This is a genomic window from Paenibacillus nuruki, assembly GCF_001721045.1.
GTDB classification, from domain to species: domain Bacteria; phylum Bacillota; class Bacilli; order Paenibacillales; family Paenibacillaceae; genus Saccharibacillus; species Saccharibacillus nuruki.
On record NZ_MDER01000051.1, the window covers coordinates 1 to 92,031 of the forward strand.

General features: G+C 38.6%; 71 protein-coding genes and 1 riboswitch. Of the genes, 14 read left to right on the forward strand and 57 right to left on the reverse strand.

Annotation, left to right across the window (positions count from 1 at the left end; translation table 11 throughout):
- Nucleotides 1–203: 203 nt before the first annotated feature.
- The 12 genes from PTI45_RS14915 to PTI45_RS14970 all read right to left on the reverse strand — a co-directional run bounded on the left by PTI45_RS14915 (nt 204) and on the right by PTI45_RS14970 (nt 11,924).
- Nucleotides 204–809: a PepSY domain-containing protein gene (locus PTI45_RS14915; protein ID WP_069328397.1), complete on the reverse strand. Its 606-nt coding sequence runs from the start codon at nt 807–809 to the stop codon at nt 204–206.
- Between the two features lie 138 nt (nt 810–947).
- Entirely contained in the window at nt 948–1,934 is a 987-nt protein-coding gene (locus PTI45_RS14920) for a PepSY domain-containing protein (protein WP_069328398.1), read from the reverse strand.
- Nucleotides 1,935–1,976: 42 nt separating this feature from the next.
- Entirely contained in the window at nt 1,977–3,434 is a 1,458-nt protein-coding gene (locus PTI45_RS14925; protein WP_069328399.1) for a sensor histidine kinase, read from the reverse strand.
- A 15-nt stretch (nt 3,435–3,449) separates the two neighbouring features.
- Nucleotides 3,450–4,151 carry a response regulator transcription factor gene (locus tag PTI45_RS14930; protein WP_069328400.1) on the reverse strand — a complete coding sequence of 234 codons (702 nt, stop codon included), beginning with the start codon at nt 4,149–4,151 and terminating at the stop codon, nt 3,450–3,452.
- Between the two features lie 191 nt (nt 4,152–4,342).
- On the reverse strand, nt 4,343–5,344 hold the full coding sequence (locus PTI45_RS14935; protein WP_069328401.1) for an ABC transporter substrate-binding protein: 1,002 nt from the start codon (nt 5,342–5,344) through the stop codon (nt 4,343–4,345).
- Between the two features lie 100 nt (nt 5,345–5,444).
- Entirely contained in the window at nt 5,445–7,256 is a 1,812-nt protein-coding gene (locus PTI45_RS14940) for a helix-turn-helix domain-containing protein (RefSeq protein ID WP_175425192.1), read from the reverse strand.
- Nucleotides 7,257–7,467: 211 nt separating this feature from the next.
- Nucleotides 7,468–8,010 carry a GNAT family N-acetyltransferase gene (locus PTI45_RS14945; protein WP_069328403.1) on the reverse strand — a complete coding sequence of 181 codons (543 nt, stop codon included), beginning with the start codon at nt 8,008–8,010 and terminating at the stop codon, nt 7,468–7,470.
- Nucleotides 8,011–8,029: 19 nt separating this feature from the next.
- Complete coding sequence (locus tag PTI45_RS14950) at nt 8,030–8,527, reverse strand: GNAT family N-acetyltransferase (protein WP_069328404.1); 498 nt, start codon at nt 8,525–8,527, stop codon at nt 8,030–8,032.
- A 30-nt stretch (nt 8,528–8,557) separates the two neighbouring features.
- Entirely contained in the window at nt 8,558–9,109 is a 552-nt protein-coding gene (locus PTI45_RS14955; protein WP_069328405.1) for a GNAT family N-acetyltransferase, read from the reverse strand.
- Nucleotides 9,110–9,258: 149 nt separating this feature from the next.
- Nucleotides 9,259–9,765 carry a CBS domain-containing protein gene (locus tag PTI45_RS14960; RefSeq protein ID WP_069328406.1) on the reverse strand — a complete coding sequence of 169 codons (507 nt, stop codon included), beginning with the start codon at nt 9,763–9,765 and terminating at the stop codon, nt 9,259–9,261.
- Nucleotides 9,766–9,876: 111 nt separating this feature from the next.
- Entirely contained in the window at nt 9,877–11,106 is a 1,230-nt protein-coding gene (locus tag PTI45_RS14965) for a glycoside hydrolase family 43 protein (RefSeq protein ID WP_083243551.1), read from the reverse strand.
- Between the two features lie 143 nt (nt 11,107–11,249).
- Nucleotides 11,250–11,924 (reverse strand): phospholipase D-like domain-containing protein, encoded by a 675-nt coding sequence (locus PTI45_RS14970; protein WP_161594306.1) that lies wholly within the window; start codon nt 11,922–11,924, stop codon nt 11,250–11,252.
- A gap of 204 nt (nt 11,925–12,128) precedes the next feature.
- On the opposite strand from PTI45_RS14970, the gene PTI45_RS14975 reads away from it, so the two are divergent.
- Nucleotides 12,129–12,965 (forward strand): sugar phosphate isomerase/epimerase family protein, encoded by an 837-nt coding sequence (locus PTI45_RS14975; protein ID WP_069328407.1) that lies wholly within the window; start codon nt 12,129–12,131, stop codon nt 12,963–12,965.
- Between the two features lie 140 nt (nt 12,966–13,105).
- On the opposite strand, the gene PTI45_RS14980 is transcribed toward PTI45_RS14975, so the two are convergent.
- Together PTI45_RS14980 and PTI45_RS14985 are read right to left on the reverse strand one after the other, a co-directional pair.
- Complete coding sequence (locus tag PTI45_RS14980) at nt 13,106–14,905, reverse strand: glycoside hydrolase family 43 protein (RefSeq protein WP_069328408.1); 1,800 nt, start codon at nt 14,903–14,905, stop codon at nt 13,106–13,108.
- Nucleotides 14,906–15,220: 315 nt separating this feature from the next.
- Nucleotides 15,221–15,643 carry a chemotaxis protein CheW gene (locus PTI45_RS14985; RefSeq protein WP_069328409.1) on the reverse strand — a complete coding sequence of 141 codons (423 nt, stop codon included), beginning with the start codon at nt 15,641–15,643 and terminating at the stop codon, nt 15,221–15,223.
- Nucleotides 15,644–15,983: 340 nt separating this feature from the next.
- On the opposite strand from PTI45_RS14985, the gene PTI45_RS14990 reads away from it, so the two are divergent.
- Both PTI45_RS14990 and PTI45_RS14995 read left to right on the forward strand, forming a co-directional pair.
- Complete coding sequence (locus tag PTI45_RS14990; protein WP_069328410.1) at nt 15,984–16,958, forward strand: glycoside hydrolase family 43 protein; 975 nt, start codon at nt 15,984–15,986, stop codon at nt 16,956–16,958.
- A 59-nt stretch (nt 16,959–17,017) separates the two neighbouring features.
- Nucleotides 17,018–18,319 (forward strand): MFS transporter, encoded by a 1,302-nt coding sequence (locus tag PTI45_RS14995; RefSeq protein WP_241669425.1) that lies wholly within the window; start codon nt 17,018–17,020, stop codon nt 18,317–18,319.
- Nucleotides 18,320–18,896: 577 nt separating this feature from the next.
- On the opposite strand, the gene PTI45_RS15000 is transcribed toward PTI45_RS14995, so the two are convergent.
- The 3 genes from PTI45_RS15000 to bglX form a co-directional block, all read right to left on the reverse strand.
- The gene (locus PTI45_RS15000; protein WP_069328411.1) at nt 18,897–20,825 is read right to left on the reverse strand and encodes a beta-glucoside-specific PTS transporter subunit IIABC; all 1,929 of its coding nucleotides are present in this window, start codon (nt 20,823–20,825) and stop codon (nt 18,897–18,899) included.
- Between the two features lie 205 nt (nt 20,826–21,030).
- Nucleotides 21,031–21,885: a BglG family transcription antiterminator LicT gene (gene licT, locus PTI45_RS15005; protein WP_069328412.1), complete on the reverse strand. Its 855-nt coding sequence runs from the start codon at nt 21,883–21,885 to the stop codon at nt 21,031–21,033.
- A gap of 205 nt (nt 21,886–22,090) precedes the next feature.
- Nucleotides 22,091–24,661, reverse strand: coding sequence for a beta-glucosidase BglX (gene bglX, locus PTI45_RS15010; RefSeq protein ID WP_069328413.1), 2,571 nt, complete (start codon nt 24,659–24,661; stop codon nt 22,091–22,093).
- Between the two features lie 211 nt (nt 24,662–24,872).
- On the opposite strand from bglX, the gene PTI45_RS15015 reads away from it, so the two are divergent.
- Nucleotides 24,873–26,225: a helix-turn-helix domain-containing protein gene (locus tag PTI45_RS15015; protein ID WP_175425193.1), complete on the forward strand. Its 1,353-nt coding sequence runs from the start codon at nt 24,873–24,875 to the stop codon at nt 26,223–26,225.
- A 610-nt stretch (nt 26,226–26,835) separates the two neighbouring features.
- On the opposite strand, the gene PTI45_RS15020 is transcribed toward PTI45_RS15015, so the two are convergent.
- The 7 genes from PTI45_RS15020 to PTI45_RS15050 all read right to left on the reverse strand — a co-directional run bounded on the left by PTI45_RS15020 (nt 26,836) and on the right by PTI45_RS15050 (nt 35,704).
- A complete protein-coding gene (locus PTI45_RS15020) occupies nt 26,836–29,280 on the reverse strand; it encodes a glycogen/starch/alpha-glucan phosphorylase (RefSeq protein ID WP_069328415.1) in 2,445 nt (814 codons plus the stop codon).
- A gap of 37 nt (nt 29,281–29,317) precedes the next feature.
- Nucleotides 29,318–30,421, reverse strand: coding sequence for a glucose-1-phosphate adenylyltransferase subunit GlgD (glgD, locus tag PTI45_RS15025; protein WP_069328463.1), 1,104 nt, complete (start codon nt 30,419–30,421; stop codon nt 29,318–29,320).
- Nucleotides 30,422–30,441: 20 nt separating this feature from the next.
- Complete coding sequence (locus PTI45_RS15030; protein WP_069328416.1) at nt 30,442–31,575, reverse strand: glucose-1-phosphate adenylyltransferase; 1,134 nt, start codon at nt 31,573–31,575, stop codon at nt 30,442–30,444.
- Nucleotides 31,576–31,712: 137 nt separating this feature from the next.
- Entirely contained in the window at nt 31,713–32,270 is a 558-nt protein-coding gene (locus PTI45_RS15035) for an imm11 family protein (protein WP_069328417.1), read from the reverse strand.
- A 309-nt stretch (nt 32,271–32,579) separates the two neighbouring features.
- Entirely contained in the window at nt 32,580–33,758 is a 1,179-nt protein-coding gene (locus PTI45_RS15040; RefSeq protein ID WP_069328418.1) for an acetoin utilization protein AcuC, read from the reverse strand.
- A gap of 29 nt (nt 33,759–33,787) precedes the next feature.
- Nucleotides 33,788–34,420, reverse strand: a complete 633-nt coding sequence (locus PTI45_RS15045; protein WP_069328419.1) for a GNAT family N-acetyltransferase — start codon at nt 34,418–34,420, stop codon at nt 33,788–33,790.
- 180 nt (nt 34,421–34,600) lie between these two features.
- Nucleotides 34,601–35,704 (reverse strand): acyltransferase family protein, encoded by a 1,104-nt coding sequence (locus PTI45_RS15050; protein ID WP_069328420.1) that lies wholly within the window; start codon nt 35,702–35,704, stop codon nt 34,601–34,603.
- Between the two features lie 435 nt (nt 35,705–36,139).
- Here PTI45_RS15050 and acsA point away from each other — a divergent pair, with 435 nt between their 5' ends.
- The gene (gene acsA / locus PTI45_RS15055; protein WP_069328421.1) at nt 36,140–37,864 is read left to right on the forward strand and encodes an acetate--CoA ligase; all 1,725 of its coding nucleotides are present in this window, start codon (nt 36,140–36,142) and stop codon (nt 37,862–37,864) included.
- 114 nt (nt 37,865–37,978) lie between these two features.
- Here acsA and PTI45_RS15060 read toward each other — a convergent pair whose 3' ends face one another.
- The 4 genes from PTI45_RS15060 to PTI45_RS15075 all read right to left on the reverse strand — a co-directional run bounded on the left by PTI45_RS15060 (nt 37,979) and on the right by PTI45_RS15075 (nt 44,756).
- Complete coding sequence (locus PTI45_RS15060; protein ID WP_069328422.1) at nt 37,979–39,586, reverse strand: ATP-binding protein; 1,608 nt, start codon at nt 39,584–39,586, stop codon at nt 37,979–37,981.
- 176 nt (nt 39,587–39,762) lie between these two features.
- Nucleotides 39,763–41,487: a carboxylesterase family protein gene (locus PTI45_RS15065; protein WP_069328423.1), complete on the reverse strand. Its 1,725-nt coding sequence runs from the start codon at nt 41,485–41,487 to the stop codon at nt 39,763–39,765.
- A gap of 330 nt (nt 41,488–41,817) precedes the next feature.
- Nucleotides 41,818–42,978, reverse strand: a complete 1,161-nt coding sequence (locus PTI45_RS15070) for a C40 family peptidase (RefSeq protein ID WP_069328424.1) — start codon at nt 42,976–42,978, stop codon at nt 41,818–41,820.
- A gap of 167 nt (nt 42,979–43,145) precedes the next feature.
- A complete protein-coding gene (locus PTI45_RS15075) occupies nt 43,146–44,756 on the reverse strand; it encodes an N-acetylmuramoyl-L-alanine amidase family protein (RefSeq protein ID WP_069328425.1) in 1,611 nt (536 codons plus the stop codon).
- A 583-nt stretch (nt 44,757–45,339) separates the two neighbouring features.
- Here PTI45_RS15075 and PTI45_RS15080 point away from each other — a divergent pair.
- Nucleotides 45,340–46,383: a glycoside hydrolase family 53 protein gene (locus PTI45_RS15080; RefSeq protein ID WP_069328426.1), complete on the forward strand. Its 1,044-nt coding sequence runs from the start codon at nt 45,340–45,342 to the stop codon at nt 46,381–46,383.
- A gap of 170 nt (nt 46,384–46,553) precedes the next feature.
- Here the strand turns inward: PTI45_RS15080 and PTI45_RS15085 are convergent, their stop codons facing one another.
- From PTI45_RS15085 to PTI45_RS15130, 10 genes are all read right to left on the reverse strand, one after another.
- Nucleotides 46,554–48,026: a glycoside hydrolase family 32 protein gene (locus PTI45_RS15085; protein ID WP_083243554.1), complete on the reverse strand. Its 1,473-nt coding sequence runs from the start codon at nt 48,024–48,026 to the stop codon at nt 46,554–46,556.
- Between the two features lie 147 nt (nt 48,027–48,173).
- Entirely contained in the window at nt 48,174–49,151 is a 978-nt protein-coding gene (locus PTI45_RS15090) for a LacI family DNA-binding transcriptional regulator (protein ID WP_069328427.1), read from the reverse strand.
- A gap of 261 nt (nt 49,152–49,412) precedes the next feature.
- Complete coding sequence (locus tag PTI45_RS15095) at nt 49,413–51,476, reverse strand: beta-galactosidase (RefSeq protein WP_069328428.1); 2,064 nt, start codon at nt 51,474–51,476, stop codon at nt 49,413–49,415.
- A gap of 437 nt (nt 51,477–51,913) precedes the next feature.
- Nucleotides 51,914–52,792 carry a carbohydrate ABC transporter permease gene (locus PTI45_RS15100; protein ID WP_069328429.1) on the reverse strand — a complete coding sequence of 293 codons (879 nt, stop codon included), beginning with the start codon at nt 52,790–52,792 and terminating at the stop codon, nt 51,914–51,916.
- 73 nt (nt 52,793–52,865) lie between these two features.
- On the reverse strand, nt 52,866–53,756 hold the full coding sequence (locus PTI45_RS15105; RefSeq protein ID WP_069328430.1) for an ABC transporter permease: 891 nt from the start codon (nt 53,754–53,756) through the stop codon (nt 52,866–52,868).
- 177 nt (nt 53,757–53,933) lie between these two features.
- Nucleotides 53,934–55,601 (reverse strand): type 2 periplasmic-binding domain-containing protein, encoded by a 1,668-nt coding sequence (locus PTI45_RS15110; RefSeq protein ID WP_069328431.1) that lies wholly within the window; start codon nt 55,599–55,601, stop codon nt 53,934–53,936.
- 148 nt (nt 55,602–55,749) lie between these two features.
- Nucleotides 55,750–57,354, reverse strand: coding sequence for a response regulator (locus tag PTI45_RS15115; protein ID WP_069328432.1), 1,605 nt, complete (start codon nt 57,352–57,354; stop codon nt 55,750–55,752).
- A 10-nt stretch (nt 57,355–57,364) separates the two neighbouring features.
- Nucleotides 57,365–59,065: a sensor histidine kinase gene (locus PTI45_RS15120; protein ID WP_342672122.1), complete on the reverse strand. Its 1,701-nt coding sequence runs from the start codon at nt 59,063–59,065 to the stop codon at nt 57,365–57,367.
- A gap of 54 nt (nt 59,066–59,119) precedes the next feature.
- Nucleotides 59,120–59,848 (reverse strand): DUF1361 domain-containing protein, encoded by a 729-nt coding sequence (locus tag PTI45_RS15125; protein ID WP_069328434.1) that lies wholly within the window; start codon nt 59,846–59,848, stop codon nt 59,120–59,122.
- On the reverse strand, nt 59,848–60,801 hold the full coding sequence (locus tag PTI45_RS15130; protein WP_069328435.1) for an ADP-ribosylglycohydrolase family protein: 954 nt from the start codon (nt 60,799–60,801) through the stop codon (nt 59,848–59,850). The genes PTI45_RS15125 and PTI45_RS15130 overlap by 1 nt, the downstream gene beginning before the upstream one ends.
- Nucleotides 60,802–60,887: 86 nt before the next feature.
- On the opposite strand from PTI45_RS15130, the gene PTI45_RS15135 reads away from it, so the two are divergent.
- From PTI45_RS15135 to PTI45_RS15145, 3 genes are all read left to right on the forward strand, one after another.
- Entirely contained in the window at nt 60,888–61,664 is a 777-nt protein-coding gene (locus PTI45_RS15135) for an ABC transporter ATP-binding protein (RefSeq protein ID WP_069328436.1), read from the forward strand.
- Between the two features lie 109 nt (nt 61,665–61,773).
- The gene (locus PTI45_RS15140) at nt 61,774–62,748 is read left to right on the forward strand and encodes an aldo/keto reductase (RefSeq protein ID WP_069328437.1); all 975 of its coding nucleotides are present in this window, start codon (nt 61,774–61,776) and stop codon (nt 62,746–62,748) included.
- A 70-nt stretch (nt 62,749–62,818) separates the two neighbouring features.
- Complete coding sequence (locus PTI45_RS15145; protein WP_069328438.1) at nt 62,819–63,877, forward strand: S66 family peptidase; 1,059 nt, start codon at nt 62,819–62,821, stop codon at nt 63,875–63,877.
- Nucleotides 63,878–63,958: 81 nt separating this feature from the next.
- Here the strand turns inward: PTI45_RS15145 and PTI45_RS15150 are convergent, their stop codons facing one another.
- The gene (locus tag PTI45_RS15150) at nt 63,959–64,831 is read right to left on the reverse strand and encodes an aminoglycoside 6-adenylyltransferase (protein WP_069328439.1); all 873 of its coding nucleotides are present in this window, start codon (nt 64,829–64,831) and stop codon (nt 63,959–63,961) included.
- 290 nt (nt 64,832–65,121) lie between these two features.
- Between PTI45_RS15150 and PTI45_RS15155 the strand changes: the two genes are divergently transcribed.
- On the forward strand, nt 65,122–66,105 hold the full coding sequence (locus PTI45_RS15155) for a FecCD family ABC transporter permease (protein WP_069328440.1): 984 nt from the start codon (nt 65,122–65,124) through the stop codon (nt 66,103–66,105).
- Between the two features lie 111 nt (nt 66,106–66,216).
- Nucleotides 66,217–67,530: an MFS transporter gene (locus PTI45_RS15160; RefSeq protein WP_069328441.1), complete on the forward strand. Its 1,314-nt coding sequence runs from the start codon at nt 66,217–66,219 to the stop codon at nt 67,528–67,530.
- 82 nt (nt 67,531–67,612) lie between these two features.
- Here the strand turns inward: PTI45_RS15160 and PTI45_RS15165 are convergent, their stop codons facing one another.
- The 11 genes from PTI45_RS15165 to PTI45_RS15215 form a co-directional block, all read right to left on the reverse strand.
- Nucleotides 67,613–68,038 (reverse strand): VanZ family protein, encoded by a 426-nt coding sequence (locus PTI45_RS15165; RefSeq protein WP_069328442.1) that lies wholly within the window; start codon nt 68,036–68,038, stop codon nt 67,613–67,615.
- 32 nt (nt 68,039–68,070) lie between these two features.
- A complete protein-coding gene (gene yqeK, locus PTI45_RS23740) occupies nt 68,071–69,231 on the reverse strand; it encodes a bis(5'-nucleosyl)-tetraphosphatase (symmetrical) YqeK (RefSeq protein WP_083243555.1) in 1,161 nt (386 codons plus the stop codon).
- A 35-nt stretch (nt 69,232–69,266) separates the two neighbouring features.
- Nucleotides 69,267–71,006, reverse strand: a complete 1,740-nt coding sequence (locus tag PTI45_RS15175; RefSeq protein ID WP_069328443.1) for a glycoside hydrolase family 2 protein — start codon at nt 71,004–71,006, stop codon at nt 69,267–69,269.
- A gap of 128 nt (nt 71,007–71,134) precedes the next feature.
- Nucleotides 71,135–71,989 (reverse strand): Cof-type HAD-IIB family hydrolase, encoded by an 855-nt coding sequence (locus tag PTI45_RS15180; RefSeq protein WP_069328444.1) that lies wholly within the window; start codon nt 71,987–71,989, stop codon nt 71,135–71,137.
- Nucleotides 71,990–72,246: 257 nt separating this feature from the next.
- Nucleotides 72,247–73,941, reverse strand: a complete 1,695-nt coding sequence (locus tag PTI45_RS15185) for a M3 family oligoendopeptidase (protein ID WP_069328445.1) — start codon at nt 73,939–73,941, stop codon at nt 72,247–72,249.
- A gap of 146 nt (nt 73,942–74,087) precedes the next feature.
- The gene (locus PTI45_RS15190) at nt 74,088–75,080 is read right to left on the reverse strand and encodes a TRM11 family SAM-dependent methyltransferase (protein ID WP_083243557.1); all 993 of its coding nucleotides are present in this window, start codon (nt 75,078–75,080) and stop codon (nt 74,088–74,090) included.
- Nucleotides 75,081–75,247: 167 nt separating this feature from the next.
- Nucleotides 75,248–76,711: an NAD(P)/FAD-dependent oxidoreductase gene (locus PTI45_RS15195; protein ID WP_069328446.1), complete on the reverse strand. Its 1,464-nt coding sequence runs from the start codon at nt 76,709–76,711 to the stop codon at nt 75,248–75,250.
- A 64-nt stretch (nt 76,712–76,775) separates the two neighbouring features.
- A riboswitch (purine riboswitch) is annotated at nt 76,776–76,875 on the reverse strand.
- A gap of 414 nt (nt 76,876–77,289) precedes the next feature.
- Nucleotides 77,290–80,799, reverse strand: coding sequence for a DUF5704 domain-containing protein (locus tag PTI45_RS15200; RefSeq protein ID WP_069328447.1), 3,510 nt, complete (start codon nt 80,797–80,799; stop codon nt 77,290–77,292).
- A gap of 15 nt (nt 80,800–80,814) precedes the next feature.
- Nucleotides 80,815–82,026, reverse strand: a complete 1,212-nt coding sequence (locus tag PTI45_RS15205) for an S-layer homology domain-containing protein (RefSeq protein ID WP_069328448.1) — start codon at nt 82,024–82,026, stop codon at nt 80,815–80,817.
- Between the two features lie 386 nt (nt 82,027–82,412).
- Entirely contained in the window at nt 82,413–83,021 is a 609-nt protein-coding gene (locus PTI45_RS15210) for an MSMEG_1061 family FMN-dependent PPOX-type flavoprotein (RefSeq protein WP_069328449.1), read from the reverse strand.
- Between the two features lie 136 nt (nt 83,022–83,157).
- Entirely contained in the window at nt 83,158–83,514 is a 357-nt protein-coding gene (locus tag PTI45_RS15215; protein WP_069328450.1) for a hypothetical protein, read from the reverse strand.
- Nucleotides 83,515–83,838: 324 nt separating this feature from the next.
- On the opposite strand from PTI45_RS15215, the gene ymzB reads away from it, so the two are divergent.
- Together ymzB and PTI45_RS15225 are read left to right on the forward strand one after the other, a co-directional pair.
- Nucleotides 83,839–84,180: a protein YmzB gene (gene ymzB, locus PTI45_RS15220; RefSeq protein WP_069328451.1), complete on the forward strand. Its 342-nt coding sequence runs from the start codon at nt 83,839–83,841 to the stop codon at nt 84,178–84,180.
- A 279-nt stretch (nt 84,181–84,459) separates the two neighbouring features.
- Entirely contained in the window at nt 84,460–85,953 is a 1,494-nt protein-coding gene (locus PTI45_RS15225) for a glycoside hydrolase family 30 protein (protein WP_069328467.1), read from the forward strand.
- Between the two features lie 153 nt (nt 85,954–86,106).
- Here PTI45_RS15225 and PTI45_RS15230 read toward each other — a convergent pair whose 3' ends face one another.
- From PTI45_RS15230 to PTI45_RS15255, 6 genes are all read right to left on the reverse strand, one after another.
- Nucleotides 86,107–86,592, reverse strand: a complete 486-nt coding sequence (locus PTI45_RS15230; protein ID WP_069328452.1) for an NUDIX domain-containing protein — start codon at nt 86,590–86,592, stop codon at nt 86,107–86,109.
- Between the two features lie 187 nt (nt 86,593–86,779).
- The gene (locus PTI45_RS15235) at nt 86,780–87,631 is read right to left on the reverse strand and encodes a PPK2 family polyphosphate kinase (RefSeq protein ID WP_069328453.1); all 852 of its coding nucleotides are present in this window, start codon (nt 87,629–87,631) and stop codon (nt 86,780–86,782) included.
- A 108-nt stretch (nt 87,632–87,739) separates the two neighbouring features.
- Complete coding sequence (locus PTI45_RS15240) at nt 87,740–88,603, reverse strand: CHAD domain-containing protein (protein ID WP_069328454.1); 864 nt, start codon at nt 88,601–88,603, stop codon at nt 87,740–87,742.
- A 124-nt stretch (nt 88,604–88,727) separates the two neighbouring features.
- On the reverse strand, nt 88,728–89,489 hold the full coding sequence (locus tag PTI45_RS15245) for a class I SAM-dependent methyltransferase (protein ID WP_069328455.1): 762 nt from the start codon (nt 89,487–89,489) through the stop codon (nt 88,728–88,730).
- Between the two features lie 259 nt (nt 89,490–89,748).
- Nucleotides 89,749–90,090 (reverse strand): hypothetical protein, encoded by a 342-nt coding sequence (locus tag PTI45_RS15250; protein ID WP_069328456.1) that lies wholly within the window; start codon nt 90,088–90,090, stop codon nt 89,749–89,751.
- Nucleotides 90,091–90,164: 74 nt separating this feature from the next.
- Nucleotides 90,165–90,392, reverse strand: a complete 228-nt coding sequence (locus PTI45_RS15255; RefSeq protein ID WP_069328457.1) for a hypothetical protein — start codon at nt 90,390–90,392, stop codon at nt 90,165–90,167.
- A 404-nt stretch (nt 90,393–90,796) separates the two neighbouring features.
- Between PTI45_RS15255 and PTI45_RS15260 the strand changes: the two genes are divergently transcribed.
- On the forward strand, nt 90,797–91,111 hold the full coding sequence (locus PTI45_RS15260; protein ID WP_069328458.1) for a helix-turn-helix domain-containing protein: 315 nt from the start codon (nt 90,797–90,799) through the stop codon (nt 91,109–91,111).
- 17 nt (nt 91,112–91,128) lie between these two features.
- On the opposite strand, the gene PTI45_RS15265 is transcribed toward PTI45_RS15260, so the two are convergent.
- Nucleotides 91,129–92,031, reverse strand: a 903-nt coding sequence (locus PTI45_RS15265; RefSeq protein ID WP_069328459.1) for a retron St85 family RNA-directed DNA polymerase, incomplete at its 5' end; no start/stop codon positions are given.

Below are 92,031 nucleotides of genomic sequence, written 5' to 3' on the forward strand. Positions count from 1 at the left end.
TTTAGGCGGTCATCTATTTTATTGAATAAAACCCTTAATAAGTATAGCTTACTTTTTTAAATAGTTAAGTAAATTATGTATTTAGTCTAGCAAAAAGCTCTTACCCTGTAAAATAATCATATCGATTACTTTCAGAATAAGAGCTTATTTAGATCTTATCGTTATTTAATTATAAGCTTACTAGTTATAAGATTTGTTAACTATTAATCGTTATCGTAGTCGTCGTTGTCATCATCATTGTCATAATCTTTATCGACTGATAATACTTTACCTGTAGCTGCATCAATCTCTACAGTTGCTTCGCCACCAGCGATTTTCAAGTCAACTTCATAAGTCACTCGACCATCATCACTATCACGATCTACTTTAGTCACTGTACCTTTTACAGCTTTCAAAGCAATAGCTTTAGCTTGTGCGACTGTTTTTACCTTGTTGTTGGCATTGTTTGTAGCCGTCTGGTTGTCGTTGTCATCATCGTCATTATCATCGTTGACTACTTTCAACACAGTACCTGTAACTGCATCAATATGAACATCTACATCTTTAGTAGAATTGGCTTTATCTACATCAACTTCATAGTACAATTTGCCATTATTGTAACGTTCCAAATCTACACCATCAATCGTACCTCCAGGTACTTTCGTTAATGCGATTTGCTTCGCTTTGGTTTCACCAATTAATTTGCTTGTTGTTGCTGTTGCACTATTTGAATTACTTGAATTATTCGTAGTCGCTGCTGTCACAGTTCCCATTGTTCCCAAAGCGATTGCTGCTGATAATACACCGATACCTAATTTTTTGTTCATCATGTTATGTTCCTCCTAATAATTTTGTAATATGTTTTTCACTTGTTCTTGCCTCTGCTATTAATATAAAGCTTACAAATGAGATGTCGATTACAACAAGATTAGAATTTGATGAGAACGTTAATTATTATGAATTTCTTCTTAGTTCTCGTTGTCGGAATCGTCAACATCATCCCATGTGACAGACATGACTGCTCCAGAAATCGCATTCACCTGTACAGTAGCTTCTCTTTCATCTGGCGTATCAATATCGACCAAGTAATACGATTGTCCTTTATCTTCATCATCTTCATAGTCGGTATCATCCACTTTACCAGGTACTTGAGTCAGTGCAATTCGCTCTGCATCTTTTTCTTTTAAAATCAATACAGGGGGTTTGGATGAATTGTTCTTATCTTTAGGTTTTTCTTTGTCTTTACGATCATCTTTGTGATCTCGCTGATCTTCAGGTGAGGCAGGCGCACCGACTGGCGGCTGGTTCGGATCAGGTGTACCCATAGCTGGCTGATCATTAGACGGTGGTTGGTTATTAGCTATTCCACTGTTGTCATTACTACTATCTTTATTTTCAGTAGTTGAAGTCGGTGGTGAAGATTCAGTCAGTGTCGATGTAGTATCGCTTGTATCTGTCGAATCTTCAGCAGATGATGTATTTGTACTATTGCTGCTATCTGTTGTTGCAGGTGTAGTAGTAGAAGTCGTTGGCTCGGTTGCTGTTGAACTGGATGAATCTGAGCTAGACGAATCTGTTGTATTCGTACTATTAGGTGTAGTGGTCGCTACTGTCGATTGTCCGATCTGTTGAATCGATTGAATCGCTCCACTGTTACCGTTGACTTGAACTTGATACATGCCTTGATCCGATTGTAACTGAACTGTATAGATTCCATTATTTAATGCAGTCTCTGTTACTTTACCCGGATATTGCTTGAGTACTACATTTTTGGCTTGTGTTGATGTTAAAACAGGGCTCGCTTGTGCTATAGATTTCCACCATAATGTCATTAAAAACATCAAAATTAATAAAATTACGACTGCTCCGGCAATCCACCATCGTCTGTCTTTGATAACAGTTGCTACTGTATGAGTAGCAGGTGATGCTGTTCTTTGCATCTCTCTTCGTCGCATTTATGGATCACTTCCTCAATATAATTTCTAATTGCATCGTTATTATAAAGGCTCTTCATTAGAATTTGCTGAGAACATCGTAGTTGTAGGTACAAAAATAGCAGGTAACGAGACAATCGCTGTTGTGCCTTCTTTTTCTACACTTTCCAGACGTATTGTAGCGCCAATCGCATCTGCTATTTCTAAAGCTAAAGTCAGCCCTAGTCCAGATCCTCCTACATCTGTACGACTACGTGCTTCATCAACCCGGTAAAAGCGGTCAAATACTTTGGATAATTCAGCTTGAGGAATACCAATTCCTTGATCAATAATTCGAATACATCTACGCTGTATCTTCACTGTACCTAAATGCTCTGACATGGGTTGATCATTTTCAATCTCAATCACGATCGGATTCTGACTATATTTACGAGCATTATCTAATAAAATGAACAACAATTGTCGCAATTTACCAGTATCATTTTGAATCAATAATAGCGACGGTTTGGCTAGCAATTCAGTGGAAATACGAACATCAATCTGACGCTGATATGCATTATGGAACCCTTTGACCAATTGATCGATTTCTTCAGCTAAATGCAAAGGTTCTATCGATAAATTCCACTGTTCTTTGTGCTTGGCTAATAACAGCAGTTGCTCAGTCATTTCTTTCATGCGTACCGCTTCTGAATGAATCGCATCAACCGACTCATGAAATAGTTCTGGACGATCCATCCCTCTACGCTTCAACAGACTGGCATAACTTTCAATAATGGTGAGCGGTGTTTTGAGTTCATGAGAAGCATTAGACACGAACTGTTTTTGCTTATCATAATTGGTCTCAAGTAGATCAATCATTGCATTAAATGTCTGACCCATTTCTAATAATTCATCTTTGGACTTAGGATCTAATTCCAAACGCTTGAATCGCCCGCTTCGCTTAATCTCACTCATCGTTGAAGTCATGGCTCCAATAGGACGCATAATAATTCGTCCAAGAATATGACCTGATAAAATAACCGGAATCATGGCTAACCCTGTGACTGTAATCAATACGATTCGAAGTACCTGCAAATAATTTTCTGTCTGATGCAGGCTTTCTGTCACTTGCACATTCACAACAGAACCGTCCGTCCAGATCACAGGAATAGATACGAATACATACCCATTCGCATTATACGTAATTTTTTGAGATTGTAATTCTTTACTATAGCTTACGGTGCGCTTACTTAATTCTTGTTCCGAAGAAGAAGTTACGACTAATGAATTATTTCCTTTTTCAGTGACAATACGGATCATTCCATCTACAGGAACATAAGCACGTAATAGATCGGCTGTGGTCATCGAACCTGCGATTTGCCGAATATTGTCCGCTGTTTTGTTGGTCTGTGACTCCACTCGTACCAATTGTTCATTGATCGACAAGCGGCTAAACACAATATAGACCAGCACATTGGTTAAAATAAATAACAAGGCAAATAACACCGAAGAATACAAATGTATTTTACTTCTTAGCTTCATCCTGTATCCTTTCTGTTAACTATTATCTTTAATAACATACCCTACTCCGCGTACCGTATGAATCAGTTCGCGTTCAGGATCTTGATCTACTTTTTTGCGTACATAACGGATATAGACATCTACGACATTGGTATCTCCGTAATAATCATATCCCCAGACCGCAGTGACAATCTGATCCCGATTCAGTACTTGCCGTTTATTCTTGAGCAAATAAGCTAACAGATCAAATTCACGTGGTGTGAGCTCAATCTGTTGCTCACCTCTGATCACTTCTCGGGTTCCTTCGTTAAGGCGTAAGTCTGCTGCGGTTAACCAGACTCCATCATTGTCTTCGATAACCGGAACAGTCTGTGGACGTTGCCGTAGAGCTGCACGTACACGAGCTAATAATTCTTCGATTTGAAAAGGCTTGGTAATATAATCATTCGCTCCCAAGTCCAGACCGGCTACTTTATCTTCAACAGAACTTTTGGCGGTTAATAAAATAACAGGTATATTGCCACCCACACCACGAATCCGTCTCAAAATTTCGATACCACTCATTTCGGGTAACATGACATCTAACAGAATAAGATCATACGTACTTTCTTGATACAGATCCCATGCTTGTGCTCCATTATAGGCTTGTGAAATATCATACCCTTCTGCTTCCAGTTCAATCTGCAACAGTCGAGAAATTTTGTGTTCATCTTCTACGATTAAAATATGTTCCTTCAATCTCTGTTCCTCCTTGTTGCTATAGCTACTCTGTATTCACTTATCCTTTATCATAACAGACCGTGCGATGTTCACGAAATTCAGTTGTTGCGCTAATGAATTATATCGACAAAAAAGGATATCCTGCTTGAACAACGATAGGCATGAGACGCTATCATTGCAGTCAGGATATCCTGTAAAAGAAGTCTATATCATTGAGATTTGTTTTTATCAATCAGCATATCTTTGATTAATCCGATCTGACCAATAATTGATTCAGGATCATAGTAAGCATAGGTGTCATAAGGTAACATATAGACCTGTCCTTTTTTCACAGCCGGCAAGCTTTTCCATAAAGGGTTATCCAGAATAGAACTCTTATCGACCTGTTCCGCATCATTATTAAAGCAAATAAAAATATAATCAGCATTCGCATATTCTGGCAATACTTCAAGGGAGATATCTTTGATCTGTGCATCGCTATCAATTACTTCTTTTTGCACGATATCTAATGGTTTTAATTGGAGTGCATCATAGATAGCATATCCGCCACGCCCATAATTTTCACCGAGTACAGCTATTTTTTTACTCCGTACATTGATAAGAGCTGCGGTTTGTCCCGGTTTTACTATATGTTTAATTTGCTCACGTGCTTGTTCAGCTGTCTGATCATAGCGATCTAACCATGCCTTTGCTTCTTTTTCGCGATTTAATAATGTACCGAATAATTGTATTTCTTCTTTGGGATTATGGTAGGAAGAATAAGGAACATAGATCGTTGGAGCAATTTTGGAATATTCTTCGTATTTCTCGACATCAAAATCGTTAATAACGATCAGATCAGGATTTAATTCAACTACTTTTTCCAAAGAAGTGGGTGTACCAATATCACTAATCGATTGTTCTTGTTCTTTCAAAAATGGACTGCCCATCCACCACTCTTTGTTCGCCCCTACAGGAGTCAGTCCAAGTGCAATCAGTGTACCATGGTAATAGGTAGATACAATTCGTTTGGGGTTAGTAGGGATAGTCACTTTCCCTTTAGCCGTGTCGATCGTTCGTGTTGCAGACTGTGATGATTCTGTGTTCGTCTGTTGACTCTCTGTTGCTGAAGTAGTACTTGTACGACTACTACAAGCTCCCAATACCAGTGCTATACATAACAATAGTACACCTGTAATGATAGTCTTTTTTGTATATCTGTAATAATTCATAATGTCCCCCTGCGATTTAATTGATAATCATTCTCAGGTGGAATCATAACAAGTCTATCGTATAACGTCTATGCACAAATATGATCATTTATCATGACAATCATGATATGAACTGTTGTAACCACAATTTTAATTGTGCTTCTTGTGAACAAGGATCAAATCCATAAAAAATATTGCGATCCATAGTATAACATTGTCGATTCTGTACAGCTGCTAATTGTTGCCACTCTAAAGATTCCATTACAGGCTCCAAAGCGACTTCTGATGTGCCTTCAACTGGATAATAAATCACAATCATATGATCTGCTGCATATCGACTTAATTCTGCTAAAGTCACTTCTTTACTGATCAAATTCTGATCTATAATGTCTTCTTGTACGATTGCAGGAGGATGATGATGTAACTGTTGATAAATAAGTGGCCCACCCATACTGCGCCGATCACCGTATACATATATTTTTTCTGAGACGATTTTGTAGATACCTACTGTTTCATCCATACCGATAAAAGATGATAATTGTTCTCTCGCTTGCTGTATTTGCCGATCCCAATCATTTAACCATTGATGTGCCTGTTCTAGCCTGCCTACCTGCTCCGCTAACCACAACCATTGTTGTTGCCAGTTGTGATGTTCAATAGAGAGAGTTTGTACAGGTACATATTCTTCTAATATGAATCTACCCAGATTATCTTCATACGCAAATACAAGATCCGGCTGTACATCATTCATCGTCTGTATAGATTGCTCTAGACTATCATGCAATACAATCATCGTGCTTAGATCCAGATGTTGATGATACTTCTCCCATTTCCATGGTTCCAAATACCCTGCTTGGGGAACCATACCAAGTTGAAGAAGCATTGATGTAAAAGGATAATTCCACGTAGCATACTGCTTCTCAGACGATTGATACTGCTTGGGCGATAGACCAAATAAAGACTTAAACCGACGGCTAAAATAATGCTCGTTCGGATATCCGTTACGTCTAGCAATTTCGCTAATACTTGCACTAGAATATTGCAGGTCTTTTTTGGCGGCATTCATTCGCCAGCGGTAGACATAATCGGTAAACGAAATACCTTTATGCTTACGGAAAATACGAGAAAAATGTTCAGGTGTAATCCCTAAGCGAGCAGCGATAACCGTACGCCGTATCTCTTCCCGATAATACATCCTTACCTCATCTGTAGCCTGCTGTATCATATTCAGATTAGTTGCTTCTGTCCCTGATGAATGCTGGTTCCATATCAAATGTAATAGTTGATAAAAAAGCAGTTGGCTATACAGCTCTTTTTCTACAGACAGTTCTTTTGGTTGATCTACGGTTGCTAGTAATTCTTTGCCTAAGCGCTGCATTTCTAAAGGGGAATGTACAGGTATGATCGTAGCTAGACCATCGCTAGACCAAGAAGAAGATGCATGCTTATCTACATTTTGGAACATAAGCTTCAATAGCTGGACAGGTTGTGAAGAATTATTATATAGAAATACACCACTTCCAGCCGGACAAAATAAAACCTGATCCGCTTTGATCGTAAAGTGACTGCCTTGAAGCTGGACATCTGCTTGTCCTTCTTTGATCATCATCAGTGTATCGTATTCTGCAACTGTCCATTCTTTAGGATGATGATGCAGATAAGTGATGATCGTCAATGACAAAGGAATCCATACTTTACGAGATAAGATATGCGTATGTTGTTTGTGTTCAGGAATAGATACATCGTTTGGATTGGAAAATGGATAACGATTTTCTTTTAACTGCTCGGTAATAGTACTGACTTCTTCGTCAGACAATTTACCCAAATATTTCACAGTACGATGCTTGTTCTTGCCTTGTTCATCTCGATACGATTCTACAATACGATAATACGTATATACATGTCCTTGCTTATGTACCTTTTGCTTTTTCAAAAACATGATCCAATCCCTTTCAAGTTAAGGTCTACAGTTGAGGACTATAACCTATAATAAAAGTACCTGAAAAACTCAGGTACTCGGGTCTAAATCCAGTCTATTATTCGTTTCCCAAATATAATGATTATCATTTAGTGATATCAAAGAATAAAACAGTACGTCAAAATGATAATTGATCTCACAAAATCATGAATAAAAAAACGATTAACTAGCCAATAATTTTCTGATAACTAGCAATATCGAGCCGGCGACCAAATTTATAACCGACTTCACGAAAATGAGCACATTTCTCATAGCCATATCGTTCAAATAAAGCGATACTATTTGCATTTTCTGTACATACCGTTGCAATTAACACATGAAATCCACTTGCAACGCCTGCTTGTTCTAGAAAAGTGAGCGATTTTCCGCCTAATCCTTTGCCTGTCTGACCGGGCTTTAGATAGATCGTGACTTCTGCTGTAACATCATATGCTTGTTTATTTTTGTGTGGAGTGATTAAGATGTAGCCAGCAATTACAGGTGTAGATTCAGCATTAGAGACTACAGAATTATCCTGTGCATCCTGTTCTTCGATAATCACATAAGACTTGTAATGAGCAGGTACATTTATAATCTGCGCGCGCATCTGTGCCAACGATAACAATTCCGTATGAAAAGATACGGTTGTATGCTCTACATAATGATTATAAATCGAAAGCACTTCAGGCAAATACTGTTCTTCTATCGGCTCAAATCGAATAGTACTCATCTCTAACCAACCCCTCTATTTACAAAAAATAGTGCATCATTCTTTGCAGACCTGCTGGCCCTATAGGACGATGACCCAAATCTTCAAACCCTGCTACCGTGTATGTACGTTGCGCTGCCTGATTACGTTCATTAACTACCAATATTAACTCATGGATCTGCGGAAACTGCTGTCTCACCCATGCTGGTAATAATTCCATCGCTGTTCTAGCATAGCCTTTACCTTGATGCTTGGAATCAATTAACAATGCTCGAATCAACATGACTTTACTCGGTGTAGCATCGGTATAATCGCAATAAGAAAGAATACCATCACCTGTATGCAAAACAAAAAATCCAACCACTTGCTGCTGAGCTTGAATCACAATCGGATAACGCTGAGGATCAGTCAACGCTATCTCCAGTGATTGAAGAGGCAATGCAGTAAATTGTAATTGCTCTTCAGGTAGGTCAAATGAAGCTAACTCTTCTCGATATTCAGAACGATAATAGGCTAACTGTACAGCAGAAATACTCATATCTGATTCTCCTTAAATTCCATTCCCAGATTAATCTGCTACGATGGCATAGATTTTGGCATCATGAAAACGTCCTTTAACATACAAGTTTTTACGCATTAAGCCTTCATATTGCATGCCGACTTTCTCCATGACTCGTGCAGAATTAATATTATCAGGCATACAACGAGCTTCGATCCGTACCAATTTCATTTGATTCCAGCCAAAGTCGATAATTGCTTTCATCGCTTCTGAAGTATATCCACGATTCCAAAATTCTCTAGAAAGAGCGTAACCGACTTCAGCTTTAAAATGTTTGGTATTCCAATTAATAAAGCCCATTGTACCGATCAAGCGTCCGGATTCTTTATGTTCAATCCCCCATTGAGAGACAGCGCCTTCTTCATATTTTCCAAGTAAAAAGGAAATAAACTGTTGGGTCTCTTCGATCGACTGGTGTGCATGCCATGTGACATAACGAGTCACTTCTGGATCAGAACCATAAGCGTACATATCTTCTGCATCGTCCATCGTAATCGGACGTAAAATCATTCTTTCTGTTTCCAGTACAGGCAAATTCCCAAAAATATCTTCGATTTTCATATGTATCTGCTCCTTCAAATTGGGATAGGTTATATGTATTTTACCATATATGTGAGTAAAGCGTTGCTAACAAATATGATCAATGTTCATACAAAAAAACCGTCCTTAAGGACAGCTCCAATTACTGTTATCATCATCTACATTTTCTATTAACTGCGATAACCATAACGTAGATCATTGGCTGTCACAATACCTACCAGATGATCTTGATCGGTAACAATCACACTATCATTGCGGAAATATTCAGCACGCTGCTCTGCAAGCTGTTGTACATCAGTTACATTATGATAAACATCAACAATAAGAGGCTTTTGTGTCATCAACTTCACAATTCGTTGCATCTGAAATCCATCCATACCTGAACGTCTATTCACACGAAAGAAAAAGCGAGCACACATCACGATACCTACTGGACGATTGTGCTTATCACAGACTACAATACTTTCAGCTTCAGGATAACTGGACATGACTTTAAGCGTTTGTTCACACGTCTGCTTGGTTGTGACTTGAGGAGCACTACGAAGAAGATCAGTAAGGGTTAACGTGTCTTCAGGTGGACGACTATCTGGAAATGAAGGTATCGCTACTGCTTGCAAAGACGTAGCTTCATTTGTTCTCGCTTGTCTCAGCAAAGGCTTCAGCATCTGACTAATCATGATCGATCGCCTTCTTTCTATGATTCAGAGTATATATGAATCGTACTCTTTCAAGATTAAAGGCGATAACGAATCATGTGAAATACATGTAAATGCTATTTGGTAACATTATTACAGATCGTTTAGCGTCCATTCATCACGCCAAGATAATGTAATTGCACCATCTTCTGCTATTTTAATAGGTAACCAGATATAACGTGAATCTTTGAGGTCATCTTTTTTCCAGCGATCTCCCATATAGATAAATTTACCGGGTGCTCCTTCTACCGGAATAATATGTGTGCTTTGCGAACCAAATGTAGTCTGACTATCTGGTGCAAAATTTTTCAACGGCGCCCACGGACCAAAGATATGATCAGCTACTGTATATTTAGCAACATTCGGGTCCCAGCCAGTCGCTCCAGAAGTCACCATATAGTACTTACCGTTGTGCTTGAACATCGCTGGTGCTTCACGCTGTGCTCCCGGGAATACACGCACATAATCTTCACCATAGACCGATTGATATTCCTGATCCCGTTCTGCTTTGCCTTCTTTGTGCCAACCTGTAATATCGGTATAGTCATCGTTTAGCTTGGAAATATAGATCGTTAGATTCTCTTCACTGGAATAGACCAGATAAGCGGTTCCATCATCATCTTTGAATAAAGTCATATCTCTTGCCATCCCCGGCTGATCCGGTTGTCCATTGTACTCTGCATCTTTAGGTGCTCGATCCATACGGAATCCTTCTCCATATACAAAAGGTCCTGTTGGTGAATCAGACAGCGCATAGCCCGCTTGAGCTTTGGCATAATTAGCAGTTGATGTCGCACTTGGCCCATCGGTGTGCATCCACATAACGTACTTGCCTGTTTTTTCATTATAAATCACTTTAGGACGTTCGATAATACGATTCGTTCCAATATCATTAAGTATATTAGCAGTATCTGTACGTCCTGCATATAATTTAGAAATAACTGGATCATTAGTAAAATCATCTTCCGATTCAATGGCTGTTAATGCTAATCCTTTATCTTCCCAATTATAAAGGTCTTTGGAAGCATATACATGAACGCCACGTGCAGGTAAGTATCCATTGGTCTTATCTTCCCCATACCAGTAATAGGTCTCATCTTGCTGATTGTATAATATCCCGCCACCATGTGCTTGAATAGGTACACCATTCGTATCATTCCAGACCGCACCGGGTGTAAAAGATGAGGTATTCGCTACCTGGATTGCTGAAGAAGTATCATTTGTTGTAGCTGCTGAGATCGATGCAGGCATCCATAAAGAAGTGAACAATACAGACCCACAGACAAGAGGTAGCCATTTTTTACTTGTTGACCATAGATTCATTACATTGCCTCCTTTTATTTTGTATACGCTTACAAAAACATATAAAAAATATACTCCCCTCATCAGGAAGTATATTTCTCATTGTAATAAAAACCATTTTTTAAGTCAAATATCTAATAAAAGGAAAACGAATGACATATTGTTTAATTATTCGCAATCCAAGTCTCATAACGACTGTGATCATTCCACATATGTTCAAAAATAACTGACCATTTTTCCGCCAGATTAGCATCATGAATAGCGACTAACACTTCATCATTTTCTTCGCTTGATTCATCGGTATAATTAAATGAACCGACAGTAGCAATTTGACGATCTACAATTAACATTTTCTCATGCATTTTGCCATCAAATGTATTGATCTTAATCGTTGCTCCTGCTTCTATTAATGTTTGAAGCGCTTTGATTTGTGATTTCTTTTCTACTTTAGTTTTATCTGTAAGAATATGAACTTGTACGCCACGCTTTTGCGCATATTCCAATGCTTGAACAATCGATTCTCGTGACAGATTGTAGATAGCTATATCCAGTGTAGACTGTGCTTTATTGATTAAATTAATAATGAGCTGATCCGGCTTTTGTCCTTCTGCTGAAAAGACATAATCAATCGTTGTTCCCGGATCTGTGGGTGTACTTTGTGTAGTCGGTTCTACAGTAGGCTTGGTGGTAGATGATATATGATCTGAATTTTTTTGAAGTGGGACTGAATATACTTCAGGTGCAATCGTTTTTGAAGTGCTCGAACACGCACTCAATACCATCACTGCACTCAAAAAAGTAAAATGAAGCAAACTTATTTTATGACGTAATAAGGTCATTATGGGCAAAATCCTTTCTTTATGCATCAACTTCGATGAAAGAGATCATTCTTCTTTAATGAATACACCCTATTATAAACCAATGCTCTTTCGAATCAAAATAACACTCTAATAAATACCTTTTATCTTCCATAGATATAAAGGACTTCCACCTCTTTGGCACGAATACTATAACCATCATTCACGATTGGGAGATGATTATTAATGATTAAAGGAATCAGTCAGGCTGGACTTGGTCACATTTCACCTGAAGAATTAGTCCGTTCTGCGGCTGCGTATGGATTTGGTGCTGTAGATATGAGTACGGATACATTAGTTGCTAAGTATGGATTAGAAGGAACTCAACAACTTTTGAAAGATCATCATGTTGTATTGGGTTCGATAGGCTTGCCGGTAGAATGGAGTCAGACCGAATCCCTTTTTCGTGAACAATTAACCCGTGTAGCTACAACAGCATATCAAGCTTCTTTACTTGGTTGTGAGAGCTGTTGTACATATATTTTACCTGCTACCGATGAATTACCTGCTGCTTATATGGCGCAGAGTATTGTGCGTTTACGTCAGATCGCTTCTATTTTGGATGCATATGGTATTCGATTGGGGTTAGAATTTGTAGGGCCACATCACTTGCGTACTGCTTGGAAATACCCATTTATTCATAGTGTAGAAGATACCTTAACAATGATTGATGCCATAAATCAGACTAATGTAGGCTTACTGGTCGATGCTTATCATTGTTATACAACAGGATTTACAGCGGATGATATTCGTCAATTACGTGCAGATCAGATTGTCCATGTGCATATTAACGATGCCAAAGATATTCCTATGGATCAAGTGCTGGATAATGATCGCTTATATCCTGCTGAAGGGGTCATTGATTTGCGTTCTTTTGTTCAAGCTTTGCAAGATATCGGTTATACGGGTGTGGTGGCACAAGAAATTCTCACACCAGAACCGCCTACCGATTCAATCACGTCATTATGGGAACGTTCAGAGCGTGGATTTAATCATGTATTTCAAGCTCTTTCTACGATCTGATCGTCTGTTGATTGATTCTATATATTAAGAATTTAATAAAGATATACAAAATAAGCCTCACCATCCGTCTCTTGTACTCATCAGAGATCAATGGTGGGGCTTTACAATTGAAATGTGCTTATTTTATCTATGGCTATCTATTAATGCTGTTGTTCGATGAAAAATGTGCTGTACTCTGCATATCCTATGGTATCCTGATCATCACTTGTTAATTCAAATGGCTCTATTCTTTTTTTCAAATCCACAGCAAATATGCCTACTTTGGCACCTACCCAATGCCCGGGGTGAATAGGTTCGATATGTGGAATATCAATAAAATGGCTACCATCCAGACTATAACTAAATTGAGATAACCCTGCATGCAAAATAGATACCGGAATCTGATCTTCTCTTGCGGTGCTTGCAGGTGCAGGATGATCGACTTGCTTGGTATCTAACCATACTGATACACGCAGATAGATAGGATTAGATATATGTGGTTGTGAAGGATTAACCTGTAGATCATGCAGATCTGTCTGCCAAATGTCTTCTTCAATCGGATGATCAAGCGCTTGCCCCTTAGCATCTTGATCATTATAGCCTTGTGTTAACGATAAACGGTAGTGCTGATCTTTATTCTGCTCTATCGCTAAATACGTATATGTTCGTCCAAAAACAGTGAGTCCGAATTTCTCAGTCACCGATTTGGGAGCTATCTGCAATCGGGTCGTCGCTGTAAAATGGGATGAAGGTAACTTCTGTAACAATAATTGTGGAGCATCGTACAATACCGCCTTGTCCGATAAGCCTACTTCACGAGATACAAATGGACACGCATATAATCGTAACTCCTGATGTTCATCATCGGTAGCATACCAGTCTGGTTGTGGATTTGCTTGCCATTGCCACTGTGATCCAAAAGTCTGAGTCGCTCCATCTAATAATTGGATCTGTTCCTCATAAAGTGAATACGGTTGCATAGATGTGATATTCGAAGCTTGATCTTCTGAAGAATGTTCGTTAGCTGGATTGTTGTTATTATGAGTCACAGGCATACGCCATTGTGATACAGGTTCTCCTGCTGTCTGCCCTTGTTGATATTGCCCGATAATAGGCCAACCGTTATCCCATTGCATCGGTTGAAGATGAGTAATTCGTCCATATGCATATTTATCTTGAAAATGTAAAAACCACGACTCTCCTGTCGATGTCTCTACCCAACTTCCTTGATGTGGTCCATTCACTTCACTATTTCCTTGTTGCAACACAATCCGATCTTCATAGGGTCCGAAAATATGGTCAGCACGCAAAACAACTTGCCAACCATGACTGACTCCTCCCGCAGGAGCAAATAGGTAATACTTTCCTTCACGTTTGTAACACTTGGGGCCTTCCATAACAGGATGAACCGATCCACCATCATACACAATTTGTCCTTCGCCCAGAAGTTCACGACCATCTGCACTCATACGAAACATTTGCAATTTACTTCGAATCCCTGAACGACTATGAGCAAAAGCATGCACAAGATAAGCTTGCCCATCTTCATCCCAAAATGGACACGGATCGATCCATCCTTTGACTTTTTTCAACATATGCGGAGCAGTCCATGGGCCTGTTGGTTGTTCTGCCGAGCACATAAAGACACCTTCGTCCGGCGTACTGAAAAACACCCAAAAACGTCCATTCTGATAGCGAAGACTAGGTGCCCATACCCCTTCTCCATGTCTAGGCTGATCATAATCAGACGAACCTTCTAGAAATTCTAACTTGGGCAAAATATAATGAATCAACTTCCAATGTACAAGATCTGTAGAATGAAGTAAGGGTAATCCCGGAACATGCGCAAAACTAGAAGCCACCATGTAGAAATCATCCCCTACCGCAATAGCATCAGGATCAGAGTAATCTTCATGAATAATAGGGTTCGTATAGATTTGTGGATCAGACTGTAATGTCATTGATAATATCCTCCTTCAGTCTATTATGTTAACGTGTTCATTTTCACTTCTATCATACTCTAAATGTGTATAGAAATTAAAGTATACGCTTACAAGTTTAGTAATTTGAACTATAAATACGCTCTCAGTTCAATCATAAAAGCCCTTATAAATTAGACTACTTATTTTATTCAAATTAGTGGTACTGAAATGTATGTAGATGGAGCAGAATCTTTGCTATCTTAATATAAAAAAAGCGCCCTGCGATAAGCAGACGGCGCTTTTTTTATTTACTTTTATATGCAAGACATGATGCGATATGACTCAAGCAGATGTTTAGACGTATGCGTTACGTGTGTACGACAACAACGATTCTACATTCACAATCGGTATAATTTTACCATTCACTTCAAATGCATTCGGCAAAATATCACGGCTATTTACTTCCGGGTTTTCTTTCAACTCTGATTCTTCTACAGTCGCTGTATTGTCTAGCTCATCCACTAGTAGAGCAACACGAGTACGACGAAGCAAAATCATTTTGTCTGTTTCTTTCGGTTCTTCATAAGACACAGCCAATACTTTACGCAGATTAACCAACGGGTACAATGCTCCACGAATCGTGATCAATCCTTCATGCCAATCTTCTGAAAAGGGTAACGGTGTTCCTTTTTTAGCAGTTTGAATTTCATCAATTTCATTAAAGTTAATAGCATAAGCTTGACCTGCTACATAAAATACAATCAATTCGATTTTCATAATGATTAGCTCCTCGAACAATATAATCTGACATTTGCGTATATATCCTTTATCGACCAAATGGCTCATATTCTTTACTACTTTCTCTATTCCTGTACATGTACGTACATTTCACCACAGAAAATACACATTATAGACAGGTCTATTATCTATTTTGATCTATATTCTTGAAATATGTTTAAATAAGTGCTACTATTTAGAAAATTAGTGTATGTATCAGTTTATTATTAATGTTTATATAAACTATAAATGTACGTACATATTTTTTAAATCAAACTTGTAAGCGTTACCTGAAAATAAAGCAGGATAATGCTATACCACACTTCAAGGAGACGATATCATGACCAACTTACCTGAATTCAAAAATCCGATTGTGGAACAACGAGCTGATCCGTGGATCTACAAACATACAGATGGATACTATTATTTCACAGCTTCTGTACCTGAATATGATCGACTAGACGTAAGACGTGCTCAGACGATCCAAGGATTAGCTGATGCTCCTGCGGTAACCGTATGGCGCAAACCAGACCACGGACCGCTTAGCAACCTGATCTGGGCTCCAGAGCTACATTACATTAATGAGAAATGGTATATCTACTTCGCTGCTGCTGATGTTCCTGAACCGGTGAATGGTACATTTAATCATCGTATGTATGTGCTCGAGACAGATGCGTCAAATCCATTAGAAGGTCAATGGGTAGAAAAAGGACAAATCATTACAGAGTGGGAATCTTTCGCACTGGATGCCACCACTTTCCAACATAATGGCACCCTTTATTATGTATGGGCACAACGTGATTATGATATCCCGGGCAATTCCAATCTTTACATTTCAGAAATGGAAAATCCGTGGACTCTTAAAGGTAAACAAACGATGTTGACTAAACCTGAACTGGATTGGGAAGTAATTGGTTTCCTTGTAAATGAAGGTCCAGCTGTGCTCAAACGTAATGGCAAAATCTTTATTACGTATTCTGCAAGCGCTACCGATGAGAATTATTGCATGGGATTACTGACTGCTGATGAGAATAGTGATCTGTTAGATGTGAACTCATGGCACAAATCGCCACAACCTGTATTTACAAGTGCTGCTGAAAATGGTCAATACGGCCCCGGGCATAACAGCTTTACCCGTACTGAAGACGATCAACATGATGTACTTGTCTATCATGGACGTAATTACACTGAAATTACAGGCGATCCATTATACGATCCTAACCGTCATACACGCGCACAAGTGATTACATGGAATGAAGATGGTACACCAAACTTTGGCAAGCCTGTGCCTGATGCAGGATTTGTTCGTTCTTAAATCAAGATTTGTTTGTTCATAAATAGAGACAACGATATGGATACGGAGATGAGTGAATCATGAAGTTAAACAATATCAAATTACCAAAATGGAATTTTTGGAATTTTGGCGGATTGTTCTTTTTCTACTTTTTAATCTGGGCAGTTGTACTTGCTTTCTTACCGATCTGGTTAAAAGAAGAAGCAGGGCTTGATGCTAGCCATACTGGACTTGTATTTTCAGCAATTTCGTTAATCGCTTTATGTTATCAACCGTTTTTCGGTGTGATTTCAGACAAATTAGGATTCCGTAAAAACTTATTCTGGTTTGTTGTTATTGTTGCTTTATTTATGGGACCCTTCTTTACCTTTTTATTTATTCCACTTCTTCAATATAATATCTGGGTAGGCGCAATTATTGGTGGTATTTACCTGAGTGCTGTTTTCCAGGGTGGTGTTGGGGTCGTTGAAGCGTATATTGAACGTGCTAGTCGTGCCAGTTCAATCGAATATGGTCGTGTACGTCTTTTCGGTTCAATTGCCGGTGCTACAGCGACTTTAATCGGCGGAATGATGTATCTGTATAATCCTATCAGTATTTTCTGGTTCGCGTCTTGTTCTGCGGCTATATTGGGGATTCTATTGCATACAGCCAAAGTTGATCCTTCGGCAAGTGCAGCCGGTGTACCTGCGGATTCGAACGAAGCTTCTAGTGAGATTACCAAAGAACGTGTATTTTCGATTTTCAAACTTAAAAATTTCTGGTTCTTGTCTCTACTGATTGTCGGTACAGCCAGTGTGTACGATGTATTTGATCAGCAATTCCCGAACTATTATAATCAATTCTTTGCTTCTCCTGATCTAGGTACACAGCGCTTTAGTGAACTGGTGTCTTTACAGACAGCGATTGAAGCGATCTTGATGATCTTTATGCCATTTATTATTAACAAAATTGGAGCCAAAAACGGACTGTTACTTTTCGGATTATTAACGTTTGTGCGTATTTTTGGAACCGCTATCGCAACAGACACTGTCAGCTTATCATTACTTCGTTTGATTGCTGCTGTTGAAATGCCATTGTTGTTAGTATCCATTTTCAAATACATTACAAGCGTGTTCGATATCAGACTTTCCGCTACGATCTATTTGTTAGCGTTTAACTTTGCCAAGCAAGCCGCTATTGTAGTCTTCTCAAGTATTGCCGGTAATATGTACACCAGTATTGGTTTCCAAAATACGTATTACTTCTTGAGCGCTATCGTATTACTGATTACGGTGATTTCGATCTTTGGACTATCCAATGATAAAAACAAACGTGAGCCTGTAGGAAGCGTTACACCGAAGCAAAATAAAGAACGAATGGTAGCTATGCCTAAAGTATAATGTAGCTTGATAAGCAGTATATGTAAGCGTTATTAGTAAGCGTCATCAGAACGATATAAGTTGTTGAAGGTAGACATCATAATACAAAAAAACCTTTCAGTCTTTTACGCTGAAAGGCTTTTTTGCTTCTTTAATCTTTATCTATTATTTCGTGAAAAAGGGTTGAATTTACAATTCATTTTGGTACAATATGGTTTGGTTATAAGAACCATACCAATTCAATCTAATGAACGGTTTAAAGGAGTCTACTCGTGAATAATCTAGTGAAAGAACGCTGTTATGCTGTGCTGGGTATTGCTATTGTGTTTGGTGGTATTTTGGTTATCAAAGCATTCAGTGGCGATCTGTAATTTGAACTCAACTATAACGGCTTAATGCCAACATAATGTTACTGTAATAAAAAGAGCTTAAACGATGTCGGGAAATAATTACCCATGACATTGTTCAAGCTCTTTTTGTGTATATTTTTAGCATATATTATATATTCGGTTAGCTTGTTAGTATTGCTTGAGATTCAATATATGCTCATAATGAGTCTAATCTTATTCACTTCTTATCTTGGTTACTAGCTATGATATTAGCTTAATTTATACAATAGTTCACCTGAACGTGTATTAGGCTGTGTTGCAGATTGTAGATCATTATAATCATTAATATTGGTTACAATCACAGGTGTAATCGTCTCATATCCTGCATCACGTACTGCTTTGAGATCGAACTCCATTAATAGATCCCCGATCTTCACTGTTTCTCCTGCTTTGGCATGAGGTGTGAAATGTTGACCTTTGAGCTTCACGGTATCAATTCCGATATGAATTAACATTTCGGTTCCGGTGTCGCTCACAAGTCCAATTGCATGTCCACTTTTGGAAACAGAGAATACTGTTCCATTTACAGGTGATACAATTCGTCCTTCTGTCGGTTCGATCGCTACCCCTTTACCCATAATTTCTTGAGAAAATGCAGGATCATTGACAGCGCTAAGTGGCTTCACTTCACCAGCTACAGGGCTGAAAATATCGGTGGCAACCACTTGATGAATAGTCGGTTGGTGAATATCAATGACATTCGATGCTGCTACCTGATGACTTGTTGCAGACTGACTATTGCCTTCAGTATTGGCAACTGGAGTAGATTCAGACTCTTCTGTCTTTTCTTTAATTCCTGCAAAATAAGTAATCGCTGTTGCAGATACTAGAGCAACGACACCACCCAATAGTGCATAGATTAGTGTACTGATCGATGGGCTGATAAATGCTGCTACACTCGGTAGACCCACCAATCCGGTAATCACGTACGATTTAACATGGAAGATACCCATAAATGCTCCACCTATCGCTCCACCGATTAGAGCAGCAATAAATGGTTTTTTGAATTTCATATTGATACCATACATAGCAGGTTCCGTGATCCCCATAATAGCAGTTAAACCTGTAGAGAAGCCAAGCGATTTGGTTTGAGCATTTTTGGAACGAAGACCTACGCCTAGTGCTCCACCTGCTTGCGCCCAGTTAGCGGCAAACATCAACGGAATAATAAAGTCATATCCTAGTGTTGTAATCGAACCGATAACAATCGGTGTCAAAGCATAATGCATACCTGTAATAATTAACAATGACATCGTACCACCGATTAGAATACTTGCGACAATCGACATATTTTCAAATAACCAAGCGATTCCACCGGATAATCCATTTCCGATAATAGAACCTAATGGTCCAATAGCAATCAATGTTAAAGGTACCATGACTAACAATGTAATCGTAGGTACGACTAATAATTTGAGCGATACATGAGTAAAGCGATCTACTACCTTTTCTACATAAGAAGCGATCCAGATCGCAATCACGATCGGAATAACTGTCGAAGAATACGTTGCTGCTACTACTGGAATACTAGCAAATGTTACCGCTTGCCCTGAACCCAATAATGCGGTGATCGTCGGGTGCATAATAGCGGCTCCTAAGGCTGCCCCGATATACATATTACTGCCCAGCTTACGAGAAGCACTAATCGCTAGAATAATCGGTAAGAAGTAAAATGCTCCATCTCCGATGGCTGACAAAATAATGTAAGTAGAGCTTGTATTAGACATCCAGCCTAAGGCTACAAGGATCGCTACGATCCCTTTGATCATTCCTGCGCCGGTAATTGCAGGTAAGATCGGTGTAAACATACCTGAAATAAAATCAAACAGCGTACTGATTGGATTCTGTTTCTTTTTGGGTTTGGATGAAGATGTATTTTCAGTCTGCCCTGCTCCAGGTATCTTTTTGATTAATTCTTTGTATACGTTGGCGACTTCATTTCCAATAATAACTTGAAATTGACCGCCATTTTTCATGACACCCATTACGCCGGGTGTTTGTTCCAATTGAGCTTTGTTGGCTAGATTATCATCATTTAAATTAAAACGAAGTCTGGTCATACAATGAGTGACCTGATCAATATTACTTGTACCGCCGACTAAATCCAGTATGTCTTGTGATAATTTCTCTCTATCCATAGTAAGCTTCTCCTTTTTATATAGGGCTATTACGATTAGGATACAAAAAAACCTAAATGCCTATAAATGAGTCAGTCTACACTGACAGTACATACAATGCTTCTATAGCATATTGCATGATCATCTATCCACATTCAGGTTTTGCCTAATTAAAGTCACAATCCCATTCATTGATGTATTTACTTGTGTGAGTTGGTTCATGATACTACCCTTCTGATCGTTCTGTCTGTTCAGCCTTGGTAATCCGTTCGATATGAATCGTGAGATACAGCAATTCATCTTTGGAAAGGCTACGCTGGTGAATTTTGCTGGTGTAGGACTCAATTTTCTGTGCACATGCATAAGCCTTAGGATACTGGACTTTGACCATATCATGTAGCGAATTGTCTCCGCTATCGCTTACTGTATCATGCAATACGCGCTGTGCGAAAAACTTTAAATGCGTCAAAAAGCGGAAATAACTTAATGATTCTTCATCCATTTCAAAAACATAATGTCGGGTAACGATTCGTAGAACATCTTTGACGATATTGGTCATACTGATCGTCTCGCTCATCTCACCATTTAATTGTGAGTTCACGAAATGGAGCGCTATAAATCCACCTTCATCTTCAGTCAGTTCAACACCTAATTTGTCTTCAATCATTTGGAGCGCTTTCATACCGATTACGTATTCTTTACGGTATAACTTTTTGATCTCCCAAAGAATCGCATTCCGAATCTCTATTCCTTGTCGATAACGCTCTATCGCAAAATGAATATGATCGGTCAGTGAGATATAAATGCTGTCATGCAATTTGCTTCCGAGTATCGTCTGCGCATATCGGATAATTTCGTCTGAACAATCTACGTATTCGATGGGAATGTCTGATAATAATGTCATCAACTTTTGTGAGACTTCCCTGTTTTCGAGCTTGAATACTTTTTCTACTTTTGTCTCATCCACCAGATCGCCAGGGTGCTTTTTGAAACCGATACCTCGACCCATGACCACCAGCTCCTGTTCAGAAGCATTGATGACTGTGACAACATTATTATTCAGCACTTGTGCTATTTTCATTCCCATCACCTTTTACTATCAAAATAGTCAAAAAGGCAAAACCAAAAATGACTTGGAGCGTCAATTTCGGTTTTGCCTGAGTAATCAGTAACAATCCGTGTTTTTGGTTTTCTGTGAATCCATAGTAACATACGCTCAAAATGTTAGCAACATTTTTTTGTAAGCACTTACTTCACTACTATGTTACAGCGAAAAACTTTTTAATTCAAGCTTCAATCAGTTCAAACCCTGCTACTTGTACGTGTTTTACATTGGAACCAATATACACTTTGAATTCTCCAGCTTCTGCTACCCATTGCAGTCGTGCATTGCAATACTTGAGCAATTCCTCTGTGATTTCAAATTGTACTTGTACAGTTTCACCTGGAGCTAGTGTAACTTTTTCAAATCCTTTTAGTTCTTTGACAGGACGAACCGTACTTCCGTATAGATCTTGAATATACAATTGTACAATTTCTTGTCCTGCCACTGCACTGGTATTCGTCACTTGAACCGTTGCTATAATCGACTCAGAACGTTGCATAGTAGAACGGCTTAATTCGATAGTAGAATATTCAAATTGGCTATAACTCAGTCCATAACCAAAAGGATATAACGGATCATTCGGACCATCTAAATATTTGGAAATATATTTTTCGTGTTCATTTTCGGCAGTAACCGGTCTACCTGTATTGAAGTGATTGTAATAGATCGGTACTTGTCCCACTTGCTTCGGAAAGCTCATTGTTAATTTGGCAGACGGGTTGTAATCACCCACTAATACATCAGCAATCGCATGTCCTGCTTGCGATCCCAAGAACCATGTTTCAACAATACTATCCATATGTTGCTCATACCAATCCAGCACCAGTGGTCTACCATTGGTAAGAACCAATACCACCGCTTTACCTGATTGCTTCGCTAATTCAACAATCGCTTCTGCTAACTGTTGCTGTGGTTCAGGAATCGTAATATCCATACGTGAAGCCGCTTCACCGGACATTTCACTATTTTCACCCAGTGCTAACAAGATCACATCGGCATGACTAGCCACTTCAAGTGCTCGTTCAATTCCACCTACAATCGATTCATTCACTTTGGAACCTTCACTGTATAGCAGACGATCTTCTTGAATGCCTTTGGCTTGTAATCCTTCTAATAGAGTGACTGTATCTGCTCCATATTTGGAAAACTGCCAAGGTCCTAACAAATCTTTGCTATCTCCGAAAGGTCCGATGACTGCAATGCGTGCACTCGATTCAGCCACATGAAGCGGTAACGTTTGAGCTTCATTTTTGAGCAAAACGATTGATTTCTGCGCCAATTCACGACTAGCTTGTAGATGGTTTTCGTTGAAATGATACTCGACTTCTTTATCTGGACGCACATAACGGAAAGGATCATCCATAATACCGATCTGATATTTATAAGTCAAAATACGTCGTACAGCATCATCTAATTGCTGTTCTTGAATCTTGCCGTCTGCTACAAGCTGTGGTAGAAATTGCTCATACGTTTGCGATACCATTTCGATATCCATAGTTGCATTAAGCGATAGACGAGCAGCTTCACTACGATCTTTCGCTACACCATGCGTGTAAATCTCTTCTACTGCACCATAATCAGAGATCAAGATACCGTCGAATCCTAATTCGTCACGTAGTAAATCTTTCAAAATTACTTCACTGGCTGCAATCGGAATCCCTTGATAAAAGTTAAAGGCATTCATCACCGAAGCCGCACCTGCTTGAAGACCAGCCTGGAAAGGAGGCAAATACAGATTACGCAACATCCATTCTGAAATATCAACAGTATTGTAATCACGACCGGATTCAGAAGCACCATAAGCAATAAAGTGCTTCAGACAAGCAATCAATGTTTCTTTGTCAAATAAACTAGCCCCTTGGAAGCCTTCTACTTGCGCTCTAGCAATAAGGGAACCTAGATACGGATCTTCACCTGAACCTTCGACTACACGTCCCCAACGAGCATCACGTGCAATATCAACCATAGGTGCATGGTTATAGGTAATTCCTGTAGCGGTTGCTTCTTTGGCGGCGATTGCACAAGCATCACGAATCGCTTCAATATCCCAACTACAAGACCATGCCAGCGGTACAGGGAAAATCGTCTGGAAACCATGAATAACATCCGCATTAAACATCAATGGGATACCCAGACGAGATTTTTCTACAGCTGTTTTTTGCAATTCAAATACACGACTACTATTAAAAGCACCTAAGATCGAACCTGTACGTCCTTGTTCCACGAGAACGTCTGCTGATTCTGCTTCGATATCGCCACCAAAAGCAAAATCAGAAGCCATACACTGACTCATTTGCCCGATTTTCTCGGCAATCGTCATTTCGCCAAGCAACTGTTCGACTTGAGCTTGAATATTTTCTGGAGTACGTTCGATAACATCATTTTTATGATAAGGAGCAACGACGTTAATCAATTCTTCGCTTAACGATTGTCCTCTACCTCTTGTACCATCAAGCTTCATCACTCCTGTAAAAGGTAGTGAAATAAAGCCAGTAAAGCAATCTTCTTCAAATACCATTTCAATCGTAGCTTCGCCTTCTCCATGCGGCAACACAACCACACTTCCGGTAGCTTTCAACGTATTACCTTCTACATGGATGTGCTTGATATCTAGAGCAAGTGGTAATGGCTCCATTTGCACGGTCAAAGAGTAATCCTGTGGTGTTGGCTTAGGAGACTCTTGCTGAACCTCAAATAAAAATTTCCACTTGGATGATTGTAATTGTGATGTACTGTTCCATATTCCTATCATTCGTATGCCCTCGTTTCCAATTGCTATTCTCTATTTGTATATAGTGTACTGCTCTAATGTAAGCGTTATGACATTATATTTATGGTATTATTCCTATTTTTTTAGTAAAATAATAAATACCTTATTATTCGATAATAAAAAAGGATCGATGCAAAAATGATTGGAGTTGGACAATAATATGAATAGTCACTGGTTAAATACCCTTAAATTTATGATGAAATGTATACATATTGAGTATCAGATTCCACTTTATCTTGTAGATCAGCATGCTGTACTGATTGAAGAATACCCTGCACAGAACTTTAACCCTTTGTATACAAGTAAAAGTGAAGGATTGCAATTATTGACCAAACATATTCAGGGCAAGTATCCACTAATTCATGCGACTAATTTTGTAGAACAGTATCTCATTATACCTTTACATTCGTATCCAGATGCTATTATAGATGAAAATGTTAGTAGTGATGCAAATAGGAATGTTTCCGCTTCTGATCTATCTTCTACAGTTCATACTACTTCTACCACGATGGCAGGTGCACTGATCGCAGGTCCTTTTTTCAATGCGATTGTCCCGGAAGAATTGATCAAAGGCATTATTGTAGATCATCAGTTATCATTCCGTCAGCAAGATGAAGTATGGGCATTTTATAAAAAAGTTCCTTTGATCTCCAAAGAACGTATCTATAATGCTGCGGTCATGATTTATTTTATGCTGTACCAGCAAGAATTAGATATTGCCGAATTGATTCAACATAACCTGCATATTCCTGCTACGTCTATTCACCGTGTGTATTTGGACTCTATTCCACGAGCTTCATCTGAATCCTTAACATATCATGAGAATGATCCAGAATACTCGACCTCGGATCGTTATCATCATAATCCAGAAATGGAACGTGTCTTTCTTCAATATATTCGAGAAGGTCGCAAAGAAGATTTGATCCAGTGGGAATTAGGCTTTCCTACTGAAAAATTAGGCGTATTGTCCAAAAAAAGCTTGTTACGTAACGAAAAAAATCTAGGTATCTGCTCGGTTACGCTCGTCACACGTGCAGCAATGGATGGCGGAGTCAACGCCGAAATTGCTTATACGTTAAGCGACTTTTATATTCAAGCGGTGGAAGAATGTGAAAATCCCGCTCAAGTGCATATGACGACTCAACGATGTAATGCTGACTTTGTGGATCGCGTACTGGAAGGGCAAAAGCAACGATATTCGCATGAAGTTAATCTCACACGTCATTATATTTTCAGCCATCTGTACGAACCGATTCATCTACAAGATTTGGCAAAAGAAACAAAGCTAAATGCTGATTATTTATCGCAGTTATTCAAAAAAGAAATCGGCTGTTCGCCTGTTGTCTACATTCAGCAACAACGTATAGATGAAGCGAAAAAATTAATCAGCCTCTCTCATTATTCACTAGCGGAAATTTCAACGTTATTGCAGTTCCATGATCAGAGTTATTTTACGAAGATTTTTAAAAGGTACACGGGGGTTACGCCGAAGCAGTATCAGAAGAATCGTACGGGTGGGGAACGGATGGGTGTGGGGGTGTTTTAAGCTGTATATTGGGTGGGTGGTTTTAGAGTTACAGCGCTCCGGGTGCGATATTGTTCTTGCCGTCGCTTGTTGTAAATGAATACCTTGATCAACCGCTTTGCGGTAGGTATCCATTTACAAAGGCGAGCGCTTCGCTCTTTCAGAACAATATCGCTCCCTGCGCTCAGTGGAAGTTTGTAACTCTAGTGTTAGATATATTGCATCTTTTTAAGATAAAACTGAATTATATTCATTATCTTTAGCAAAAAAATCTGCTGATCTACTATAACTATAATAAATAAGTGTTTCTTGTTTGGATGTAGACACTGATTTAGCGAAGGAAAAGGAATTATCCGTAAGAAGCGTAGCGTTAGCCTTACAAGTTTTCGCAAGAAAACTACATCGTAAGCATACACTAAGAATGGATATTTACTGCGATAGCAGTTGTTCAAAATATCCATTCTTAACAGCGATCGAGAGGATAATCCTTTTACGTAGCGTTGTCCCTTCACCGCATAAAAGAAAAAGGAAACCCTCTCCACTATTATAATCATCCGTAGACAATCACAATACCAAGAAAGATTCCCTTCATTCACTAACTATATTCAGCTCATTCAATCCATATGCAATATTAAGGGCGATCCACAGGTTTGATTTTCCAAATTTCTGACGCGTACTGCCCGATCGTCAGATCACTAGAGAATTTACCGGAATGCCCGATATTGTGAATAGATTTTTTCAGCCATTCTTTACGATTACGATAAGCGAGATCAATCTGAACATGAGCTTCTGTATAGGCGGAGAAATCTTTCAATACGAAATACTCATCGTTCATATCCAGAATTGAACGGTACAAAATATCAAATTCATTGTTATGATTAGTGAATGGTCCACGTTCAATCAGTTGGTTCATGACTTCTTGAATACGTGAATCGCTGTTATAGATATCACGAGCATTGTAACCACCATGCTGGTAATAATCCATCACTTGATTTGCATGTAAGCCGAAAATAAACATGTTATTGTCGCCTAACATCTCATGCATTTCCACGTTAGCACCATCCAATGTACCCACGGTTAGAGCACCATTCATCATAAATTTCATATTCCCTGTACCGGATGCTTCTTTACTGGCTGTCGAGATTTGCTCACTGACATCAGCCGCCGGAATAATCTTCTCTGCTAAAGACACTGAATAATTCTCTAAGAAAAAGACATTCAGTTTGTCTTTCACATCTGGATCATTATTCACAACGTTAGCTACACTATTAATCAGCTTGATCGTACTTTTCGCTAAATAATAACTTGGCGCTGCTTTGGCTCCAAAGATAAACGTACGTGGAACCATATCCAGTGATGGCATAGCTTTGATCTGATGGTACAGGTGAATAATATGAAGAATATTCAAGAACTGCCGCTTGTAAGCATGCAGGCGTTTAACCTGTACATCAAAGATCGAGTCGGTATTTACTTTAACATCGTATTTTTGCTCAATATACGACGCTAACTTTTGCTTATTATTCAGCTTGATCTGAGCTGTCCGTTCTTGGAAGCTAGCATCTTCGCTATATTTCAAAATGCCAACCATTTCTTGTGGATGCGTGATCCAGCGTGTACCGATCGATTCACTAACCAACTGAGACAATTCAGGGTTAGCATGCATCAACCAACGACGATGCGTAATCCCATTTGTTTTGTTATTGAACCGATCTGGATATAGCTCGTAGAAATTTTTCATTTCGCGTTGCTTCAGAATATCGGTATGCAATGCAGCTACACCATTGATACTATGACTACCTGCAATCGCCAAATGTGCCATTTTCACTTGATCGTCAAAAACAATCGCCATATGCGCTACACGATCAGGATCATTTGGATATTTATCCATCAACATTCCGCAAAAACGAGTATTGATCTCTTCAATAATCATATACACACGTGGCAATAGTTCACGTACCATATGAGTCGGCCATTTTTCTAAAGCTTCACTCAAAATTGTATGGTTTGTATAGGAGACCGTCTTCGTTACAATTTCCCATGCAGTATCCCATCCATAGCCTTTTTCATCTAATAAAATACGCATGAGTTCAGGAATAACCAGTGTTGGATGCGTATCATTAATATGAATCGCTATTTTTTTCGGCAATTCTTCATAACTAAGCCCTAATTTGTCATAGGTACGCAGAATACTTTGAAGACCAGCAGAGCAAAGGAAATATTGTTGCTTCAAGCGAAGCAGTCGTCCTTCATATTGAGAATCATCAGGATACAAGAACTCGGAGATCGATTCAACCGAACGATTGTAATCCAGATAGCTGTAATAGTTGCCTCCTGAAGAAGAACTACGACTTGCCATCTCACGCATTGGTTCTGCGCTCCACAGACGAAGAGTATTCATGTGGGAAGATTCTTTATTACCTTTGTATCCGATCACCGGAACATCATAAGGAATCGCCCAGACACCCTCATAATCATGAAGAGAGAATTCAAGTTCGCCATCTTTTTCATGAACTTGAACATTACCACCAAAGCGAACTTCTACTTTACGGTCGTCACGACGGACTTCCCATTCGTTCCCTTTTTGTAGCCAGTTATCTGGTAATTCAACTTGATTACCATCCACTATTTTTTGCTCAAATAAACCGTACTTATAACGAATACCACAGCCATGCCCTGCATATCCAAGGGAAGCTAGTGAATCCATAAAGCAAGCAGCAAGGCGGCCAAGACCGCCATTACCTAGACCTGCATCTGCTTCTTGTTCTTCTATTTCAGAAAGAGAAACCCCTAAGTCTTCCAGACCTTCTTGTACAATTTCAAGGACACCCATATTGAGTAGGTTATTACCAAGTAGACGTCCTATCAGAAATTCAAGTGATAGATAATAGACTTGCTTTTCTTCATTATCTTTAAATTCGCGGTTCGTTGCTGCCCATTCTTTTCCCGCTGATTCACGGATCATGCGACTTAGAATCGTATATACATCTTCACTTGATACTTCTTCTAACGTTTTTCCTAATTTGGACACTACATTATCCTGAAATATACTTTTGAATGACTCTTTGCTTGTAAACAACAGGGCGTTCCTCCTCTATTCTATTTCTATTCTGTATTTAGACGGAAGTGCTCTTCGCTGTAACGTATGGTTTTATCACATCACCAATCAATGTGCGATCACCTGAAATGCGAACATCTTTATCCAAGATAACATTTTCCAGAACAGCGCCTGCTTCGATTGTACATTTTTGCAAAATAACCGAATTGACAACACGTGCGCCTTTTTCCACTTTAACTCCACGGAACAGAATACTATTTTCAACTTCTCCACCAATAATACATCCATTTGCCAAAAGCGAATTGGTCACTTTAGCGCTTTCTAGATACTTGGTTGGTGCTTCGTATTTAATTTTGGTCTGTACTGGTTTTTCATGGAACAACTTCATATAGTTATCCGGGTTCAATAAAGCCAGACTGTTTTTGTAATAACTTTCCACTGAATTGATGACTGCATTGTAGCCTGTATATTCATAAGCTGCAATTTTCAGACCATTCGGATTGTGCTGAATCACATCACGGAAGAAATAGCTTTTGCCATGAGCGATAGAGTAACGAACTTGATCCAAATACAATTCTTTATCCATAATAAAGATTTCTAGATAAACATTGCTGTGATCACGTTCATGGTGAAAACCGGACACATATCCATTCTCATCTACTTCTACACGACGACATGGGCCATGCTCTGGTTCCAATTCAGCTATTTTTTTGTAAACAACAGTGACATCAGCACCTTTTTCTTTGTGATACTTGTAGACTTCATTGAAATCTACTTTGTTCACATGCTGTGTTCCACTGTTCACTACGATATCACCAGAACTGCGATGGAAATAGTCCATATTATTATGAATATGTTGCAGATCCCCAAGTGAAGTGTCGGTTGGATCATGCCAATCCGGTGGCAAAATAAAGAGTCCGCCCCGTTTACGATCCAAGTCCCACGGTCTACCTTCGCCTAGATGATCCATCAATGAACGATATTTACGACGAACAAATAATGCGATATCTTCCATACCTGCATACATCATATTTGATAAAGCAAAATCGATCAGACGATAGCGTCCACCAAATGGAACGGCTGCACCGCAACGGAAATATGTTAATTCATTTAATTGGTCTAATTCATGATCCAGGTTGATAACTCCTACGAAGCCCTTCATTCCCATCACCGTCCTCTATATTATAATGACTCATTCGTTATTAGTAAGATTTCGCTCTCATCTTCACGATCCACACCGATTTGTGTGCCATCTGGTAATACCATACCATCATCAATAATCGCGCGGTGAATACGGACATTTTTACCTATTTTAACATTAGGCATAATAACAGAATCAGTAATCATACTACCTTCGCCGACTTCCACGCCAAAGAATAGAACTGAATGATTAATTTCACCATGTACAATACAACCTTCGTTAATAATGCTATCACTGACTTTAGCTTCAGGTGCAATGTATTGAGCAGGCTGATTCGGGCTACGTGTGAAAATACGCCAGTTTGGATCATTCAAATCCAATTCCGGATGTTCGGATAACATGTCCATATTGGATTCCCATAGACTTTGGATTGTACCGACATCTCTCCAATAGCCTTCGAATGGATAAGCGTACAATGTTTTATCATCATCTAACAGTAAAGGAATAATATCTTTACCGAAGTCATAAGAAGATGTTGGATTCGTCTCATCTTGAATTAGATAAGATTTAAGCACATCCCATTTGAACAAGTAAATTCCCATAGAAGCAAGTGTACTTTTTGGATGTTCTGGTTTTTCGTCAAACTCGTAAATTTTAAGATCATCATCTGTATTCAGCATACCAAAACGGCTTGCTTCTTCCAGCGTGACATTGACTACAGAGATGGTGCAATCTGCGTCTTTTTCTTTATGGTAATCCAGCATTTTGCCATAATCCATTTTGTAGATATGGTCACCGGATAAAATAAGAACGTGTTCAGGATCGAATCTTTCCACGAAATTAAGGTTGCGATAGATCGCATCTGCTGTTCCTTGATACCAGCTACTACCTTCTTCGCGTTCATGTGGCGGTAATACAAAGACTCCACCATTTTTGCGATCCATATCCCAATCGTTACCAACACCTATGTATGCATGAAGGACCATGGGTTCATATTGTGTCAATACACCTACTGTATCAATACGTGAATTGGCGCAATTACTAAGAGGAAAATCGATAATACGATAAGTACCACCAAAATATACGGCTGGCTTTGCCAGGAATCTTGTTAGACCTTTGAGTCTTTTGCCTTGACCTCCGGCAAGCAACATTGCTACTACTTCTTTCTTACTCATGGAAAAGCCCCCTTCATGTGATTATCATATAATTTGCAGAGACATGTAACGCTAAGAATCAATGAATCATTTAACGATACCCTTGTATTCCAAAAAAGAAGGAGACCGCCTATTAAGGCATGTTGCACCTATAGATACTACAGATTTTCCTTAAAAACAATGCCAGCTATGTTCTGCGCACGGCACGCTTCTACAAATTCAGAAGAAGCTACTATTAGACTGATATCTTCGTTCGAACGAACGAGTCCATGACCTCGAAGCCCATCCGGTTGAAAAGCCACCGAAATGTAATGTACTGGACTTCCATGAATACCCGGAAGTAGTGGAATATGTACAGATTCTTCGGGATCAAGACAATTGATAACGGTCAAAATATTGAGCACCTGAAATCCATTCAGCGGTGTTCCGTTCACAGTGACTTCTGCATCTACCAATTGCACATCTTTATCTGCATATTGTCGAATCACATTAGCTAGCCTGGGTCCGACCAAATCTGGACCGTCACTCATAAACCAATCAAAATGCATTAAGTGATTAAGATCGATATCTCCTTGCAAATGGAACTTTGGCGTCTTCGCCCAATCTCGTTGAGGTGTGCCTTTTTTGAAACTCAAATGATCCGGCGAATCATTGAAATTGTACTTAAACCAATAACGATCCGGGTATACATTCGCTGGTGATAGGATATAGCACATACATATCTCTTCCTTTCGGGATCGGCAGACCATTCCATACTATAAATGAATGATAGATTTACCTCATTACTTGATTATAGTATCTATTTCTACACATAGGGTAATTCTCCCTGCTTACTGTTCATATTACCTTACCCTTTTACACGTTGTATGTGAAAATCCTTCGTCTGCCAATCTCCCGGCAAAATATATATACCCGAAAATGTGCATTTCGCCACTTTTAAGTGATTACGATTTTGTTACAAGCTGGCTTATTGCTATTTTATACCAGTTATAACACAATTGGATACTAGCAATTCTATTCTGCTGTTATTTTAAATAAGTAGCCGCTATTTCACAGATTTTGCGATTGGATAAAGTAATCTCATCTCGCCTTGGAATAGGTTCCCAGCGTGTGACATCATCTAACCATGTACGTGGTAAATCGACAGGGCTTTCTACTTGCCAGCGTTCTAGCCAGACCTCAGGTAGTGATAGTAATGGCTCTTGATCAATCTGTTGAAGTAGTGGATGGTTGCTCATTTCAAGCCATAACAATGACCACGCTCTAGGCACCACACGCCAGATATCATATCCTCCACCACCAAGGGCTACCCACCGTCCTTCGCACCATTGATGAGCGGCTTCGTGGATCATACGAGGCATCTCCCGATAGATCTGCATCGAACAATGCAAATGAGACAAAGGATCAAGTGCATGAGCATCGCATCCATGCTGACTAATAATGAGATCAGGACGAGCACGTTCTAACACTTGATGCAGTGTTGTCTCAAAACATTCTAACCACGAATCATCTTCTGTATACGGTTCAAGGGGTAGATTGACTGTAAATCCAAACCCTTCACCTGCACCTCGTTCTTCAACTCTTCCTGTTCCCGGAAATAAATACTTACCAGTCTCATGAATCGAGTACGTGAATACATCAGGATCGGTATAAAAGCACATCTCTACTCCATCCCCATGATGCACATCGGTATCAATATAGAGGACTCTAGCTCCATAAGCTTCTCGTACATGAGCTATAGCAAGTGCCGCATCATTATAAATACAGAAGCCTGCCCCTTTCTGTGGCATCGCATGGTGCAGTCCACCGCCCAAATGAAGCGCATGTGTCGTCTGACCCTCCATCACCATCTGCGCCGCAGTTACCGAGCCAGCAGCAATCGACAGCGCACTCTGATGCATACCTGCAAAGTAAGGAGTATCGCCTTGATGAAGACCATATTGCGCAGCATGATCCATCGCTTTTGTGGCAGGATGTTCTACACTTAGTTGCTTTACAACATCGATATATTCAGGAATATGAACTTGTTGTAACAAATGATGATCAGGCAGTTCAGTCGGCACAAAGATTTGGTCTATAGACAAAGCATCCACTTGTTGCAACAGATCACGAGTCAACGTTAATCTACGCTGATCAAATGGATGATTCTGATGAAAAACATATTTTAGACTATCAGGGTGATACATATATGCTGCTTTGTCCATCTATCGATTCTCCTTTCTATCGCTCCTAATTAGTACATAAATCGCTGACGGAATCGCAAGCGATCAAATGCTTCTACAGAAGATTGCGGCACATATTTACCTACACGTACCATAAGACAATTGGCAGGATGAGAACATATTTCAGGATCATCTGTCGCGAACCAGACCATATCTACATTTTTCATTAACTGCTCCATCATTTTGCGATAATCCCAGACGCTAAGCCCTGTACTTTCAAGATCCCAATGCCAATAGTATTCTGTAGTGAATACAATCATATGATCCAATTGCTCTTCTCGAAAAGAAAGCTGAATCAATTTCTTAGCAATGTCTAGTCCGCGATAGTCATTAGCTACTTCAACTGCACCCAGCTCGATCAAATCTTCCATATTTCCTTCAGACCATCGTTCATATTCATCGGCATAATGAAAAGTAACATAGCCGACGATCATATCACCGTCACACGCCATAATAATACGTCCTTCATCCAATGCCGCAATTTCAATCAATGCTTCCCACTGTTCAGGTGGACGACGAAAAGCATCAAGTTGAGGATGCATCTGCTTGGTACGAATATGTTCTGGAGAGACGGGCCCTTCTAATATCAATGTACACCGAGGAGACACCAGTGTTTCCGTTTGTGGGATTTTCAAATGCTCCATACTGAGATTCCTTTCTGTATTAGAGTATTGAATAGGTTGTGTTTTATAGTATATTTTTTTGATAACGCTTTCTTTGTAGTTTTGATTATACCGACTTTTGCAGTAAATGTATGTGTCGTTCTACAAAGAAAGACCTTCTTAGTCATTAAGAAGGTCTGCTCTATATCTATATTGAATATATTATGATTTAATTTCTGTAGCCAACTTGCGATTGGATAGTGTTGTAGCTGACTTCGGCACATTCACTCGACCTACAATATATTTACCTATTTTCATACGATTCAATATATTAATCGTTAGATACGAGCAAGCGATCCCTCCGATAAATAATAAAGGAATCTCCAAATATCCTAGTGACCAATGAAAAGATTCCACAGCGAGATCCATCATTTGTAGATAGAACCAATGTAACAAGTAAATGCCGAATGAATACTGACTAATCGCAGATAAGATAGGTGGCATTTTTTTTACATGACGGAACGCTAAAAAGAGTACAAAAATCAATAATACTGTGAATAAGATCATGTCCATTCGTTTTGAGCCAAATCCAAAACTAGAATATACATTATTGTACAGAATCAACGCAATCGATACAGGTAATGCGGCATAGATCCATACTTTGTATTTTACAATATACTGCATAAAAGTCTGATAATTTTTACCGCAATAATAAGCAAGTGCAAAGTAAAATACCCAACCTGTAAATGGCATCCAGTATCCTCGATCCCAAATATAGGAAATATACTGATTATTGCTAGGCGGTTCTACCAGATTAAAGAAAGCCAAATACCCTACATTCACTACTAGCGATATCATAAGTACCCATTTCGCTGAAAAGCGGTCTATATATTTGTTAAACAGTTGATGTAGAATATAAAACTGGAAAATAACCAATACAAACCATCCGTGATAAGCTCCCAGTAAATTAAATACAACTAGCTTGGGAATTGACCATCCATTTAGAATACCCGACATGATCGCATAAAAGACAGCCATACAAGCAAATGGAATCAATAGAAATTTAATTCGTTTACTATAGAACTGCTTAGGCAAATGATTGGGATACGAATAAGCTAAGACTAATGCGGATATAAAGACAAATGTAGATGTCCCAAACGAAAGCAGTCCAGCCAGAGTCCACAGTCCAAATTGAATTGCACCTTCTGTGCTTTCACCTGTAGTGAATTTGATCGAATGTAATAATACAACACTCATACAAGCGATAGCTCGGATCATGCCTACCTCGCCAATCGTTTGCCTGGGAGAAATGGTACTTTGTTTCATTACGTGACAAACCTCCTTTTAAGTTAAAAAGTATAATTAATGCTTAAGATTTCTAGGTACACATCTCTCCTTTTGATCTGCTTGACTATTAGGGTAGACATCGAATACTGGTTCTAAAAGAACTCAATCACTAGCATAATTATTCGTTTTGAATTATTATGTTCGTCTAAAATAGTTAAGTTATTCAATACGAATCATTTTCATTCGTTATATATTACTACAAAGTTGTAATCTTTTGTAGTCAAAATGTAAATTTATGATTTTTTTCATGATTATGATGTAAAAGTGATTTGTAAAGAAAAGGATATTTCGCTATGCTATACTACAGGAAAATATAAAATTGAACAATTTGTGAAATCGTAGTATTGTTTTTTGTAAGCGCTATATATGGTAATCGCAACACAAGATCGTATCTCAGTAATCATGGAGGTCATTATGGGAAAAGATAACGTGGAAACTATTGCTGTAGAAGCTACACAAGCCAATATGATGGATTATGAAAAAGCCAGTCGTACATTTGACTGGGCTGATGTAGAAAAAAGGTTCTCGTGGCATGAATCGGGAAAAGTGAATTTGGCTTATGAAGCGATAGATCGTCATGCTACTTCTGGACGTGGTGATCATATCGCTCTTCATTACAGTGATGCAGTACGTAGTGAATCGTATACCTTTGAACAATTACGTCAAGAATCGAATCGTGCTGCTAATATGCTTCGCCAACTAGGAATCGGTAAAGACGATCGGGTCTTTATTTTTATGCCGAGAACACCTGAACTGTACTTTACACTACTCGGTATTATCAAAATCGGTGCAGTTGCAGGGCCTTTATTTGAAGCTTTTATGGAAACGGCAGTTAGAGATCGCTTGGCAGATAGTGGTGCTATCGCTATTATTACAACCCCCAAATTGGTTGAACGGGTTCCAAGTGCTGATTTGCCAGAACTTCAACATGTGATTCTTGTAGGGGAAGCAGCAGAAATTACTGCTCCTTATATTGATTTTGCCCAAGAAATGAGCAAAGCTTCTACTGAAGCAGAGGTCGAATGGGTAGATCTTGATGATGGTCTAATCCTTCATTATACTTCAGGCTCTACAGGCAAGCCTAAAGGCGTGTATCATGTCCATCGTGCAATGATTCAACAAGAATACACTGGACGGATTGTACTCGATCTTCAAGCGGATGATGTGTATTGGTGTACTGCTGACCCGGGTTGGGTCACAGGAACGTCTTACGGTATTTTTGCACCATGGTTAAATGGAGTGACTAACATCGTGCGCGGAGGACGATTCAGCCCACAAGATTGGTATGAGACGATTGGACGCTATCAAGTGACCGTCTGGTATAGTGCGCCTACTGCTTTCCGGATGTTAATGGGAGCTGGAGATGAAGTTGTTCAGCAGTATGATCTCTCTTCACTTCGTCATGTATTAAGCGTAGGTGAACCGCTGAACCCTGAAGTTATTCGCTGGGGTTATCGTGTCTATGGACAACGGATTCATGATACATGGTGGATGACAGAGACAGGTGCACAGCTTATCTGTAACTACCCACGTATGGATATCCGCCCTGGTTCGATGGGTCGTCCGATTCCGGGTGTAGAAGCGGCTATTATTGATGATGCTGGCAATATTCTTCCTCCTCTACGAATGGGGAACTTGGCGATTAAGACACCATGGCCTTCGATGATGTACAAAATCTGGAATAATCCTGCCAAATTTGAAGAATATACACGTATTCCGGGATGGTATATCTCAGGGGATTCTGCTTATATGGATGAAGACGGATACTTCTGGTTTCAAGGACGGATCGATGATGTCATCAATACCTCTGGTGAGCGTGTAGGTCCATTTGAAGTCGAAAGTAAACTGGTAGAACATCCGGCAGTCGCTGAAGCAGGAGTTATCGGTAAGCCTGATCCTGTGCGTGGTGAGGTTATCAAAGCCTTTATTTCGCTTCGAGAAGGTTATACAGCTACCGAAGAACTGAAGCAAGAGATCACTCGTTTTGTCAAAGAAGGATTATCTGCTCATGCGGCTCCACGTGAGATTGAATTTAAAGACAAACTTCCCAAAACACGCAGTGGTAAAATTATGCGTCGTGTCTTGAAAGCTTGGGAGTTAGAATTACCTACGGGTGATTTGTCGACTATTGAAGATTAATAGAAATGCTTAATAGCTGAAGTACAGCATCTGAAGTAGACTCAATTCGTAATATCCAAATAGATAAGATCAAAAAAAACCGCCCCTTTTAATCAAAAGGCGGTTTTTTTGATCTTATTTTTGTAGTTCTTGTTTTACCGAGTCAATCATTTCAGCTAGCTTTTGAATAGGTAACGGCTTAGATAGAGCACCGTTCATGCCTGAAGCTGAGATTTGTTCCTGATCGTCTTTGAATACATGAGCTGTTAAGGCAACGATAGGAATCATTCGATTCTGAATCGTACTGGAATGGCGAATCTCATCTGTAGCTTGAAGTCCATCCATTACAGGCATTTGAATATCCATCAGTACCAGATCATAAGTCGAATCTTTTTCTAATGCACGAACAGCTTCTAGACCATTTTCTGCAAATTCTGCACGATGCCCCAGCTTTTCTAACATACGCATCGTAATAAGACGGCTAATCCGGTCATCATCAGCTAATAGTATTTTTAAGCTATTAGGATTGGATTCAGTAACCATATCTTCTGGTGGTTCGATATCTTGTACTAAAGGCGTGTATTCTTTGTTCATCCCTTCACTCGTAGATGTATGAGCATAACCTATTGGAATCGTAAATTGGAAAATTGTGCCGATTCCCGGATCGCTATCCACCGTGATCTGTCCACCCATTAACTCAACAATTTGCTGACTAATAACAAGTCCTAGACCTGTCCCACCAAATTTGCGAGTCTGTGAATCATCTACTTGACTGAAACTTTTAAATAATTTAGGCATGTCTTTTTCTGCAATGCCGATACCTGTATCTTTAACTTTAAAATGAAGCATCAACTTATCTTCAGATAATTCTTGTCCTTCAAGTGAAATCTTTACCGAACCTTCTGCTGTAAATTTGATAGCGTTACCAATCAAGTTATTCAGCACTTGCTTCAGTCGGTGCGGATCTCCTAACACGATTTGAGGTACACGTTTTCCGATATGAAGAAGCAAATCGATCTTTTTCTCTAACGCTAATGGACGATGCGCTTTGATCGTAATATCCATCAACTCATGAATATTATATTCGATATTTTCTAGATTCATTTTTTCTGCTTCGATCTTAGAGAAATCCAGTACATCATTAATTAATGTTAATAATGTCTCTGCACTATTTTGAACAATTTTCATATTATCGCGTTGTTCTTGATCGATCTCACTTAATAAGATCAATTCAGTCATCCCGATAATACCGTTCAATGGTGTACGGAACTCATGACTCATATTAGCGATAAAACGGCTTTTCGCACGATTAGCAGCTTCTGCTAATTCGGCTGCACGTTTGGCTTGTTGCTCCGCTGTTTTGCGATCTGTAATATCAAATTGAATTCCTACAAAATAATGGCATTCACCATTTCGATCAAAAATAGGATCTAAATTAATTTCATTCCAAAAAGGAGTTCCATTCTTTGTATAATTCAAAATCTCAATGACAGCAGATTCTTTTTTATTCAATGCTTCACGAATCTTTTTAACCGCTGCTGGATCGGTATCTACCCCTTGTAGAAAACGACAGTTATATCCGATCGCTTCGTTTTTAGTATAACCTGTCAATTCTGTGAAATGACTATTTACAAAAACAAGCGGAAAGTCTCTTCTTCGTGCATCTGCAATCGTTACAGAAGATTTTAAATTCTGTACTACATATTCCCAGTCGACTGCTGCTGTTTTAGGATTTATATTCATGGTGCCTCCCAAAGATTTATGTCAAGTTCATCCATTAGTTATATCTATCATATAATTATAGCTAAATTTAAACAAGTAGAAGGATATTCAAACTTTTTATTATAATAAAAAAAGTACTGATTAGCGAGTAACCTCTGCTGATTCAGTACTTTTCATTCTAGTTTATCTCATTTGTTCTAATATTGTGACTCCATAAAAAATCTACCTTTTAATACGTTGTCCCATACTACAGACTGAGAAGCTTCTGATAAGGAAGATTGAATCGACTTTTTCATTGTAGCTGATGTTGGCGCTGGCTCAATCATTTTGATATTGGCTTGCTTATTATTCGCATCAAATTGCAATAGTTGTCCTGATTGTTGCCATGATTGCCACACAGGTAATGCCCCGCTATGAATAGGTTGATCATGCAAGAAATGGCGAATGTATTGACGGTAACGATGCATCAATTGTACTCTTCCTGCTTGATTATCTTCTTTGTAAAATTGATCTTTAAATAATAATCCATAATTACTTTGCGCAAAGTTACCACTCAAGAAGTCCATATCTACACCATGAGTAGCTGCTAGGTATTTGGCAGGTGCTTGTAATCCATCTACATCGGTTCCCCATGCAAAACGATACACATAGATCGGTAATGCTTTACTATCTTTGGTAAATGTATTCGCTACTTGATCGGCATTAAACGCGGAATATAATTGACTTCCATATTCGGTCGCTTGCCAGAACTGCTTCTGCTCTGCTTTGTCCCATGTATTGTTGGTAAAATGGTCGCTAAACTGTGGATCATAAGCAGCAAACACATTAAACTCATTTTTCATACTACCAATTAACATCGGTACACGATTGTATTTGCCACTTTGTACAACATCGAATCCATTTTTCGGTAGAACATATCCATCTGCAAATAAATGCGGAAATTCAGACATTCGAATCATAACGCTACCTACAGCTTGAACCAGTTGCTTACTATCCAGTGAACGTAGCGTTTGTTGTAATGTAGTAGCATCTGTTTTTTTAAGATACGTGAGTGCTTCACTTTCAGTAGCAGCTTTACCTGCTTGAACTAATACTTTGGCTAATTGAGTATTGGAATAAGCTTGCCCTTCCGCTGGTGTAGCTGTGGTCATTCCTCCGCTTAAAGGCATCGCTTTGGTGAATAATCCTTTGGCTAGTGGTGAAATGACTAAGGCTAATACATCGCGCGCTCCGGCAGACTGACCGCCTAATGTTACATTATTGGCATCACCACCAAAGCTACCAATCTGCTGTTGTACCCATTTCAAGGCTGCAATCTGGTCTAATAGCGCAAAATTGCCTGAATCTTCTGCTGGATCGCCACTTTGTATTGCTTTGTTATGAATCCATCCTAATAAGCCTAAGCGATAATTCACAGTCACAACAACCGAGTCCGTGCTAGTAGCTAAAGACTGCGCTTCCAGAGCAGCCGAACTTCCTGTTACATTTCCCCCGCCATGCAAAAAGACAAGCACAGGCAGGTCGGTTGCAGACGTATGTGGTCGATAAATATTAAGATATAGACAATCTTCATCACCAACCACTTTACCCTCTGCTAATTGAGTACAGATATTGCCTGCTTGGAGAGCATTATAATGCTGTGTTGGAGATGATGAGATCGGTTGAGGTGCTTTCCAGCGTAAGTCTCCTACAGGAGCTTGAGCATAGGGAATACCTGACCATACTAATGTATTATTGTTACCTGCTTGTAACCCTTTAAATATACCTACACTTGTAGGTTGCTTTACATTTTCTTCATATTTGTAGTTCATCGTATCACTCTTTGTTTGGTTAGATTGAACGGCTCCTTCTGCGATACCGTTGTTAGATAATATACACATGAATACAAGCAACCACAACCATTGAACTTTTTTCTTCATCATTTGAATACCTCCTTGATTGGCAAATCGTTTGATTTATAGATGTATACAAAAAAAAGCACTAGCTCTATAGCTATGTAGATCAAGATGAACGTAAAAAAACCTAATCCAACCACAGAGGATACACAGTAATGTGTTCTTCTATCGTCAAATTAGGTTTTGCCTGCTAGAGCAGTAACAATCCTTTATATTACAGGTAGTATACACTCTTTTGGTAACGCTTACAATATATTTTGTCGAAAATAGTAAAAACTTGTTCTCTCTGCCTTAAGTAAGGTAAAGAAAACAAGTTTTTACTATCTTGATCTATGAACTAATCTACATTCTTTTGAACTATTGCAAAACACGGCGAGCCGTTACATAGTGCTTCACCCAATAATCAAGATCTAGATTAGAAATAGCGATACCGTCCAAACTCACACTATTATGAACTAGCTTGTTATCGCCAGCGTATATGCCTACATGAGAAATCACATTTGGATCTCCACCTGAGAAGAAAAGTAAATCTCCTTTTTGCCATTGTCCACGTTCAACTTCGATGCCTACATTTTTCTGATATTGTGTTCCCCAAGCCAGATCAATACCTGCTTGTGCGAATACATACCGTGTAAATGAAGAGCAATCAAACAATGTAGGTGCTTCATTTTTGCCATAACCATAATGCGTAATTCCTTGTAAAGCTAATGCACTACCCAAAATAAGATCAGCAGTCGCTTCATCCAAAGGTGACCCTGTTGCTAGTGTAGGTGGTGGTGTAACCGTTACAGGTGGCTGGAATGGAACATCATCCACTTCTGGAATTGCATCTACAGGTAAGCTTGTAAGCACAGGTGTAGCTGAAGCTGGTAATGTATACGATACGTAATCTGTCGATACATAACCGATGGTGCCTGTATTATCTTTGATTTTGATCCAAGAAGCACTGGGTTGTTCCAAAGCTTTGAACGTTTCACCGACAGGCATCACTCGTAATACAGCACTACCTGTTTTGGGCTCTGCTCTAAAATTAACACCGCGTTCGATAATGCCTGTACCTGGATCATTGGTACGAGGTACTGTTGTCACGGGTGGTGTACTTGGCGATACGGGCGCAGGCGCACTGGCTTGCGTGATCGTTGGTGTATCTTTTGGTGTCTGAAGCTTAGAAGACGATTGTTCTTGACTGGATACTGTATTGGTAGACGTTGTTGGTGTACTTATCGTCTCAGCGTCTGCTGGCTTAGGTGTATAGTTGATATAACTTGCCGATACATAGCCTGTTTTTACGCCTACTTTGACTCGTAACCAATAACTATTTACTTCTCGAAGTATTTTAATATTCGTTCCAGGTTGGAGTGTACCATACACTGTACTATCTGCTGACGGACCTGAACGGAAGTTAACTGGCAGATTCACTTTGCCTACCGGTACAGGCGTTGCTGCTGCTTCCATCATTTGAGGCGTAGAAGTGAGCAACACAGCCGCTGTCACCAGAGTAATAAGATTTCGTTTCATAGATGCCCTCCTTGAAAATTCTGTTGCGATTGGTCTGATGTCTCCTGATGTGTAGAGTCTATGTATTAACCACAAAAATGACAAGTTCGTCATTAGTTTACCGTGGTTAATTACCACTCCATCTTAATAATGAAACAGTAGTGGTCGAATACATTTCCAAAATAACGTTATTCTACCCCTAAATATTCTTTAATACCTGCTACAACAGCTTCTGCTAATTGTTCTTGAAAGGCATCGGTATACATTAAAGCTTCATCTTTCGGACTACTTAAATATCCAGCTTCGATCAATATAGCAGGCATTTTCGTCTCGCGTGTCACATGAAGACTCTTCTGATGAATACCACGATCCGATAATCCTAGAGCTGCTACCACATGTTTATGCACGATTTGTGCAAGACTCAAGCTACTTGTACGGCTGTAATACATTTCTGTACCACTTGGAGAAACAGCAGAATCTGTACTATTTCCATGAATCGATACAAATACATCGGCATTCAGATCATTGGCAATCTTCACACGATCTGGCAAAGTAGGATAACTATCATCGCTACGTGTTAACACAAAATCGATATTCGGCTCTTGTTCTAATAAAGCTTGAATTTTGAGTACGACTGGCAATGTAAAGTTTTTCTCATATCGTCCTGTCAGACTGATTGCACCTGAATCTTTACCACCATGACCTGCATCAATAACGACTAATTTCTTGCCATCTTTCCCTGGTCCAGAACCCGGTGTGACAGGGACAGCCGTTGAAGGTGTATCGGTTGGAGTCGTATTCGGATCGTTATTAGGATCAGAAGCAGGAGATGTTGAACCGTCTGGATTAGTGATTACAGGATCGGTAGACGTATTCGGATTACCTGATACCTGTGTGTTTCCATTATTGGTGGTCGTTCCTGTTCCATTGTTGATTGTAGATGCTGGTTTAATTGCACCATCTAATTCGACAATGACTACACCTTTATTGTTATTGATCACTTTGTATTTCTGTGCGTTATTCAGATCCATCACGACACGCACTGTAGATGGTGCATTACTAAATAATGAATAACGGATACCTGCTACATCTGGATCACCTGCTACATCGACTTTTCCTACATTACCTAGATTCATTACTTTTCCATTTAAAAATGAATCTGAAAAAGCGGTTTTCGGTAAATCAAGCACGATACGATTCGGATTCGTCAGTGCGCTGTATTTAGGTGATGCTGTTCCATTTAACGTCACTGTTAAGCGACTATCACTAAAGCTAATCGCTTGCAAAGCAGAAGCATTGGTTGTATCTGCTGGTGTTGTCGTATCTGGAGTCTTATCAGGTACAGAAGGTTCTATTTTTTTAGGTGTAGTTAGAAAAACCGTTTTGACTGTATTGTCCCATTTGACTGTTGTTCCTGTATTTTCACTGATAAACCGAAGCGGAACAAGCGTTGTTCCATTTTGCAATAAAGGCGCTTCAGGTAGATCAATCAATTTATTGTCGACCGTAGCCACATGACTACCTGCTACAAGTTGTAATGTTGTTTTATCTTTTTTAATCGTTGCTGTCTGTGCCTTATTCGACCAGCTCACTTTGTAACCTAATTGTTCTACGATAACACGTAGCGGTACCATCACTGTTCCATCTACTGTCTCTACTTGTCCGCTTGCAGGTAGAGCTAACTCTTGCCCATCCAAATTAATATGAGTGCTCGCTGTAATGGCAGCATGTCCTGTCGAAGGCAAGACTACCATCAAAATCATGATCAGAGTTAGCATCCATAAACTTATTCTTTTCATATCATCCCTACCATTCCCTGGTTCACATTATGTATGATGCGATATCCCAGTCATTATTGTGATACAAGTGCCTATCCGATGAGTTCTATTGTGTGGGTAAAGGAAATACTGAATACATTATTTATCGGTAAGTTCAGACATAACCTTTAAACGATCGACACATTTTTATAACATTCTTGTTATTTATTTCGCCAATTGGGTATACAACTCCTTTTAAAAAGAAAAATCGTTTATAAAAAGAACAACTTTGTTAGCAAATAAAGGCATTTTATACGTAATGTTTACTATGTAGTAACAGTACTATCATAAAGTGTATGTCTACCGTTTGTAAATAATCAATATATATTTTTTAACATATTGTGTAAAAGCTATCTTTATATAGATATGATGTTTGATGTTCACCTAACTATAGAAATATTCATTTAACGAATCTTTATTGTCAAAAGTGCTAAAATATTGAGTTTTTATAGGTACCTTTCCTTTGACCTGCAAGCTACAATAAATCTTGTTCCTTCGCAAAAGGAATCTTTTTAAAACGTTTAATGTAAACGCATACAATCAAAAAGAACTGAGGAGGTTATTTATGTTCAAGTGGTCTGGTAAAATCATGAAACGTATATCTGGGGTTGTATTGAGTCTTTCTATTCTAACAGGATTAAGCTATAGTGTCGCTCCACTGACTTCTACAGCAGATGCGGCTACATTTGCCAAAGGTGCTGATGTTGGTTGGTTATCTGAAATGGAATCGTATAACTGGGCTTTTTATAATGATGCTGGCGTTAAGCAAGATGCTCTACAAATTCTTAAAGATCATGGAATGAACTCGATTCGTCTACGTGTATGGGTTAATCCTGCTAAAAATTTCTCTAATAAAGCAGATGTGATCAAACAAGCGGTTCGTGCTAAAAAAATGGGTTTCCGTATTATGATTGATTTCCATTATAGCGATGTCTGGGCTGATCCTGCTCATCAGACCAAGCCTAAAGATTGGTCTAGCAAAGATTTTAACGGATTAATGAAAGCTGTCTATGATCATACGTATGATGTGCTGACTGCTCTCAAAGCGCAAGGAGTTACGCCAGAATGGGTACAAGTTGGTAATGAAACGAACAACGGTATGCTCTGGGAAGAAGGACGTGCTTCTGCTAATATGAAAAACTTCGCCTGGTTAATCAATTCCGGGTATGATGCGACAAAAGCAGTCAATAGCAGTACAAAAGTGATTGTTCATTTATCTAACGGCTATGATAATTCATTGTATCGCTGGATGTTCGATGGACTCAAAGCGAATGGTGCTAAATACGATGTCATCGGAATGTCGCTTTATCCAGAGAAAAATAATTGGCAAACTTTGAATCAACAAACGTTAACCAATATGAATGATATGGTCGCTCGTTATGGCAAAGAAGTCATGGTCTGTGAAGTCGGTATGGATGCTAGTGATCCGGCAACGTCTAAAGCCTTTTTGACCGACATTTTGAACAAAACACGTTCTGTCTCTGGTGGTAAAGGATTAGGTGTGTTCTATTGGGAACCTCAGTCTTACGGTACGTGGTACGAATATACTAAAGGTGCTTTTGATGCTAAAGGAAAAGTAACGATTGCTTTAGATGCGTTTTTGAACTAAAAGCTGTGGTCGGTTTCGTGCTGAAAAGGGAGAGCGCTTCAGGGGCAGTATTGTCCTTGTCGTCGCTATTGATAGGAACTATTTAATGAGCAGGCGGAATATGTACAAAGAAAAGAGCTATTTAGGCTGTGTTGTTGACAGCACAATAGCTCTTTTTTAGATGAAATGGGTTATATCTGTTCGGGTTGGACTAGGTTCCAGATGTGTAAAGATTGTACTTGGGTGATACCGTTGGAATATAACGCAATACCTTGTGATTCTGGTTGTGGATAGATGCGTCCGGTCATTACTTTTTCGCCATCTTGTAAAAACACTTCCACTGAAGATAAATCTACAAAAATGCGTAGGTGTAGTTGACCTTCGGATGTAGTTAGCGAAGTGATCCGTTCACCGCCTGGTCCGATACCCGATTGGTCCCGATTAAAGCGGAATAATTGTTCCAAAGGTGAGTAGCTGAGTACTGTTGTTTCTGCTTCACCGGTACGTAAATGTATAGCAAATTCTTCGGATTTGCTGACGTCGACATTCAGTTCAATCTCGTAACTTTCGCCTCTGTAATCCAGCACTTGTTGTCCTTGTACTTCAAATGATTCTGCATGTAATCCTTCTAAGCGAGATTGCTCCAATTCAGCAACAGGACGGAACAATAAGCGTTCACCGTCACGGATAACTTCGCGTGGTAACGTCATCGCTCCTGCCCAGTGATGTCCATTTTGGGTAGGCATTAATGCTTCCCAGCTGTCCATCCAACCGATCATGATACGTCTACCTTGCTGATCGAGTGTAGTCTGACAAGCATAGAAATCAAAGCCATAGTCAATCGGAATATACTGTTTATAATCAAAAATGCCTGTATCAGTATCAAGCTTACCCAACATATATACGGTAGAATGTAAATTATGATAATTATTTCCTTGCGGCGACATTCGTTGTGGAGACATCATTAATACATCTATACCATCCAAATCGAACACATCCGGGCATTCCCAGTTGTCGCCCAATGTACCGTCGCTTTGTGCCATCACATTCATATATTCCCATGTATGAAGATCCACCGAGCGATAAAGTAAAATCAATCCTTTACCTTGATCATCATTGGAGCCAAGCACCATATAAAATTGTCCATTCCGTTCAAATACTTTAGGGTCACGGAAATCTTTTTGACTGGTATGTGCAGGAATTTGATCGGTATTAATGACTGGATTATGAGCATCTTTTGTAAACAGAATACCATCTTGTGATATCGCTAGATTCTGAACTTGATAATAGTCTTTGGTAATATCAGGTCCTGTCATAATATGCCCTGTATATAGTAGATATAGACTGTCATTATGCTCTATCGCACTTCCTGAAAAACATCCATCACGATCATATTCTTGATCCGGTGCCAGAGCGACAGGTAGATGTCTCCACTCGATCAAATCTTTACTGACTGCATGTCCCCAATGCATGGGTCCCCATACTGGTTGATACGGATGATATTGATAAAATAAATGATATTCCCCTTTATATTGAACAAAACCGTTAGGATCATTGATCCATCCAAATTCACCCATAAAATGATAATGCAAACGATATTGATCGACTAGCAAATGTTTGGACTCAGCAACAAAATGATTGGCACGTTCGATACTATAACTCATTTTTTATCTTCCCTTCTTCTATTTAATAAGAAAAGTAAATATGGTTCGAGTAGATATCTATAAGTGACAGGGTGTCATAATAAGAGTATAGATTGCCCGGAACATCCTATCAATCGGTTAACATACATTTTATAAAAAACCTCCACACTACAGGGTGGAAGCTCTTTCAATAAGCTCAACATCTAATTGATTTTTGATCACATATTCTTCTTTGTTTATTTGTTGACTTAATAACTTAATCGCTAATTTCCCTATGTCTTCTATAGGTTGGCGAATCGTTGTTAAAGAAGGTGTGATCCACGGTGCGATACTGACATCATCATAGCCGATAACTTTAATTTGTTCAGGTACCTTGATGCCTAGCTCTATACATTCTTTGATCACATAAGCTGCAATAATATCACTGGTTGCAAAAACGCCATCCAGATCGGGATGATCGGCTAACAATTGACGAATCATTTTTTGATATTCTTGGTTATGAAAGACATTCGTATCTGTTTCGATAACAATATGTTCAACATTATGTACATTGACTACATCCAAAAAAGCTTTACTTCGCTCATTTGCAAGTAAATTCAATTGTAAGTTTCCACAAATATGAGCAATCTTTCGGCATCCTTGCTTAATAAGCAATTCGGTTGCCAGCTTGCCCCCCATATAATTGTCAGACGAAATGTAAGGAATATCTCCTATTTGCCGGTCAAACGTAACAATAGGGCTTTGCACATTCTGATATTGTTCTGTCTCCAGTGTATGGCTACTCATAATAATGCCATCTACTCGATTACCTCGCATCATATCAATATATTCTTTTTCTTTAACCGGATCTAGATGAGAGTTACATAACAATACCTTCATTCCATTTTCATAAGCATAATATTCAATCTGACTGGCAAATGCTGCGAAAAACGGATGGGATACATCTGGCACAATTAATCCAATAATATTGGACTGCTTGTTTTTGAGAGAACGTGCAATTTCGTTAGGTTGGTAATTTAAGTGTTCCATCGAAGAGTACACTTTTTTACGAGTCTTATCACTGATATAACCCCTGTTATTGAGTACACGGGATACTGTTGTTGGAGTGACGCCAGCATGTTTGGCGACATCATGTATGGTCGGCATGTCTCTCCCCCTCTTGATAATTTGAATAATAAACAATAAATGTAAACGGTTTAACTTTCTCTTTATAGCGATATGTGTTTCTTTCAGATTTCAATATATATGAAAGCTCAACAATATTCAATGTTATTTTAATTGTTTCGACATATATTTTATTTTTAAAGCATTTTTACGACAATTATATATCAGATTAAAGATAAAAATTAAAATACATATAAAAATAAGGAAGGAATGAGTGATCCATTCCTTCCCTACTTTGATCTATTATAGGCTTCTTTTCAGTACACGAATTCCATATGCTGGAATCTCTATTTCTTTAGGTAATTCAACATGTTCTTGATCTTCTAATAGATCATAATAGGTCTGTTGATCCAATGAAATAGATTGTGCAGCAGAAGTGTAATTCTGAATAAACAGAAATTCATCTTTTTCATTCATACGTGAATGGGCAGTGACACCTTTAGGTAAATTTCCTGCTAATGTACGCTTGATTTCTTGACGATCTGTTAATTTTCCGATAAATGCATCTAAGAAATCATAGTCTGTACGAGCTGCAATATAGTAAGCTTCACCTGCTCCAAATGTATTGACTGTTAGTGCTGGACGATCTGCATAGAAGTCATTACCGTATACAGCCAATGCTTGTGCACTTTCCAAATGGATAAGATCACAAAGTTCTTTCACATCATATGTTCCTTGCATTTGTAATTCATTGTTATCAGACATTTTCAAATGATTGCGCTCATGATCATGCAATCCATCGATTTCTTCTGACCAGATCCCTAGTACGTTGCGTAAAGGGCCCGGGAATCCGCCAAGGAAACATAAATCGGTCTCATTTACGATACCTGACCAGTACGTACTTACGAGTGTTCCGCCTGCTTCTACAAATTGCTCCATTCGTTCGCCTACCCCTTCACGTACCAGATATAACATAGGGGCTACAACGATTTTGTACTTGGACAAATCTTGATCCATATCGATCACATCGACAGGAATACCACGTTCCCAGAAAGGACGGTAACAATTAAGTACAGTCTCATCATACTTCATACCGATATTACGAGGACCTTGACTGTCTTTGATTGCCCAACGATTTTCCCAATCGTAGATTACTGCGACTTCTGCATTCACATGGCTGCCGACGATATCTTGCATACTGGATAGCGCTTGCCCCACATCTTGTACATCTTTAAATACACGTGTATGTTCATGTCCTACATGATCGACTACAGCACCGTGGAATTTTTCGCTTGAACCACGACTTTTGCGCCATTGGAAATACTGTACAGAATCTGATCCGTGTGCAACAGCTTGTAGTGAAGATAACATATGCATATTAGGTCGTTTATTTTTACTGACTTCTTGCCAGTTGGTTAAGCTTGGTGTACTTTCCATCAATAAGAAAGGTTTTTGTTTGATCGAACGAACAATATCATGCATAAATGCAATACTTGCTCCCTGTACTTCATCTCCTGCTTGATCATGCCATGTTGGGTAACTATCCCAAGACAATACATCCAACAGATCAGCGAATTTCCAGTAGTTCAATCCATCGAAATTCCCTGTAAACATAAAGTTAGTCGTTACAGGCAGTAAACGATTGATTTTGCGCAAAGGTTCGATTTCATGACGGCAAAAATCTACTGTCTGATCGGTAACAAAACGACGCCAGTCTAAGTTCATACCATGCACCTGAGTCTCACCATGTGGAGCAGGTGATTCTACTTGAGACCAATCGGTATATGTATGACTCCAGAAGTTCGTCCACCATGCTTCATTTAGAGTATCAAGTGTTGTGTATTTGTTTTGCACCCAAGTACGGAAGGCATCCTGACAATAATCACAATGACATTCGCCACCGTATTCATTTGAAATATGCCAACCAATTACAGCTGGATGCTCTCCATAGCGTTCTGCTAATTTGGTATTCATGATATCGACTTTTTCACGATAAACTGGTGAAGTAAAACAATGATTATGACGGAATCCATGTAAATTACGTACACGATTCGCTTCTACACGTAAGACTTCAGGATATTTTGCAGACATCCAAGCTGGACGTGCTCCACTCGGTGTGGCTAACAAGGCTGAAATTCCATTCGCTGCAAAATTATCTAGTATGCGATCTAGCCATTCAAAGTTATATACACCTTCTTCGGGTTCTAATGCGACCCAAGAGAAAATACCTACAGACATCACGTTACATTTGGCTAATTTCATCAAACGAATATCTTCTTCTAAAATATCTGGACGATGTTGCCATTGTTCAGGGTTATAATCGGCTCCGTGAAGCATTTGGTTCCAAGTGGATTCAATAGTGGTCATGATGGGCTCCTTTAATGGTTAAATATTTGCCTTAGTTAGACCGCTCCAGGAACAAAATCATTCTTGTCATCGCTCGTAAAGTCAGATATCTTGATTGACTGCTAGGCAGTCGATATCTGACTTTAAAGGCGAACGCTTCGCTCTTTCAGAATTGATTTTGTTCCCTGCGCTCTGATAAGGGAGCAACTTTTTAAAAGATAAAGTGCACCCTTTGCATGGAAGTGGCAGGGGTAAGGATAGATGCTTAAAAGATTTTGGTTACTTTTTATACTTTCGTATTCTTATACTTTTATACTTTTTAATTACATCATGATTAGTAAGAATAATTATTTAAAATATATCCTTTTAATAGCGATAAATATCTTTGTTTATTTGGTTTTCAATATATTGATGGGGTAGTACATAAACTAGCATTACCATGTAATAATGAATGGTTACTATTCTTTTACAGAACCTAGAGTCATCCCTTTAACAAAGAATTTTTGTAGGAAAGGATAGACGATTAGGATGGGTGCTGCGCCGATGAAGATTTGGGCGGCTTTGACAGTTGTTTGTGAGATCAATTCCATTTCTTTCGGGCTGGAGCTCATAGAACTCATATCTTGTTGAATAATAACGGTTTGTAAAAATGTCGCTAGTGGGAATTGGCTGGCATTGTTTAGATAAAGCAATCCATCAAACCATGAGTTCCAATGGAACACCATGCTGAATAGTGTAATGGTTGCGATTGATGGTAATGAGATCGGTAAGTAAATGGTAAACAAGGTACGGAATGGTCCTGCGCCATCAATAAATGATGCTTCTTCCAATTCTTTGGGAATACCACGGAAAAAGTTAAGCATAAGGATAACCAGGAATGTGTTCACTGCACCAGGTAATACCAGTACCCAGAATGAATCAATCAAGCCTAATTTCTGAATAACGATATAGAACGGTACTAATCCGCCAGTAAATACCATACTGAATACGAAGATCCATGAGTAAATATTACGTCCTTTGAATACCGAGTTGTCTTTAGACAACGGGTAAGCGGCTAGGAAGGTTAGGCATAATGTAATTGCTGTACCAATTACGGTACGTAAGACAGATATCCAGATAGAATGTAAAAATACTGGATTAAACATCGTCTTTTTATAGGCTTCTAATGAAAATTGGATTGGCCACAAAGCGACTAGATTAGCATCTGCTGCTGCTTTGGAACTGAGTGAAATCGCTAATACATGCACTAAAGGTATAATACACATAATCGATAACAGGATAAGCAAAATCGTGTTAAATACATTGAAAACACGATATCCTCTGGTTTTGAAATACATATTCTCCCTCTTTCCTTTATGTTTCGCTTTTTAAATGATCCGTTGATGTTGTACTGAGGTTAATAGATAACCTTTAGAATATACGGTAGTTCGCCCATTTGTACGCCAAACGGTAAGACAAGAGAATAAGAACCATACTGATCACAGATTTGAACAATCCAATAGCTGTACCAAAGCCCATTTCACCATTCAAGATCGCTGTACGATAGACAAAGGTGTCAATAATATCGCCTTTGGCATAGACAAGCGGGTTGTATAAGTTAAATATCTGATCGAATCCAGCGTTCAATACATTACCAAGTGCTAGTGTACCTACTACAGCTACCATTGGAATCATTGAAGGAATCGTAACGTACAAGGTTTGTTTGAGTCGAGTTGCTCCATCCATCTCTGCTGCTTCATAAAGAGAAGGATTGATACCTGCCAGTGTTGCTAAAAAAATGATTGTATTGTATCCAAATTCCTTCCATACATCAGATGCAATGACTGTGAACCGGAACCAGTCATTATCCCCGAGAAAGAAGATCGGTTGCACACCAAATGTGCTTAAAATACGGTTAGCGAATCCATCAGTTGCTAATAGATCAATCAAGATTCCGCCCAAAATAACCCATGACAGAAAATGCGGTAAGTAGACTAATGTTTGAATGGTACGTTGCAATTTAACACGACGAATCTCATTCAATAAAATCGCAAAAATAAAAGGAACAAATAAATTAAAAATCAGTTTGAGCACAGCAATCACTAATGTGTTCCAGATTACTTGTATACTATCTTGTCTTTCAAATAAATAACGGAAGTTAGCCAGTCCTACCCATTCGGAACCTGTAAATCCTAACCACGGCTTATAATCTTGAAATGCCATCACAATCCCAGCCATCGGTACATAACTGAAAATAAGCAAGAAAATCATAGATGGTAGTAACATCACATGAAACGGCCAAGTTTTTCTAAGTGTTTTCATTTCTCTCCTCCTAATACCTTTTATATCGTTTTTCCTCTATATTTCGATTTCTCTATATATTGCTTACTGTTATGGTTGTAATCAGTAGATAGGAAGAAAATAACGACTCTGGATAGAGTCGTTATTTTCTCATATCCTTTTATTGCATTTCGATCATTGTTAATCTATTCCTTGAGATTATTTATGAACGCTCTTATACCAGTCATTTACTTCTTTGGTTACTTCGTCTCCACCTGACGTTTTCCATGTCTGTACAAAAGTATCAAATGAATCGATAGGTGATTTACCGTAAATGATTTCGTTAAAGGTTTGACTCTCGATTTTGTTCAAATAGTCCATTTTTGTTTTCATGCTTTGTGTTGTTGGACCTGTAAACATATTTGGATAAGAACTGTCTTTCTGAGACATCAATACTTTAGCCGCTTCCGGTGTCAAAGGCCCATAGTTATTTTGAATATCACGTTCTAGACGAGTCTCTGCTTTACCACCATCTGCTAATTTAATCAAAGCATCCATTTGAGCATTAGGAATACGTGCGCCATCACGAACTAACAAGTAACGTACACTGTTCACATAACCGCCCGGGATATTTTCGCCTGTCAACAATTTGCCTGAAGAATCGACATCGTAGTCATATCCTTTGAATAGACCTTTATCAAATTCACTATTTGCTGAAGGATTAGCCAATTGATCAAACATATAGTTTTGGTACGTAAAGAATGCTTCAGGATGTTTCATGTTTTTATTGATCAATGTTACGCCGTTCGTTGTTGTTGTACCATGACGCATCGCTTTGCCATTCGGTCCAACAGGGATCGTGATGGGTTTCCATACTGCACTTGGAACGTTTTTCACAGTATCTTGTAAAGGCCATCCGCTCATCCAGTAAGGTCCTGGCAAAATACCTGCTGTACCTGCAACTGCTGGTTCAGAAGTTTTGTTTTCATCCCATAGTGCTGCTTCTTTCGGAATGTATCCTTTATCAAACCATTCTTTGATCTTCACCAGACCTTCTTTCATACCGGGTTGGATCGAACCGTATTGCAATGTACCATCAGAACCAAGATTCCATTGTTGAGGAATCGTTCCATAAGCTCCGAAGATCCACGAAGGATCACCCATCCATGTGTTCATAGAAGATTTGAATCCGATACTGAGTGGAATTACTTTATCTGGTGCTAATCCATCTGGATTATTGTTTTTGAAAGCTTCCATTACTTTTTCTAGCTCATCCATAGTAGTAGGCGCTTTCATATTTAGCTTGGTTAACCAATCTTGACGAATCCACAATACATAATCATGGTTGTATGCATAATCAAGTACAGGAATACCCATTTTTTTACCATCACGGATATAAGGATTCCATACATTAGCATCTTCAGACATTGCTTTTTTCCATGTATCTGAAGCGTATTTGTCGAACAACGGTCCAACTTCGCTATACATACCAGAATCGATCAAATCTTGTGCAAGTTGCGAATCCGTATCACCGATTGTCACGACATCTGGCATTTCTTGTCCTGAAGACATTGCCAATCTGACTTTCGTTGCAAATGCACCGTTCGTATCGGTTACAGACCAGAGTGATTTGACATCAATACCGAATTTATCTTTTGCCCATTTGGTAGCTACGTTATTTTCAGCAGATTCTCCATTTTTAAATTGTAATGTTGGATCTACTCCCCACACTGTGGTGATCGTTACTGGTGGATCGTATTTCTCTTTGTATACGTTTTCAGTATTGACCGCCGCAGGTGCGCTTTCTTTTCCGCCTCCGCATCCTGCTAGGCTTGCCGCTACAAGTAGTGTACTCATGACGATTGTTGCTGTTTTCTTGATTCCCATGTTGCTCCCCCTTATTTTACATTCAAGCTTATTATTGCTCACGTTCGTTCATATTGTATGTTGCTTCTTGCTTACTTCTTAAGTATAGGTGCAAGAACATCAATCGCCTATGTCACGAATATAACATTCCTGCACCTTTTGCAATCATTTATGTTTCACGGAACTCATTTGGAGTCATTCCGTAATGTTTTTTGAACAATTTGCTAAAGTATTGGGGGTTTTGATAACCTAACGCTGCGGTAATCTCATAAATTTTGCTATTGGTGTGTTTGAGCATATATAATGCTTTTTCCATCCGAATCCGAATAATATAATCGCCCAGTCCTTCACCTGTTTCTGTTTTATAGATTTTAGACAAATACACGGGATGAAGAAATACACGATCTGCAATCGTTTTGACCGATACATCTTGCCCTAGACTTTCAGCGACCATTTCTTGCACTTGCTTCACAATACGGCTACGACTTGGTTCTAATGCTGAAGGTGTTCCTTGCAGTTCAATCCGGGTCAGCACACTATTGCACCACAGACGAAGCTTGCTGAGTGAACCTGTAATCTGTTGCGCTGAAAAAGGGTCTAATCCTCCTGAATCCGAAGCTGCTAATTTGTAGCCATGATGATGTGCCATATACACCAGTGCATTACTCACTGCCAGATAGACTTCATACAAATGTTCATGGGTTAAGGGTAAGGACTCCATCGTATCAAGCACTTGATCGACCTTTTGCTTAGCGGCATTCCATTGTGCAGATTCTAACAGATGAATAAGCGCTGGCGGTTTGTAGAGCGATTCCATAAATTTCATAGCAGATGGACGTTCTAACGGTTGATGCTGTTCTTGAATAAAATGAATGCCTTGTTCTGCTGCTGCATAAGCCAGATGAGCAAAACGCATCATATGACGATAGGTCGATGACATTTCTGCCGGGAATACAAAGGGATCACTAACCCAGAAAGACAAATTCGTTTTCAAATAACGATGTACGCTATCTCTTAGTTCACGTATGTGTAGCTTATAACCCGAGTAGATCTGAGCATCATACTGCCATAAGATCACCAGACCTCCTTGTGGTGCTCTTCCTAACCAGACTCCTCCATGCGCACCTAGAATCTCATTTGTAATATTCCCAATCGCATATTCTAACAATCGAATTGCTTCTTCTGTCTGATCTTGGGTGTATGATCCTGGAGGAACAAATAACATCTGCGCTGTATGATTTGGCTTAATCTGAATATCATACGTTTCTAAGCGAGATAACATGCTACGATCAGAAGCTTCTCTGCCAAGCAGTAGATCATTTAGCAGACCATCTCGCAACAACTCAAGCTCCGATTGACGCTGATAAGCCAGCTGATTATATTTATCTGTCTGTCCCCACTCCGCTTCAATCTCATTCACTACACGACGAATACTTTCCATAAATGGATCATCATCAACAGGCTTGAGAATATAATCGCCTGCTTTGAGACGAATCGCTTTCTGTGCATATTCAAAATCAGAATAACCAGTTAACACCAGTGTACGAATATGTGGCCATGTATTTCCGATTTCAGCTAGTAACTCGAGTCCATCCCGATCAGGCATACGGATATCAGTCACTACGATATCAATATCATATTTTTTCAACGTTGTCAGTGCTTGATCTACTGAATCTGCACGATACACGTCTTCTATCCCTAATTCTGTCCATGGAATCGTGAGTTCTAAGCTTTCCGTAACATAAGATTCATCATCGACAAGTAAAATGTTCATAATTAACGGTTCACTCCTGAATGTTAGTTCCTTTATTTTGCGTCCAACTGAGAGTTACTTTAAGTCCACCTAATTCAGATGGTGACAAATGCACCCCGGATTGCTCGCCAAAACGCAATGTTAATCGTTGATGTACATTCCATAGTCCACAGCCCATTTCTTCGCCTAATGGTTCGGATAGACTCTGTTGTAGATGTGCTAAAGCTTCAGGTTCCATTCCTTTTCCATCATCTTCTACACTCAAAAACCACTGTTCTTCATCACACCAACCATGAATAGTAATTAATCCTGCTGACGAATACCGCTCAATGCCATGAATCACTGCATTTTCAACAAGTGGTTGTACAATCAGCGGTGGAATCAGAATGTGTTTGATATTTTCTGACAAATGAATATTATAATTCAATCTGGACATACGCATCTGCTGAATTTCCAAATAATTTTGGACAAAATCAATTTCTTCTGTCATCGGAACCAGATCACGTTCTTGACGGGTTGTATATCGATAATATTGAGACAAATTTTTGGACATCGCAATAACGGCTTGCTGGTTATTCAGCTTCGCCATACTGGTAATAAATGAAAAGCAATTGTAAAAAAAGTGCGGATTAATCTGTGACTGTAGCTGCTTCAGCCTAGCTTCACGCACATGAATTTTCTCCATATACACATTTTCAAATAGAGATTGGATCTGCGCCACCATTGAGTTAAAGCGAATCGATAGATAAGCAAATTCACTTCTACCTTTCGGTCGTATACGTACCGAGTAATCTTCTTGTTTTAACCGATCAAATCCAGCAATCAACTGACGAATCGGAACCTGTACCTGTGCGTATAGAAGATAAGAAGCCAGACAGCTCATTAATAACAGAGCGATCATCGACAAATAAAATAATCGATTCGAATTATGGATCGGCTGTAACACATCGTCCAAAGGAATATAGTCTACCATGTACCAACCGGTTACTTCAGATCGAACAGCATTCACCATGTACTGTTGATCCGCGATCTCAATCGTGCGACTTTCTAAAGCTTGTAATGGCTTTTCTCTAAGGTGACTGATCAATTCATCTGTTAAGACATGATCAGCTGAACGATTATAGACGACACCCAGTTCTGGATTATAGTAAAAAGGATCACGTCGACCATCACTTTTGAATTTATCAAGCATATCTTGAATATTACTACTATCAAATTCCACCCGTATCACGGTACTTGCATCTCGCAAATCTGGAGTATTGGCAGTATACGGAGAAATGGTTGTCCATGAAAAATTGAATGTGGTTCTGTTATTATCATGTAATGAAGTGACTTGCCAGCCGGGCTTCGCCCAACGTTGAGCTTGACTGATACGATAGTCTTTCATATCGTTATCTGTGACTAACCGCATCAGGCTTGGCGAATAGATCGACAAATGACTTCGCCAGTTCGATGAACTTTCTTGAATCGCTAATTTACCTTGAATACGCTTGACCAATGTGATCGCATCAAGATTTAGATATCCATTTTGCAAATAAATATCATTAAAACTCACAATATCCGGATCATGAATTAACAAATTCGGCCATGATGATAATAATTCGATGTTGGTATTAACCTGTGTCTGAAAAAAGTTCAATTGATTAATATTCGATTGATTCAGTTCCCGGCTGAGTACTTCTGTTGTTGTACGGTTAGAGTAGATATACAGAATCATAATAGGAATCAGCATTATCACAATTAACATAACCATCTTAGTAAATAAATTATATCGATACATCCTGCTTCATCCTCGCCTTGTCATAAACATTCCGCCACGCATCATAAAATACCCAATCAGGCTAATCACCCAGATCATCGCTGTAAAAACAAACATAAAATGTAATTGCACCGGATCAGTCACAATGTCTATCACATCTTTCCAGATTGACTTGGGATGTGTTATCGCATTCCAACTATTCCAACGAATAAACCGTCCAATATAGATACCGATACTGCTTAGAATCAGAACAATATGCGCAAATATCCACGAACGTACAACACCATAACGTTCACTGACTAATTGCTGTATGGAAGACAACGAATAGGTACCTAATCCCAAGCCTAAGATAGCCGCGACAAAAAATAAAAACAGATGATACCAGAATTCCAAATGAAATAAAAAGCGTTGTCCTGATGGAACTTCAAAATGAACAAACGGATGCAATGTGTCTGTTACCAGATATACTGAATTAGGATAAAACAATAACCAGACAATTCCTGCTCCAACCACCAATATATTTTTGATCCAAGACTTACGTAACTTGACGAATACATCAATACATAGAGCCAGACCAATCGGAACCCAGCCTAGAAAAATGTCCCAGTTTAGATAACGGTAAATATCTCGCCCTGTATAATCTCGTAAATGAATACCTAGTGCTACACAAAACCCTGTAGCGATCAATAACGTGGTTAACATAACTAGTTTGCCTGTCCATACTTTGGTACCCCAGATATTGTAATTCTGATTCATTATGATTCTCCTTGCTGGTCAAATTGTTCACAGTACTCTAGCATTTCTTCCAATCGAGCCAATTGCTTGATCCAATCGCTAGGAATCTGATCATAACCGTAATGTATTCCAGCTAGTCCTCCTGCTACAGCGGCTGTTGTATCGGTATCTTCACCTAGATTCACTGCTTGTAATACCGCATCTCGATAATTTGAAGTATGCAGAAGTACCCATATACTGGCTTCTAATGTGTGCACTACATATCCGCTTGAAGAGATTTCTTCTATAGGAAACTGATCGATCGAGCCACTAAGTAAGCGCTGATACCGTTCTATTTCTGGATAATCGGCATATTCACTATTAATGATCTGACAAGCCTTTTGATAGCCATCTTTGATTGTCATCCGTGAAGAAGCTTGTAACAGCTGGATGCCTATTTCAACATAAATAATACCCCCAAGAATAGATACAGGATGACGATGCGTTAAAGAAGATACACGTGTAATCCAATCCAGACGTGTACTCGCATCTTGATCAACTAATTTATAAATTAAAGGCAGAATACGCATCAATGATCCATTCCCATTGCTATACTCGTCATGACCGCCTGCTTGTTCTGGATGGTTCGGATCTTTTTCTATAAGTGCAATGGCTTTTCGGGTCGCAATCCCAATATCAAATACTTCATAGTGTGCACCCCAGAGCCCTTGACGATACCACTGAATAAAACGTCTTCCCAAATCGATCGTATCCAATTGTGGATGGTGAACAAGACTAACTAATAATGCGACCGTCAATGCACCATCGTCTGACCACGTCCCTGCTGGTTGTTGATGAGTACCATAACCGATCATATCTACAGCAGGCTGACGAGCTATGATTGAACGATCCAAAAATTCATAAGGGACACCTACAGCGTCTCCAACTAACAATCCGATGATTCCATCTTTACTAGAATGGTTTATAAATGACATATTATGTAGTCTCCTTCTCTGATTAATTTCAATGTATAAATCATTTAATGCTATAATAATTTCCAAACTTATGAGGAGTGAGCGATATGATTATTGATATACAACACGCCAGCTGGCGCAGAGATCAGACTACGATTATCAACGATATTTCCTGGCAAGTACAGCCCGGAGAACATTGGTGCTTACTCGGTCTCAACGGTTCGGGCAAAACCACATTACTGAATATGGTGAATGGTTACATTTGGCCGACAACAGGTAGTATTAACGTGCTTGATGAACAATTTGGTGCTGTCGATCTGCGAGAACATCGCAAAAAAATCGGCTGGGTCAGTACATCGATGCAACAACGATTACATGGTCATGAGAAAGCAGAGAACATTGTGCTTAGTGGCAAATTTGCTTCGATTGGTATTTACAATCAGATCGAAGAACAAGATCATGCACAAGCTTTATCTATTATGAAGCAATTGGATGCCGAAAGGCTAGTAGGACGCACTTATGATACCTTATCTCAAGGAGAGCGGCAACGTATTCTGATTGCTAGAGCTTTGATGGCGTCGCCAGAATTGCTGATTTTGGATGAACCTTGTACAGGGCTTGATATTTTTTCACGTGATCAATTACTGCATCGCATACAATCGATAGCAATGCAAGATCATGCGCCTACATTACTCTATGTTACGCATCATATCGAAGAAATCATGCCTTGCTTTAACAAAACATTATTGATTCGCGATGGAGCGGTATTTGCTTCAGGTGATACAACAGCGATGGTGGAATCCAAGCAACTCAGTTCTTTTTTCAATACCCCTGTAGATGTACGATCCGAAACCGGACAACGCTACTCTATTCGCTTGGTATAATAAGTAAAATAATCGTCAAGGGTACGGTTACAGACTTTATTTGTACTTCATGCTCGATTACTCACCACATCGATACATCTAAGAATAAATCACATAAAGGAGTATACCTATGAACTATCGTAACCTTGGAAAAAGTGGATTAAAAGTATCTGAACTGGGTCTGGGTACCAACTCTTTTGGCAAACGTGCAGATCAAGAAACATCGATTCGTATTTTACATACTGCTATAGATCGGGGAATTAATTTTATTGATACCGCTAATATCTATGCAGGCACAGCTTCAGAACGCATTATTGGTCAAGGTCTACAAGGTGGTAAACGTCAACAAGTGGTATTAACGACCAAAGCTGGTCTTCCAATGGGTGAAGGTCCTAATGATCGTGGTTCTTCTCGTTATCATCTTGAACGCGAATTGGATCAAAGTCTCAAACGGTTGCAGACCGATTATGTAGATCTGTATCAAATTCATACGTTCGATCCATATACTCCATTAGAAGAAACATTGCGTACACTAGATGATATGGTACGTTCAGGTAAAGTAAGGTATATCGGCGCTTCGAATTATGCGGCATGGGAATTGATGAAAGCATTAAGTATCAGTGACCAATTCAATCTCAATCGGTATGTATCACTTCAGACCTCATACTCTTTAGCAGATCGTACACCCGAGCAAGAAGTGGTTCCTTTATGTTTGGATCAAGGGTTAGGCATTATTCCTTATTTCCCTCTTGCTGGTGGTATTCTTACTGGTAAATATTCAGATAAGCAACCTTCTCCTTCAGGTTCGCGTGCAGATACAGATCCTTCTTTCCAGCGCTTTTTTAATACCCAACGTCTCAATCTAGGTGAAGTATTACGACTGTATGCACAAAATCGTTCCACGGAACCTACAACGCTTGCCTTAGCATGGTTACTTAAACGTCCTGCTGTTGCTACAGTCATTGTAGGCGCTACACATGCAGATCAATTGGAAAGTAATCTGAATAGCTTAGACTATGTCATTAGTGATGAAGTCGATGCTCGATTAGATGAAATGAGCCGTTCAAACAAGAATGGAGAACCTTTTGCTAGTTATCGCATATAATGAAGATAGGCATACTCTATATTTCGTGTAACTACCATCGTATTCAGAACCGTCGGGAGGTTAAATCATTATGACCCATCATTCAGATTTGTATGCTTCGCACATTATCTATCCTGCACCTTTACAAGCAGGCGATCTTATCGGTATTATTGCTCCATCCAGTGGGTTAGAACCAGGGATTCATCATTTAATACACCGGTCTACAGCGTATCTGCATCAACTAGGGTATCAGACACGTGTCGGTAGTAGTGTATGGACTAATGATAAATGTGTAAGCTTACCTAAAGAACAACGGGCAGCCGAGTTAGAGCAATTCCTGCTTGATGATAAGATCAAAGCCATTATTCCTCCATGGGGTGGCGAATTTCTAATGGATATTTTGCCCTTATTAAATTGGGAAAAGATTCGTCAAGCCTCACCTACATGGATTCTAGGATTTTCAGATATTAGCACTTTAACCTTTACGTATACGATGATGACAGGATATGCATCAGCTCATGGACCTGGAGTGGTTGATATTTCAGGAGCGGATGATAATCTAACGATTCGCTGGCAGGATCTTTTATCTGCTGCATCAGGACAAAGCGTCGAGCAATCATCTTCTACGTATCATCAGACGCATAGCGATTATTCGAAGCCTAATTTCAATCTAGATACGCCTACAGAATGGAAGATTCTCGGACAAGAAGATCAACCAGAATCTTCTCTTGAATTGTCAGGACGATTGATAGGTGGTTGTATGGATGTGCTTACTCCACTGATCGGTACACCATGGGCTCCTGTGACTGATTTTATCCAACATTATGATCAAGAAGAAGGATTTATCTGGTATCTGGAAAGTTGTGAAATGAATGCGGGTGATATTTATCGTCATCTCTGGCAAATGAATCAAGCGGGTTGGTTCCAGCATACACGTGGTGTGCTGATCGGTAGACCTGCTGGCTATACACCTGTCAAAAATTTCGAAATTCAAGATGCATTACAAGCTGTATTCGGAGAACAACAGATTCCTGTGATCTATAATGTAGATATTGGACATATTCCTCCGCAACTTACGTTAATTAATGGGGCTAGTGCTCATATTCAAGTATCTAATGGATCAGGTACAGTTCAACAAACATTACGTTAAATAACAAAAAGACTGCGTCCTCAGTAATCTTGGGATGCAGTCTTTTTGTGTTCTATATTGATTCATCATACAGATAGAAACTTATTGGTTTTGAAGTTGATGCAAATAGTGAATCATGCGCTGATCTTGCTCATGATCATATTCGTAGCCTGTCACTTCTGCTACATATACCGATAGATTACGGAATAGCTTTGTCATCTGAAGCAAGCTTTGCCAGTTATCATCTAACAGATTGCCTGCATACGTTTGTGCTAATGCTTGCGCTAATACAGGTTCTAGCTGTTGTCGATATCCAGCCCGATCATGATGATACATCACATCCCACTCATGCTGACTACCTGCATACCAATCTAACATTTTTTCAAGATAACGAGTTCTTAGAATATGATCCAACTGATATTTAGCGACAAGCAATTCTTGTTGCAAAAGGCTTTTGGCTGTTTGCATACAATACCACCAAAATTCATGCTGAATCTGTTCATATTCTTGCCGTGCAGGTTTATTTAGACGTACAGATTGTTGATTAAGTACCACGATTGAATGTTGTATACGATGATCTTTATCCAGCAATACTTGGTATATCGGTGTAGTGAAAGCAGATTCATTGTCGATCTGATTCTCCCATTCACTCACAGGATAGATTTGAAATTCGATTTCGATACCATCGGTATACAATACATTCTGAGTACAAGCAACCGCTCCAGTCACGGAATGATGACGAATATGTTGTAATGTAGTCAACGGTTCTCCAAATGTATGCAACCATTCTTCTTGCCAGATCATTGTATTCAGTTCATTCACTATACATTGAATATGATAGGTTGCTAACGGATTACTATGAACTTGATCATTACCATGTGTACCTGCCAAAACAACAGCACGAATATTGGTTGTCTGTTCTGCCCATGTGACGATCATATTTATAATTTGCTCTTGTGATTTGATTGTATTCACTGTTTTATCCCACCTGTCTGCAAATTAACTCTTTCACCTTATCCTTCTTTTTCATATTAACAAAGTTTACCATATAAAAGCTGTATTACTTTGCATTTCATAGCTCATTTTCATCAATTATGTAAATTTTTGCTCAAACAGTGAAAAATAACAATCTTCTTTCCGATAATAGATAAGGTACTCTACAAAATAGCATCTATAGATAGACGTTTTATCAGATGGATCATGTAGCACTTACATAATTTTAGATTGACACAAATACTCAATTTCATAAAGGAGTGAATTTTTTTATGTCTCGCTCGACAGCGATTCCTACTACTTCTGTAACTCCTAAGCATGTACCTCATTATATGATGATGGTACTGATTATTGGAGTTATTTTAGTGATCATCGAATGTTATTTTTCAGTAAGGATCAACAGAGAACACATGTATTCACAAACTGGATCACTTTTTCGTACATTAGGCTGTATTCTTGTAGGAGCTTGTCTAGCCGTATCCGGCACAGTCATGCAGTATATTTCGCGTAACACAATGACTTCTCCTTCCACTATGGGCTTGACTCAAGGAACAGCGCTAGCATTATGCATTATTATTATCTTTCTACCTTCACTAAGTCAGTGGATGATTATGATCTGGGCGATTGCAGGCGCAGCTATAGGTGGATTCGTAGCTTATAGTATCGGCAATCTACTTCCATGGAAAGTAAAATCATTACGCCAGATCAGTGGCGGAATCGCAGCTGTCTTCTTAATTACAGTGATTTCTATGATTATATATTCTTCTTATTCTACTATTGATTATATCGATCATTTGGTGAATCCTACTATATTAGGTGACCCACGCTTTACCATCTGGGTGCTGTTACCTGTCACTGTAGGCGCAATAGTAATCTGCTGGTTACTTTCATTACGTGTACCATCCCGCTCAGCAACAACTCGTTTCTTTTCATTAAGTTGGGCAACGATCATTTGTATGCTGATGGTGATTCTGATGACAGGCATATCGACGATGTTAGCTGGGCCGCTTGGACTGGTGGGCATTATTATTCCAAGTATATTGCGCTTTTTCTTTCATCAACCGCCGATTCGCTGGTTGATTCTAGGGTCATCGATTTATGGCGCAGTATTGATTCTTGGATTGGATATTTTATCGCATACGATTGATCCGATTTTTGATATTGCGGTGATGCCGATCACCGTTATTATCGGTGCCCCTTTTTTAATTTATCAGATTAGCAAAGAAATTGAGAGAAATCTACTTCGTTATTCGTAAGCTTCTACTGTAAGTATGGATGTATCCGGCTCTTTCCCTTTATAAATCAACAACAAACTGTTATACTACGAAGGTTGATTGCAGATACATCCAACAGGGGAGGCATATGACGTGCGTGTACTGATATCGATCTGGAACGAAATACGTAGTTGGCCGCACAATGTGCGGTTATTTTTCTGGGCTAATTTATTTTATCAAATAGGTACAGGGATGTTCAGTGTACTCTACAATTTGTATATTCAAGGGTTAGGTTACCCCGATGTGATGAACGGACGTATTATTAGTATTCAATCCTTAGCTACTGCTATTTTATTTATACCTGTCGGATTAATGGGCGATCGATTCAGCCGTAAAAAGTTACTAGTGCTGGGTGCTTTGACCAGTGGTCTATTTTTTATCGGTAGATCTTTTGCGATGAATGAACAAAGTTTATTAGTTTTAGCTGTATGTTCGGGAATATTTGCTTCTATTTTTCAAGTCATGGCTATTCCTTTTTTGGCTGAAAATGTAGAGAAATCCAAGCGTCTACGAATGTTCAGTTATCTGGCTTGTCTTACACTTGCAGCTCAAGTACTGGGTAATACAGGCGGTGGTGTGCTTGCCGATATTCTACAATTTACAGGACTCACGTACATATTAAGTCTACAGTTAGTGCTTTTACTGGGGAGTATAGCGACTTTAGCTGCTTTTATCCCGATGGCGATGATTCGGGAAAATGCTTCATCTGCGGCACCTGCTCCACTTGAAGTTAAAATACTAGAGACCAAGCAAGCCGAACCTGAACCAATAGCAGTCTCGACTGCGACTAAATCTGTTCCATCGACTGCTCATTCAGATACTGTATTTATCAGTCGCTTTCTACTCGCTCAGTTATTAACAGGATTAGGTTCAGGGTTAGTCGTGCCTTACTTAAATTTGTATTTCACCAATCGATTCGCAGTTTCGTTAACTTCAATGAGTATATTGATTTCGTTAGGACAATTAATGACGATTGTATCGATGTTACTCGGCCCTTCGTTGGCAGCACGAATAGGTCCAGTACGAGCGGTGGTTGTGTTTCAATTGCTATCGTTACCGTTCTTATTGTTAACCGGATTTACAAATGTATTGATTATCGCTTCAATTAGCTTTTTGTTCCGACAAGCACTGATGAATGCCGCAAATCCTTTGCAATCTTCTATCATGGTAGATCGTGTGTCTGACAAAAGACGCAGTATCGCCAATTCATTAATGCAGACCGTATTTATGTTAGGTTGGGCAAGTATGGGACCTGTACAATCGTATCTAGTCACTAGCTATGGAACGTATTGGGGTTATGCGATTGCGTTTAGTATCACAGGCGTATTGTATACGATCTCTTCATTGTTATATTACTTTATGTTCCGCAAACCCACGAACACAGGGAATCAACCCGTTTCTATCTAAATAGGCTACATCATAGGCAACTTTGCAAAACTATATATTATGAATTAAAAAAGCATCCTGTTATCAAGCAGGATGCTTTTCTTTATAATGATCTTTGTCTAAACGTAGATATATAGCGCCATAGACACCAACCTATCGTTGCCCCGATCGAATTTAGAATCAGATCATCGATATCAAATGTTCCACGTTTACTGATCATCTGTACAATTTCGATAATGAGAATACCTAATGCGAAGCGAATCATAAATGCCCGCCAAGTATATGACTTTAGCAAAGGAATACATACTCCAAACGGAACAAAGACAGCAATATTTCCGAATAAATTAATCCACTGATCGATCCGCCCACCTACTCGCATCAAAGCAAAATCAGTAATGGTATGAAAAGGAACGATATTATACCGATAAGCTGCTTGAGGGTCATACTCTCTTCCAAATCCGAAAAACATCCAATACAGCAACAATGGCGTGTATATACATAATAAAATAAACGACACTTTTCTGATCATACAGACCTACACTTTCTTTGGACTACTGTTCATCACGAACGCAAGCTGATGTCATATCCTATCTGATAAAAGTCAGCAAGGTCTTGTCTACCGGTAGTGGATAAGCGCTTAATTGCTTCTTCAATACTCACTACATCTACTACAGAGACCTGTTCTCCATCTGGAGGATTAAGTGGTTGATGATTGAGCTGTACCTGTCCATAGACAGTAAGACGAATAAAAGAAGGATGTGGAATATACGATCGATAAGGAGTCTCGGCAGAAGAGATACATTGAAAATAGCCGAAAACATGATAATCGATAAGGGTTGCTCCCATTTCTTCCATAACTTCACGCTCAAGAGCAGTTACATAATGTTCTCCTTCTTCCAATGTTCCTCCTGGCAATTCCCAGCGTCCATCTTCCAATTGCATGATCACCACTTGATCGCCTACCATCGGTACAATCGATATGTTACTAATCTGTGCAATATCTATTTCATCTAGCGAAGTAATTGGTTGGAATCTTGCTGTAACCGGTCCCCAAGAAATAGGTTGTGAGAGCGCTGGTAATGTACTTAATAATTGCCCGGTTTGCTTCATATCAAAAACCGATTTTGCCGCTTTGAGCCATGGATGAAGTACCATCTGCTCTCGTTGTTGCCAGATATAATCCAAATACACTACAATCGCATCATCTAAAGAATGCTCTGCGGCAGATTTCATCTGATGAATAAAAGGAGCCGAATCTTCTGATGCCCAAGAGCATTTATCCGCTACAAATAGAATTTTATCCATCGTGCCAAGCTCAGCTTGTAGTGTCGTATGACAAGTAATCGCACTTAACAGATCTGGCTCATCCAAACCGAACCATTCCGCGGCTAACCAGCTGGATAATTTCTGATGCAATACATAAGGAACTTGTCGTTCTTCATCTAATATTTCGATCCTTAGTTGCTCTGCCAGTATAACTTTCTCATGGTCGGTCAATAGTGTACTGAGATCATGTAAGTACCCTGCATATTGAGCGGTATGTTGATCTGCTCCATACCGTTCTGCCAACATTACCGCTTGCTTTGCCACATTCAGACTGTGTTGCCATGTATCTTGTTGATGATTTTTGTCAAAGGTATATTCAATATAATCAGGTATAGATTGTTCTGGATGATAAGGTTCTAAATATTGCGCTAACAGTTGCTGAGCTATCTCGTTCATTACTTTTTCCACTCTCCATCCAACGCATTCATCTCTTATTTAAAATATCGTGTTACCACTTCATATGCAAGTTTGGGACGACGATAACCATCTACGATTCCTTTATTGTTTTGTGTGCGTGCTCGCATCATTGGCCAGATCCCTTCTTCCGTAACACGACAATCACAGAATTGCCAGATAAACATCCCTGATATAAATGCTCGCTCATTATATGCTCTCAAATTACTTTCAATAATATCTGCTTGTCGTTCTTCTGTGCCTTTTACACGATTAGGTGAACGATAGCCATAAAATCCATCTGCTCCAAATTCACTCATTATCATCGGTTTACCTTTTCCACCTGCTTGATCTGCCCATTGGCGTGCTAGATCGCATAATTCCCCGGGATCTTCATCCCCATACCAACCTGGATAGAGATTAAAAGATACAATGTCTGCTAGATCAAAACAAATCTCATTTTCCCGATGATGAGAAGCAAAGCTAAGCGGTCGACTATGATCTAAGCTACGAATCTGCTCCAATTGACGTTGATAATGAACTCGACCTTCTTCTTGATCACTTGCACATTCATTTAGAATGGCCCATATGATAATCGATGGATGATTGTAATGTTGAGTGACCATTTCACGATTTACTTGTTCACACTGCTCTATAAATTGCGGATGACGCATATCTTCGATACTCAATCCACGAGCATGATTTTCTTCCCATACCAGTATTCCATATTCATCACATAGATCAAGAAAACGTTCATCATTTGGATAATGACTGGTACGAACGGCATTTGCACCTGTATGAATCATTAATTCTAGATCCTGTACCATCAATGCGATAGGAAAAGAAGCACCGACCATCGGATGATCTTCATGGCGATTAAACCCTTTTAACACAATAGGTTGGTGATTCAGTAACAACTTCCCTTCATATGTATTGATCGTTCGAAATCCTACCCGTTCCACCCAATCATCTACAAGTTCTAACGTGTTCGACTGATGCTGATACCATAAAGTCTGCCATTCATAAAGATAAGGATGCTCACAGCTCCATGACTGTATATTGGAAAATGTGAACGTGTGCGTAAATTCCAAATATTGTCCAGCTTTTAGCGTGATTTCTGGTAATTGTTGCTTCCAGAGTGTGGATTGCTGAAGAGGCGATAATTCAAATTGGATGTGCCCTTTAATATCATGATCTGCATGAGACTGTAGAGCTATCCGCACGTTTGCTTGCCAGTTTCCTTCTTCATCTGTTGTCCAATCTTCTTTGATAGGTGTAAATTGAACCCATTGAATGGAGCAACTTTGTAGCGGAAGTATTTCTATTATGACCGGACGAATCATACCTCCATATGTATAGTAATCATTAGGAAGATGAAGGGCAGAATGTTGACCAAATGAATTATCGACTTCTACACACAATTCATGAGCACCCGGCTCTACATTCATAATAGTCGTATCGAATGCTGTATAAGCATTATAATGCTCAGCTACTTGTTGTCCGTCCCAATAGACTTTAGCGGTATGACTCACACCTTTGAATAGCAGCCGAACATGGGCTGTATTGTCGATATAAATCGATCTGCGATATATCCCTTGTCCGCGATAAGTCAACAATTGAGGATGCATTTCCCAACAACCGGGTACAGCAAGCTTGTAATCATAATCTATACTTTCAGCTAATCCGTCTGTTGATAACGCTCTCATTTTACCAAATTCCCATAGACCTTCTAGTGATTGTCTAGCCCGAATACGATGATTTTGAAATAATCGATCCATAATGCACTCTCCTTTGATCTATCCGAATGTACGATTAGCTTAGCATAACAAAAATACAGAAACCAGCACAAAAAAGAAGCAAACCTATTCTTTTAGCCTATAGCCAAAGAGATGGTTTGCTTCACATTTTATCTAATTACTGGATTATATTGTTCAGTCCAGCTCTGTTCAACATGATCAATAATTTCAACCAATGCTTCTTCATTATTTGTTTTTACCGTTATCCAATTGGCCACTTGTTTGAGATCTGAATGTGCATTTTGCATCGCTACACCATGCCCTGCTAGCTTAATCATTTCTACATCGTTCAAATGATCTCCTACAGCTAACACTTCATCAGGCTGACTACCTGTCATCGTAATTAATTGTTGTAAGGCTGTTCCTTTGTTTATCCCAAAAGGCAATATTTCTAAAATGTCATGTTCTGATTTAACGGTATTTAGAAATTCAATCTGTTGCTGAAAAAGAGTTAACGATTCAGGCTCGCCCAGTAACATCATCTTAGTAATTTGTTCAGCAATATGTTCTAATCCCATCAAAGTAATCACTTGTACTTCCACTTGCTCTTTATCAATCCAACACTGGATTCTAGGCGTAATTCGTGTGCAGTAAATCTGTTCCTGATGAAATACAAGCAAGTCCAGATCAAAGGGCTGACGAATACTATAGTAGTGATTAAATATCCACTGTACATGCGATTTAGAGACAAATTGCTCTTCAAGAAAGCAAGCTTGTAGCGGATCATAGATCTTGGCTCCATTGTATAGAATCAGAGGATTGGTTAGATGCAATAATTCTATAAACGGTTGTACGCTCATTAGCGATCGACCTGTAGCTAAAGTAAAGTATCCTCCACGTTCTGTAAATGTCCGAATACGTTGCTGAATATATGGAGATATCTGTTGGTGTGTATCTAGTAAAGTGCCATCTACATCTGATACGATCCAACGAATAGGCATATGCATAGACTGATCGATAGACATCGTTAGCCCCCTCAATATATAAAATATGTAAAGCATCGGTTAGTATAGATGCACATTCATTGCACCAAAAGAATATTTGCCAAGCAATCAGGTTACGTTATCCATCTTACAAGTCAATTGTTAGCCACAGTATCATTTTGTGCTGTTAATTTGTTAAATGCAAAAAAAAGACTGACATGGATCAAAGATCGCAGTCAGCCTTTTTGTACATCTATACATTTATTGATATGAAAATCTTGTCGCTTGATTAGTAGAATTTACAATTTCTTATCGTCTACTTTATTCAACCAATCTTCAATATTACCAATCACTGAAGCTACACAACCGTCTTCAAATGGAGACGTCAACCCGCCTACTTTCACAAGGTCTGTAAATGGTTTGCTTCCACCTGCACGACATAATTGAAGATAATCATCCCATGCTGGTTTCTGATCTTCATTCATCCGTTTCCAGAATTGGAAAGCACAGATTTGAGCCAGTGTATAATCAATATAATAGAATGGGGATTCATAAATATGACCTTGTTTTTGCCAGTAAGCTCCACTTTGCAGATATAGATTATCGCTTTGATCCCAGAATGGTAGGTACTTCTCTTCTACCGATTTCCAAGCCGCTTTACGCTCTGCTGGTGTGAAGTCTGGATTTTCATAAATAATATGTTGGAATTCATCGACAGCGACTCCATAAGGAATAAAGATTAACCCGCTGGATAAATGATCGAATTTGTATTTCTCTGTATCTTCTTTGAAGAACAATTCCATCCATGGCCATGTAAAGAACTCCATGCTCATTGAATGAATTTCTGCGGCTTCTGAGGTCGGCCATGTGTATTCAGGCACTTCAAAATGACGACTTTCATAGACTTGGAAAGCATGTCCTACTTCGTGTGTCAGTACATCAATATCGCCCGATGTTCCATTAAAGTTAGCAAAAATAAATGGACTTTGGTGGTCATTAATAAAGGTACAATAACCGCCACCCATTTTACCTTTTTTACTTAACAAATCCATCAATTCATGTTCCATCATAAATTCATAGAATTCATTAATTTCTGGCGACAATTCTTTATACATTTGTGCACCGTTTTGGATAATAAATTCAGGATCACCTTTAGGTGTCGGATTACCTGTAGGGAAAGAGTACTCTTGATCAAAATAAGACAAGCGCTCTAATCCCAAACGCTCACGTTGACGTTCTTTCAAACGCGCTGCTGCTGGGACAATATACTCTTGAACTTGTTTGCGGAAATTAGCTACTTGTTCAGGACCATAATCGGTACGTCCCATACGTGCATATCCTAATGCTGTAAATGTTTTGTATCCTAGCTTGTGAGCAATCGTTGTACGAATCTTAACTAACTCATCATAAATACGATCCAATTCTTCGCCTTGTTCAGCAAGGAATCCATAACGAGCTTCGCCTGCACGTTGTCTCATATCACGATCTTTAGATAAACCAAACGGTGCTAATTGAGAAAGAGTACGTTCTTCCCCTTCAAACGGAATTTTAGCTGATGCAATCAATTGAGCATAAGCAGTCGTTAACTTATTTTCTTGTTGCAAATCTGCAATAATATCTGGATGGAATGTTTTAAGTTTCATTTCAGCTAATGCGAATAGGTGGCTACCCCATTTTTGCTCTAATTCGGTACGGAACGCAGAAGTAACCAGTGCCTTATAATACGTGTCTATGTACTCTTGAAACAGAGGATCGATTTCATCCATGTAATCTTGCTCTGCTTTATAGAATTCATCATTCGTATTAATAGAATGGCGAATATAGACAAGTTGTGCTTGAGTTGAATACGTATTGAACAACTTGTTAATTTCAGCCATCGCACGATCCTGCTCTTGAAACGTAGTTGCATTTACAAATTGACTTAACAATTCATCAAATGTAACTTTAACCGCATCCAAATTCGGGCGTTCGTAAGGAAATTCACTAAATTTCATAGGGTATACATCCTCTCTGTATGTAAGCTCCCGGCACATACCGGTTGTTTACATGTTACTAAATTTCACACACAATTTATAGTTTTTTTATCCAATGGTCGAATAAATAGTAAAAATTGCATCTATAGTCTCATATGAACTTGATGTTATTGGCAAATAAATAGATAGCGTACAAATTTTCCTTTGCGAATATGGCAGACTTCGATCACTTGTAAGCCTACAGCTTCGATAGAATCTTCTATAGATTCTGTCGCCAGAATAAGAATACGCTCTCCTAGACGTTTGCTACTGGCAAGCATATTTAATCGTTCTTCGCTGCTTAGCACAGAGCACAAATTATAAGGTAAATCCAAAACTAACGCATGATAGCGTCCTTCTAATTCTCGCATATCTGCTATCTTCACAATATCTGGCATACCGTAATAAGATAGATTTTCACGTGCTCCTTGCACTGCTAAAGGATTAAGATCATAACCTATAATGTCTATACCCATAGATAAAGCTTCGATCAACACCGTTCCTATGCCACAACAAGGATCAATCATTGTTATTCCTGTAGGTTGTGGAACAGCAATATTGACGACGGCTCTAGCGACTCGTGTACTGAGTGCTGTAGAGTAATGTTTGGGCTTATCATTATGGTGAAGCCAAACAGGTTCAGAAGCTATACATGTTCCTACAACCCAGCGATGATTGGCAAATGTAATCCCTAGCATGATTTGCGGATTTTTCATTTGAGCTTTGCCGCGAATATTCATGCCTATTTGGCGTTCTATCGAACGTTTTTCATCATAGGTAAATAACTGTTCTGCATCAAGGCACATTAATTTGAATGTCTGCTCTTGTAATTGGATGCTCTGTACTATCATTTCCAATTGTTCTAATGTGTTAGCTTCATATTGCACAGCTATCCGATAGTGGATAAAAGGGCTACGATTGGGAGATATAGCCATGTTCGTTTCAAGATAACGGTCATACAATGTGGATTCCGATGTTCTATAGGTAAATAACGAACGTAATTCTAACTGACATAGCTCATACTCATCTTCATGACAAGCATAAGTATAGATATAGGAAGCGGCATGTTCTGGATTCGATTCATCCGGTGTATCAGATGAAGATGGTGATGGATGTAGCACGATATTAACCTCTTTTCGTTGTTCAACTTCTATTGATTATATCAAAGTATAATGAATTAAAAAAAGATCAGATGCACTTATCAAAAGTGATCTGATCTCTTGTCATGAATCTATCCGCATCTATATATCTATAGAATAAGATGATCATACCGCCACATTTATTTTATTTATACTACAGTAGCAGGTACTTTTGTGGTTGCTCCTGCTTTGCTAACCATATTACGAGCAATCCATACTCCTGCCGCGCCTGCTTGTGCTAGTCCACGGGTTACCCCTGCACCATCACCACCACAATATAGACCATCAATTTCAGTTTCTAAATGTTCATCTAACTTTGGACGAGCAGAATAGAATTTAGCTTCTACACCGTAGAATAATGTGTGTTCAGAAGCAATACCCGGTGTTACACCTTCTAACGCTTCTACCATTTCGATCAAGCTTTTCATTGTGTTATAAGGTAAGACCAATCCTAGATCGCCGGGAACCGCTTCTTTAAGTGTAGGTTCAAGGAATCCTTCATTGATCCGTTCTCTAGTCGAACGACGACCACGAAGAATATCACCATACTTCTGTACAATCACTCCACCACTAGATAGATCATTAGCACGACGGCAGATTTCACGAGCATATTCATTGGGTTTATCAAATGGCTCTGTAAATTTGTGCGATACCAGTAGAGCAAAGTTCGTATTCGCAGAACCAAGTACCGGATCTTTAAATGAGTGACCATTTGCCGCCATCACACCACTATGATTCTCAACGACCACATGACCGGAAGGATTACTACAGAATGTTCTTACTCTTGTCCCAACTGAAGTATTGAAAATAAATTTACCTTCATATAAATGTTCATTGATCTGACGCATCACCACATCAGACGTTTCAACTCTCACACCTACATCCACCTGATTATTGTACATTTTTAGGCGACGTTTTTTCAAAATGTCGGTTAACCATGCAGAACCATCACGTCCGGGAGCAATCATCACCATCGGTGCTTCATAGGTCTCTCCTTTTTTGGTAGTGATACCTGTAATGCGATGTTTACCTTCGATTTTGGTCGTGATAATATCTTCTACTTCTGCTTTGAATACCATATCAATGCGTGAAGTTAAATAACTATAGATAGATTTTAAAATTTCCAAGTTCTGCTCGGTTCCCAAATGGCGAACTTCGGCACGAAGCAATTTCAAACCTGAAGCATATCCACGTTGCTCAATATCGCGAATAGTATCTGTTGTAGGGTCGGTAATATTACGAGTAGCTCCATGTTCTAGATTGATATCATCCACATAACGAATCAATTCCATTACTTTCGAAGGGGAAAGATAATCGGTTAACCATCCTCCAAACTCAGTAGTAATATTGAATTTACCATCGCTATATGCACCTGCTCCACCGAAACCTGCGGTTACTGAACAAGCGGGTAGACAGCCAGCATAATCTTTTTTACCTGCGGGAGGTGGACATAATTGAATCTTCTCTTCCATAATCGGACAACTGCGACGATGAATATCATGCCCTTTATCGATCAACAATACTTTCCAATCCGGTGCTTGACGAGTCAATTCATAACATGCAAAAATCCCTGCTGGTCCTGCGCCTACAACAATACAATCATAATGGTTCATAATGTCCTCCTGAGTTGAGTAATATGGGGTGAACGCACAAAAAAATCCTGACTGTTGAATAGATATGCCAAAGCACACTATTCGTAGTCAGGAATTTATGGTCCCTTGTAGAAACCCCCAAACCTTATTTTCGGGGATATACGAATATATTAGATATCAAAATCATTAAAATGTAGGATCAACAAGTCATTGAATATAACACGATCATTTACGCTGTAACTTCTATTCTTATTGTACGAGTAAGATGTATTCATACTAAGTATTGATTAAGATCATTGCGTAAAAATACCACTGTAGCGCCTATACATCTGCATTGGCTACAGTGGTATCTTACAAAAAAATAAGCGAACGGTCAAGTGTTAATTTGAATAATAGTTCGTATAAATTGATTTTATATGTTTATTATTTTTTAATAAAAGTATATTTATCGCTAATTAACGAACATTACTTATTATAAAATCTGCGATCTTTCGTCATTTTTTTTATTTTCCCTCTTTTGATTTTTGTTCTTCATTTTCCTTTAGACTTCTGCATTTGGTTGATGGTTTATCATCTATCATTTGCTATAGATTTATATTTTAATGCGTAACTGACGATTGAAAATCATTACGACTGCCTTTATTTGTATGATAGAAAAGTACATCTCCATCGTTGAGTTGAAAATCATATCCCCAAGGATCATTAAATTGCTTTTGAAATCCTTCCAATTGCCATTGGTTCATAAGTGGTGCATGGATATATTGTAGATGAGGATGATCGGTATCTCCTTGTTGGATCGTTTCAATATCAAAGTTAACCACAATATATCCATCGGTTAAAAAGACAGACGAATGTTCATCTAATCCTTTGGCACCGTTATTTACTGGATTATTTTTGTTGGTACTATCTGTACTTTGTTCAGCAGATTGTTGTCGATTGGTATTTGTAGAACCGGTAACGTCTTGCAAAGATGTCCCTTGTTTGACTACATATACATCTGACGGCAAGCTGTATTCTCCATACCACTTTTGTACAGCAGCCAAAGAACGCATTGTATTATTTCCTTGAGGTAAATGTTGTTGTGGACCGATTAATGTACGTAATGGCTGAGTCAATAATAGATGGGTAAAGTTACCGATATTGACTTTGCGCGTATGACTGGCTTTGCTGAACATTGCAATCGCTTCTTCTGGATTAGTCGGAGTAACAGGTATGACGGACAAAGGTGATTGTTCATCTTGAGTCGCTACCGTTTCCCATGAGAGTCCGGTAAGATCTTTCCAGATGGACGATAATGCACGTTCCCATGCTGTATTCCAAAATGAAGTCAATGGTGTAGATGGTTGAGAATGAGACACTTTATTTGGTATTTTAGACGGCAGTGCTTGTTCTTGTAAAAGAAGATCATACATATACAAAGCCGTATTTTTCAATTCTTCTTCAGGTACATGACGTGTTGGATCATTTAAAATGGTATACCGCTGTACCGTATCTTGAGGCGATCCTATTTTAATCAAATTCTCTGTCGCTGTTGAATAATACACATCAACTGGAAAAGGAGTGCCACCTTGCCGTGGTACATAATGAAATGTAGGTGTAATTCGAATGCCATCTTTTGAACCGAACATATTCCCTTTTGTTTTCAAATCAAATTTAAAGTGATATCCTGTTTTGACTGCTAGATTTCTGTAAAAGGGATGACTTCCCTGACGTACTGGTAGTACATAAGGCGCTGTATTTCCACGAGGTGCTCCATCAATACCATTTTCCCCCACCCAATACGATGTTCCATCAGGTACAGCTAGATTTTGCCACGGATGGAATACGATCTGCCAGTTGTAATCTGCAATATCAGTAATATGAAAATCATAAACACGACCGATCACTTCTACTGCTACACTTTCGACAGCTACATGGTTATCTAATGTTACATTGGCATTGTGCTGTACGGTAAACGAAGATGGTGCATTTTCAGCAATCGTACGGAATAAAATATCGTATTTACCTTCATCTACCCAGACTGGCAAAAAGAATGTTGTATCCAATTGATTAACAGGTACATCTACCCATGTGTTTTTAGGAATAAATGTAGTCTGCTCTTTATTATAAGTGTCAAACGGAAATTGAACCTGCTTTGTACGTATATACTTCGCATAGTCTCGATTGCCATAACCCGGATAATTAACATGCTGTCCACCAGTAGGAATACGCACTGAAAAAGGACGATCCAAAATAAGCGCTGAACTGTACGCATCAGGTACTGTTTTCTGATTATGCTTCTGATCATCAGACACCAATGAATAATTGACTACAGGGGTATGGACAGTAACCGTATTGATTCCATTAATCGGGAATGTCTGGTTAGCTCCGCCATCAATATTTCCCGGTAAAAGATTATATTCGATCGTACCTGTACTTGGTGCATTTTTTAGATTCGTTTTGGTTTTGGGAATCATATGGTTAGCACTATAAAGCGTATCTTTGCCAATCATAGTAGGCATAGGCAGCGCTTTAGGCGTTGGCCCTTTTTTGATCGTTCGCGTACTATCCATAATGATTTCATTGTTAAACTTCAGATTATCATTTTCTACTTCTACATTATCTACAGCATTTTCAGCTTTTCTTTTCATATCGCTGCTTTCATCTGGAATGCTAGGACGGCTACTTCCACTTTTCGTCAAGTTTTTGGTACCTCCATTCTGATTACCAGGATTCTTAGGAGCATAATAGGTACCTGTAGTTAAAACAGAATAAGATGGCGGTATATAGTTGTTAGGAGAAATTATAATCTTATTATCTGCAAACGCATAGTTATTCAGCGTAGCTTGCTTAATTCCGTATACTCCCAATTGATCGATTTTCCAAAATGCATACGGTCGCTGAATATCAAAAGAATAATTAACTGTTTTGGTATCTTTCTTCTCTCCATCATCCCATTTTAATTTGTACGTTCGTTTAACCGATATTCGATATGTACATTCCCCTGTATATTCTGTAAAGGTATGTTGAGAAAGATAATTCAATGCAAATACATTACCATATAGACTTTCCGAGGTCGGAATCCCTTGAGCGACATCGAACATTTCGCTTCCTCGTCGATCGGCTTTGATGATCGCGGATACCATTGGATCTATGTATTTTCCAGTTAATTGCTGACCTGCTTGAGGAATCGTACATATTGCTGAAGGACCTGTTGTCGGTGGCTCTTCGGCTGCACCTACAGTGATAGTAGCACTATCTTTGAGACTCCACGGATCTTTTGACCAATATGCTGTAATCTGCGCTGTTCCTGTAGCATGGGCAGTTACTTCTCCTGTAGCAGGATCCACACTTGCAATCGCAGGATCAGACGATTCCCATTTCGTCTGATCTCGATGTGTCACATCAATCCAGTTATCTGTAAATTCTTGTTCATTGTAAGCTTTCGTACGTACTTCAACAGTTAGTTGTTCGGTATCGTCAATTTGCAATGTTGCATCCGATTTGACTTGAATTTCTTTCTTTTCGACGACATGTCCGGTGTAATTGATATTTAAAGGCGTATAATATGCAACCCACAATTTTTCTGTATCATCTTCACGTTTTGCAAATACTCCAATTTCATTATTTATATAACCATAACCAGTTTCAGTAGAAATAACTGCAAAAATATCACCTTTTTTGTATTTAAGACTTTTTAATTTGTAACTATTAATTGGAACTTCATCTATAGTTTCGAAACCTAAATCAGAAATATACTTCTGATTATAAACCTGTCCAAGTGTATCATGCATATCTTCTGGTGGATATTTTTCAACGGTGATCTTATCTGTTACTTCTGTAGGGACAGGACGAGCATTTCTTCCACTTCCTTGTCCTTCTACTTTGTAGGTATCCATGCCTTCATTTCTCGAAGCAGTCCATTTATACTCGTCTGTTTGTGTCCAAACAACTTTAGGTAATGGTGTAGATGCTCCTTTTAAGGGTATTTTTAAGGTTTGAAGCTTTGCGAATTGTTTTGGCACTAATTCAATATTATTAGGATAATTTGTTTCTTCTGCCGAATATATTATATTTTGAGCAGAAAAAAATATAATTCCAACGAAGAATAATATAAATACTTGTTTCATATTAACCGCCTTTAATTATTTGTTATCTAACACAACAAATCTTGACCCATCTGTTGTTATATAAGAAGCATCCGGACTTGATATTAAAATATTATTAGCTACCCATAAATTCACCCCACTATTGTTATTAACGTATTTTTTGAATACTTCTTTTGTTTCAAATACTGGTAAAGTCGTATATCCATATTTATCAGGTAAAGTATTTTGTATAGCAGACCCTACTGCAATTTTGCTTAAACTACTATTCATATAATGGGATAGTCCAAAGTCATTAGCTGTAGGATAAATAGTTTGATTTTCAAATAAAGTGTATACATTATTATAGTTATATTTTTTATCTTCTTTCCCTACAAATACAGACGCATAAATCCCTTTTTTATTATTCCAATCTCTACTATCGACAAAGATTAAATAATTTAAACTAGAATAACCGGCTCCATTGCGAAACTTCATTTTTTTCCCTTGTACATTCTTAAAAGAAGTTACTCCACTACTAAACGGAGTAATCACTTCCATATTCGTTCCTGTCGTACCTACAGCTCTTAACTCCTTCAATCCCGTAAATGAATCTGCTGATTGTTTCTGTACATTGGCTAACCGCACCAAAATAACAGCTGCTTCTGCGCGTGTAGTGGTTTTTCCGCCGCCGAAGGTTCCATCTGCATAACCAGACATTAAACCTGTTCCCATCATCAGGGATACATAAGGGTATTCGCTTTTACTCATGGTTTTTTTAAAATATTCCGCTACCGGTACGACTGTATCTACAGTATCGGTAAGGGCTTGCTTATAATCTGTACTAGCTGTTGCTAGACCAGAAGACATCCATTTTGCCATTTCTTTGCGAGTAAGGGGAGTGGTCGGCTTGAATCCATTGGGATAATCAGAAGGAGTCAAAAATCCTTTAGCTACCGCTTCATTCACTTCTTTTTCACTCCAATTGCCTGCAAGGTCTGCAAAACTGCCTTTACCTTCGGCTTTCTCATTCACAGACACACGATCTAGCAAAACAGCGAACTCGGCACGTGTGACTTGGGCACCCGGCTTGAATGTACCATCTGCATATCCTTTGAAATATCCTTTAGAAACAGCTTCATCGATTGCTGTTTTTGCCCAGTGAGATGAAGTAACATCTTTGAACGTAGTAGCATTGGTTGTCTGCATCAAAGGACTTAACATTACCGAAAGTGTTGCTACTGCGAATACGGAACTGATTAATTTTTTCATTTTAAAATACTCCTCTATCTTTCAAATTGTGATATGTAGTTGCTGTATTTCTATTCCAATCGTAATCTTTTCTTTTAATAGACTAATCTAGGTATTTAAGACTAAATGGTATACCACTTGCATCATTATATGGGATAAATAGGATTCTTCCAAGTACTTATTTAGTTAGCATATATTTCTGTTAAATTCATATGTAATCACAAAAAAGCGGACTACTCCCTGAAAAGGAATAATCCGCGTGCTTCGCGAGAATATAGGTATTAAGACATAGTTTTCATTTCGGCAAGAATAACATAAAATAATAAAGCTGTAAACCCATTTCTTTTTATACAACAAAAAAGAATGGACTGCAATCGCTCCATTCTTCGCTTCCATGCTTATATCATTTACAAAACAATACCGTTCATTTTCAAATGAGCAATAAACATATCTTTGGTAGACGGATGTTGTGTAGCATCTACCCATTCTTCTGGTTCCCAGGCGTTTCCTGTTTTGAGCGCTCTTGGACAATGGATAAAACATTCTTCCACTTCCACGATAATACCAAGCCCCATCGTTTTGCCTGTCCAATTCATTTGCTCTAGTAATGTACTGTCTTTGGTAATTCGGGCATGCCCATTAACACGTAACACTTCATTCATACCGGGAATCAGGAAAATCATACCGACTTTAGGATTGCCTAGTATATTTAACAACGAATCTGCACGTCGATTACCATGACGTTCAGGGAAAATAATTCGTTGATCATCCAACACTTTCACAAATCCTTGCTCATCTCCACGTGGAGAAACATCGCATTTGCCTTCTTGATCAGAGGTAGATAAGAAAAATAGTGATGATAGTGATAAGTAGTAAGCAATATGTGGATCAATAGACGCAACCGTCTTTTTGATAATATGTTCATGAGGAACTCCAGTAAATGCTCTTAATTCTTCAATCGATGTAATATAGGTTGTAGATTGTTCTATGTTCGCTGTATCGTTAGACTTGTTCATATTACCCTCCCTTGTGCTCGGTTGGGTTTATCATAACAATCTATAACACAGGTGTCCATATTCCTATACTTCAATGGCTCTTCAAAGTATATTTATCAGTAACTACACTACATCTATTAGAATCTCATTTTACCGCCTAATCTCTACGTATCCCTTTAAATGAATTAAAATATAGGTTAAACGAGATAAAAGACGTATTCAAGCTATTTATATATTCTAGATTTTTATATATTTTGTCTGCAATATGGTGACATTCCTCGGTTGAACGTGCGAAATGACTTCCAAAATATTTTTGCATAATCCAATAGACTTGGTTGCCTAATTCTTCAGCAGACTTCATATAAGGAAGTATTTTGACAATATGATCGATTTCAATCGAATATTCATCAGGTAAGCACCATTCGATCAGATTCATCGGATTCCAATACATCATATGTTTCTCTACCATGGTATATATATCTTGATTAAATGCCTGATTCGGCTTATTGTTCATGATTAACCTCCTACCCGGATAGCTATCTATCCAGAGCGTGATCTCTTTCTCTAATTTACTCTGTTATCAGGTTGTTGAATCATATTTGGCAACTATATTTATAGACTGTAAAATAATTTACTTTTCTACAAAATACTGACTAAAAAAAGTATCTCTTATTCTGCTTCACCTGTAAATATGGTAAAAGTCCCACTTGATTGCCTATTCGTGCATTTCCTGAATTACATATCACCCGATTCCATAAGCATCAGAAAGGGTAAATAAAGCATTACAAGACCTAACTTGCTTTATAATACTATTTCTAATACAAAAGGATGATGAATCATGGAACACGAAAAAGACGTACAAACACTATCAGACTGGTTGAATAATCATCTTAAACGTACCATCATTATCAAAAAACATGAATTAGATGATACCGATGAAGTTCATTTCACAGTCACTGAAGTCGATATTCGTAGTGAAGATAACGCGATTGACGATTATGTAGAAAGCTCTTTGATTTTGCACGGAGAAGGTTCTACATCGAATGCAGATGGCGATAATGTTCCTCTTCCGCAAAATACGTATGAAATTGCTTTACATGATCTTCGCATTGATCATATAGATGATACTCATGTTAAATTAAATACAGAACGTGCTCAATATGCGTTAACAGCTAAATAATCATCTATACTCAACTTTATGTATATATTATTTGATCTCAAAACCTCTTTCGGCTAGATCGATATAAGATTTATTTCTTATTCGTTCTCAAGCAAAAGAGGTTTTTTGTCGTCTTCTTATTCTTGTATTTGTATAGGCGATTCTATGGTTTATCTGTGTATTCCTACGATTTGGCACTTACACCCTCTAAAATAATTGTAAAAAAAGGTTTATTTTGCTAATATCAATCCCGAAGTTAGTAAACGCTTACAAAAAAATGTGAAGAGGGTGTATATGTTCATGTCTATGTTCAAAAAAAGCCTTAATCTTGTTTTGTTAAGCTCGTTGATGATTACACCATTATTATCGGTACCTGCACAGACGTATGCAGCCAATGAATCGGTAGAAGTCTGGTTAACGACTGCTGATCCCAATTCAGAACCTGCTGTCGGACTAAGCCCAGGTGCACGTCTTACAAAGAAAGCAAATATTAATTTCGCAACTACCACAGGCAACGCAGACTATACGATCAATGTAAATGAAGGCAAAACATATCAAACCATGGATGGATTCGGTGTTTCTTTAACAGATTCATCTACATGGTTAATGAATTACAAGCTTAGTAGTGGCAAACGGGCTGAAGTAATGGAACGCCTTTTCGGCAATACAGGTATAGGCATGAGTATGCTACGTCAGACGATGGGTGCTAGTGACTTTGCGTGGAGTACGTATACTTACGATGATACAGCAGGAGATACTTCTCTCAGCCAATTCTCGATTGCAAGGGATCAACCTTATATTATACCTATGACCAAAGCAGCGCTTGCCAAAAATCCAAATCTTAAAATTATCGCTTCTCCATGGAGCGCTCCAGCTTGGATGAAATATACAACCAATGACAAAAACGGTACAGGTAAATTACAAGCACAATACTACCCTACCTATGCTAATTACTTTGTGAAATTTATTCAAAGTTATCAAGCACAAGGGATTCCAATCTATGCAGTCACTCCGCAAAATGAACCATTATTTGAACCTGGACGTTATCCGGGCATGAATATGAATGAGCAAGATCAGATCGGTATGATCGGTGACTATTTAAGTCCAGCTCTTAAAAATGCAGGTCTTAACACAAAAGTAATCGCTTATGATCATAACTATGATAACTGGTCTTACCCGAATACAGTTATTGCAGGGCTTAAAAATAGTGGCAAATCAAGCGCTGTAGCTGGTAGTGCTTTCCATCATTACGGTGGCGACTATACAGCAATGACTTCGATGCATAATGCGCATCCAGATAAAGATATCTGGTTTACAGAAGGTGGATTTGGCGATTGGAATGACAAAGTGGACGGCTCCACTCAAGGATTCGATAATATGATCAACGAATTTATCGGGATTACTCGTAACTGGTCCAAATCGATTATCTTGTGGAATGCTGCTCTAGATCAAAAAGATGGCCCTAGTGTAATCGGAGATTACAATACCAACAAAGGTATGATTACGATCCAGAACTCGGATAACAGCAACAGTAATCCAGAAGATAAAGTCACCTATAACAAACAATATTACCTTTTAGGACATTTCAGTAAATTTGTCGTTACAGGAGCTACACGCATTGATACCAATTCATCTAACGATATCCAAAATGTAGCGTTCAAAAATCCAGATGGCACAAAAGTGGTTGTATTGTACAATTCTCAGACAGCAACCAAAACAGTTAAAGTACAATGGAATGGTCAGTCTACCAACTATACCGTTCCTGGTAAATCGGTTGTTACGTTGAAATGGTAATACGTATACTCTCTGTAACTAACATGTAAACGTATAAAGCTCTGTTCCTCTCTTCATTCCTATGTTGCTATAGGTGTGTTTGAAAGGGACAGAGTTTTTTTATGTTATGCTATTCCGTTTTGATCATCTATACCTGTAGTTATTATATTACAATTAGTTTCGAAGTATTCCCTGCTGCTGATCTTGCTGACTCAAATCTTCAAATAATGGACGTTGTGCAGGATTAATCTGCTCGATATTCATTTCTTCTATCGGATAAAATACAAATGTCACCGACTCATGATCATCATCTTCAAATAACAACGTTTTTCCATCTGAAGCGATCTTGTCTTCCAGATCAGCCACTGCATCGAAAATAAACATTACAAATACCACATCATCTCCACCGGGGTAGGTATACTTCAATCGTTCTCCGCTATACACAGCATACAAGGTAGAAGAAATAACCGCTAAACCAGTCTCTTCTTTCACTTCACGTATCATCGTTTCTTCAACCGTCTCGCCTGCATGCATACCACCACCTGGTAGACCCCAATCGTTAGAATCCGCACGCTTTTGCCATAATATGCGGTTATGCTGATCACGAATAATCGCTCCACCGGTTACAATAATCTGACGCTCTTTATCTGAATGTTCCATACGATTCCCCTCTTTTCTTAATAAAATAGAGTTTTTCATAGAGTTATTCTAGGTAATCAGCTATTAAAAAATGCTGGCTATATGGCTGTTAGTAAAATCCAACAGTATATAACACAGCATTCAGTTTATATGCGTAATTTGGCTATAGATCACTGAAATAGTTCATTGAGTTCATGATCAATCGTACTTATTTTTTGTCTTTCAATAATTTCTCACGTTCTGCATACATATCAGGCAAGTGATCTTGTAACTTCGGATTAGGATCAGGATAAGACAAATCCAAATCTTCCAGTGTGCGTACTACAATTTGTAAAACAGCTAGATCACGATACCAACGATTATCAGAGGAAACGATATGCCATGGATGATCTTTGGTCGCTGCATTAGCAAATACATCTTCATAATACGCTTGATAAGTATCCCAAGATTTACGTTCTAACAGATCACTTTCATCGAATTTCCAGTTCTTTTTCGGATTTTCGATACGTGCAATTAATTTCTCTAGCTGAAACTCTTTAGAAATATGCAAAAAGATTTTGACTACTTTCACGCCATTATCGTCTAACATTTCTTCAAAGTGTCGTATTTGTTTAAATCGTTGCTGTGCCTTTTTATCTGAAATTAATTTATGCACACGTGTAATCAATACATCCTCATAGTAAGAACGGTTAAAGGCTGTAATATAACCCAGTCCAGAGACTAACTTGTGAGCACGCCATAGAAAGTCATGGTCTAACTCTTCACGAGTTGGTGTCTTAAAGCTATGCGTCTGCACACCTTGTGGATGAGAGATCGAAAAGACTTTGTTAATCACGCCATCTTTCCCACTGCAATCCATGCCTTGAAAAATAAAAAGAAGCGATTTTTTCTTGCTTGAGAATAGCTTGTCTTGCAGCTTCTCAAATCGTTTCATCAGCTCTTTAGTTTCTTTTTCCGTATCTTCTTTGGATGTGTACTCGCCAGTGCTTTTAGGATCAATCTTCTTCAGATCAATCTTATCTCCTGTTGCCAGTACCCAGTTCAATGGTCGCTTGGACATATCTATCGCTCCTTTACTAAAAAACGTTTCTTTATCTATATAACCGAAACTGTTCTAAAAAAAGCAATAGGTTCCAAAAGGAGTCCTTTTACTGCTTTGCACTATATTTTAAAGAGCTTGTTGTTCATGTATCGCTTCATTCAATTCTTGTTGTAATTGCTTCATAAATGTATTCCATGTGTCTTCGTCAACTTTTAGCTTTTTGGGATTGAAATCTTCCAATGTTTCTACCCATACTCGCTTATCATTAATATGCCCTAATTGAGTCTGGATCTTTTTGTACACTTCTTCCGAATCCCGGAACTTGGAACTGAGTGCAAATTCAGCAGCAGACGCGGTATACCGAATTTCTTTAGCAGCGATCCGCAATTGATGCAATTCATGCAGTGCTTCAACAGAATCGATACCTTCTGTTTTAGCGGTCTGGCGATACGTACGCTTTTGTTGTTCATAAGCGATCTCAAGTTCACGCATGATCCGATTCACATCTGCTTGCGCCGCTAACGTTTCCAGATGATCTTCGATCAATGTTTTCCATTTCTTTTTAAGTATTTTGCCTTGGAGCTTAGGTAATTTTTTGGCAAGCTTGGTGCGGTACTCTTTGCGTTCTTGTTTGTGGGCTTTAATAACCGCTTTGAGCAGATCAGCTTCATCTTTATGGTCATCTGCTTTGGCATCTTCTTTACGTTCTTTGAAAGCATCAATCATTACATCGGCATCTCTAACTTTACCGAGTGCTTTTTGTGATTTTTTCAATAAAGGAATCAATCCTGCTTGATCGGAAGCATCCAAAATACGTAACAAGGTCATCAGCTTACGACAATTCACACGTGCTTGATGTACATCTTCATCATCAAAATCTTTCACTGCTTTCTGACCATAGCTCAAAAACTTATTATAATGCTCTTCTAAAACGGTCTGCCATTGCGTCGTTTTACTTTTAGCTAAGCCTGTCGTTTGAATAGTGGTCATCGATATTCCTCCAGTTGGATGAATCGTTATTATCAAAGGTTTGTATACTATTTAACACATTCTAACCTTATTGAGTCATATCAAGACGATACTCTTTCATTATAGAGGATTGGCGTTCACTAAGCTATTTAGCCTGGGCATGTATCACAAAGCGATGTTGCTTCACTTCAAAGTAACCTTGCTTTTGAATTAATAAATGAATAGCATATAGGTCATCCATATGTTCTTCGATCTGAAAGTTCGGAATTTGCCATGGAATTGCTTTGAGATAATATAATAGTGCTCCAATATCATAAAATCGTTCCGTTGAAAATTCTTCTTTTCGGTACACTATTTCAAAGTGATTCTTTTCAAGTTGTGCGACTGCTGTTGCTAGATTCCATTCGATAAATTCTTGATTAAGAGGCTTATGTAAATGTTGGTTAATCTGCTGGTCATTCAGTCCACCTACTTGCTGAGTCATCAACCATCCATCTTTTTGTAAAATTCGTCTAACTTCACTTGGGCTATAAGCTTCATGCTGATTGATAATGAGATCAAACTGTTGATCAGTAAATGGTAAATAATCATCGTTATCAATTTGCACGACCTTTACACCTAATGGCTCTAATCGTTCCTTAGCAATCGGTACATTAGGAGCATAAGCTTCTGTTGCATAAATAGATGGTGGAAACGGTTGCAAGCTTGATAAAAATTCTCCGCCACCTGTTCCCATATCTAACATTGATTGAGATTGTCTGATATGGGGTACGATCATCTGTTCAAAATTCCATGATAACGGTTGTACTTTCATTCTTCCACTATCTGTAACCCATGAGAAATTCCATCCACTAAATTCCTGCTCTGCATCTTTGACATATTTCCAAAATATTGGATCTTGTATCATTTTGTATGACTCCTTTTTATTGGTAATATAGACAGTATAGTTGATAACTAGCTAAGAAAGGAAGATTGGATGAGTATGTATTATAGAAAAGAACATTCATATACTTAGTGTAGTTCGCTCAAATGCTGCCATAAATTATTTAAATGAATAGAAGAATATCGTAGAGATGCAGAATATTTTGAACTGTTAAAAAGCAGTGCATGTTAGTGAAATCACTTACGCTTCAGCATAGAAAATAAGAACCTACTATTATAGGCTCTTATTTGGCACTTCCTTGAATAAACGTTCTAACGACCATTTCCAATCGTTCGACCATTTCAGCAAGTTGTTCATCACTCATATTCTCTATCGACGAATGATCATTCATATCCAGATGCCAGATCACACTTTTCAGGATGTAACTGTATGTAAAAAAGACCTGATCCATAAGAGAACGCTCTAACGTAGGATAATCTTGTGACTGCTCTGTAAGTTGAGTAACCGCATCAACATATTCTTTGAACGCCGCTATATTGAATATATTCTTTTCATGGAGATCATGAATAAAGCTTCCTTCACTCCCTTTGAAATTGTGTTCAATAATTGTTCTTGCGTCATACATGATTCTATTCCTCCTGCAAAAGTATAATTCTTATATTGATACAATATCGCATTCCATCTATGTACCAATCTACATTATACTTGAAAAGCACCTGTCATTCCTGTTTGCAAATGAATTGCAAATCGTTGTAATACATCTTGAGCTTGGTGCTCTTGATCGTATTCGCCTACAGTAAAAGCAGATTCAACCGACCCATTGCCAACATAAGCAGAAATCACGAATTTATGATCTGCCGTTTCCAGTTCTAACGTGAGGACAGTTGCATCAATAAATGTTGTACCGTCTTGGCTTCTGATCCACATGGTTAAGTGCTCCTTTGATTGGGTTAATATGTATTTTTAGAAAAGAGTGCTAAAGGTTCGAGTATGGGTATACTCCGCCTCGTCAACGGATTATCCTTATCGTCGCTGTTGTGATTGGATATCTGGATTAACCGCTTATCGCAGAAGATATCCAATCACAAAGGCGAGCGCTTCGCTCTTTCAGGACAATTCCGTTGCCTTCGCTCTGAGAATTTCAAGGAAATTCTTCTATCGTAATTTTTAAATATAGCTTGTTATTTTTGCTGTATCAGCAAATAAATATCGAAAATCATTATATATATTTGATATTTTAAATATTTTTTTCTAATTTAGCAATAAATAATTTTCTGTTTTAGAAAAGTGATATTATTTATTTGCTATATTAGAAAGGAAGTGTAATTACAGTGAAGACTGGAGAAAGAATTAAATTGCTAAGAGAAGAAGCTGGTCTTAGTCAATTGGACTTATCTAAATCAATCCATATCAACAATAGTGTATTATCCAGAATTGAATCTGGAAAAAGACCTGTAGAAGACCATGAATTAAAAACAATCGCTGACTACTTTTATGTAGATGCTGATTTTTTATTAGGTCGAAAAGATATACCACGAATGAATGATGAGAATAAAGGTTACATAGATCATGCACTTGGATGGACAGATGAGGAAAAACAAATTGCTGAGGCTGTAATTCAAACTTTAAGAAAACTAAAAAAATAAAAACCTGAATGAAGTTATTAGTAATCCCAATCTATATCATTTAAATTATTTAACATATTTTCTCCTTCTTCTTGTTGAATCATTTTTATAAAAAATGCCATTCCATATAAATGTTCTTTATAATTTGATTTTTGAATACCAATTCTAGCTAAATGGCTATTTACTCCAAATCTTTTACAATAATATATTTGCTGGCGTAAATATTGTTTTGTTTCTTTGGGTACAGACAATTTATTATTCACAATTATTCCAGTAACTTCTTGACGTTTATTAGAGTACTGAATTCTTGTCTTTCTTTCATTAACTTTAAAACCTTCTTCTATAAGAATATTTTTAAAAACTTTCAAATATTTAACTAGATACTTATTTCCTGAAATTGTTATATCATCTGCATATCTACTGTAATCAGCCTTTAATTTCTTGGCTAGTAACATAAAACGAACATCTAGCTTATAGCTGATAATATTTGAAATGTATGGACTAGTAGGAGCTCCTTGAGGAAGGCTACCTTTATAAGAACACAATTTGGATAATAGAAAAGATACTTCATTTGTATAACCATAATATTTAAAAATAAAGAAAACATCATTATAAGTTATAGATGGAAAAAAGTCTTTTATGTCCATATTTATTACACAATCTTTATTAATATGCTTTTTAGCATTATCTATGATTGACTTTTCTTTAACAAAACCAGTACAAACTTCTGAAACTGGAATATTATATAAAATATTATCTAAAATCCATCTTTGTATGTATTTTAATCCTTGAGCGGGTATCGATATATCTCTATATTCTCCCAATCTTTTTTTAGGAATAGATATTTCTTTATAAAACATTTCAGTTACCATGAGAATTTGAAAAATATATTCTTTTTTTAAACCTATTAATTTAGCAAAATGATTTTTATCGAATATAAC

What these genes read in the sequence shown, in the direction of transcription:
- PTI45_RS14915 (WP_069328397.1), bottom strand. Translation starts at nt 809, where the DNA reads ATGATGAACAAAAAATTAGGTATCGGTGTATTATCAGCAGCAATCGCT.
- PTI45_RS14920 (WP_069328398.1), bottom strand. Translation starts at nt 1,934, where the DNA reads ATGCGACGAAGAGAGATGCAAAGAACAGCATCACCTGCTACTCATACA.
- PTI45_RS14925 (WP_069328399.1), bottom strand. Translation starts at nt 3,434, where the DNA reads ATGAAGCTAAGAAGTAAAATACATTTGTATTCTTCGGTGTTATTTGCC.
- PTI45_RS14935 (WP_069328401.1), bottom strand. Translation starts at nt 5,344, where the DNA reads ATGAATTATTACAGATATACAAAAAAGACTATCATTACAGGTGTACTA.
- PTI45_RS14945 (WP_069328403.1), bottom strand. Translation starts at nt 8,010, where the DNA reads ATGAGTACTATTCGATTTGAGCCGATAGAAGAACAGTATTTGCCTGAA.
- PTI45_RS14950 (WP_069328404.1), bottom strand. Translation starts at nt 8,527, where the DNA reads ATGAGTATTTCTGCTGTACAGTTAGCCTATTATCGTTCTGAATATCGA.
- PTI45_RS14955 (WP_069328405.1), bottom strand. Translation starts at nt 9,109, where the DNA reads ATGAAAATCGAAGATATTTTTGGGAATTTGCCTGTACTGGAAACAGAA.
- PTI45_RS14960 (WP_069328406.1), bottom strand. Translation starts at nt 9,765, where the DNA reads ATGATTAGTCAGATGCTGAAGCCTTTGCTGAGACAAGCGAGAACAAAT.
- PTI45_RS14965 (WP_083243551.1), bottom strand. Translation starts at nt 11,106, where the DNA reads ATGAATCTATGGTCAACAAGTAAAAAATGGCTACCTCTTGTCTGTGGG.
- PTI45_RS14970 (WP_161594306.1), bottom strand. Translation starts at nt 11,924, where the DNA reads ATGACCTTATTACGTCATAAAATAAGTTTGCTTCATTTTACTTTTTTG.
- PTI45_RS14975 (WP_069328407.1), top strand. Translation starts at nt 12,129, where the DNA reads ATGATTAAAGGAATCAGTCAGGCTGGACTTGGTCACATTTCACCTGAA.
- PTI45_RS14980 (WP_069328408.1), bottom strand. Translation starts at nt 14,905, where the DNA reads ATGACATTACAGTCTGATCCACAAATCTATACGAACCCTATTATTCAT.
- PTI45_RS14985 (WP_069328409.1), bottom strand. Translation starts at nt 15,643, where the DNA reads ATGAAAATCGAATTGATTGTATTTTATGTAGCAGGTCAAGCTTATGCT.
- PTI45_RS14990 (WP_069328410.1), top strand. Translation starts at nt 15,984, where the DNA reads ATGACCAACTTACCTGAATTCAAAAATCCGATTGTGGAACAACGAGCT.
- PTI45_RS14995 (WP_241669425.1), top strand. Translation starts at nt 17,018, where the DNA reads ATGAAGTTAAACAATATCAAATTACCAAAATGGAATTTTTGGAATTTT.
- PTI45_RS15000 (WP_069328411.1), bottom strand. Translation starts at nt 20,825, where the DNA reads ATGGATAGAGAGAAATTATCACAAGACATACTGGATTTAGTCGGCGGT.
- licT (WP_069328412.1), bottom strand. Translation starts at nt 21,885, where the DNA reads ATGAAAATAGCACAAGTGCTGAATAATAATGTTGTCACAGTCATCAAT.
- bglX (WP_069328413.1), bottom strand. Translation starts at nt 24,661, where the DNA reads ATGATAGGAATATGGAACAGTACATCACAATTACAATCATCCAAGTGG.
- PTI45_RS15015 (WP_175425193.1), top strand. Translation starts at nt 24,873, where the DNA reads ATGATGAAATGTATACATATTGAGTATCAGATTCCACTTTATCTTGTA.
- glgD (WP_069328463.1), bottom strand. Translation starts at nt 30,421, where the DNA reads ATGAAGGGCTTCGTAGGAGTTATCAACCTGGATCATGAATTAGACCAA.
- PTI45_RS15030 (WP_069328416.1), bottom strand. Translation starts at nt 31,575, where the DNA reads ATGAGTAAGAAAGAAGTAGTAGCAATGTTGCTTGCCGGAGGTCAAGGC.
- PTI45_RS15035 (WP_069328417.1), bottom strand. Translation starts at nt 32,270, where the DNA reads ATGTGCTATATCCTATCACCAGCGAATGTATACCCGGATCGTTATTGG.
- PTI45_RS15040 (WP_069328418.1), bottom strand. Translation starts at nt 33,758, where the DNA reads ATGGACAAAGCAGCATATATGTATCACCCTGATAGTCTAAAATATGTT.
- PTI45_RS15045 (WP_069328419.1), bottom strand. Translation starts at nt 34,420, where the DNA reads ATGGAGCATTTGAAAATCCCACAAACGGAAACACTGGTGTCTCCTCGG.
- PTI45_RS15050 (WP_069328420.1), bottom strand. Translation starts at nt 35,704, where the DNA reads ATGAAACAAAGTACCATTTCTCCCAGGCAAACGATTGGCGAGGTAGGC.
- acsA (WP_069328421.1), top strand. Translation starts at nt 36,140, where the DNA reads ATGGGAAAAGATAACGTGGAAACTATTGCTGTAGAAGCTACACAAGCC.
- PTI45_RS15060 (WP_069328422.1), bottom strand. Translation starts at nt 39,586, where the DNA reads ATGAATATAAATCCTAAAACAGCAGCAGTCGACTGGGAATATGTAGTA.
- PTI45_RS15065 (WP_069328423.1), bottom strand. Translation starts at nt 41,487, where the DNA reads ATGATGAAGAAAAAAGTTCAATGGTTGTGGTTGCTTGTATTCATGTGT.
- PTI45_RS15070 (WP_069328424.1), bottom strand. Translation starts at nt 42,978, where the DNA reads ATGAAACGAAATCTTATTACTCTGGTGACAGCGGCTGTGTTGCTCACT.
- PTI45_RS15075 (WP_069328425.1), bottom strand. Translation starts at nt 44,756, where the DNA reads ATGAAAAGAATAAGTTTATGGATGCTAACTCTGATCATGATTTTGATG.
- PTI45_RS15080 (WP_069328426.1), top strand. Translation starts at nt 45,340, where the DNA reads ATGTTCAAGTGGTCTGGTAAAATCATGAAACGTATATCTGGGGTTGTA.
- PTI45_RS15085 (WP_083243554.1), bottom strand. Translation starts at nt 48,026, where the DNA reads ATGAGTTATAGTATCGAACGTGCCAATCATTTTGTTGCTGAGTCCAAA.
- PTI45_RS15090 (WP_069328427.1), bottom strand. Translation starts at nt 49,151, where the DNA reads ATGCCGACCATACATGATGTCGCCAAACATGCTGGCGTCACTCCAACA.
- PTI45_RS15095 (WP_069328428.1), bottom strand. Translation starts at nt 51,476, where the DNA reads ATGACCACTATTGAATCCACTTGGAACCAAATGCTTCACGGAGCCGAT.
- PTI45_RS15100 (WP_069328429.1), bottom strand. Translation starts at nt 52,792, where the DNA reads ATGTATTTCAAAACCAGAGGATATCGTGTTTTCAATGTATTTAACACG.
- PTI45_RS15105 (WP_069328430.1), bottom strand. Translation starts at nt 53,756, where the DNA reads ATGAAAACACTTAGAAAAACTTGGCCGTTTCATGTGATGTTACTACCA.
- PTI45_RS15110 (WP_069328431.1), bottom strand. Translation starts at nt 55,601, where the DNA reads ATGGGAATCAAGAAAACAGCAACAATCGTCATGAGTACACTACTTGTA.
- PTI45_RS15115 (WP_069328432.1), bottom strand. Translation starts at nt 57,354, where the DNA reads ATGAACATTTTACTTGTCGATGATGAATCTTATGTTACGGAAAGCTTA.
- PTI45_RS15120 (WP_342672122.1), bottom strand. Translation starts at nt 59,065, where the DNA reads ATGCTGATTCCTATTATGATTCTGTATATCTACTCTAACCGTACAACA.
- PTI45_RS15125 (WP_069328434.1), bottom strand. Translation starts at nt 59,848, where the DNA reads ATGAATCAGAATTACAATATCTGGGGTACCAAAGTATGGACAGGCAAA.
- PTI45_RS15130 (WP_069328435.1), bottom strand. Translation starts at nt 60,801, where the DNA reads ATGTCATTTATAAACCATTCTAGTAAAGATGGAATCATCGGATTGTTA.
- PTI45_RS15135 (WP_069328436.1), top strand. Translation starts at nt 60,888, where the DNA reads ATGATTATTGATATACAACACGCCAGCTGGCGCAGAGATCAGACTACG.
- PTI45_RS15140 (WP_069328437.1), top strand. Translation starts at nt 61,774, where the DNA reads ATGAACTATCGTAACCTTGGAAAAAGTGGATTAAAAGTATCTGAACTG.
- PTI45_RS15145 (WP_069328438.1), top strand. Translation starts at nt 62,819, where the DNA reads ATGACCCATCATTCAGATTTGTATGCTTCGCACATTATCTATCCTGCA.
- PTI45_RS15155 (WP_069328440.1), top strand. Translation starts at nt 65,122, where the DNA reads ATGTCTCGCTCGACAGCGATTCCTACTACTTCTGTAACTCCTAAGCAT.
- PTI45_RS15165 (WP_069328442.1), bottom strand. Translation starts at nt 68,038, where the DNA reads ATGATCAGAAAAGTGTCGTTTATTTTATTATGTATATACACGCCATTG.
- yqeK (WP_083243555.1), bottom strand. Translation starts at nt 69,231, where the DNA reads ATGAACGAGATAGCTCAGCAACTGTTAGCGCAATATTTAGAACCTTAT.
- PTI45_RS15175 (WP_069328443.1), bottom strand. Translation starts at nt 71,006, where the DNA reads ATGGATCGATTATTTCAAAATCATCGTATTCGGGCTAGACAATCACTA.
- PTI45_RS15180 (WP_069328444.1), bottom strand. Translation starts at nt 71,989, where the DNA reads ATGTCTATCGATCAGTCTATGCATATGCCTATTCGTTGGATCGTATCA.
- PTI45_RS15185 (WP_069328445.1), bottom strand. Translation starts at nt 73,941, where the DNA reads ATGAAATTTAGTGAATTTCCTTACGAACGCCCGAATTTGGATGCGGTT.
- PTI45_RS15195 (WP_069328446.1), bottom strand. Translation starts at nt 76,711, where the DNA reads ATGAACCATTATGATTGTATTGTTGTAGGCGCAGGACCAGCAGGGATT.
- PTI45_RS15200 (WP_069328447.1), bottom strand. Translation starts at nt 80,799, where the DNA reads ATGAAACAAGTATTTATATTATTCTTCGTTGGAATTATATTTTTTTCT.
- PTI45_RS15205 (WP_069328448.1), bottom strand. Translation starts at nt 82,026, where the DNA reads ATGAAAAAATTAATCAGTTCCGTATTCGCAGTAGCAACACTTTCGGTA.
- PTI45_RS15210 (WP_069328449.1), bottom strand. Translation starts at nt 83,021, where the DNA reads ATGAACAAGTCTAACGATACAGCGAACATAGAACAATCTACAACCTAT.
- PTI45_RS15215 (WP_069328450.1), bottom strand. Translation starts at nt 83,514, where the DNA reads ATGAACAATAAGCCGAATCAGGCATTTAATCAAGATATATATACCATG.
- ymzB (WP_069328451.1), top strand. Translation starts at nt 83,839, where the DNA reads ATGGAACACGAAAAAGACGTACAAACACTATCAGACTGGTTGAATAAT.
- PTI45_RS15225 (WP_069328467.1), top strand. Translation starts at nt 84,460, where the DNA reads ATGTCTATGTTCAAAAAAAGCCTTAATCTTGTTTTGTTAAGCTCGTTG.
- PTI45_RS15230 (WP_069328452.1), bottom strand. Translation starts at nt 86,592, where the DNA reads ATGGAACATTCAGATAAAGAGCGTCAGATTATTGTAACCGGTGGAGCG.
- PTI45_RS15235 (WP_069328453.1), bottom strand. Translation starts at nt 87,631, where the DNA reads ATGTCCAAGCGACCATTGAACTGGGTACTGGCAACAGGAGATAAGATT.
- PTI45_RS15240 (WP_069328454.1), bottom strand. Translation starts at nt 88,603, where the DNA reads ATGACCACTATTCAAACGACAGGCTTAGCTAAAAGTAAAACGACGCAA.
- PTI45_RS15245 (WP_069328455.1), bottom strand. Translation starts at nt 89,489, where the DNA reads ATGATACAAGATCCAATATTTTGGAAATATGTCAAAGATGCAGAGCAG.
- PTI45_RS15250 (WP_069328456.1), bottom strand. Translation starts at nt 90,090, where the DNA reads ATGTATGACGCAAGAACAATTATTGAACACAATTTCAAAGGGAGTGAA.
- PTI45_RS15255 (WP_069328457.1), bottom strand. Translation starts at nt 90,392, where the DNA reads ATGTGGATCAGAAGCCAAGACGGTACAACATTTATTGATGCAACTGTC.